General features: G+C 71.4%; 101 protein-coding genes, 1 tRNA gene and 1 pseudogene (2 of these 103 cut by a window edge). 50 read left to right on the top strand and 53 right to left on the bottom strand.

Translation table 11 applies throughout. From position 1 onward, the window contains the following. From ACZ56E_RS20620 to ACZ56E_RS20590, 7 genes are all read left to right on the top strand, one after another. Positions 1-387: the 3' end of an amidohydrolase gene (locus tag ACZ56E_RS20620; protein ID WP_471216013.1), read on the top strand. Its footprint begins 999 nt before the window's first position; only the last 387 of its 1386 coding nucleotides appear in the window; the start codon falls outside the window, past its left edge; the stop codon is at positions 385-387. Continuing rightward, the gene (locus ACZ56E_RS20615) at positions 384-1001 is read left to right on the top strand and encodes a sulfite oxidase-like oxidoreductase (protein ID WP_471216012.1); all 618 of its coding nucleotides are present in this window, start codon (positions 384-386) and stop codon (positions 999-1001) included. The genes ACZ56E_RS20620 and ACZ56E_RS20615 overlap by 4 nt, the downstream gene beginning before the upstream one ends. After that, positions 994-1773, top strand: coding sequence for a ferredoxin reductase (locus tag ACZ56E_RS20610; RefSeq protein ID WP_471216011.1), 780 nt, complete (start codon positions 994-996; stop codon positions 1771-1773). Before ACZ56E_RS20615 ends, ACZ56E_RS20610 begins: the two co-directional genes overlap by 8 nt. A 150-nt stretch (positions 1774-1923) precedes the next feature. Then, a complete protein-coding gene (locus ACZ56E_RS20605) occupies positions 1924-2595 on the top strand; it encodes a FadR/GntR family transcriptional regulator (RefSeq protein ID WP_398309780.1) in 672 nt (223 codons plus the stop codon). 136 nt (positions 2596-2731) lie between these two features. After that, on the top strand, positions 2732-3715 hold the full coding sequence (locus ACZ56E_RS20600; RefSeq protein WP_468612053.1) for a PAC2 family protein: 984 nt from the start codon (positions 2732-2734) through the stop codon (positions 3713-3715). Positions 3716-3938: 223 nt separating this feature from the next. Continuing rightward, positions 3939-5696: a S8 family peptidase gene (locus tag ACZ56E_RS20595; protein WP_471216009.1), complete on the top strand. Its 1758-nt coding sequence runs from the start codon at positions 3939-3941 to the stop codon at positions 5694-5696. A gap of 41 nt (positions 5697-5737) precedes the next feature. Then, complete coding sequence (locus ACZ56E_RS20590) at positions 5738-6337, top strand: hypothetical protein (protein WP_471216007.1); 600 nt, start codon at positions 5738-5740, stop codon at positions 6335-6337. Positions 6338-6413: 76 nt separating this feature from the next. Here ACZ56E_RS20590 and mshC read toward each other — a convergent pair whose 3' ends face one another. The 4 genes from mshC to ACZ56E_RS20570 all read right to left on the bottom strand — a co-directional run bounded on the left by mshC (position 6414) and on the right by ACZ56E_RS20570 (position 9928). Further along, a complete protein-coding gene (gene mshC / locus ACZ56E_RS20585) occupies positions 6414-7643 on the bottom strand; it encodes a cysteine--1-D-myo-inosityl 2-amino-2-deoxy-alpha-D-glucopyranoside ligase (RefSeq protein ID WP_398309792.1) in 1230 nt (409 codons plus the stop codon). A 119-nt stretch (positions 7644-7762) separates the two neighbouring features. Next, entirely contained in the window at positions 7763-8584 is an 822-nt protein-coding gene (locus tag ACZ56E_RS20580; protein ID WP_471216005.1) for an SCO1664 family protein, read from the bottom strand. Next, positions 8548-9138, bottom strand: coding sequence for a DUF3090 domain-containing protein (locus tag ACZ56E_RS20575; RefSeq protein WP_471216002.1), 591 nt, complete (start codon positions 9136-9138; stop codon positions 8548-8550). The genes ACZ56E_RS20580 and ACZ56E_RS20575 overlap by 37 nt, the downstream gene beginning before the upstream one ends. Positions 9139-9241: 103 nt before the next feature. Next, entirely contained in the window at positions 9242-9928 is a 687-nt protein-coding gene (locus ACZ56E_RS20570) for a histidine phosphatase family protein (protein ID WP_468612059.1), read from the bottom strand. Positions 9929-9989: 61 nt separating this feature from the next. Here ACZ56E_RS20570 and corA point away from each other — a divergent pair, with 61 nt between their 5' ends. Beyond that, on the top strand, positions 9990-10988 hold the full coding sequence (corA, locus tag ACZ56E_RS20565) for a magnesium/cobalt transporter CorA (RefSeq protein ID WP_471216410.1): 999 nt from the start codon (positions 9990-9992) through the stop codon (positions 10986-10988). 91 nt (positions 10989-11079) lie between these two features. Here the strand turns inward: corA and ACZ56E_RS20560 are convergent, their stop codons facing one another. After that, on the bottom strand, positions 11080-11868 hold the full coding sequence (locus ACZ56E_RS20560) for a ferritin-like domain-containing protein (protein ID WP_471216000.1): 789 nt from the start codon (positions 11866-11868) through the stop codon (positions 11080-11082). Between the two features lie 225 nt (positions 11869-12093). Next, on the bottom strand, positions 12094-13149 hold the full coding sequence (locus tag ACZ56E_RS20555) for an LLM class F420-dependent oxidoreductase (RefSeq protein WP_471215998.1): 1056 nt from the start codon (positions 13147-13149) through the stop codon (positions 12094-12096). A gap of 137 nt (positions 13150-13286) precedes the next feature. On the opposite strand from ACZ56E_RS20555, the gene ACZ56E_RS20550 reads away from it, so the two are divergent. Next, on the top strand, positions 13287-14267 hold the full coding sequence (locus ACZ56E_RS20550) for an aldo/keto reductase (RefSeq protein ID WP_471215996.1): 981 nt from the start codon (positions 13287-13289) through the stop codon (positions 14265-14267). Further along, positions 14264-16507, top strand: a complete 2244-nt coding sequence (locus ACZ56E_RS20545; RefSeq protein ID WP_471215994.1) for a helix-hairpin-helix domain-containing protein — start codon at positions 14264-14266, stop codon at positions 16505-16507. Before ACZ56E_RS20550 ends, ACZ56E_RS20545 begins: the two co-directional genes overlap by 4 nt. A 100-nt stretch (positions 16508-16607) precedes the next feature. On the opposite strand, the gene ACZ56E_RS20540 is transcribed toward ACZ56E_RS20545, so the two are convergent. Beyond that, positions 16608-17369 carry a hypothetical protein gene (locus ACZ56E_RS20540; protein WP_471215992.1) on the bottom strand — a complete coding sequence of 254 codons (762 nt, stop codon included), beginning with the start codon at positions 17367-17369 and terminating at the stop codon, positions 16608-16610. A gap of 47 nt (positions 17370-17416) precedes the next feature. Between ACZ56E_RS20540 and ACZ56E_RS20535 the strand changes: the two genes are divergently transcribed. Continuing rightward, positions 17417-17605: a DUF5703 family protein gene (locus ACZ56E_RS20535; protein ID WP_355810220.1), complete on the top strand. Its 189-nt coding sequence runs from the start codon at positions 17417-17419 to the stop codon at positions 17603-17605. Positions 17606-17708: 103 nt separating this feature from the next. Here the strand turns inward: ACZ56E_RS20535 and ACZ56E_RS20530 are convergent, their stop codons facing one another. The 3 genes from ACZ56E_RS20530 to ACZ56E_RS20520 all read right to left on the bottom strand — a co-directional run bounded on the left by ACZ56E_RS20530 (position 17709) and on the right by ACZ56E_RS20520 (position 20391). Continuing rightward, the gene (locus tag ACZ56E_RS20530) at positions 17709-18542 is read right to left on the bottom strand and encodes a chaplin (protein WP_471215990.1); all 834 of its coding nucleotides are present in this window, start codon (positions 18540-18542) and stop codon (positions 17709-17711) included. A gap of 143 nt (positions 18543-18685) precedes the next feature. Next, entirely contained in the window at positions 18686-18919 is a 234-nt protein-coding gene (locus tag ACZ56E_RS20525) for a chaplin (protein WP_468612070.1), read from the bottom strand. A 146-nt stretch (positions 18920-19065) separates the two neighbouring features. Continuing rightward, entirely contained in the window at positions 19066-20391 is a 1326-nt protein-coding gene (locus tag ACZ56E_RS20520; protein ID WP_468612071.1) for a M20/M25/M40 family metallo-hydrolase, read from the bottom strand. Between the two features lie 187 nt (positions 20392-20578). Here ACZ56E_RS20520 and ACZ56E_RS20515 point away from each other — a divergent pair. Next, positions 20579-20666, top strand: a tRNA-Leu gene (locus ACZ56E_RS20515). 88 nt (positions 20667-20754) lie between these two features. Here ACZ56E_RS20515 and ACZ56E_RS20510 read toward each other — a convergent pair. After that, positions 20755-22032: a tyrosine-type recombinase/integrase gene (locus tag ACZ56E_RS20510; protein WP_471215988.1), complete on the bottom strand. Its 1278-nt coding sequence runs from the start codon at positions 22030-22032 to the stop codon at positions 20755-20757. Between the two features lie 144 nt (positions 22033-22176). Here ACZ56E_RS20510 and ACZ56E_RS20505 point away from each other — a divergent pair, with 144 nt between their 5' ends. The 8 genes from ACZ56E_RS20505 to ACZ56E_RS20470 all read left to right on the top strand — a co-directional run bounded on the left by ACZ56E_RS20505 (position 22177) and on the right by ACZ56E_RS20470 (position 28629). After that, positions 22177-22737, top strand: a complete 561-nt coding sequence (locus tag ACZ56E_RS20505) for a hypothetical protein (protein WP_175613690.1) — start codon at positions 22177-22179, stop codon at positions 22735-22737. A 71-nt stretch (positions 22738-22808) separates the two neighbouring features. Next, positions 22809-22979, top strand: coding sequence for a helix-turn-helix domain-containing protein (locus ACZ56E_RS20500; protein ID WP_381160772.1), 171 nt, complete (start codon positions 22809-22811; stop codon positions 22977-22979). Next, a complete protein-coding gene (locus ACZ56E_RS20495; RefSeq protein ID WP_471215986.1) occupies positions 22976-23488 on the top strand; it encodes a hypothetical protein in 513 nt (170 codons plus the stop codon). The genes ACZ56E_RS20500 and ACZ56E_RS20495 overlap by 4 nt, the downstream gene beginning before the upstream one ends. A gap of 453 nt (positions 23489-23941) precedes the next feature. After that, positions 23942-24196, top strand: a complete 255-nt coding sequence (locus ACZ56E_RS20490) for a helix-turn-helix domain-containing protein (protein WP_401812274.1) — start codon at positions 23942-23944, stop codon at positions 24194-24196. 48 nt (positions 24197-24244) lie between these two features. Beyond that, positions 24245-25150: a major capsid protein gene (locus tag ACZ56E_RS20485; RefSeq protein ID WP_471215984.1), complete on the top strand. Its 906-nt coding sequence runs from the start codon at positions 24245-24247 to the stop codon at positions 25148-25150. A gap of 102 nt (positions 25151-25252) precedes the next feature. Continuing rightward, a complete protein-coding gene (locus ACZ56E_RS20480; RefSeq protein ID WP_471215982.1) occupies positions 25253-25591 on the top strand; it encodes a hypothetical protein in 339 nt (112 codons plus the stop codon). Between the two features lie 505 nt (positions 25592-26096). After that, on the top strand, positions 26097-26861 hold the full coding sequence (locus tag ACZ56E_RS20475) for an Lsr2 family DNA-binding protein (RefSeq protein WP_471215980.1): 765 nt from the start codon (positions 26097-26099) through the stop codon (positions 26859-26861). Between the two features lie 397 nt (positions 26862-27258). Continuing rightward, a complete protein-coding gene (locus ACZ56E_RS20470) occupies positions 27259-28629 on the top strand; it encodes a DUF3987 domain-containing protein (RefSeq protein ID WP_471215978.1) in 1371 nt (456 codons plus the stop codon). A gap of 65 nt (positions 28630-28694) precedes the next feature. Here the strand turns inward: ACZ56E_RS20470 and ACZ56E_RS20465 are convergent, their stop codons facing one another. Both ACZ56E_RS20465 and ACZ56E_RS20460 read right to left on the bottom strand, forming a co-directional pair. Beyond that, on the bottom strand, positions 28695-29546 hold the full coding sequence (locus ACZ56E_RS20465) for a protein kinase domain-containing protein (RefSeq protein WP_359778401.1): 852 nt from the start codon (positions 29544-29546) through the stop codon (positions 28695-28697). Between the two features lie 74 nt (positions 29547-29620). Further along, positions 29621-30070, bottom strand: coding sequence for a glycine-rich domain-containing protein (locus ACZ56E_RS20460; protein WP_127912480.1), 450 nt, complete (start codon positions 30068-30070; stop codon positions 29621-29623). 328 nt (positions 30071-30398) lie between these two features. On the opposite strand from ACZ56E_RS20460, the gene ACZ56E_RS20455 reads away from it, so the two are divergent. Beyond that, on the top strand, positions 30399-31172 hold the full coding sequence (locus ACZ56E_RS20455; RefSeq protein ID WP_471215975.1) for a helix-turn-helix domain-containing protein: 774 nt from the start codon (positions 30399-30401) through the stop codon (positions 31170-31172). Positions 31173-31409: 237 nt separating this feature from the next. On the opposite strand, the gene ACZ56E_RS20450 is transcribed toward ACZ56E_RS20455, so the two are convergent. Beyond that, the gene (locus ACZ56E_RS20450; RefSeq protein ID WP_471215973.1) at positions 31410-32723 is read right to left on the bottom strand and encodes a caspase family protein; all 1314 of its coding nucleotides are present in this window, start codon (positions 32721-32723) and stop codon (positions 31410-31412) included. A 139-nt stretch (positions 32724-32862) separates the two neighbouring features. Here ACZ56E_RS20450 and ACZ56E_RS20445 point away from each other — a divergent pair, with 139 nt between their 5' ends. Further along, a complete protein-coding gene (locus ACZ56E_RS20445) occupies positions 32863-33528 on the top strand; it encodes a D-sedoheptulose-7-phosphate isomerase (protein WP_471215971.1) in 666 nt (221 codons plus the stop codon). A gap of 2 nt (positions 33529-33530) precedes the next feature. Further along, positions 33531-35003 (top strand): trehalose-6-phosphate synthase, encoded by a 1473-nt coding sequence (locus ACZ56E_RS20440; RefSeq protein WP_471215970.1) that lies wholly within the window; start codon positions 33531-33533, stop codon positions 35001-35003. Positions 35004-35037: 34 nt separating this feature from the next. Here the strand turns inward: ACZ56E_RS20440 and ACZ56E_RS20435 are convergent, their stop codons facing one another. Further along, complete coding sequence (locus tag ACZ56E_RS20435; RefSeq protein ID WP_471215968.1) at positions 35038-37443, bottom strand: ATP-binding protein; 2406 nt, start codon at positions 37441-37443, stop codon at positions 35038-35040. Positions 37444-37568: 125 nt separating this feature from the next. Here ACZ56E_RS20435 and ACZ56E_RS20430 point away from each other — a divergent pair, with 125 nt between their 5' ends. Further along, positions 37569-38960 carry a glucose-6-phosphate dehydrogenase gene (locus tag ACZ56E_RS20430; protein ID WP_471215966.1) on the top strand — a complete coding sequence of 464 codons (1392 nt, stop codon included), beginning with the start codon at positions 37569-37571 and terminating at the stop codon, positions 38958-38960. Positions 38961-39163: 203 nt separating this feature from the next. Beyond that, positions 39164-39523, top strand: coding sequence for an effector-associated constant component EACC1 (locus ACZ56E_RS20425; RefSeq protein ID WP_471215964.1), 360 nt, complete (start codon positions 39164-39166; stop codon positions 39521-39523). 42 nt (positions 39524-39565) lie between these two features. Here ACZ56E_RS20425 and ACZ56E_RS20420 read toward each other — a convergent pair whose 3' ends face one another. The 6 genes from ACZ56E_RS20420 to ACZ56E_RS20395 all read right to left on the bottom strand — a co-directional run bounded on the left by ACZ56E_RS20420 (position 39566) and on the right by ACZ56E_RS20395 (position 45538). Then, positions 39566-40240 (bottom strand): potassium-transporting ATPase subunit C, encoded by a 675-nt coding sequence (locus ACZ56E_RS20420; RefSeq protein ID WP_471215962.1) that lies wholly within the window; start codon positions 40238-40240, stop codon positions 39566-39568. Positions 40241-40247: 7 nt separating this feature from the next. Then, positions 40248-42410: a potassium-transporting ATPase subunit KdpB gene (kdpB, locus tag ACZ56E_RS20415; protein WP_471215960.1), complete on the bottom strand. Its 2163-nt coding sequence runs from the start codon at positions 42408-42410 to the stop codon at positions 40248-40250. Continuing rightward, positions 42407-44071, bottom strand: coding sequence for a potassium-transporting ATPase subunit KdpA (kdpA, locus tag ACZ56E_RS20410; RefSeq protein WP_471215958.1), 1665 nt, complete (start codon positions 44069-44071; stop codon positions 42407-42409). The genes kdpB and kdpA overlap by 4 nt, the downstream gene beginning before the upstream one ends. An 8-nt stretch (positions 44072-44079) precedes the next feature. Further along, entirely contained in the window at positions 44080-44169 is a 90-nt protein-coding gene (kdpF, locus tag ACZ56E_RS20405; protein ID WP_033264828.1) for a K(+)-transporting ATPase subunit F, read from the bottom strand. Positions 44170-44377: 208 nt separating this feature from the next. Continuing rightward, entirely contained in the window at positions 44378-45082 is a 705-nt protein-coding gene (locus ACZ56E_RS20400) for a bleomycin resistance protein (protein ID WP_471215956.1), read from the bottom strand. A 60-nt stretch (positions 45083-45142) separates the two neighbouring features. Then, positions 45143-45538, bottom strand: coding sequence for a cupin domain-containing protein (locus tag ACZ56E_RS20395; RefSeq protein ID WP_471216408.1), 396 nt, complete (start codon positions 45536-45538; stop codon positions 45143-45145). A 73-nt stretch (positions 45539-45611) separates the two neighbouring features. On the opposite strand from ACZ56E_RS20395, the gene ACZ56E_RS20390 reads away from it, so the two are divergent. Beyond that, positions 45612-46655, top strand: coding sequence for a GlxA family transcriptional regulator (locus ACZ56E_RS20390; protein WP_471215954.1), 1044 nt, complete (start codon positions 45612-45614; stop codon positions 46653-46655). Between the two features lie 46 nt (positions 46656-46701). Continuing rightward, positions 46702-48264, top strand: coding sequence for an acetolactate synthase large subunit (locus ACZ56E_RS20385; protein WP_471215952.1), 1563 nt, complete (start codon positions 46702-46704; stop codon positions 48262-48264). A gap of 21 nt (positions 48265-48285) precedes the next feature. Here ACZ56E_RS20385 and ACZ56E_RS20380 read toward each other — a convergent pair whose 3' ends face one another. After that, positions 48286-49665, bottom strand: coding sequence for a hypothetical protein (locus ACZ56E_RS20380; RefSeq protein WP_471215950.1), 1380 nt, complete (start codon positions 49663-49665; stop codon positions 48286-48288). Continuing rightward, positions 49652-52531: a peroxidase family protein gene (locus ACZ56E_RS20375; protein WP_471215948.1), complete on the bottom strand. Its 2880-nt coding sequence runs from the start codon at positions 52529-52531 to the stop codon at positions 49652-49654. The genes ACZ56E_RS20380 and ACZ56E_RS20375 overlap by 14 nt, the downstream gene beginning before the upstream one ends. Positions 52532-52921: 390 nt before the next feature. Between ACZ56E_RS20375 and ACZ56E_RS20370 the strand changes: the two genes are divergently transcribed. Further along, positions 52922-54199 (top strand): lipase family protein, encoded by a 1278-nt coding sequence (locus ACZ56E_RS20370; protein ID WP_471215946.1) that lies wholly within the window; start codon positions 52922-52924, stop codon positions 54197-54199. 12 nt (positions 54200-54211) lie between these two features. Here ACZ56E_RS20370 and ACZ56E_RS20365 read toward each other — a convergent pair whose 3' ends face one another. Both ACZ56E_RS20365 and ACZ56E_RS20360 read right to left on the bottom strand, forming a co-directional pair. Then, positions 54212-54619: a YchJ family protein gene (locus ACZ56E_RS20365; protein WP_471215944.1), complete on the bottom strand. Its 408-nt coding sequence runs from the start codon at positions 54617-54619 to the stop codon at positions 54212-54214. 37 nt (positions 54620-54656) lie between these two features. Next, entirely contained in the window at positions 54657-55358 is a 702-nt protein-coding gene (locus ACZ56E_RS20360) for a FadR/GntR family transcriptional regulator (RefSeq protein WP_471215942.1), read from the bottom strand. Positions 55359-55496: 138 nt separating this feature from the next. On the opposite strand from ACZ56E_RS20360, the gene ACZ56E_RS20355 reads away from it, so the two are divergent. Both ACZ56E_RS20355 and ACZ56E_RS20350 read left to right on the top strand, forming a co-directional pair. Further along, positions 55497-56012: a gluconokinase gene (locus tag ACZ56E_RS20355; RefSeq protein WP_468612278.1), complete on the top strand. Its 516-nt coding sequence runs from the start codon at positions 55497-55499 to the stop codon at positions 56010-56012. Positions 56013-56101: 89 nt separating this feature from the next. Then, positions 56102-57499: a GntT/GntP/DsdX family permease gene (locus tag ACZ56E_RS20350; RefSeq protein ID WP_471215940.1), complete on the top strand. Its 1398-nt coding sequence runs from the start codon at positions 56102-56104 to the stop codon at positions 57497-57499. A gap of 132 nt (positions 57500-57631) precedes the next feature. On the opposite strand, the gene ACZ56E_RS20345 is transcribed toward ACZ56E_RS20350, so the two are convergent. The 3 genes from ACZ56E_RS20345 to ACZ56E_RS20335 all read right to left on the bottom strand — a co-directional run bounded on the left by ACZ56E_RS20345 (position 57632) and on the right by ACZ56E_RS20335 (position 62087). Next, on the bottom strand, positions 57632-59197 hold the full coding sequence (locus tag ACZ56E_RS20345; RefSeq protein WP_471215938.1) for an APC family permease: 1566 nt from the start codon (positions 59195-59197) through the stop codon (positions 57632-57634). Positions 59198-59270: 73 nt separating this feature from the next. Continuing rightward, complete coding sequence (locus ACZ56E_RS20340; RefSeq protein ID WP_471215936.1) at positions 59271-60233, bottom strand: hypothetical protein; 963 nt, start codon at positions 60231-60233, stop codon at positions 59271-59273. Positions 60234-60431: 198 nt separating this feature from the next. Next, entirely contained in the window at positions 60432-62087 is a 1656-nt protein-coding gene (locus ACZ56E_RS20335; protein ID WP_471215934.1) for an FAD-binding dehydrogenase, read from the bottom strand. Between the two features lie 153 nt (positions 62088-62240). On the opposite strand from ACZ56E_RS20335, the gene ACZ56E_RS20330 reads away from it, so the two are divergent. Together ACZ56E_RS20330 and ACZ56E_RS20325 are read left to right on the top strand one after the other, a co-directional pair. Further along, on the top strand, positions 62241-62885 hold the full coding sequence (locus ACZ56E_RS20330) for a TetR/AcrR family transcriptional regulator (protein ID WP_471215932.1): 645 nt from the start codon (positions 62241-62243) through the stop codon (positions 62883-62885). A 41-nt stretch (positions 62886-62926) separates the two neighbouring features. Beyond that, positions 62927-63697: a glucose 1-dehydrogenase gene (locus ACZ56E_RS20325; protein WP_471215930.1), complete on the top strand. Its 771-nt coding sequence runs from the start codon at positions 62927-62929 to the stop codon at positions 63695-63697. A gap of 49 nt (positions 63698-63746) precedes the next feature. Here the strand turns inward: ACZ56E_RS20325 and ACZ56E_RS20320 are convergent, their stop codons facing one another. Next, positions 63747-63953, bottom strand: coding sequence for a hypothetical protein (locus ACZ56E_RS20320; protein WP_471215928.1), 207 nt, complete (start codon positions 63951-63953; stop codon positions 63747-63749). A 95-nt stretch (positions 63954-64048) separates the two neighbouring features. Here ACZ56E_RS20320 and ACZ56E_RS20315 point away from each other — a divergent pair, with 95 nt between their 5' ends. From ACZ56E_RS20315 to ACZ56E_RS20305, 3 genes are read left to right on the top strand one after another with little or no spacing between them, the layout of a single operon-like run. Next, positions 64049-64585 carry an NUDIX hydrolase gene (locus ACZ56E_RS20315; RefSeq protein ID WP_471215926.1) on the top strand — a complete coding sequence of 179 codons (537 nt, stop codon included), beginning with the start codon at positions 64049-64051 and terminating at the stop codon, positions 64583-64585. Between the two features lie 38 nt (positions 64586-64623). Beyond that, positions 64624-65016, top strand: a complete 393-nt coding sequence (locus ACZ56E_RS20310) for a YidH family protein (protein WP_398309891.1) — start codon at positions 64624-64626, stop codon at positions 65014-65016. 20 nt (positions 65017-65036) lie between these two features. Further along, positions 65037-65336, top strand: a complete 300-nt coding sequence (locus ACZ56E_RS20305; RefSeq protein ID WP_471215923.1) for a DUF202 domain-containing protein — start codon at positions 65037-65039, stop codon at positions 65334-65336. A gap of 54 nt (positions 65337-65390) precedes the next feature. Here the strand turns inward: ACZ56E_RS20305 and ACZ56E_RS20300 are convergent, their stop codons facing one another. After that, a complete protein-coding gene (locus ACZ56E_RS20300) occupies positions 65391-66326 on the bottom strand; it encodes an NADP-dependent oxidoreductase (RefSeq protein ID WP_471215921.1) in 936 nt (311 codons plus the stop codon). Positions 66327-66506: 180 nt separating this feature from the next. Here ACZ56E_RS20300 and ACZ56E_RS20295 point away from each other — a divergent pair, with 180 nt between their 5' ends. From ACZ56E_RS20295 to ACZ56E_RS20285, 3 genes are all read left to right on the top strand, one after another. Further along, positions 66507-66803: a hypothetical protein gene (locus tag ACZ56E_RS20295; RefSeq protein ID WP_471215919.1), complete on the top strand. Its 297-nt coding sequence runs from the start codon at positions 66507-66509 to the stop codon at positions 66801-66803. A 119-nt stretch (positions 66804-66922) separates the two neighbouring features. Continuing rightward, positions 66923-67945 (top strand): phosphotransferase family protein, encoded by a 1023-nt coding sequence (locus tag ACZ56E_RS20290; protein WP_471215917.1) that lies wholly within the window; start codon positions 66923-66925, stop codon positions 67943-67945. Between the two features lie 6 nt (positions 67946-67951). Next, entirely contained in the window at positions 67952-69166 is a 1215-nt protein-coding gene (locus ACZ56E_RS20285) for an acyl-CoA dehydrogenase family protein (protein WP_471215913.1), read from the top strand. 45 nt (positions 69167-69211) lie between these two features. On the opposite strand, the gene ACZ56E_RS20280 is transcribed toward ACZ56E_RS20285, so the two are convergent. The 4 genes and pseudogenes from ACZ56E_RS20280 to ACZ56E_RS20265 all read right to left on the bottom strand — a co-directional run bounded on the left by ACZ56E_RS20280 (position 69212) and on the right by ACZ56E_RS20265 (position 73563). After that, entirely contained in the window at positions 69212-69808 is a 597-nt protein-coding gene (locus ACZ56E_RS20280; protein ID WP_468612117.1) for a TetR/AcrR family transcriptional regulator, read from the bottom strand. A 21-nt stretch (positions 69809-69829) separates the two neighbouring features. Next, positions 69830-71491: pseudogene (locus tag ACZ56E_RS20275) on the bottom strand (class I adenylate-forming enzyme family protein); the annotation flags it as partial. A gap of 503 nt (positions 71492-71994) precedes the next feature. Next, the gene (locus ACZ56E_RS20270) at positions 71995-72762 is read right to left on the bottom strand and encodes an SDR family oxidoreductase (protein WP_471216406.1); all 768 of its coding nucleotides are present in this window, start codon (positions 72760-72762) and stop codon (positions 71995-71997) included. Between the two features lie 102 nt (positions 72763-72864). Beyond that, positions 72865-73563, bottom strand: a complete 699-nt coding sequence (locus ACZ56E_RS20265) for an alpha/beta fold hydrolase (RefSeq protein ID WP_471215907.1) — start codon at positions 73561-73563, stop codon at positions 72865-72867. Between the two features lie 136 nt (positions 73564-73699). Between ACZ56E_RS20265 and ACZ56E_RS20260 the strand changes: the two genes are divergently transcribed. From ACZ56E_RS20260 to ACZ56E_RS20250, 3 genes are all read left to right on the top strand, one after another. Continuing rightward, positions 73700-75028, top strand: coding sequence for an erythromycin esterase family protein (locus ACZ56E_RS20260; RefSeq protein ID WP_471215903.1), 1329 nt, complete (start codon positions 73700-73702; stop codon positions 75026-75028). Positions 75029-75121: 93 nt separating this feature from the next. Continuing rightward, the gene (locus tag ACZ56E_RS20255; protein ID WP_468612121.1) at positions 75122-76450 is read left to right on the top strand and encodes an MFS transporter; all 1329 of its coding nucleotides are present in this window, start codon (positions 75122-75124) and stop codon (positions 76448-76450) included. A 70-nt stretch (positions 76451-76520) separates the two neighbouring features. Next, a complete protein-coding gene (locus ACZ56E_RS20250; protein WP_471215900.1) occupies positions 76521-77786 on the top strand; it encodes a serine-threonine protein kinase in 1266 nt (421 codons plus the stop codon). A gap of 10 nt (positions 77787-77796) precedes the next feature. Here the strand turns inward: ACZ56E_RS20250 and ACZ56E_RS20245 are convergent, their stop codons facing one another. Then, positions 77797-80622 carry a penicillin acylase family protein gene (locus tag ACZ56E_RS20245; protein WP_471215897.1) on the bottom strand — a complete coding sequence of 942 codons (2826 nt, stop codon included), beginning with the start codon at positions 80620-80622 and terminating at the stop codon, positions 77797-77799. 305 nt (positions 80623-80927) lie between these two features. Between ACZ56E_RS20245 and ACZ56E_RS20240 the strand changes: the two genes are divergently transcribed. Then, entirely contained in the window at positions 80928-81536 is a 609-nt protein-coding gene (locus tag ACZ56E_RS20240; RefSeq protein WP_468612126.1) for a hypothetical protein, read from the top strand. A gap of 105 nt (positions 81537-81641) precedes the next feature. Here the strand turns inward: ACZ56E_RS20240 and afsR are convergent, their stop codons facing one another. From afsR to ACZ56E_RS20220, 4 genes are all read right to left on the bottom strand, one after another. Then, positions 81642-84626 (bottom strand): SARP-family global regulator AfsR, encoded by a 2985-nt coding sequence (gene afsR, locus ACZ56E_RS20235; protein WP_471216403.1) that lies wholly within the window; start codon positions 84624-84626, stop codon positions 81642-81644. Positions 84627-85620: 994 nt separating this feature from the next. After that, positions 85621-86445 (bottom strand): S1 family peptidase, encoded by an 825-nt coding sequence (locus ACZ56E_RS20230; RefSeq protein ID WP_471215893.1) that lies wholly within the window; start codon positions 86443-86445, stop codon positions 85621-85623. Further along, positions 86442-86753, bottom strand: a complete 312-nt coding sequence (locus ACZ56E_RS20225) for a CU044_2847 family protein (protein WP_471215891.1) — start codon at positions 86751-86753, stop codon at positions 86442-86444. Before ACZ56E_RS20225 ends, ACZ56E_RS20230 begins: the two co-directional genes overlap by 4 nt. A gap of 85 nt (positions 86754-86838) precedes the next feature. Beyond that, positions 86839-87357: a hypothetical protein gene (locus ACZ56E_RS20220; protein WP_471215889.1), complete on the bottom strand. Its 519-nt coding sequence runs from the start codon at positions 87355-87357 to the stop codon at positions 86839-86841. A 215-nt stretch (positions 87358-87572) separates the two neighbouring features. On the opposite strand from ACZ56E_RS20220, the gene ACZ56E_RS20215 reads away from it, so the two are divergent. Continuing rightward, the gene (locus ACZ56E_RS20215) at positions 87573-88640 is read left to right on the top strand and encodes an RNA ligase (ATP) (RefSeq protein ID WP_471215886.1); all 1068 of its coding nucleotides are present in this window, start codon (positions 87573-87575) and stop codon (positions 88638-88640) included. 21 nt (positions 88641-88661) lie between these two features. Here the strand turns inward: ACZ56E_RS20215 and soxR are convergent, their stop codons facing one another. Continuing rightward, the gene (gene soxR, locus ACZ56E_RS20210) at positions 88662-89132 is read right to left on the bottom strand and encodes a redox-sensitive transcriptional activator SoxR (protein ID WP_468612130.1); all 471 of its coding nucleotides are present in this window, start codon (positions 89130-89132) and stop codon (positions 88662-88664) included. A 107-nt stretch (positions 89133-89239) separates the two neighbouring features. On the opposite strand from soxR, the gene ACZ56E_RS20205 reads away from it, so the two are divergent. After that, positions 89240-89704 (top strand): MaoC family dehydratase, encoded by a 465-nt coding sequence (locus ACZ56E_RS20205; RefSeq protein WP_468612132.1) that lies wholly within the window; start codon positions 89240-89242, stop codon positions 89702-89704. Here the strand turns inward: ACZ56E_RS20205 and ACZ56E_RS20200 are convergent. The 3 genes from ACZ56E_RS20200 to ACZ56E_RS20190 all read right to left on the bottom strand — a co-directional run bounded on the left by ACZ56E_RS20200 (position 89695) and on the right by ACZ56E_RS20190 (position 91950). Then, the gene (locus ACZ56E_RS20200; protein WP_471215883.1) at positions 89695-90372 is read right to left on the bottom strand and encodes a TetR/AcrR family transcriptional regulator; all 678 of its coding nucleotides are present in this window, start codon (positions 90370-90372) and stop codon (positions 89695-89697) included. The two genes, ACZ56E_RS20205 and ACZ56E_RS20200, sit on opposite strands and share 10 nt — an antisense overlap. 78 nt (positions 90373-90450) lie before the next feature. Continuing rightward, on the bottom strand, positions 90451-90738 hold the full coding sequence (locus ACZ56E_RS20195) for a YiaA/YiaB family inner membrane protein (RefSeq protein ID WP_468612135.1): 288 nt from the start codon (positions 90736-90738) through the stop codon (positions 90451-90453). A 60-nt stretch (positions 90739-90798) separates the two neighbouring features. Next, positions 90799-91950, bottom strand: a complete 1152-nt coding sequence (locus tag ACZ56E_RS20190) for an acyl-CoA dehydrogenase family protein (protein WP_471215881.1) — start codon at positions 91948-91950, stop codon at positions 90799-90801. Positions 91951-92059: 109 nt separating this feature from the next. Here ACZ56E_RS20190 and ACZ56E_RS20185 point away from each other — a divergent pair, with 109 nt between their 5' ends. Beyond that, positions 92060-92710, top strand: a complete 651-nt coding sequence (locus ACZ56E_RS20185) for a TetR/AcrR family transcriptional regulator (RefSeq protein WP_468612139.1) — start codon at positions 92060-92062, stop codon at positions 92708-92710. Positions 92711-92726: 16 nt separating this feature from the next. Here ACZ56E_RS20185 and ACZ56E_RS20180 read toward each other — a convergent pair whose 3' ends face one another. Beyond that, a complete protein-coding gene (locus ACZ56E_RS20180) occupies positions 92727-93302 on the bottom strand; it encodes a TetR/AcrR family transcriptional regulator (protein ID WP_471215879.1) in 576 nt (191 codons plus the stop codon). A 252-nt stretch (positions 93303-93554) separates the two neighbouring features. On the opposite strand from ACZ56E_RS20180, the gene ACZ56E_RS20175 reads away from it, so the two are divergent. After that, positions 93555-94520 (top strand): urea transporter, encoded by a 966-nt coding sequence (locus ACZ56E_RS20175; protein ID WP_471215877.1) that lies wholly within the window; start codon positions 93555-93557, stop codon positions 94518-94520. Between the two features lie 61 nt (positions 94521-94581). On the opposite strand, the gene ACZ56E_RS20170 is transcribed toward ACZ56E_RS20175, so the two are convergent. Together ACZ56E_RS20170 and ACZ56E_RS20165 are read right to left on the bottom strand one after the other, a co-directional pair. Next, on the bottom strand, positions 94582-95661 hold the full coding sequence (locus tag ACZ56E_RS20170) for a Zn-dependent alcohol dehydrogenase (RefSeq protein WP_471216401.1): 1080 nt from the start codon (positions 95659-95661) through the stop codon (positions 94582-94584). A 112-nt stretch (positions 95662-95773) separates the two neighbouring features. Continuing rightward, positions 95774-97162 carry an aldehyde dehydrogenase family protein gene (locus ACZ56E_RS20165; protein ID WP_471215875.1) on the bottom strand — a complete coding sequence of 463 codons (1389 nt, stop codon included), beginning with the start codon at positions 97160-97162 and terminating at the stop codon, positions 95774-95776. Positions 97163-97633: 471 nt separating this feature from the next. Here ACZ56E_RS20165 and ACZ56E_RS20160 point away from each other — a divergent pair, with 471 nt between their 5' ends. Then, complete coding sequence (locus ACZ56E_RS20160; RefSeq protein WP_471215873.1) at positions 97634-98848, top strand: S8 family peptidase; 1215 nt, start codon at positions 97634-97636, stop codon at positions 98846-98848. A 355-nt stretch (positions 98849-99203) separates the two neighbouring features. Here the strand turns inward: ACZ56E_RS20160 and ACZ56E_RS20155 are convergent, their stop codons facing one another. The 5 genes from ACZ56E_RS20155 to ACZ56E_RS20135 all read right to left on the bottom strand — a co-directional run bounded on the left by ACZ56E_RS20155 (position 99204) and on the right by ACZ56E_RS20135 (position 109039). After that, positions 99204-100385, bottom strand: coding sequence for an MFS transporter (locus ACZ56E_RS20155; protein WP_471215871.1), 1182 nt, complete (start codon positions 100383-100385; stop codon positions 99204-99206). Next, positions 100385-101857 carry a CitMHS family transporter gene (locus tag ACZ56E_RS20150; protein ID WP_471215870.1) on the bottom strand — a complete coding sequence of 491 codons (1473 nt, stop codon included), beginning with the start codon at positions 101855-101857 and terminating at the stop codon, positions 100385-100387. Before ACZ56E_RS20150 ends, ACZ56E_RS20155 begins: the two co-directional genes overlap by 1 nt. Positions 101858-101978: 121 nt before the next feature. Next, positions 101979-107528, bottom strand: a complete 5550-nt coding sequence (locus tag ACZ56E_RS20145; protein WP_471215868.1) for a caspase family protein — start codon at positions 107526-107528, stop codon at positions 101979-101981. After that, complete coding sequence (locus tag ACZ56E_RS20140) at positions 107518-108375, bottom strand: hypothetical protein (RefSeq protein ID WP_471215866.1); 858 nt, start codon at positions 108373-108375, stop codon at positions 107518-107520. The genes ACZ56E_RS20145 and ACZ56E_RS20140 overlap by 11 nt, the downstream gene beginning before the upstream one ends. 76 nt (positions 108376-108451) lie before the next feature. Next, on the bottom strand, positions 108452-109039 hold the full coding sequence (locus ACZ56E_RS20135) for a TetR/AcrR family transcriptional regulator (RefSeq protein WP_471216399.1): 588 nt from the start codon (positions 109037-109039) through the stop codon (positions 108452-108454). A gap of 377 nt (positions 109040-109416) precedes the next feature. Here ACZ56E_RS20135 and hmgA point away from each other — a divergent pair, with 377 nt between their 5' ends. From hmgA to ACZ56E_RS20120, 3 genes are read left to right on the top strand one after another with little or no spacing between them, the layout of a single operon-like run. Then, positions 109417-110766, top strand: coding sequence for a homogentisate 1,2-dioxygenase (gene hmgA, locus ACZ56E_RS20130; protein ID WP_471215864.1), 1350 nt, complete (start codon positions 109417-109419; stop codon positions 110764-110766). Between the two features lie 28 nt (positions 110767-110794). Then, on the top strand, positions 110795-111544 hold the full coding sequence (locus tag ACZ56E_RS20125; RefSeq protein WP_468612156.1) for a GntR family transcriptional regulator: 750 nt from the start codon (positions 110795-110797) through the stop codon (positions 111542-111544). Between the two features lie 25 nt (positions 111545-111569). Next, entirely contained in the window at positions 111570-112772 is a 1203-nt protein-coding gene (locus tag ACZ56E_RS20120; RefSeq protein ID WP_471215861.1) for a type ISP restriction/modification enzyme, read from the top strand. A gap of 8 nt (positions 112773-112780) precedes the next feature. Here the strand turns inward: ACZ56E_RS20120 and ACZ56E_RS20115 are convergent, their stop codons facing one another. Continuing rightward, on the bottom strand, positions 112781-113050 hold the full coding sequence (locus ACZ56E_RS20115; protein ID WP_398310267.1) for a DUF1905 domain-containing protein: 270 nt from the start codon (positions 113048-113050) through the stop codon (positions 112781-112783). A gap of 56 nt (positions 113051-113106) precedes the next feature. Then, positions 113107-113540: the 3' portion of a TetR/AcrR family transcriptional regulator C-terminal domain-containing protein gene (locus ACZ56E_RS20110; protein ID WP_471215859.1), read on the bottom strand. Its footprint extends 298 nt past the window's final position; the window shows 434 of its 732 coding nt (coding positions 299-732); its start codon lies beyond the right edge, outside the window; its stop codon occupies positions 113107-113109.

Raw genomic sequence — 113540 nt, 5'->3', positions numbered from 1 at the left:
GCCGCGCTCGTGCACAAGGCGGGCGGCGACCCGACGGCGGTCGGCGCCGAGCAGGCGGTGCGGATGGCGACCATCGAGTCGGCGCGGGCGCTGGGCCTCGGCGACCAGCTGGGTTCGCTGGAGGCGGGCAAGCGCGCGGACCTGATCGTCCTCGACCTGGAGCGGCCGCACCTCACGCCCCGGCACGACCCGTGGTCGATGCTCGCGTACGCCGCGTCGGCCGCCGACGTCCGGGACACTGTGGTGGAGGGGCGCGTCCTGATGCGCGGCCGCGACCTGCTCACCCTCGACGAGCCGGCCGTCCTGCGGGCCCTGCGGGACGCGGCGACGACCTCTGAAGCGACACCCCCTGAAGCGACAACCTCCGAAGTGGCACCCTCCGTATGACGTTCGAACCCACCCGCGGCTTCACCGGCCGCGCCCGCGCCGCCGACCGCGACCCGCGGCTGCCGCCGGGGCAGTACGACGCGGGCGACGGCTGGCCCGTCCTGTCCGCCGAGGTCACCCCGCGCCTTTCCGCCGCCGACTGGACGTTCCGCGTCGACGGCCTGGTCGCGGCCCCGCGCACCTGGACCTGGGACGAGGCGCACACCCTGCCCGCCTCCGAGTACCGGGGGGACATCCACTGCGTGACGAGCTGGTCCAAGTTCGGGGTGCGGTTCGGCGGAGTGAGCCTGGACACGTTCCTGGCGGCGGCCCGCCCGCTCCCCGGCGCGACGCATGTCATCGCGTACTCCCACACCGGCTACACCACGAACCTCCCGCTGGCCGACGTGACGGGCGGCAGGGCGTGGATCGTGTGGGAGTACGGCGACGAGCCGCTGCCCGCCGAGCACGGCGGTCCCGCCCGTCTGATCGTCCCCCACCTCTACTTCTGGAAGAGCGCCAAGTGGGTCGCGGGGCTGCGGCTCTCCGACCGCGACGAGCCGGGCTTCTGGGAGCAGAACGGCTACCACCACCGGGGCGACCCGTGGGCCGAGGAGCGCTACTCCGGTGACTGAACCTTCGTACACCGCCTCATCGACGCCGACGCCGGCGCCGTTCGTGCCGCCCACGGCGTTCGCCGTGCCCGGCCGCATCGCGGTGAGCAATCGCTCCGCCGCCCTGTGGCAGCGCGCCACCGTGCTGGAGATCCGCCGGGAGACCCCGGCCGCCTCGACGTTCCGTCTGAAGGTGCCCGAGTGGCAGGGGCATCTGCCGGGCCAGCACCTGATGCTGCGGCTCACCGCCGAGGACGGCTATGTCGCCCAGCGGCACTACTCGATCGCCTCCGCCCCCGACGGCAGCGGCGAGATCGAGCTGACCCTCGACCACGTCCTGGACGGCGAGGTGTCGGGGCATCTGCACACCGTGGCGCGGGTCGGCGACACGGTCGAGGTGCGCGGGCCGCTGTCCGGTTTCTTCGCCTGGCCGGGCGACCGCCCCGCGCTGCTTCTCGGGGCCGGTTCCGGCGTGGTGCCTCTGATGTCGATGGTCCGCCACCACCGCCTCGCGGGGCTCGACGTGCCGCTGCGCCTCATCGTCTCGGCGCGCACGCCGGAGGACCTGATCTACGCGAACGAGTACGGCGACGAGACCACCGTCGTCCTGACCCGCTCCGAAGGCCGCCTGAACGCGGCCCACTTGGCGCCGTTCCTGGCCGCTGCGGGGCAGCCCGATGGCGGCTGGGAGGCGTACATCTGCGGCTCCAACGGTTTCGCCGAGCACGCCTCGCGGCTGCTGGTGGACGGCGGCCAGCCGGTGGACCGGATCCGGATCGAACGCTTCGGCTGACGCCGGGCTTCCCGGACCTCCCTCAGGGGACATAATCAGCTCACACATCGGATGTCTGTTGATTCTGTCTGTTGATTGTGTCTGTTGATTCCCTGATCGATTTCCGAGATCGATTCTCTGATCGATCCCCGACTCTTGAGGCGAGGTCCCATGGCGGTCACCGACGAGGCCATCGAGAAGATCAAGGGCATGATCGTCTCGGGCGCGCTGCGTCCCGGTGACCGGCTGCCCAAGGAGAGCGAACTCGCCGCCGAGCTGGGCCTCTCGCGCAACTCGCTGCGCGAGGCGGTGCGCGCCCTCGCCCTGATCCGCATCCTCGACGTGCGCCAGGGGGACGGCACGTACGTCACCAGCCTGGACCCGCAACTCCTGCTGGAGGCGCTGAGCTTCGTCGTCGACTTCCACCGCGACGACACGGTCCTGGAGTTCCTCGCGGTGCGCCGCATCCTGGAACCGGCGGCCACGGCGATGGCGTGCGCCCACATCACGGAAGCCGAACTGGACACGCTGACCCGGCAGTTGGACGCCCTGGGCGACGCGCCCTCCGTGGAGGAGCTGGTCGCCTGCGACCTGGAGTTCCACCGCGGCATCGTCCAGTCGTCCGGCAACTCCGTCCTCTGCTCCCTCCTCGACGGCCTCTCCGGCCCCACCACCCGGGCCCGCATCTGGCGCGGTCTGACCCAGGAGGACGCGGTGAGCCGCACCCTGCACGAGCACCGGGCGATCCTCACCGCGCTGCGCGACCGCGACGCGGAAGCGGCCAGGTCGTGGGCGACGGTGCACATCGCGAGCGTGGAGCAGTGGCTCCGCTCGACGCTCTGAGACCGCGAGGCGGCCGTTTCCCGGCGCCGAGCGTGGGCAGTGATCACGCACTCCCCCACGCAAGGGGGCTGCGGACGGACCCCGCCGACGCCGTAAGGTTGGGGCGTACGCAAGGGAACATCGGAAGGAGGCCTGGGTGATCGAGCTCGAGGGGGTTCCCGAGCTGGTCGACCCGGTCATGGTGGCCGCGTTCGAGGGCTGGAACGACGCCGGTGACGCCGCCTCCGCCGCGGTCGCGCATCTCGACAAGGAGTGGAAGGGCGAGGTGTTCGCGGCGCTGGACGCCGAGGACTACTACGACTTCCAGGTCAACCGTCCGACGGTCTGGCTGGACGGCGGGGTGCGCAAGATCACGTGGCCGACGACGCGGCTCTCGGTGGTCCGCGTCGGTGGCGACAAGCCGCGCGACCTGGTTCTGGTGCGGGGCATCGAGCCGTCCATGCGCTGGCGCTCGTTCTGCAACGAGATCCTGGGCTTCGCGCACGAGCTGGGCGTCGAGCTGGTCGTGATCATGGGTGCGCTGCTCGGTGACACCCCGCACACCCGCCCGGTTCCGGTCAGCGGCGTGACGTCCGACCCGGACCTCGCGCGCACCATGGACCTGGAAGAGACCAAGTACGAAGGGCCGACGGGCATCGTCGGCATCCTCCAGGAGGCGTGCACGCACGCGGGCGTCCCGGCCGTCAGCCTCTGGGCGGCCGTCCCGCACTACGTGTCGCAGCCGCCCAACCCGAAGGCCACGCTCGCGCTCCTCAATCGTCTGGAGGACCTGATCGGGCTGCGCATCCCGCTGGGCGAGCTGGCCGAGGACGCGCGCGCCTGGCAGGTGGGCGTGGACCAGCTGGCCGCCGAGGACAGCGAGGTCGCGGAGTACGTCCAGTCGCTGGAGGAGGCGCGGGACACCGCGGAGCTGCCGGAGGCGTCGGGCGAGGCCATCGCCCGCGAGTTCGAGCGGTATCTGCGGCGCCGCGACGGCGGCGACGGCGCGGCGTACCTGCGGGACACGCCGAGCGACCGGACCCGGCCGCCGAAGCCGAAGCCGACCCAGCGGCCCGGCCAGGGCACGGAGGGCGAGAGCGACAACGACGACTCCGGTTCGGCCGATTCCTCGGACGACTGAGGGTTCGTAGCGCTTTCAGCACGATGGGACGGCACCCGTGCGGGTGCCGTCCCATTGCGTTGCCCGTGGCCGAATTGCACGGGGTTCCCTCTTCAACTTCCCTTCAAACACTGTTGCTCAAAAGAGGGGTGGACGGCGCGGCTCTGCCGTAGCAGGGTGTGCCCCGGAAACCTGGCGCAGCGCACAGCACGGCACCCGAAGAAGTGAAGGGAGCGGTGAAGCGATGACCGAGCAGGCAGACCCGGCGCGGGACCCAGGAGCCGGCGGACCGGGCCCCGACGGAATGGGATTCACCTACCGAGAAGCCGTCCAGGAGCTGATCGTCGTCGCCCGGCCCGAGGCCCGGCTGCGCGCCGGGGAGCGGGACGTCCGCTCGGCCTCCGGCTCCGACGTGTCGGCCCTGAACATGTTCCTCTCCGACGAACAGCTCTCCCTGGAGCCGCTGTTCGGCAACGAAGAACGGCTGCGGGCCGCGGCGCCCCCGGCCGCGGACGACGAGGACATCCCCGACCTGGCCCTCTTCTACCGCGTCCGCGGCGGCGAGGACCGGTCCGAGGAGCTGCGGGCGCGGATGGCGGCGCTGCCGGGCATCGACACGGCGTACGTCAAACCGGGCGCCGTCCCCGCCTCCATCGACCCGTCGCCCACCCAGCCGCACGACCTCGACGACGCGACCCGGCGCCGCAAGGAGGGCATGCCCGTCACGCCCGACTTCACCAGCCGCCAGGGCTATCTGGAGCCGGCCCCCGAGGGCATCGACGCCCGCTGGGCGTGGCAGCGGATCGGCGGCTCCGGTGAGGGCGTCACCGTCATCGACGTCGAGGGCGCCTGGCAGCTTCGCCACGAGGACCTAGCGGCGAAGCTCGCGGGTGTCGTCGTCGGCACGCCCATCCAGGACGTGGCCTGGCGCAACCACGGCACCGCAGTGATCGGCGTCCTCGGCGGCGACCGCAACAGCCTCGGCGTCACCGGCATCGTCCCGGAGGCCGTGACGGCGGCCGCCTCCTTCCAGCCCCTCGGCACGGCGGCCACCATCCACGCGGCGGCCGAGCGGCTGAACCGCGGCGACATCATCCTCCTCGAACTGCACCGCCCCGGACCGAAGTTCGACTTCGAGCCGCGCGACGACCAGAAGGGCTACATCGCCATCGAGTGGTGGCCCGACGACTACGCCGCGGTGCGCCACGCCACCGCGAAGGGCGTGCTCGTCGTGGGCGCGGCGGGCAACGGCGCCGAGTCCCTGGACGACGCGGTCTACGAGCACCGGCCCGAGGGCTTCCCGTCCTGGTGGCGCAACCCCTTCAACCCGACCAACCGCTCCTCCGGCGCGGTCCTGGTGGGGGCCGGCGCGCCGCCGCCCGGCACGCACGGCCGCGACCACGGCCCGGACCGCTCGCGCCTGGCGTTCTCCAACTACGGCGCCCGCGTGGACGCGCAGGGCTGGGGCCGCGAGACCACGACGACCGGCGGCTCCTGGGACCGGCCCGGCGACCTCCAGGGCGGCGCCGACGAGGTCGCCTGGTACACCGACACGTTCTCCGGCACGTCCTCCGCGTCACCGATCGTCGTCGGTGCCCTGGCCGCGCTGCAGGGCATGCTGAAGGCCGCGGGCCAGCCGCCGATGACCCCCGACCGGGCGCGGGCGCTGCTGCGCTCCACGGGGTCGCCGCAACAGGACGCGCCGGGCAGGCCCGCGTCGCAGCGCATCGGCAACCGCCCCGACATCAAGGCGGCGGTCACGAACCTGCTGCCGTCGGCGGTGGGCTCGGGGCAGGCCGAGCGGTACTGGGACGAGCTGCTCCCTTATCCGCCGGAACTCCCGCCGCGGCTCCGGCTGTTCGTGGCCGGGCAGTGGCGCAACCTCGACAACCCGTCCCCCGAGACGCGGCAGGCGGTCCACGCCTCCTTCGCCGGGGGCCGGCCGGACGTACGCGTCTGGTTCTCGGACGACGAGGTCGTCGGCCTCGTCGTCACAGGCTGAACCGATCAACCAACCAATCAGTGAGGGAAGGTGGCACAGGCATGAGCACCACCCCGCAGATGAGTCAACAGGGTCAGCACCAGGGACAGCAGCAGTACGGGCAGCAGCAGTACGGCCAGCAGCAGAGCCCGAGCACGGCCCCGCCGCGGCAACAGGGGCAGCAGCAGTACCAGCAGCAGCCCATCGGCCAGCAGCAGTACGGCTCCCAGCAGGGCATCCAGGGCCAGCAGGGCATGCAGGGTCAACAGGGCATCCAGGGCCAGCCCGGCATGCAGCAGGTCCCGCCGCAGTTGCGTCAGCAGCTGCAGCAGCTCGGCCAGCAGCAGCCCTTCCAGCACCTGCTCCAGCAGTTCGGCCAGGAGCAGCAGGAGCAGCAGATCCCGCAGGCGCACGCGCCGGAGATCTCCACCCAGACGCTCGCGTCCAACATCGCGACGGCGTTCTGGGACGTCGTCCAGCCGCTCCCCGGCCAGGCGGACATCCTCTACCTGCACATCGACAACGCCTGGCGGGCCTTCGTCAACCCCAGCCCGCACACCCGCGACGAGGTCCAGGAGGCGTACGCCTTCGGGCAGCAGGTGATCGGCTACTACGACATCAACAACCCCGGCTACCTGCTGGCCATCGTGGTCACGAAGTGACCCTCGTGTGAGTGAACGGAGGCGCCGGGCGGAGAATTCTCCGCCCGGCGCCTCGGCGACGACAGCCGCAGTACCGCTACAGGGCCACTCCGAGGAGCGCATCCACCGCGCGCGACACGATGCCGGGCGCACCCTCGTCCGTACCGCCCTCGGCGTCCTGCCGCGCGGCCCAGCGGTCGACCGCAGCAAGCGCCTTGGGCGCGTCCAGGTCGTCGGCGAGGGCCTCGCGGATCTCCTCGACGAGCGCCTCGGCGGCGGGCCCGTCGGGACGGGACACGGCGGCACGCCAGCGGCCGAGCCGCTCGACGGCCTCTTCGAGGACGCCGTCCGTCCACTCCCAGTCCGCGCGGTAGTGGTGCGCGAGGAGGGCGAGGCGGATCGCGGCGGGGTCGACGCCGTCGCGGCGCAGCTTCGACACGAAGACGAGGTTGCCCTTGGACTTGGACATCTTGGCGCCGTCCAGGGCGACCATGCCGGCGTGGACGTACGCCTTGGCGAAGGGGTGCTCGCCGGTCAGGGCCTGGGCGTGGGAGGCGCCCATCTCGTGGTGCGGGAACGCGAGGTCCGATCCCCCGCCCTGGATGTCGAAGCCCATGCCCAGGTGGTCCAGGGCGATGGCCACGCACTCGATGTGCCAGCCGGGCCGGCCGCGGCCCAGCGAGCCGCCGTCCCAGCTCGGCTCGCCGTCGCGGGCTGCCATCCAGAGCATCGGGTCGAGCGGGTTCTTCTTGCCCGGCCGCTCCGGGTCGCCGCCGCGCTCGGCGGAGAGCAGCTTCATGGCGGCGGCGTCGAGCCCTGACACCTCCCCGAAGTGGGGGTCGGACTCGACGGAGAAGTAGACGTCGCCGTCGAGGTCGTAGGCGGCACCCAGGTCACGGAGGCGTTCGACGAGCGGCACGATGCCGGGTATCGCCTCGACGGCTCCGATGTAGTGCTGCGGCGGCAGGAGGCGCAGCGCGGTCATGTCCTCGCGGAACAGGGCGGTCTCGCCCTCGGCGAGCTCGACCCAGTCCTTGCCGTCGCGGTTGGCGCGTTCCAGGAGCGGGTCGTCCACGTCGGTCACGTTCTGGACGTAGTGAACCTGCCGCTTGGTGTCGAGCCACACGCGCTGCACGAGGTCGAACGCGTTGTAGGTCGCCGCGTGACCCATGTGGGTGGCGTCGTACGGAGTGATGCCGCAGACGTAGATACGGGCGACGGGACCGGGGTCGAGGGTGACGAGTCCACCGGTCGCGGTGTCGTGGATCCGGAGGTCGCGGCCCTTGCCAGGAAGGGCGGGGACCTCAGAAGCGGGCCAGGCATGCATGCCCTGAGCCTAACCGGACGGGGCGTCCGTATACGAGTGGGGATCATCGGAAGGCTGGCCGATCCCGCACTCTTGCGCGTTCGGCCGGTGTGTGCGGGGCCCGGTGCGGGCCGCTCGGGTCAGACCGGTGGCCAGGGAATCGCGGGCCAGTCGCCCGTCGGTTCCGGGTGGCGTCCCGACTCCAGCAGGGCGGCAACCCGCGCGCGCAGCGCCTCGGTCTCCGCGGCGGTGATCAGCCCGCTCAGCCGCTCGGCGAGCGCGGCACCCTCCTTGAGGCCGTCCTGCAGGGCCTGGAGGGCGTCGACCGCCTCCTCGGGCAGGGGCTCCCCCGCCCACCCCCACAGCAGCGTCCGCAGCTTGTTCTCGACGTGGAAGGTGACGCCGTGGTCGATGCCGTACAGCCGGCCGTCGGCGGGCAGCAGGTGGCCGCCCTTGCGGTCGCTGTTGTTGATCACGGCGTCGAGCACCGCGAGGCGGCGCAGGCGTACGTCGTCTGCGTGCACCAGGAGCGCCGTCCGCTCTTCGTCGACCTGCGCGAAGCCGACCGCTTTCCAGCCCTCGCCCGGTTCGTCGCCGTCGACCAGGGCGAGCAGCTCCGCATCGCCCGAGGCCTCGATCCACAGCTGGCACATGCCCTCGCCGTGCGGTCCCGTCCGCAGGACCGTCGGCGGCACCAGGTCCCAGCCGGTGGCCCGCGACACCTCGTACGCGGCGACCTCGCGCTGCGCGAGCGTGCCGTCGGGGAAGTCCCACAGGGGGCGCTCCCCGGCGACCGGCTTGTAGACGCAGGCGGCCTCCTGTCCCTCGTACGCGACCGTGCAGTACAGCACCGCGTTCGAGGCCTCGCGGATGCGGCCGCGCACGGTCAGCTCCCCGTGGGTGAGGAGCGTGACGGGGTCGACGCTCACGCTCCCCGCCGGTATCCGTTCTGGCGCGGGCATACATGTCCTTCCGGGTCGAGCGGGAGGCTGCACAGCGGGCACGGCGGGCGGCCCGCGTTCACGACGTCGAGGGCTCTTTTGGCGAAGGCGCGGGCCTGGGCGCCGGTGAGGCGGACGCGCAGCATCGGCGGGCCGTTCTCGTCGTCCTGCAGAAGCCTTTCCTCCGCGGCGGCGAGATCGTCTTCCGTGTCGGCGTCCAGCTCGACGAGCGCCTGGGCCTCGACGACCATCCGCTCCTCCTCGCCGTCCCAGGCGAGCGCCATGGTGCCGACCCGGAACTCCTCCTCCACGGGGGAGTCGAGCGGCGCGCTGTCGGCGACCTCGGTGGGGGCGACGGCCGGCACGGGAGCGCTGCCCCCGCTGCGGCGCACGACCTCGTCGAGGAGTTCCTCCATGCGCTCGGCGAGCGCGGCCACCTGGGTCTTCTCCAGGGCGACGCTGGTCACCCTGACCCCCGCGGAGGCCTGGAGGAAGAACGTACGCCGTCCGGGCAGCCCGACCGTTCCCGCGACGAAACGCTCCGGGGGGTCGTAGAGGAACACCTGACGGGACACGACCTGTCTCCATTGGATCGACTGCAAGAGGGCTGCTGCTTCAAAGGGCTGCTTCGACCGCGAGAGGGCTGCCGCAACCGCTTCACCCTACTGCGGGCGACGATCACGGTGCGCCCGCACCGCCCCCGACTGTCGCATCGCCGCTCGGCGGCTCCTCGCGCGGCGCCAGCGAGGCGAAGTCACCGGTGTCCCCGAGGCGTACGAGGAAGGGGCGCAGCCGGGTGTAGCGGATGACGGTGACGGAACAGGGCTCTACGGAGATGCGCTGGAAGAGGTCGAGGTGGAGACCGATGGCTTCGGCGACAAGGGACTTGATGATGTCGCCGTGCGAGCACATCAGGTACATGGCGTCCTCGCCGTGCTCGCGCTCCACGCGCGCGTTCCACTCGCGGACCGCCTCGGCCGCCCGCGTCTGCATGGCCCGCATCGATTCGCCGCCGGGGAACGCGGCCGCGGAGGGATGCTGCTGGACGACCTCCATCAGCGGCTCGTCGGTGAGCTCGGCGAGCTTGCGGCCCGACCAGTCGCCGTAGTCGCACTCGCCGATGCGGTCCTCCGTGTGCGCCTGGAGCCCGGGCCGGGCGGCTAGGAGCGGCGCGACGGTCTCCTGGCAGCGCTGCAGCGGGCTCGTGACGACCTCGGCGATCGGCAGGGCCGCGAGCCGTCCGGGCAGCGCGGCGGCCTGCGCGGCGCCCCGCTCGTCGAGGGCCACGCCGGGGGTCCACCCGGCGAGCAGACCGGCGGTGTTGGCGGTGGAACGTCCGTGCCGGACGAGTATCAGCGTGGGCATGCGGACCAGCCTAAGCGCCGAGGAAGTGCAACCCCCGGGGTGGCTGGGAACAATGCGCAGTGTGATTGTCGACTGTGCCATCTATCGCGAGGGGCGCCGCAGCGAAGGCCCCCAGGACTTTTCCGACGCCCTGGGGGAGGCGCGGGCGACGGGTGACGCCTTTGTGTGGATCGGGCTGCACGAGCCGACGGCGAAGGAGTTCGACGAGGTCAGCCAGGAGTTCGGGCTGCACCCGCTGGCCGTGGAGGACGCCCTCAAGGCGCACCAACGGCCCAAGCTGGAGGTCTACGACGACTCGCTGTTCATGGTCCTCAAGCCGGTCGTGTACGAGCCGGACAGCGACACGGTCTCCTCCGGCGAGGTCATGATCTTCGTGGGTGACTCGTTCGTGGTGACCGTCCGGCACGGCGAGGGTGCGCCCCTCGGTGCCGTGCGCCACCGTCTGGAGGCCGATCCGGACGTTCTGAAGCACGGCCCGACGTCGGTCCTGTACTCCATCGCGGACGCCTCTGTGGACCACTATCTGGAGGTCGCCGACGAGTTGCAGGCCGACCTGGAGATCCTGGAGGCGGAGGTCTTCTCTCCGGAGGGCGGCCGTTCGCGCCCCACGGCGTCGCGGATCTACACCTTCAAGCGGCAGATCCTGGAGTTCCGCCGGGCCACCGGGCCGTTGTCGCTGCCCGTGGCGCGCCTCTCCGGAGCGGGCCCCTTCAGCCCCTCCGTGCCTTTCGTGGACGAGACGGCGCGGCCGTTCTTCCGGGACGTCAACGACCACCTGACGCGCGTCAACGAGTCCGTGGAGGGCCTGGACCGGCTGGTGTCGGACATCCTGTCCGCCCATCTGGCGCAGATGAGCGTCCGGCAGAACGACGACATGCGGAAGATCTCGGCCTGGGCCGCCATGGCGGCGGTCCCCACGATGATCGCGGGCGTCTACGGCATGAACTTCGACCACATGCCGGAGCTGCACTGGTGGTGGACCTATCCGGCCGTGCTCCTCCTGATGGCGGTCCTGGAGGTCGTCCTGTACCGGATGTTCAAGCGGCGGGGCTGGATGTAGCACCGGGTTCGGCGCGAGCGGCATGCCGGTGTGAGTGGCAGCCCTGTGCGAGGGGCAGCCCTGCGCGAGCGGCGTTCCTGTGTGAGCGGCGTCAGGCGAATTCGGCGGCCGTCGTCGCGGGGCCGCCCAGCGCGTCGCGCCGCCGGGGCGGCTTCAGGGAGACCATCCGCCGCCAGCCGCCCGCCCTCTCGTAGCCGTGCAGGGCGTGGACGCCCGCGGCGAGCAGCTGCCGCTTGGCCGGGGTCCAGCCGAGCAGGCGCCCCATGCGCTCCATCACCGCGAGGCTCACGTCGCGGTGGACGCGGATCTCGGCGAGCGCGCAGTCGCGCAGCGTGCGCTGGATGGCGGGGCCGTGTCCGGCGTACGCGAACCGCAGCAACTCCTCGTGGCAGTACGCCAGGTGGTTGTCCTCGTCGTGGGAGATCATCCGCACCGCGCGGCCGATGTCCGGGTCGTCGGCGAAGTACCTGAGCAGCAGGCGCATCTGCTCGGAGGCCCGCTGCTCGGTGACCCTGCTGTGCGCGAGGTACGTGACGATGTCCTGCACGGTGAGGGGCTCGGTGGCCTTCAGCCGGTCGTGCGCGAGACCGATTCCGTGTCGCTCCAGGAGCATCGTGTAGTCGGTCTCGGGCGGGACGTCGACGGGGCGCAGGCCGCGCTTCTTCAGCAGGGCGTGGAAGATGCGGCCGTGCTTGTCCTCGTCGGCGCCGTGCCGGGCGATCTTGGGGGCGAGCGCGCGCTCGGTCTCCGGGACGAGCGCGGCGATGCGCCCGTTCTCCCAGCCTCCCTGGGCCTCGCCGCCGGCCGCGATGGAGCAGAAGAGCCGGAACGACTCGTCGTCGTCGAGGATCTCCTTGAAGACACTTCTGGCCGACAGCATCACTGGCACCTCCATGCCCTGCGCGGACGGACCTCCGCGAAAGACGAGTCAAGTGCGAGGTCCCGCAGGGGGCAACAGGTGTACGGGTCGGCTCCGCCGAACGAAGGACAGCGGCACCGCCACGAGGCCGTAACCGTGGGCTCGGTGAGGCGTTGTTCCTCGTGACGGCCGTGGCGGGGAAGACCCCCCGAGCCCCCACCACGGCCGCGGACTTCGTTCCAACCGCTACGCCAGACCGGCGCGCTCCAGTGCCTCCGTGCCGGCTCGCAGCGCCGTGATCCGCTCCTCCAGCGTGAAGCCGGCGGGGGCCAGCGTCAGCGTGGTGACCCCGGCGGCGGCGTAGGCCTGCATCCGGTCGGCGATCCGGTCCACGGAACCGAGCAGCGTGGTCGAGTCGATCAGCTGCTGCGGCACGGCGGCGGCCGCCCCGTCCTTGTCGCCCGCCAGGTACTTGTCCTGGATCTCGGCGGCCTCCTTCTCGTACCCCATGCGCTGCGCGAGCTGGTTGTAGAAGTTCTGCTTCCGGCTGCCCATGCCACCGACGTAGAGGGCGGTGTACGGCCGGAACATGTCGGCGAGGGTGCCGACCTGAGAGTCCTCGCCGACGGCGAGCGGCAGCGTCGGGACGACGTCGAAGCCGTCCATCGTCCGGCCCGCCTTCTCGCGCCCGGCGCGCAGGTGCTTGATCGCCGTCTCCTCCAGATGCTCGGCGGCCGGGAAGATCAGCAGCGCGCCGTCGGCGATCTCGCCGGTCTGCTCCAGGTTCTTGGGGCCGATCGCGGCGACGTACAGCGGGATGTGCTCGCGCTGCGGGTGGACGGTCAGCTTGATGGGCTTGCCGGGGCCACCGGGCAGCGGCAGCGTCCAGTGCTCGCCCTCATACGAGAGGCGCTCCCGGGTCATGGCCTTGCGGACGATCTCGACGTACTCACGCGTGCGTGCCAGCGGCTTGTCGAACTTCACGCCGTACCAGCCCTCGGAGACCTGCGGGCCCGATACGCCGAGGCCGAGCCGGAAGCGGCCGCCGGAGAGGGAGTCGAGGGTCGCCGCCGTCATCGCGGTCATCGCCGGCTGCCGGGCCGGGATCTGGAAGATGGCGGACCCGATGTCGATGCGCTCGGTCTGCGCGGCCACCCAGGACAGCACCGTCGCCGCGTCCGAGCCGTACGCCTCCGCCGCCCAGCAGACCGCGTAACCCAGCTTGTCGGCCTCCTTGGCCACGGCGAGATTGTCCGCGTCCATCCCCGCGCCCCAGTAGCCGAGGTTGATCCCGAGCTGCATGACAGATCCCCTTACCGCTGTACTCATGAGTAACGTCCCTGTGCCGGGGACTGTAAAGGGTGACCGAGTTCTCCACAATCACTGGTTCGTCCACAGGCCCGCCCGCCGCCGAGGTCCGGCCAGTAATCTCAGCGCCCATGGAGCAGAGGCATCTCGGCCGCACCGGCCTTCGCGTGTCCCGCATCGGACTCGGCACCCTCACCTGGGGTCACACCGAGGAGAACGACGCCGCCGAGCTGTTGAAGGTGTTCTGGGAAGCGGGCGGCACCCTCGTCGACACCGCCGATGTGTACGGCGACGGGGAGGCCGAGTATCTGCTCGGGCGTCTGGTCGAGCGACTCGTGCCCAGGCGCGACCTGATCATCGCCACCAAGGCGGGCAGCGTCCCGGACCCCGAGCGGCGCTTCGACGGCTCGCGCGGCCATCTGCTCGCCGCGCTCGATGCCTCCCTCACCCGCCTCAACACGGACTATGTGGACCTGTGGCAGGTGCACGCCTTCGATCCGGAGACACCTCTGGAGGAGACGCTGCAAGCCCTCGACATAGCGGTCAGCAGCGGGCGGGCCCGCTATGCGGGGGTCTCCAACTTCTGCGGCTGGCAGCTCGCCAAGGCCGCCACATGGCAGCTCGCACCGCCCGGCACCCGCACCCGCCTGGCCAGTACGCAGATGGAGTACTCCCTGCTCCAGCGCGGCGTCGAGCGCGAGGTGCTGCCCGCGGCCATCGACCTCGGAGTCGGCCTGCTGCCGTCCTCGCCGCTCGGCCGGGGCGTGCTCACCGGGAAGTACCGCCACGCCACCCCCGCCGACTCGCGCGGCGGTTCGGATCAGCTGGCGCCCTTCGTCGCGCCGTACCTCGACGACACGGCGAGCCGCATCGTCGACGCGGTCGCGACGGCCGCCGACGGGCTCGCGGCCACCCCGCTCCAGGTCGCCCTCGCGTGGGTGCGGGACCGCCCCGGAGTGACGGCCCCGATCGTCGGCGCGCGCAACGCGCAGCAGCTCACCGCCGCGTTGTCAGTGGAGACCCTTAGTCTTCCTGACGAGATCTGCCGGGCGCTCGACGACGTGTCGGCGCCGGTGCACCGCTATCCCGATCACGACTGGAGCACGCTGTGAGTACGGAACCCGCTGCCGCGGAGGACCCCGAGGCCGCTGCCGCGGAGCAGGCGGAGTCGCCCGGCGCGGAGGAAGCCACGCCGGACACCTCTGAGACGCCGGAGACGCCGGAGACGTCAGAGGCACCGCAGGCGCAGGAGGGAGAGGTCGAGGGCGAGGCCAAGGCCGAGGGCACCGAGCTGTCCGAGGCCGAGGCGGAGATCGCCGCCCAGCGCGAGCTGCGGGAGCGGATCGAGCAGCGGAAGGCGTCGAAGCAGGGGCCGATCGGGGCCGGGGCGAAGCTGAGCGGGACCGCCGCCGATCTGCTGGCCGCCGTGCGGGCCGTGGAAAGCGGCGAGAAGCCCGTCGCGAGCGCCTTCCGTGATCCGCAGCCCGCGCCGCGCAGGCCCGCGCCGTCCGCCGCCCCGGAGCCCGTGCGCCCGCAGCAGCCGGAGCTGTCGCGGGCGCCCGCGACGGAGACCGTCGAGGCCGTCGCCGCCGTGCTCGCCGAGGGAGGCGCGCCGGCCGCCCTCGCGGCGCCGGCGGCGGCCGCGCTCGGCGAGGGCGCCGACGGGCTGCTGCGCGAGGACCCCTGGCAGTTGCTGCGGGTCGCCGGGGTGCGGCCGGAGCAGGCCGACGGGTTCGCCAGGGCGCTGCTCGGCCCGGAGTGCGGCCCCGACGACGAGCGCAGGGGCCGTGCGATCACCGTGTGGCTCCTGGAGCAGGCCGCCCTCGCCGGGCACACGGCGCTCGACTCCGCGGCGCTGACCGCCGCGCTCGGGCAGCGTGCGGTGCCGGATCCGGACGCGGCCGTGCAGAGCGCGCTCGCCGAGGGCGACGCCCTGGTCTTCCAGGACGCCCTCGAAGGGGCCGAGGTGCCGGTCCGGCGCCCGGACGACGAGGGCGCGCGGGACGCCGAGGGCGACGAGGAAGGCGCGGCCGAGGAGCCCGCTCGCCCGGTCCGCATCCTGATCGGCCTGGAGAGGTACGCACTCGCGGAGGAGAGCCTCGCCGACGGCCTCGCCCGGGTGATCAACTCCCTGCCCAAGGAGGACGGCTCCGGCCCCCGTGACGCCGACTGGGAGGCCGCCGCCGCGCAGACGTCGGGGACCGCCGCCGAGCTGATCCGTGCCGTCGCCGGGCACGGCCTCGTGCTGCACTCCGGCGGCGAGGAGGCCCGCGCCGAGCCCGCCGCACTGGTCGCCGCGGCCACGGCGCTCGGCCTGCGGGTGTGCGCCGCCGCCCACAGCGCCGACGGACGCCGTCGCCTCGCGCGGGCGACGGGCTCGGAGGAGACCGCGGTGACCGTGGCGGGCCTGCTCTCCGGAGGCCAGGGCCCCGGACGCGACGCGGACGGCGCGCTCGCGCTCGACCTCCTGGTCGTCCTGGACGCACCGCAGCTGGACGTGGAGACCGCCGCGATGCTCGTCGAGTCGCTGCCGGACGGTGCCCGCCTGGTGCTCAGCGGCGACCCCGGCGTCCTGTGGTCGGCGGGCCCCGGCCGGGTCTTCGCCGACCTCCTCGCCGCCCGCTGCTGCCCGCAGGTCGTCTCGCGCACCCCCGACCCGGGCCCCCTCGGGGAGCTGACGTCCGGCATCGGCATCGGCGAGCTGAACCAGGTCGAGGCGCCCGGCAAGGAAGTCGTCCTCGTCCCGGTGCGGGACGCCGCCGAGGCGATCCACCGCACCGTGCAGCTCGTCGCGGACTCGGTGCCGAGGGCGATCGGGGTGCCCGCGGAGCAGACGCAGGTCATCACGCCGGGACACGGCGGCGCGGCGGGCACCCGCGCGCTCAACACGGCGCTGAAGGAACGGCTGAATCCGGGCCCCGGCCGGTTCGGCGGCTTCGACCCGGACGACCGCGTCGCGCACGCGCCCGCCCCGGGCCGCACGACGCTCGGCCGCGTGGTGGGGGCCGACGCGGAGGGGCTGCACCTGGAGTGCGACGGCGCCCCCGTCGTCGTACCCAAGGAGCGGGTGGAGCGGGAGGTGCGGCACGCGTGGGCGCTCACCGCGCACCAGGCCACGGGGCAGCGCTGGCCCGCGGTGGTCGTGGTGCTGCCGGGCGACGCCGCGCAGGCACTGACCCGCCCCTGGGTCTACACCGCGTTCAGCCGCGGGGAGCGGCATCTGTCGGTCGTGCAGGGCGTGGAGCAGGCGCTGCCGCGCGCGGTGGCTGAGCGCCTCTGGAAGGACCGTACGACGCGTCTGCAGACGCTGCTGCGCCCGCAGGTCCCCGCGGAGCCGGCCGCGGCGGCCTGAGCCGGGCCGACCGCGACCGCTCGCGCGAGAAACGCGCTCGCCGCCCCCCGAGGGGAGCGGCGAGCGCAGGAGCGATTCAGCGATTCACCACGGAGGCGCGTCAGCGACGAGCTGTCGCGTCGGTGTCGTCGCTGTCGTCGGTCTCGTCGATGTCATCGCTGTCGTCGTCGACGTCGTCGATCTCGTCGAGCGGCACCGGCACGTCGGGATCGATGTCGACGTCCGCGTCGAGGCCGCCGAGTCCGTCGTCGTCCGCTTCGTCGTCGAAGACCACGCTGACGTCGAAGCGGCACACGACCCGGTGCGGGTCGGCGTGGTCGAAGGGGGCGTCGAGCCACTCCCCCGGCTCGGCGGGGGTGTCCACCGCGGTGACCCAGAGCGTCGAGTCGCCCTCCTCCAGGCCGAACTCCTTGTGCCGGGAGGAGATCTCGTCCGGTTCGAACTCGCCGAAGAGGACGCCGAGTGCGCTGTGCACGGTGTCGGCCGAGCCGTTGCTCCCCGCGCCGCCCGCGTCGAGGTCGGCGACCCGCTGGGCCTGGGCCAGGAGCCGCTGCGGCTCCGCCACGGTGTAGTCGCGGCGGATCAGCACGCTCAGCGCGTTGGCCTCCTCCGGGCCCTGGTAGGGCGGCAGCGCGTCATCCGTGCCGGGGATCTCGAAGGGCGTGACCTCGTCGTAGCGGTCGTAGAGGAGCTCGTCGTACTCCTCCGCCGCCGCGGCGAGTTCGTTGAACGCTTCGTAGACGGCCGGATCGTCCTCGCCCGACCTGCGTTCGACCGCGGCCAGGTGGCGGTCGAGCGCGGTCTTGACCGCCTCGGCGGCGGCACGTACCTCGGCAGCGGTGGGCTGCGCAGCATCAGACATAGTGCAGACGCTATCCGTACCGGGCCGGTGCCCGCACAATAGATGCGATGCCGGAATACGAATTTGTCGACGTGTATGTACCGCGCGGGGTCACCCGCAAGGAAGCCACACGCCTGCTGACGGACCACGCGGAGTACGGACACTGGGAGTTGGACCGCCTGAGACTGCACCCCGACGGGAGCCGCAGAGTGCGGCTGAAGCGGCGGATCATCCGCCAGGTGCGGGCCACCTGGTGAGTGCCGCGCGCCCGGGGACGCCGGGCCGCGGCGGGGGAAAGACGGAGCGGGCCCCACGACGGTGGGGCCCGCTCCGTTCGGCGTGCTCGGACGGCGGGGTGGCTCAGGCGGCCGCCCGGGCCCTCCGGTAGAGCACCGCGCCCGCGAGCAGCGCGCCCGCGCCGAGCGGCAGCGCGAGGCCGAGGGGCAGCTCACTGCCGGTCGCGGCGAGCTGCGACGTCCCCTCGGGCGGCGTGACGAGCTGCGCGTCCGGGGCGCCGCGGTCGCCGATCGGGGTGAGCGGGTCGTGCGGCGACTGGGAGCCGCCGGGGGTGCCGGGATCGCCGGGCTTCCCCGGCTTGCCCGGGTCACCGGGCTTCCCGGGCTTGCCGGGGTGGTCCGGCTTACCGGGGTCGCCCGGCTTGCCCGGCTGCTCCGGCTTGCCCGGCTGCTCGGGCTTCCCCGGGTGCTCGGGGTCGGTCGGGGGCTTCTGGCCGCCCGGCGGCTTCCCCGCTTCACCGGATTCGTTGGCGCATTCGTTGCCCATGGAGGCGTTGCCGAGGCCGCCGATGGTGACGCTGTTGCCGCAGACGTTGACCGGGGCGTTGATCGGCAGCTGCACGTTGTTGCCGGAGCCGACGCCCGGTGAGTTGCCGGCGTGACCGTCGGCCTTGGCCCCGCCGCCGGACGGCTTGTGCGAACCGCCGCCCTTGCCCGAGGTGTTGGCGCAGCTGTTTCCTGCCGCCGGGTTGAGGACGCCGACCACGTTCACGGTGTTTCCGCACACGTTGACCGGGACGTCGACGGGGAGCTGGACGCTGTTGCCCGCCAGCACGCCGGGCGAACCCGAACTGCTTCCCCTCGCGCCCGAGTCCGCCTGTGCGTGACCGCCGGTCGCGGCGAGCACGCCGGTCGCGGCCGCCACGGTGATCAGGCCTTTGCGCGTGACCTGTCGCATAGCTGTTCCCTGCCTTTTGCCGTACATCCGGAAGACGTCCGGGCCCGCTGGCCCGGACGTGGAATACCTGTCGGCCCCGGAGCGCATGGCGTGCACTCCGGGGCCGACAAGCTCAGACCCTTAACGGGCGAGGCGCGGCAACGTCACTTGTTGACGCAGTGGTTGCCGAAGGTGGGGTTCAGCAGCCCGATCACGGAGACCGTGTTGCCGCAGGCGTTCACCGGCACGTGCACGGGCACCTGGATGACGTTGCCCGACGCGACGCCGGGGGAGTTGACAGCGGCACCCTGGGCACCGGCGTCGGCAGTGGCGATGCCCGCACCCGCGAGCACGAGACCACCGGTGGCAGCCACAGCGGCGACGACCTTCTTGAGCATTATTCCTCCTAGTTGGCAATGCAGTCCCAGCCGCGGACTGCATCACCTGTAACGAGGAGGGATCTCCATGGCTACGAGCCTATGGTCTCATTCACTCTTTTCAGTCAAGTACGTACGTACTGGCGATTGTTGGAGATACGTTTCGGTCAGGAAGCCTCGATGAAACGGTCGAGCACCCGGACGCCGAACTTCAGGCCGTCGACCGGCACCCGCTCGTCGACACCGTGGAACATGCCCGCGAAGTCCAGCTCCGGCGGCAGCTTCAGCGGCGCGAAGCCGAAGCCGCGGATGCCGAGGTCGTCGAAGGACTTGGCGTCCGTGCCGGCCGAGAGCATGTAGGGCACGGCGCGGGCGATCGGGTCCTCGGCCCGCAGGGCGGTCTGCATGGCGTCGACGAGAGCGCCGTCGAAGGTGGTCTCCAGCGCCTTGTCCGCATGGACGTCCTCGCGCTTGACCCGCGGACCGAGAATCCGGTCCAGATCGGCGAGGAACTCCTCCTCGTACCCCGGCAGGTAGCGCCCGTCGACGTGCGCGGTGGCCTGCCCCGGGATCACGTTCACCTTGTACCCGGCGCCGAGCTGCGTCGGGTTGGCGGTGTTCTGCAGGGAGGCGCCGATGAGCTTGGCGATGCCGCCGAGCTTGGCGAGCGTCGCGTCCATGTTCTCCGGGTCGAGCTCGGTGCCGAGGGCGTCGCCGAGCTCGTCGAGGAAGTGCCGCAGCGTCTTGGTGACCCGGACCGGGAACTTGTGGCGTCCGAGGCGTCCGACCGCCTCGGAGAGCTCGGTGATCGCGTTGTCCTTGTGGATCATCGAACCGTGACCGGCGGTGCCGTCCACGGTCAGCTTCATCCAGTGCATGCCCTTCTGGGCCGTCTCGACGAGGTACAGCCGCAGGTTCTCGTTGACGGTGAAGGAGAAGCCGCCGACCTCGCTGATCGCCTCCGTGCACCCCTCGAAGAGGTCCGGGTGGTTGTCGACCAGGTACCGCGCGCCGTACTTGCCGCCCGCCTCCTCGTCCGCGAGGAACGCCAGGACGATGTCGCGCGGGGGCTTGCGGCCGCTGCGCATCCGCTCCCGTACGACCGCGAGGGTCATCGCGTCCATGTCCTTCATGTCGACGGCGCCCCGGCCCCACACGCAGCCGTCCGCGATCTCCCCGGAGAAGGGGTGGTGCGTCCAGTCCGCGGCGTTCGCCGGCACGACGTCCGTGTGGCCGTGGATGAGGAGCGCGGGCCGCGACGGGTCCTCGCCCTCGATCCTGGCGACCGTGGAGGCCCTGCCGGGGTGGGACTCGAAGATCTTCGGTTCGAGACCGACCTCGGCGAGCTTCTCCGCGACGTACTCGGCGGCCTTGCGCTCCCCCGGGCCCGAGTGGTCGCCGTAGTTGCTCGTATCGATCTGGATCAGTTCGCGACAGAGGTCGACGACCTCGTCCTCACCGGTGACGGCCTTGCCCGTGCTGGACCCGCTCACGCTGGTTCCTCCCGCATTCGCTGCTGGTGGTCCCCTTCATCCTCCCTCTCCGGAGCTCCGCGCCCAAGGGCGGGCGGGTGTCGTCACGCGCCGTTCACAGCGGACCAGGGGGGTGATCGAGTACCCCTGGAGGCCTGGTAATGTTCTCTCTGTCGCCGCGGGGAACACCCCGCGAAGACAACACCCGGTCCGGGTGGCGGAATGGCAGACGCGCTAGCTTGAGGTGCTAGTGCCCTTTATCGGGCGTGGGGGTTCAAGTCCCCCCTCGGACACCAGCTGAGACCCCACTTCACGTGGGGTTTTCTGCTTTTCTGGGGTGTGGCGTGACCAACCACGTGACCAACAGCCCAGAGATTCCCCAGGTCAGACCAGGGTTGCAAGGCCGATTCGAGAGGCGCTGGACGCAGCCAGTTTCTTGGCTCCCTCGGCGCGACGCCTGCCGTAGCGGCTCATGGTGTAGCCAGGCGAGTGGTGCCGGGCGTTAGCGGAGACCTCTACGGGGTTCTCGTGGTTGTCGAGATCGTTCGTGATCTTCGAGGCCCGCCAGTCGTGCAGCCGGAAGTCGTCCGGCAGGTGCAGCCGATTGCGAGCCGTCCGCCAGCGTGCCGACACCTTCTCAGGGTCCTGCGGGCCTCCGGCCTCTCGGCCCTTCTGGAGCTTGAACCCGTCGCGGGCGAACACCAGGCCGTGATCTACCCATAGCGGTCCGAGCCGTTCCTTCTCGGCTTGCTGGCGCTCCCACTGCCACTTGAGGACATTCATCAGGGCTTGGTCCACGTAGATGATCGCGTTGTCGTCACCGTCCTTGGTGAGCTTGCGGAGCCTGTAGGTATTGCCTTCCTCGACGACGACCCAGGCCAGTTCGATGGCGCAGTCATCCCAGTGGATCAGGTCCCACATCCACCCCAAGGTCTCGCTGCGGCGGCATGAGGTGGCCGCGTAGGAGGTCCACAGCGGAGCGTCCCGCAGGCAGTGATGCATGAACCCGTCACAGACGCGGTTCTTGCACGGCTCCCATATCTCCTTCAGGAAGTGCGCCGTCTCCTGATCGTTGAGGGTGGGGAAGTCGGGTTGTGCCGCCTTGATCTGCCGCTCGGTCGGTGGATTAGCGGTGTGGGCGGGATTGACTGTGAGGAGCTTCCTTGGTCCGGTTACGGAGTCGAGGGCCGCCGAGATGATGTTGTGGACGTGGCGGACGCTCTTGGGGCCGAGCGGCTTGTTGTCGTTGCCGTCAATGGGCTTGGTCTCCAGGAGCCGGTACAGCTCGTCCAGGCGATCGTCTGTCACCTCCACTACCTTCTCCGTTCCTATGTGGGGCTTGATGTGCAGCCGGATCTTCGGCTCGTAGCCTTCTTTGGTGGTGTCCTCGCCCCGGTGCTTGGCGAGCCAGGAATCCATGAGCTGCCCCATGGTCATGTCAGAGCGGGGCGTGAGGGCGCCCGCCTCGTGATCGCTGTGCCACTGCCGGAGCGCTCGTTCCGCTTCGGTCTTGGTCTTGTACTCGCGGCCTATCCAGTAGCGCTCCTTCTTGCCTGTTGCCGGGTTGAAGTGCAGGGGCGTGCGTACACCCCAGGTGTTCGGCCGTCCCGTCCGTTTGATCTCCACGGGGGTGCCGCCGAGCCCGTTTCCACGCTTTGTCACGGGTGGTGGTGCTCTCTCGTCTGCTCTGCCGGTCGGCGGTGCGCCGGTCCGGGCCGGTGCGTCGCTCCGGCACTCTCAGTTTGATCACGGACCACCACCTCTTGTCAACCAATGGTGGACCACCCTCCGTGGTACGGTTCTGGCATGGATGGAGACGAGAACGGATTCGAGATCACCCAGCACCAGGGAGCGTGGGACATCCGCATGTGGTGGCCCAGCGGGCCGGTGACCGGAGGACCGCAGCGCATCACGATCGAGAAGGCACAGGACGCCCCAGCCCGTGATGTGGCGCGCGGCATCTCCACCACCGTGCTGCGCAGGCTGGACCTCACAGAGGCGGTCCAGGCGGCACAGAAGGCCGCCCCCAGTCTCGAAGAAGGGGCCCGCGAGATCACGCAGACGATCGAGGAGGCGGCGAAGACGGCCGGGCGGTTGCTCGCTCTTAAGGGGGTCTCGGCTCCCTACCTGGTCATGTTGTCGGCTGTGTACGTCCAGATGACGAGCATCGGCGCGCGTCGCCCTGTCGATTGGCTGGCACAGTTGATCGAGCGACGGCCGGAGACCGTCCGGGACCACCTCAAGAAGGCCCGCAGGGACGGGTACTTGAGTTCCCTGGCAGGCAAGGCAGGTGGCGAACTGACCGACAAGGCCACGGCCGTACTCGACTCCCTGCCGGATGCGCCGGATACGGGAGAAGCCCGATAGTCCCCGTTCTGCGCACCCGCATGACCACGCCCCCGAGGCCATCGGGGGCTTTCTTTTTCTCGGAGGATTCTTTGACCAAGCTGATGACCGTTGACGACGTTGCCGAATACCTGAATGTCCCCAAATCATGGGTCTACAACAACCACAAGCGGGAAGGCATCCCCTTTGTGAAGGTTGGTCAATCTCTTCGTTGTCGTATGAATGACCTTGCCCACTGGCTGGACAAGCAGGGGGCGCAGTGATCGGCAGGGACGAGAACCCGTTTCCCGAGCGCCCGGCCTGGGAGACAGCCGAGCCGATAGCAGTGGCCACCGTGCGCGGAGCGTCACGGCCGGCCTTCCGGAGCGAGAACGGGAGCGGCGAGGCGGAGTTGATTAGCTCGACTCCGGCACCGAGGTTGCCGAGGTCGGCAATCCGGTACGAGTGGGAGCGAGCCCTGTGGAACTGCCCCGACGTACCAGGCAAGTACAAGCACGTCCTAGCGGCGGCCTCATTTTTCGCCACCTTCGATACCGGCCGGGACCTCCGGGCGCCGCAGGAACTCATAGCCGAGACCTCCGGGGCGTCGCTCAGCACGGTGGGCCGCGCCATCCGTTACGGGCGCGAGCATGGGTGGCTGTGGGTGGAGCACAAGTCGAAGGGGAAAGGTGACTGCGACGTGCACTGGCTCACGATTCCCCGACACGACCACGGGCATGGCTTTAAGGACATGAAAGCCAGGGCCAGGGAATACGACCACACGTCACACTGACCTACTACCTAGTGAGTTTCACCAAGGGAGTCCCACCAAGGGACTCCTACCGAGTGATCTCTACCAAGTGGCCTAGGTGGTTTGAGGCGAGATGGAGACGGGCCAGTCTTTCGGGACTAGCCCATCTCCTGTACTGAAAATTGACCTGCTGCCAGCCCAGGCGTTTACAGCATTCTGTTCGCCCGCTTCGTGACGGGCGTCTCAATTTCACGTGTATCCGTCCCCTGATCTTCGCGGGGACGCCGACATTATTAGTGAGAGGGAAGTTCACCTCACGGTGTGAGCTGTGCCCCACTTCCGTGGGTCACCGAGAGTCGCAACGAAGATCTCACCGACGCATAGGGTGAGATGACTTCCCTCGCAGTCCCTTCAACCCCCGTCCGCCTCTCGGTGGACGGGGGTTTCCTTTTGCCCACAGGTTCGCGTTTCAGCAATCAATCGCAAGGAGTCCTTATGTTCGATCGTCATGCTTTCACTGCCCGCCGTATCACTCTTGGCCTGTCCGTCGAAGAGCTGGCTGACGAAATGGTTGTGGCTCCCTCCACCGTCTACCGGTGGGAGTCCGGGGAGACCACTCCGAGCCTTCGGATGCTCGTGCTGGCGTCGCGGCATCTGTGCTCGCCGCTGCTGTCTCTCATGACGGGTGAGGACACCGAGCAGCGCCGCAAGGCCACGGCTGTTGACGCCCTGATCCGTGAGGGCTCCTGACTCTGCACGATTCCCCTTCCCATTTTGATGACTTAAGCAGGAGTTTCTATGACCGATCAGAAGCCCATGACCGTCCAGGACGCCGTCAAGTCCGAGAACAGCTTTGCCATTTCACAGATCGTTGCCGTCACGGCCCTTGACATGCTGGTGGGATTCAAGGGGCTGGCACACACTGTGCACCGGGATGCCGAGGAAGATTTCCGGGGCGGTGTTGGTGACTCGGTCCGTATCCGCCGTCCAGAGGTGCTTAAGGCCGGAAACTTCAACGGTTCCGTGAACAGCATGGTGCAGTCGGTCAAGGACACGACCATCGAGTTGGAGATCACCGACCACGCCCTGTCGGCGGTCGAGATCACCGACAAGGAAATGCGCTTCGACCTCTACACCTTCGAGCAGCAGATCACCCTCCCCCAGTCCGCGGGAATCGGTGACTACCTGGAACAGAACATCGCCCACACGATGAACCAGCGCACCGCCGACGGCGCTCCCGGCCTGATCACGATGAAGGCCACCCAGCCCCGGCACGCGATCATCGACGCAGGCACGGTCCTGGACAAGAGCCGCACAGCGGGGCGCCGTTGGCTGGCCGTCTCCCCGGACGTGAAGAACGTCCTGCTGAAGGACGACAACTTCTCTCAGGTCGCCCAGGCCGGTTCGGATGAGGCGCTGCGTGGCGGCATCATCGGTGAGGCGTACGGCTTCACGGTCGTCTACTCGCCGTTCCTGGCGGACAAGACCGCCGTTGCCTACATCGGCTCGGCGTTTGCCATGGCCGTCTGCTCGCCGCCTGTGGTCCGTAGTGAGTTCTCCGCCTCGGCCGGGCATCAGGGCTACTCGATGCGCTGGCTGATGACCTTCAACGACGACAGCCTGAACCAGCGCTCCATCATGGACGCCTACGTCGGCTCGACCGTCCTGGATGAGCGGCGCTCGGTCGGCCTCAAGCTGGCCTGACCCCTGAATTAGCTCGGGCCCCCGCCCATCGGCGGGGGCCCGTTCCGTTCTCGCTCCTCGATGCCGGCTGCCGCACCAGAACCGGAGGAACCCTTGCCCAAGATGCGTAATCCGAACTCCCCTCACTCCCGATACCGCGAAGCACAGAAGGTCACCGTTCTGCCACTGGAGCACAATTTGCCGGTTCCCGACCTCCCGAAGGGGCGGGAATGGTCGGAGCATGAGCGGGCCTACTGGGCTGAACTGTGGGAGACGCCGCAAGCGTCACAGTGGGACGATTCCACGGCCGGTGTCGTGGCCACCGTGGTCGTTTACTGGTCTGCGATTCTCGCCGGTACTGCCACCAATACTCAGCACATGGAATACCGGCACCTGGTAAAGGCCCTGGGGCTCACTCCAGAGGGTATGCGCATCCTCGGGTGGGTGATGGGTGATGAGTAAGAAGCTCGCCCGCCGTAGGGCCGCACAGGCCGTCCAGGCTGCCGACGCTGCACCGGTGGCCACCCATGTAGACGGCGTGGAGTGTCCCGACTTCATCGACTGGCCAGACGGTCAGAGTCATATTAGCTGCCATGTCTGCTGGAACCTGTGGTGCCTGCATGTCGCCTGGTTCGCTACCGGAATGGAAGAACCATGGGGTGACGGTCAGCGGCACGATTCAGGACCGTGCTTCGAGTGCGCGAAAATTGATTGACAAACACACGGTGGGAGGAAGGCACCCCCGGTGGGTCCTATTTCTTTTCTAATACCCATTACCCCCACTCTTGAATTGAAATGGAAATGCATGATTGTGATATAGGTCACCACGAATTGCTCTTGTTCTCGGGTTGCTTTGGGGCAGGATGGAGACAGTTCCGCAAGATCGAATGCGGAGGCCGTCAGAGACTCACTCCGGCCACTTACTGCGACTTCACCTGCCAAGCCCGAATCAAAGGATTGCCGCGCCATGCGTAAGACCGTGCTCATGCCCGTTGAAAAGGTTCTGTGCGACGCCCACATAGCGCGTGACGGTTCCGAGGTAGAGGCGACGGACACCCTGACACTGGGGCGGCATGCCTGGGACCTGTGCCTGGAACACAACGTCATCTTTGGCCGCTACCTGTGCGATGCCTTGGGGGCACCCTCCGAGGGCGAAGCCGTGCCCACTGAGCCGGAGTCCGTGCCGGATGCTGATTCTGTGCTCGTGGTTGAGCCGTCGTCTGTCGTGTCCGAGTGCGAGCGGGACGACGTGGACGTGAGCGGGGAAGCGAACGAGCCTGAGCCTGTGCGATCCGTGATGATCGCGGGTGACGTACCGGGCTATGACTGGGAGTCAGCCCGTAACGCCGTACGGAACGCGGGCTATGAGGTGGTGGGACGCGCTGATAGCTCGACCGTGCTCCTGATCATCGGTGAGGGCGGGGAGCGGAACGGCCACAAGGTCCGCGACGCGAGGGAGCGCGGCATCCCGTGCATGGACGTGCGGAAGCCGGGCCGCTTCAAGTCGGCGGTTCTCGCGGGTGAGTTCGTTGGTGGTGACCCGCTTCCCGAGCCCGCCAAGGTCGATCGGTCGGGCATGAGCGACCGTGAGCGCAACCGTGTGATCCGGGCATGGGCCCGCGAGAACGGGTGGCCGAACCTCCCTGTCCAGGGTCGTGTCCCGATGAACGTCCGGCATGCGTACGAGCTGGCGCACAGGGAGCCTGTGCAGGGAAAAGCGGCAGCGGCCTGAGTGCCGCGCCCACGGTGACGGCTGCTGGGTGCGGCCGTCACCCCCGGCCTCATGACCTGAGCGTGTGGAAGAACGCCAAGGGCTACGGGGCCCACTCCAAGCCGTCCAAGGGTGACTGCACCCCCGGTTCGTGGGTCACCTGGACCACGCCCAAGGGCAAGACTCGTACCGGGGTCGTGAGCAACGATCCGTTGCCGGTGGCCACCGTGAGGCGACATGTCCCGATGGACAAAGTGTCCCGCTGTACCGCCGTGATCGTTCCGGCGGACGGGGGAGACGTGCTCCCCCTACTGCGGAAGACCGCCAAGGAACCCCACTTTCAGACCAAAGACGGGGGCGGCTGGCGCTCCGTCGTCTCCCTCCGCAACCGAACCAACTCCCAGGAAGCAAAGGCAGCATGAGCACCCCCGTCTTCTACGGTCCGATCGGCCGTGCCGTCCGCAAGATCGCCCCGTTCGCGGAAACCGATCCGCTCGGGATCTACGTCGCCGTTCTGTCGATGTGGTCGGCCGCGATCGGGGGCACGGTCAAGGTGTCATCCCGTGGCAGTGCCCGCCCCGTGCTGCTGTGGTCGGCCCTGGTGGCCGGAACGGGGCGCGGTAAGGGGACCGCGCTCCGGGCCGCTCATCACGTCCTGGACAAGTCCCTGGGCCGCTTCCTGGCCACGCACACCACATCCGGCATCACGTCCGGGGCCAGTCTCGTCAATCACCTGTGGGACCAGCAGGAAGCGACCGCCGAAACCGAGCACGGTCGGGACGTCCGGGCCCTGGTGGTCGAAGAGGAATGGACCGAGGTCTTGAAGCGGGTCAAGCGCGACCCGTCGTTCACCACCAAGCTCCGCGCTGCCTGGGATGGGGCGACGCTCCGCAACACCACGAAGGAAGATGCGCAAGAGGTCCGAGATCCTTCCATGGTGCTGCATTCACACATCACGCCGAGCGACTGGGCTCGGTACGTGGGTGAGTTGGAAGCGGCCGGAGGCTCGTACAACCGCATCCTGCCCTTCCTGCTCGGGTCGGTTCCGATGCTGGACGACGACCGCGTGAGCCTGCCCCAGGTGGACGGCTCCGAACTGTCCGACGCCTACGGGTGGGCCACCGCACGGCCCCGTGTGATCACCCTCTCCGACGACGCCCGACCGCTGTGGCAGATCGTGCGCCGCTACGCGCGCATCCTCGGGGAGACGCTGCCGGAGGCACAGGCAGTTTTCATCGAACGGACCGCAGAGCAGACGCTCAGGGTCGCTGCCTGTTTCGCGGCCGCCGAGTGCTCCGAGTCCATCACGGAAGAGATGTTGTCGGCCGCCTTCTCCCTCGTACGCCGCTCCGTCCAGGACGCGGTCCGGATCAGCAAGGGAGCCACCGCCCCGAAGGTGAAGCGGCAGCCGCTCAGCCTCGCGGACAAGGTCCGGGCCCGAATCGAGATGCACGGCGGTCGGGCCACGTCCTCACAAATCCTCCCCTACGTCGGGGCCACGGCCGAAGAGGTCAAGGCACTGCCTGGAATCGTCGTCACCGTGGAACGGTCGGGGAAGACCGGCCGTCCGGCCACCGTTTTCACGCTCCGCGGTGACCATTCCGAAACCGTGACGGAACCGGTCTCCCATTCTCGCGAGCCCATGCCGGCCGCGCCGGAACGGGAGGAGAACCGCGCCACGGTTGTCCAGCTCGACGCCTACCGGCCCGCCCCCGTTCCGGCCCCCGTGAAGCGGTCAGCAGATGCCGTTGCCCTTCTGGCCGACAACCCATTCCGCGCTCTGCTCTAACCAAAGCAACGAAACAGCCCCGGCCCATTTCGGGCCGGGGGCTGTTTCGTTGCTTCGGCGTGGGGTCAGTGGTCGCGCTTGGATTCCTTGGCCGCTCGCCGGAACTCAGCCGCGACGTGCGACAGCGGGGGGCGGTCGTACGGTTCATAGCTCAGCATGGCGTCAATCATCGTCCCGAACGGTGCGGGCAGATCGAACGGACGCCGCTTGTTGTCCACTACGGCCTGACGTTGCACCGGTCGTTCCGCGTCGTCCGGGTAGACCATGGCCCTCTTGCCCGTGGCAGAGATGAGCAGCGACGCCCCGAGGGCGTACACGTCGGCGCTGGGAGACGGGACGGCCCTGCCGGTCGCCAGCACGTTGCGGGAGATCTCCGGTGCCTCGTAGTGGACCAGACACCCCGGATAGGGGAAGTCGTACAGGTTCTTCACTGTGCCGCCCCGGGCGAAAGCCAGGTCGATCAGCCGTACACCATCCTTCTCACCGGTGACGATCAGGTGGGCGGGCTGAATGTCACCGTGACACCAGCCGTCGCTGTGGAGCCGGTCGACGGCCTCCACGCATTCTGCGGCCGTCAGGTAGTCGATGGGGGCGGACGCGTCGCTCCTGTGCGCGGACCACAAGGGCCACAGACCGTCCCCGTCGTACCAGGGCTGGACGCTCCATGTGCCTCGTTCCCATGTGCCGTAAGCGACATGCGGGCGTCCCAGGGCGTGCAGCACCGACGCTTCACGGGCCGGTGCCAGGGCGGTGTACCCCCGCTCCTCATCAATGGGGGCTCCGACCTTTACGGCGACCCGTCCGTGTTCCTTCGACTCCGCTTCCCACACCTTCGACCCACGCCGCTCAGCAACCATCCGTGAAGCCACGGGCTGAACAACGCTCAGCACCTCGCTCGGCATCGTCGTCTCAGTCACGTTGGCAATCCTCTCCGAAACGCGAAGGACCGGCCCCAGAGCGGGGACCGGTCCACTTGCTGGTGCCGAGATCCCTACGCGGTGGCGTAGGGCCTCCCGTCATCGCTGTCGCACTGGGAGACGCCGCCTTCCACGGTGGCCCAGAACTTGTCCTGTACGACGTACCCGGCGTCACGGATGGCCGCCTTGGTCTCCGCCAAGGAAGCCGCCGGACGCCCGCCACGCTCCGGGTGCGGGTTGTGGTGCAGGAAGCGGCCCGCGATGCGGTTGAAGAGGTCGTGCGACTCCCGCGTGTGAAGCAGGATCGCGTGTACGCCACGGTCCACCGCTTCGGACGGCATGAGCGGGTCGCCCGCGTGGACGGCCACTGCTCCGTAGTAGGCCAACGCCTGATCGAGGATGCCGGGGGCGTGCTTCGGGTCCTCCTGGAACTGCGGGTCGTTCACCATGAACAGGACGATGCGAGCGAAGGTCTCTTCGTTGACCAGGGATGCTCCGGTCTTGTACTCCACTGCTGTGGCCATGCTGGAACCTCCGTCTAGGGAAGAACGGTCGGTGGTCTCCGGGTGCGGCTCGTGCCACAGAAGAGTGATTCCGTGTTCGTCGCACCGGGCGAAGTCGAGGTGGTACGGGATCTCATGCAATCCGGACGGGCAGAGCATGTGTCCCGGAGCGGTACGGAGAAGGCTCCGGGCTTCTTCGCTCATCGAGGCCTCCCCCTCTTCGACGTCACGTTGTGATGGTTGCCGAGCACCCCAGGTCATCGCGACGTCAAACCAGGCGTCGGAGCGACGTCCGCCGGGGGCGTCAATTAGGTGTCATTCCAGCGACGTTGGGGCTAGCGTGGATCACATGACAGCCACGGTGTTGGTCCCGAACGACACGCTGCGAGCGGTGCGGCTCTCCATGCGCATGAGCCAGGAAGAGTTCGCCAAAGCCCTGCGTAAAGCCGGTGACGACCTTGGAGAGCCCAACGACGCCAGCAAGCGACTCGTGCAGCGCTGGGAAGGGGGCCAAAGCAAATCCCCCCGTGCGGCGTACGTTCGCGCTCTGGAGCATGTCACGAGGCGCCGGATCGAGGACCTCGGGTTCACACTGTCTGTCATGGCACGAGTGCACGACGATGGAGCAGGGGGCCACGACATGGACCCAGCACCCGAAGGTGTGGCAGCCGCATCCGGAGACCTGGATACGGCGACGGAACCCGCAGGGCAGTACGGCGGCGTATGGCTCTCCCGCTACGAGTACTACTCATCCGGCCGAGACAGCACGTTCGAGGGCAAGCACTACGTAGTGATCGTTCAGACGGGAAACCGGCTTACGGCACGGAGCCTGCCTGGAGCGAGCAGCAACCCGGACAGTCCCCTGTCCCTCGACCTCACCCTTGACCAATTCGTGGTGACCGGTGCGTGGACGGAGCAGACCGCCCCGGACGGCTACTACCAAGGCGCTCGCTACCACGGAGCGATTCAGATGCTGGTGGAGCCCACCGGGCGCCGCATGGCCGGGAAATGGATCGGGTTCGGGAAGGACTTCGACGTGAATACCGGCCCCTGGGAGTTGCGACTCATGGACCCGTCCACCAGTAAGGCCACGCTGGAGCGGTACAGCCGCCCTCCCGAGTAGGGGTTGGCCACGTGACCAACGCATGACCAACAGCGGTCGGAAACGGACAGAAACGCCAGGTAAGCATGACCAACGGCAACCACGATGAAGGTACTTCAGAGGCGCGTTTCCCCAGGTCAGCCAAGTAAAGTGCTGGTGCCCGAGTGGAGAGTTCAAGTCCCCCCTCGGACACAAGCAAGGCCCCAGTCGAGAGACTGGGGCCTTTCGCGTGCGGGGTCGGGGCCGGTCGGCTGCGCATCAGGTCCTGCCTGCGGAGTTCCGCCAGTGGGTGTGGTTGCGGCGGGCCGCCCGTGTGTCGGCGTGGCGCTCGCCCAGTGCGGAGCCGTAGCTCTCGGCGAGCTCGGCGAAGGCGGCCGCCGCGCGGTCGGGCCGGCCGCTCACCCCGAGCCAGTGGGCGTGCTGCCACCGGCAGCTCAGTGCGCGCACGTCGCCGGGGCCGAGCGCCCCCGACGCGTCCACGGACAGCTCGGCGAACAGGTCGGCGGCCGCCGCCGCGTCACCGCCGATGCCGCACCACCGGGCCCGCTCGTGCCGCGCCTGGAGCGTGTCGGGGTGGGTCGGCCCCCGTTCGACGGCCAGCCGCTCGACGAGCCGTGCGTACCCCTGGACGGCTTCGGCCGCGTGTCCGTTCTCGCCCTCGGCGTGTGCCAGGGCCCGGTGCGCCAGGAGGGTGAGCTCGTGGCGTTCGCCGAGCACGCGGTCGCACTGCCGCGCCAGCCCCCGCAGGGCGGTCAGCGCTCCTGCCAGGTCGCCGGCCTCTCCCGACGCGACGGCCCGGCGCAGATGCTCCGGCACGTCGGCGGGTGCCAGCGGGCGGAACGCGGCGTTCACGGCGAGGGCCAGCTGGTCGCTCGTCCCCGTGCCGCACCGCTGGGGCCTCGGCTCGCCCTTCGCGGCGAGGACCCGGGAGGTGTGCCGGTAGGCGGCCTCCAGCGTGAGCAGTTCCCGCTCCGCGGCCGAGCCGTCGCGGAGGAACCTGATCAGCTCCCCCGTGAACATCGTGTGCCGGTCGCCCAGGGGAGCGCGGGCCGGGGCGTTCGCGGGGGCCGAGGCCAGGACGAACGTGCCGGCGATCTCCAGCTGGCCGAAGAAGAGCGACGCGGTGTCCCCCATGGCCTCGATGGCCCGGCCCGAGAAGCAGCAGTCGAGCAGCAGCACGCGGTTCCTGGCCGGCGCGGACGCCAGCGTCTCGCGGATCAGGTCGAACCGCAGGCTCGACCAGCCGAGCAGCCTGGTGTCGCTGCCGGTGAGCAGGAGGTGGAGCAGGCCCCGGTCGTCCAGCGCGCCGTGCCCCGCGAAGTAGACGAGGAACATGTCCTCCACCGCGCTCGCCGCGCGGCTGAGCGCCTCCCCCACGCGCTGGGGCTCCTTGACGTCGCGCAGGACCGTGCACCGCGCCTCGGGCAGCGCGCAGTTGCCTGACCCGGTGAGCAGGGCGCGGAGGTCGTCGAGGTTGTTGTGGACCGCCGGGAGCGGGGGCAGTTCGGCGTCGTCGTAACTGCCGCAACCGATGAGTACCGCATGCGAGTTCGAGCCGCTGGCCAGCCGCACGTCGTCCCCCTCTTGCCGCACCGCACCGCTGCCCAAATGATAGCGAGGCAACTCATTTGAGGAGGGGCGCTCTTACCGCTGTCCGAGGTTTCGGGCATGCTGGCCAATCCGAAGTCGGCTCCGACGGGTGGGGTTTGTCATGGGACGTTCGGACGCGATGGGCAACGCCGGCGAATTAGGACGGGAGGGAGGCTCGCACCAGGCTTCCGCCGTCTGCACGGCGTTCCAGAACCTGGTGGCCGATGCCGCCCTCGCCCTGGCACCGGACGCCTTCGCCTCGGCCGTCCGGCTGCTCGACTCGGTCAGGGAGACCGGCAACTGCCTCTACGTGATCGGCAACGGCGGGAGCGCCGCCACGGCGAGCCACCTGGCGTGCGACCTCGCCATGACCTCCGGCCCGCACGCCGCGGGCCTCCGGACGAACGCGCTCACCGGCAACACACCGCTGCTCAGCGCGCTGGCCAACGACATCGGGTACGACCGGGTCTTCTCCGAGCAACTCGCGCGCCTGCTCATGCCCGGCGACGTCGTGGTGGCCATCAGCGTCAGCGGCGACTCCCCGAACATCCTCGAAGGCCTCAAGACGGCGCGGGCGCGCGGCGTGCGCACGGTCGGGCTGCTCGGCGGCTCCGGGGGGCGCGCCGCCGCGCTGGTCGACGTGCCGCTGCTGGTGGACAGCGAGGTGTACGGGGTGGTGGAGACCGTGCATCTGGGTCTCGTGCACTCGCTGGCCCTCGCCCTGGGCACGGGCAGGGGCCACCCCCGGGACATCCTGGACCCGTCGCTCGACGGAATCCAGGGCTGACGGTGGTCCACGGGCCCGCGCGGGCGCCCCGTGCGCGTACGGCCGACGTGGTCCTCGTCTCCGACCGTGGCCCTGTGACGTTCCGGTCCACGCCGTCCGGTCCCGCCCCGGAACGGCGGTCGGGCAGCGTCACCTCGCTGCTCGACAGGTCCGCGCGGGCCCTGCGTGAGGACGTGTGCTGGCTGGCTCCTTCGACGAGCGACGAGGACCGCCGGGCGGCGCGGGAGGGCCGGTTCGACGAGCTGGGGCTCGGCTACGGATTCCGGCCGGTTCCGTGCCGGGCCGCGGACTACCGGCGGTACTACGAGGACGCGGGCGTGCGGGGGCTCTGGTACGCGCTCCACGATCTCTGGGACGACCTGCCGCACGACTCCGGCCCGGGGATATTTGGTGACGGCGCGGCTCTGCGGTCGTACCAGAAGGTGAACCGGGCCGTCGCCGCCGCGGCCGCGGCCCGCTGTCACCCCCGTACCGTCGTCTGCTTCCAGGACTACCAGTTCGGCACCGCGCCCGGGTTCCTGCGGGCCCGGCTGCCGACGCAGACGGTGGGCTTCTTCATGCACGCGGCGTTCGCGGCCCCGGCCGCTCTCGCGGTGCTGCCGAAGGTGGTGCGGGGGCTGCTCCTGCGCGGCATGCTCGCGGCGGACGTCCTCGGCTTCCAGAGCGGACGGTGGGCGGACTCCTTCCTGCGGTTCAGCGAGGAGGCCGGGCACGAGGTCGACCGCCGGGCCGGGGTCGTCCGGCACGGCTGCCGGCGGACGCTGGTCCGCTGCTATCCGGCCCCGCCCGACCAGGAGTACCTGTCCGGCGTCTTCGGCACCCGGGAGGCTGACCGGTGGTCCGGCACCTTCCGCCGGCTGCGGCAGGGGGCGCGGCTGCTGGTGCGCGTGGACCGGCTGGACCCGGCGAAGAACGTGCTGCGGGGCTTCGAGGCGTTCGCGCTGCTGCTCGCCGACCATCCGGAGCTGCGGCGCCGGGTCAGGTTCGTGGCCTGTCTGACGCCTTCCCGGCCCGGGGTGCCGGAGTACGCGTGGTACGCGGCCCGGGTCCGGGACGCCGTTGCCGGCATCCAGCGGGACCACCCCGGGGTCCTGACCGTGTACTGGGAGGAGGACCGGGTGCGGGCCATGGCGGCGCTGCGGGAGTACGACGTCCTGCTCGTCAACTCGGTGCACGACGGGATGAACCTGGTCGTCCAGGAAGGGGTGCTGGTGAACCGGCGGGACGGCGCGGTCGTCCTGTCGGCGCGGACCGGGAGCGCCGAGCGGCTGCGCGCGGGGGCCGTCGTCGTCCACGACCCGCGCGACGTGCGCGAGACCGCGGCGGCGCTGCGGCGGGCGCTCGCGCTGCCGTCGCACGAGCGGGCGGGCAGGTCGCACCGGATGCGCGCGCCGCTCCTGGCGACCTCACCCGAGGGCTGGCTGCGGGCCCAGCTGTCGGACCTCGCGGCGGTCCGCGACGGAACGGAGCGGTAGCGCCGCCCGGCAGGCGGGCATGTGACGACAGGGCCTAGGTCGCTGTCCGGTCGACCAGTTCGCGGAGGGCTTCGTGCACCACGTCCGTGCGGGGGTCACCGAGCCGCTCCAGGTCCTCCAGCGCGAGGGTGTAGTAGACGGCGGCTTCCTTGAGCCGCCCCATCGCGGCCATCGTCGCGCCCAGGTTGAGTGCGGTCGTCGCGGCTCCCGGCTCGTCGCCGAAGGTCCGTCTGATGCGCAGCGCCTCGTCGAAGGCCGCCACGGCCTCCTCGTCGCGCCCGGCCGTGCGGTAGGCCTCGCCGAGGTGGTTGAGCGAGGTGCCCTGGCCGAACAGGTCCTTGATCTCGCGCTGGATGCCGAGGGCGCGGAGCCAGCAGCTGATCGCCTCCTCGATCCTGCCGAGGTCGCGGTGGGCGGTGCCGAGGCTGTTGAGGTCGATGCCCTCGTTCCAGCGGTCCTTGATCTCGCGGTGGATGGCCAGTGCCTTGTTGGAGCAGCGGATCGAGTCCTCGATGCGGTTCATCCGCCGGAGGGCGCCCGCCAGGTTGTTGAGGGAGGTGCCTTCGCCGTACTTGTCGCCGATCCGGCGGCGGATGGCCAGGGCCTCCTCCCAGACCTCGACGGCCTTCTCGAACTCCTGCGTGCCGCGGTAGGCGTTGCCGAGGCTGTTCAGCGTCCAGGCCTCTCCCCTGCGGCAGCCGGAGCGCCGCGCTCCGCGGAGGCCCAGTTCGTGGGTGACGATCCAGTCGCTCAGGAGCTTGCGGACGTTGAAGAAGCTCCACAGGACGACGGGCAGCTGCCAGGCGACCGCGTCCTGCTCGCACTGCACCGCCTGCCGGACCAGCGCGATCAGATGGGTCCGCTCGGTGTCGCACCACGCCAGCGCCTCCGCGCCGTCGGCGAAGCGGAGCGGCTCGCACCGGTCGGGCAGTTCGTCGAGGTCGATCCTGCGCCGGTGGGGCATGAGCTGTCTGTTCGCCGCGTCCGCCGTGTGCAGGTACCAGAGCAGACAGCGTCTGACGGACTCGCGTCGGGACTCCGCGGACTCCTCCTCGTACGCCCGCTCTGCGGCGTAGTCGTGGATGAGGTCGTGGAAGCGGAACCGGTCGGGCGCGACCTGTTCGAGCAGGTGGCAGTCGATGAGGCCCCGCAGATACAGGTTCGTGCGCATCCTGGAGTCGCCGGTCGCGGCCGCGGCGGCGAGCAGGCTGAACTCGCCCGTGGGGTGCAGGCCGAGGATGCGGAAGCAGCGCGCGCTGCCGGCGTTCAGCGCGCGGTACGACCAGGAGAAGGCGACGCGCACCTCGCGCTGTTCGTCGCCGGTGTCCTCGACGGCCGCGGCGAAGGTGTCGAGCCGGTGGCGCTCGTCGCCGAGGCCCTCCAGGAGGTCGGCGATGGGCCATTGGGGATACGCCGCGACGCGTTCGCCCACGATGCTGAGGGCCAGCGGCAGATGGCCGCAGCCGGCCGCGAGTTCCTCGACCGCGCCGCGTTCGTGCAGCACGCGGTCGCCGCCGACGATCCCCGTCAGCAGTTCGACGGACTCCCGCTCGCTGAGGGTGTCGAGGCGGATACTGCGCGCGCCGTAGCTCCCGACCAGGCCCTGGAGGCGGTTCCGGCTGGTCACGATCACCACGCAGGTGGAGCTGCCCGGCAGCAGGGGGAACACCTGGGCGGTGTTGCGGGCGTTGTCCAGGAGGACCAGCATCTTCCGCTCGTGCAGCAGGGTGCGGAACAGGGCCGCGCGCGGTTCGAGTTCCTGCGGCACCTTGGGGGACGGCACGTCCAGCGCGTGCAGGAAGTCGGCGAGGACCTCCGCAGGTTCGAGCGGGTTGCCCGGGCCGTGGCCGCGGAGGTTGACGTACAACTGGCCGTCGGGGAACGCGTCGCGGGAGCGGTGCGCCCAGTGCACCATCAGCGCGGTCTTTCCCACGCCGGGGGCGCCGCCGACGGAGGAGATCACCGCGGTGTCCGGGCCCTCCTTCCGCGGCTCGCCGAGGAGCAGGTCCAGCTCGGCGAGCTCGCTCTCGCGGCCGACGAACCCGGGCCGGTCGAGCGGGAGTTGATGGGGCACGGGGAGCGGCGGCCGGTCCGCCGTCCGCGCTTCGGGCGACTGGAACCGCAGCAGGCGCTCGATGATCCTGCGGCCGAACTCCGGGTCGTCCGTGACGGCCCGGGACAGCTCGTCGACGGAGCCGGCCGCGGGTCGGAGGCGGTCCCCGTCCGCCAAGCGCTCCCGGAACCCGCCCGTTGAGCCCTCCCGGTACCCGCCCGTCGATCGCTCCCGGTACCCGCCCGATATGTGCTCCCGGTCCCACAGCCGGTCGGTGCGTTCGTCGAGCAGCCTGCGGAGCCCCTCCCAGCTGGTCTGCGCACCGGTCGTGGGGACGTCGCGCGTGGGCGCACCTGCCGCCGGTCCTCGGATCTCCCCTGCTGACACAGATCCACCCCCGTGGGGTCAAGGCGAGTTGGGCGGATTATACGTCTTGCACAAGGATGCGAAACGTGTTCCGGACAGGAGGTCCGGGTATTCTCGCGGCGTCCGGTTCTCCTTGAGGAGGGTGCGTGACGAACGCATCAGCAGATGCTCTGGTCCTTTTCGGCGCGACCGGAGATCTGGCGCGCCGGAAATTGTGGCCCGCGCTCTATCGCTTGTCGCTGTCGGAGCAGTGGGTGCCCCCGGTCGTCGCCGTCGGACTGCCCGGGCTCGGCCGGGCGGGCTTCGAGAAGTTCGTGGCCGCGGCCGTGCACGACATGTGCGGCCCGGCGGACCGCGCGGCGGTGCGGGGGCTGCTCGCGGGGACGTGCTTCGTCGAGGGGGACACGACGGGGCGCGGCACGCTGGAGGAGGTGGCCGGGGCGCTGCGCCCGGCGGCCCGTCCCGTGTATTTCCTCGGCGTTCCGCCGCCGCGGGCCACCGCGACGATCGCGACGATGGGGGCCGTACGCCTGCCGCCGGGCGCCGTGCTCGTGGAGAAGCCTTTCGGCAATGACCTGGACTCGGCCCGGCGGCTCAATGCCTCCTTGCTCGAGGTGTTCTCCGCCGACTCCGTCCTGAGAATCGATCACTATCTCGGGAAGGAGGCCGTCGAGAATCTGCTGGCTTTTCGTTTCTGCAATCCCTTTCTGGAGTCGGCCTGGGACCGGAGAACCATTTCCCGGGTGCAGATCACGCATTGCGAGGTCAGGGGTGTGGACGGCCGGGGCGCGCTGTACGAGGGGATCGGGGCGGTCCGCGACGTGGTGCAGAGCCATCTGCTGCAGCTCGTCGGCATAGTGGCGATGGAGCGTCCGGCCGACGGCACCGCGGAGGCCTTCCGCGAGCGGATCGCGGACGCGCTCGCCGGGGTGCGTCCGGTGGCTCCCGGGCACCTCGTCCGCGGGCAGTACGCGGGGTACCGGGCGGAGCCGGGGGTGGCCGCCGATTCGACGGTGGAGACCTTCGCGGCGCTGCGGCTCGACCTCGACGCCGAGCGGTGGCGCGGGGTCCCGTTCCTGCTGCGCTCCGGCAAAGGTCTCGCGGCCACGGCGATCGAGGTGGTGGTCGACTTCGTGCCCACCGAGCACCGTCTCTGGTTCGCCCGGAAGGAACCGGGGCCGGCCCGCGTCCGCTTCCGGATCGGTGGCCAGGGCGGGGCCGTGCTCACGCTCAACGCCCGTGGCCCGGGGGCGGATCCCGGCCCGGTGCCGGTAGACCTCCGCCTCGACCTGGCGGACATGCCGACCGCGGACACCTCCGGGGGCGCGTGGGAGGCGTACACGCATCTGCTTTCGGACGCTCTGCTGGGCAGGACGGGACGGTTCGTGTCGATGCGCACCGTGGAGGAGTCGTGGCGCGTCGTGGCGCCCGCCTTGGAAGTGCGGGAGGCGCCGCTGGAGTATCCGCGGGGTTCGTGGGGGCCGCTGAAGTCGGCCGACCTGCCGGGGGGCGAGGGCTGGTGCGCGCCTCTTCCGTGACGGGTGGGGCGTCCGTCAGCCGCGCAGCCGGGAAGGGGTGCCTCCCACGTCGAACGCGGCCACCGCTGTACGCACTGCATCACCACTTCGGAGTCGGGGTCGGGCCAATTGACGTACGGCCGGACCGTGTTGTCGTGGGGCACAGTATGACGAGACGTCCATGCGCGGGCGCGGGCGCGGAAACGGATTTCGGTGGTGCGGCGATGGCGGTACAGATCGAGGTGACAGGCGGCCCCGCGGGGTCCGGCACGACGCTGGTCCGGGACCTGTACGCCTGGCTGCAGCGGGAGGACGAGCTCCGGGGCCGGGTCCGGCTGCGGAGCGGCGCCCCGGAGCCCGGGCAGATGGGCGCCATGACCGAGCTCGTCCTCACCGCCGTCAGCAGCGGCACGGTCGCCGCGCTGGTCGCGTCCGCGCAGCTCTGGATCAAGCAGCGCCGCGCGGACCTCTCCATCGTCGTCCGGCACCCCGACGGCAAGGAGGTGGAGATCGACGCACAGCAGATCTCGGGGGCCGAGGAGTTCATCCGAACGGTACTGCGCGACTCGGACCCGGCCCCTTGACGGTCCGGGCCGCCCCCGCCTGACGGCCCGGCCCCGCCCCCCTCAGGACCCGTCGGCGCCGGCCAGCTCCTTCAGGGCGATGTTGAGCCGCAGGACGTTGACGCGCGGCTCGCCGACGAAGCCGAGGGTCCGCCCGTCGGTGTGCGCGTCGACCAGCTTCTGGACCTGCCGGACGTCCAGGTGGTTCCTCGCGGCGACGCGGTGGACCTGGAGGTCGGCGTAGGCCGGGGAGATGTGCGGGTCGAGGCCGGAGCCGGAGGAGGTGACCGCGTCGGCGGGCACGTCGGAGGGCTCGACCCGGTGGTCCGCGGTGGAGTTGTCCTTGATGACGGCCGCCTTGGCGTCCTTCACCTGCCGGATGAGGTCCTTGTTGTCGCCGGAGAGGTTGGTGGCGCCGGACAGGAGCAGCTTGTACTGGGTGTTGACGGTGTTCTCGCCGAGGCCGTTGGAGGGGCGGGGCTGGAACCACTTGAGGTCCGGTACGGCCGTCTCCTGGCCCTTCTTCAGCGGCAGGTCGTAGCGCTGGCCGATGAGTTCGGAGCCGACGACCTCGCCGTCCGCGCTCACCTCGGAGCCGTTGGCCTTGTCGTGGAAGAGGGCCTGGGCGACGCCGGTCACCGCGAGCGGATAGAGGACGCCGCAGACCACGGTGAGGACGAGCAGGGCGCGCAGTCCCGCGCCGAGCAACCGGGCGGTGTTTCCTACGGAGTTGTTCATGGCCGAGTCACCCAATGCCGGGGATGAGAGAGATGAGTACGTCAATGATCTTGATGCCGATGAACGGGGCGACGAGTCCGCCGAGGCCGTAGACGCCGAGGTTGCGCCGCAGCATCCGGTCCGCGCTCATCGGCCGGTACCGCACGCCCTTCAGGGCCAGCGGCACGAGCGCGACGATGATCAGCGCGTTGAAGACGACCGCGGAGAGGATCGCGGACTCCGGCGACGACAGGTTCATGATGTTGAGCTTGTCGAGGCTCGGGTACGCCACCGCGAACATGGCCGGGATGATGGCGAAGTACTTCGCGACGTCGTTGGCGATGGAGAAGGTCGTCAGCGCGCCCCGGGTGATGAGGAGCTGCTTGCCGATCTCGACGATCTCGATGAGCTTCGTCGGGTTGGAGTCCAGGTCCACCATGTTCCCGGCCTCCTTGGCGGCCGAGGTGCCGGTGTTCATGGCCACGCCGACGTCGGCCTGGGCGAGCGCGGGAGCGTCGTTGGTGCCGTCGCCGGTCATCGCGACCAGCTTGCCGCCGGCCTGTTCCCGCTTGATCAGCGCCATCTTGTCCTCGGGCGTGGCCTCGGCGAGGAAGTCGTCCACGCCCGCCTCGTCCGCGATGGCCTTGGCGGTGAGCGGGTTGTCACCGGTGATCATGACGGTCTTGATGCCCATGCGGCGCAGTTCGTCGAAGCGCTCGCGCATGCCCTCCTTGACGACGTCCTTGAGGTGGATCACCCCGAGGACCCGGGCGCCGTCAGCGTCTTCCACAGCCACCAGCAGCGGCGTGCCACCAGCCTGTGAAATGCGGTCGTTGAGTTCCTGCGCATCCTCGGCGACCTCGCCACCACGTTCCTCGACCCAGGCGACGACCGAACCGGTCGCGCCCTTGCGGACCTTGCGCCCGTCGACGTCCACGCCCGACATGCGGGTCTGCGCGGTGAACGGCACCCACTCGGCGCCGGTCAGCTCGCCCTGGTGCCGCTCGCGCAGACCGTACTTCTCCTTGGCGAGTACGACGATGGAGCGGCCCTCGGGCGTCTCGTCGGCCAGTGAGGAGAGCTGGGCCGCGTCGGCGACCTCGGCCTCCGTGGTGCCGCGCACCGGCACGAACTCGGCGGCCTGGCGGTTGCCGAGGGTGATGGTGCCGGTCTTGTCGAGCAGCAGGGTCGACACGTCGCCCGCGGCCTCGACGGCCCGGCCCGACATGGCGAGGACGTTGCGCTGCACCAGGCGGTCCATGCCCGCGATGCCGATCGCGGAGAGCAGCGCGCCGATGGTCGTCGGGATGAGGCAGACGAGGAGCGCCGTCAGGACGATCATCGAGGTCTGGTCGTCGGCTCCCGCGTAGATCGCGAAGGGCTTGAGCGAGACGACGGCCAGCAGGAAGACGATGGTGAGGGACGCCAGGAGGATGTTCAGGGCGATCTCGTTGGGCGTCTTCTGGCGGGCCGCGCCCTCGACCAGGTTGATCATGCGGTCGATGAACGTCTCGCCGGGCTTCGTCGTGATCTTGATGACGACGCGGTCGGAGAGGACCTTCGTACCGCCCGTGACGGCGGACCGGTCACCGCCGGACTCGCGGATGACGGGGGCCGATTCGCCGGTGATCGCGGACTCGTCGACGGAGGCCACGCCCTCGACGACGTCACCGTCGCCGGGGATGATGTCGCCGGCCTCGCAGACGACGAGGTCGCCGATGCGCAGGTCGGTGCCGGGCACCGACTCCTCGACGCCGCCGGTCAGGCGGCGCGCCACGGTGTCGGTCTTGGCCTTGCGCAGGGTGTCGGCCTGCGCCTTGCCGCGGCCCTCGGCGACGGCCTCCGCGAGGTTGGCGAAGACCGTGGTCAGCCAGAGCCAGGCGGTGATCGCCCAGCCGAACCAGTCCCCCGGGTCCTTGACCGCCAGCACGGTGGTGACCACCGAGCCGATCAGGACCACGAACATGACCGGCGACTTGACCATGACGCGCGGGTCCAGCTTGCGGAAGGCGTCCGGCAGCGACTTGAGCAGCTGGGCCGGGTCGAAGAGGCCCGCGCCGACCTTGCCGGCTTCGGCGGAGGTGTGGCCGCTGGGGACGTCGTGGTGGGGGGCGCGGTCGGCGGTGGCGACGGATGCCGCTGCCCCGCCGGACCGGCCGTCACTGTCGTGCTGTGTGGTGTGAGTGCTCATGACGCCAGCCCCTCGGCAAGCGGTCCCAGCGCGAGCGCGGGGAAATAGGTGAGACCGGTGATGATCATGATGGTGCCGACCAGCAGACCGGTGAACAGCGGCTTCTCGGTACGCAGGGTGCCCGCGGTCGCGGGGACCGGCTGCTGCTCGGCGAGCGACCCCGCGAGCGCGAGGACGAACACCATCGGCAGGAAGCGGCCGAGCAGCATCGCGAGGCCGAGCGTGGTGTTGAACCACTGCGTGTCGGCGCCGAGGCCCGCGAAGGCCGAGCCGTTGTTGTTGGCCCCGGACGTGTAGGCGTACAGGATCTCGGAGAAGCCGTGCGCGCCGGAGTTCGTCATCGAGTCGGCCGGGGTGGGCAGGGCCATCGCGACGGCCGTGAAGCCGAGGACGAGCGCCGGGGTGACGAGGATGTAGCAGGCCGCCAGCTTGATCTCGCGGGTGCCGATCTTCTTGCCCAGGTACTCCGGGGTGCGTCCGACCATGAGGCCCGCGATGAACACGGCGATCATGGCCATGATGAGCATGCCGTAGAGGCCCGACCCCGTGCCGCCCGGCGCGATCTCGCCGAGCTGCATGCCGAGCATCTGGATGCCGCCGCCGAAGCCGGTGTAGGAGGAGTGGAAGGAGTTCACGGCGCCGGTGGAGGTGAGCGTGGTGGCCACCGCGAAGATCGACGAGCCGGCGACCCCGAACCGGGTCTCCTTGCCCTCCATCGCGCCGCCCGCCAGGTCGTAGGCCGGGGCGCCGTGGTGGAACTCGGTCCACATCATCAGCGCGGTGAAGCCGAGCCAGATCGTGGCCATGGTGGCGAGGACCGCGTAGCCCTGCCTGAGCGAGCCGACCATCCTGCCGAAGGTCCGCGTCAGCGCGAACGGGATGAGCAGGATCAGGAAGATCTCGAAGAGGTTCGAGATCGGGTTCGGGTTCTCGAAGGGGTGCGCGGAGTTGGCGTTGAAGTAGCCGCCGCCGTTCGTGCCCAGCTCCTTGATGACCTCCTGGGAGGCGACGGCGCCGCCGTTCCACTCCTGCTTCCCGCCGATGAACTGGCCGACCTCGTGGATGCCGGAGAAGTTCTGGAGGGCGCCGCAGGCGACGAGGACGAGCGCGCCGATGACGGAGATGGGGAGGAGGACGCGGACGGTGCCGCGCACCAGGTCGGCCCAGAAGTTGCCGAGCTCACCGGTGCGGGAGCGGGCGAAGCCGCGTACCAGAGCGATCGCGACGGCGATGCCGACGGCCGCGGAGACGAAGTTCTGCACGGCGAGGCCGCCGGTCTGCACGACGTGGCCCATGGCCTGTTCGCCGGAGTACGACTGCCAGTTGGTGTTCGCCACGAACGACGCCGCGGTGTTGAACGCCTGGTCCGGGTCGATGGACGTGAAGCCGAGCGAGCCGGGCAGCGAGCCCTGGAGCCGCTGCAGCAGATAGAGGAAGAGGACACCGGCCGCGGAGAAGGCGAGGACGCCGCGCAGGTACGCGGGCCAGCGCATCTCCGTGTCGGGATCGGCACCGATGGCCTTGTAGATCCACTTCTCGGCGCGAAGGTGCTTCTTCGAGCCGTAGACGCGGGCCATGTAGTCACCGAGCGGGCGGTGTGCCAGCGCGAGCGCCGCTATGAGCGCGAGCAGCTGGAGCACACCGGCGAGGGCGGGGCTCATATCCGTACTCAGAACCTCTCCGGAAAGACGAGGGCGAGGACGAGATAGCCCAGGAGAGCGACGGCCACGACGAGGCCGACGATGTTCTCGGCGGTCACAGCTTCGTCACCCCCTTGGCGACGAGGGCCACCAGCGCGAAGACCGCGATCGTGGTGGCGACGAAGGCCAGGTCGGCCATCGTGAGCTCCTGAAGGACGTGGACGGTGCAGTGCTTGCTCGGACGGTTAGAGGTAACCGCCCTTTCGGCCGTCCACGACCTTCGTTGACACCCTCCATACGGCGCGTTCAGCCGTCTTGACGGCTCTCTTACGGAGCGCTCAGCTCGGCGAGGCGCGCCAGGGCGTCGCGCACGGACTCCCGTTCCGCCTCGGTGAGCGGGAGCTCGGCGGCCCGGCCCAGGAGCCGCTCGGCGAGCTCGTCGTCGCCGAGCCGCCGGGCGATGTCGCCGCGCAGGACGAGCAGGCGCAGCTCCTGCTCGGGGGTGGGCCGTTCGTCGGTGAGCCCGAGCGCCCTGTCGATGATCTTCGCGGCGCCCGGCAGGTCCTCCTTGGAGTCGACGAACAGATCGGCCATGTGCAGCGCCCGCGCGAAGGTCCCCTTGGGCACGGGTCGCATCGACTGGTCCTCACTGATCGGCTGCCCGACACGGATGCTGTTGCCGCCGGGGTCGGTCATCAGGAACTGCCTCACCCCGTACGACATGTCCTTGAGCGGCCCGATGCGGGGCAGCCCGCGGGTGGGGATCTTGCCGTACGCCGCCTTCAGCCCGGCGCGGAAGGCGGCGTACAGGGTCTCCACGTCGTCCGTGAGGATGTAGCACCCGGAGTAGGACTCCTGGGGGTCGTACTCCTTCATGACGAAGAACTGCAGCTCGATGGTGCCGCGTTCGACGGCGGCGTACGGATAGGGGCTCTTCTGGAGGTAGGTCGTCTCGAAGCCCAGCGCGGTGTAGAAGTCGACCACCGGCTGGATGGTCCGGCACGGGAGGAGCGGGATCGTTTTCTCGGGCATGCGCGCAGCCTAGTCAAACTTGAATAGCTTGAACAGGAAGGCCGCCCTGCCCGGACGGACTCAGCCGGTCAGGGCGTGGCCCGTCGTCGCGTCGACGTGGTCCGGGATCTCGTCGTGACGGTCGCCGACCGTCAGGGTGCCGGTGGGTTCGAAGAGGAGGATGCGGGCGCCCTGGGGGGCGTACGGGCGGTGTTCAATGCCGCGCGGGACCGTGTAGAGCGAGCCCTGCGGGAGCGTGACCCTGCGCTCCCCCGACGGTTCGCGCAGGTCGATGTGGAGCTCGCCGCCGAGGACCAGGAAGAACTCGTCAGTATTGTCGTGGACGTGCCAGACGTGTTCGCCCTCGACCTTGGCGACGCGTACGTCGTAGTCGTTGACAGAGGTGACGATGCGGGGGCTCCACAGGGCGTCGAAGGAGGCGAAGGCCTGGTCGAGGGCGATGGGTTCGGTGCTCACGGCGGTGGGTTCACTGTTCATGAGGTGATCCTCCGGCGCGCCGGACCACCGCCACGAGTGCTAGAAATCGCACATGCCGCAAGAATCCTCGCAGCCGCCCGCCGAGCGGCCACCGCACCGCGTCGTGGTCGTCGTCGACGAGGGCACCAACCCCTTCGAAGTCGGAGTCGCCACCGAGGTGTTCGGACTGCCACGGCCCGAACTCGGCCTGCAGGGCGCGCTGTACGAGATCGTCCTGTGCGCCCCGAGGCCGGGCGTCCGCATGAACCACGGGTTCTTCACCCTCGCCGGCGTGCCCGGTCTCGACGCCGTGGACACCGCGGATACGCTGATCATGCCGGGCCGCCCCGACAACACCGTGCCGCGCGCACCGGACGTGCTCGCCGCGATCCGGCGGGCCCACGCGCGCGGCGCCCGGATCATGAGCTTCTGCACCGGCGCCTTCGCGCTCGCCGAGTCGGGCATCCTCGACGGCCGCCGGGCGTCCACCCACTGGCAGTGGGCCGACTCCTTCCGTGAGCGGTTTCCGGCCGTGCAGCTCGAACCCGACGTGCTGTTCGTGGACGACGGCGACATTCTCACCGCGGCGGGCAGCGCGGCCGCCATCGACCTGGGTCTGCACATCGTCCGCAAGGACTTCGGCGCGGAGGTCGCCAACTCCGTGAGCAGGCGACTCGTCTTCGCGGCGCACCGGGACGGCGGCCAGCGGCAGTTCGTGGAACGCCCCGTTCCGGAGGTGCGGGACGAGTCCCTCGCGCCGGTGCTCGCCTGGGCGCAGGAGCGGCTCGGCGACCCCGTCACCGTGGCGGGGCTCGCGGCCCGCGCCGGGGTGAGCACCGCGACCCTGCACCGGCGCTTCCGGGCCCAGCTGGGCACCACGCCGCTGGCCTGGCTGACCGGCGAGCGCGTGGCTCTGGCCTGCCGACTCATCGAGCGCGGCGAGGAGCGTCTGGACGTGGTCGCGCACCTCAGCGGCCTGGGCACCCTGGCCAATCTGCGGGCCCGGCTGCGCCGCGAGACGGGGCTGAGCCCGTCCGACTACCGGCGCAGATTCGGCCCCGGAACGCCCGTGGCGGCTGGCCGGATCCCGGCTGCCGCCGCGGCCCGCACCCCGTGAAGACTGGCCTGTCCCACCCTCGCCACCCCAGCAGAGGCGGACCGCCATGCCGAACGGAGCGCAGATCCTGATCGACGGCCTTGTGGGCGCGGGTGTCCGCGCCTGCTTCGCCAATCCCGGCACCTCCGAGATGCACTTCGTGGCCGCGCTCGACGAGACGCCCGAGCTGCGGCCCGTGCTGTGTCTCTTCGAGGGCGTGGCCACGGGCGCCGCCGACGGGTACGGGCGGCTGACGGGCCGTCCCGCGTGCACGCTGCTGCACCTCGGGCCCGGCCTCGCGGGCGGCCTGCCCAACCTGCACAACGCGCGACGGGCCGCGACGCCCGTCGTCAACGTCGTCGGCGACCACGCCCTGCACCACAAGCGGCTCGACGCGCCCCTGGAGTCCGACATCGGGGCGCTGGCCGGCACCGTCTCGGCCTGGACGCGGCGTACGTACTACGCCACCGAACTCGCCGGTGACGTCGCGGCCGCCGTCGCCGCGGCGACCGGGCCGCCCGGCGCCGTCGCGACGCTGGTCGTGCCCGCCGACGTGTCCTGGTCGGAGGCGGGCGAACCGCCCGCCGCCGTGCCGCCCGCCCCGGCACGCCACGGTCTGGTGTCCGTGGACGCCGTGACCGGCGCCGCCGAGGCGCTGCGGTCCGGTGCGGAGGTCGCGCTGCTGCTCGGCGGGGCCGCCGTGCGCGGCGCCGGACTCGAGGCCGCGGGGCGGATCGCCGCGGCGACAGGGGCGAAGCTCCTGTGCGAGACGTTCCCGGCCCGTCTGGAGCGGGGCGCGGGACGGCCCGCCGTCGAACGGCTCGGCTACTTCGCGTCGGGCGCCCTCGGCCAACTGGCGGGCCTGCGGCACCTCGTGCTCGCCGGAGCCGCGTCGCCGGTGGCCTTCTTCGCCTATCCGGGGCAGAGCGGGGCGCTGGTGCCCGAGGGGTGCGCCGTGCACCGGCTCACGGTCGGCGCGGAGGACGTGACGGCGGCGCTCGAAGGGCTCGCCGAAGTCGTCGGGCCCGGCGCGGGCCGGGTACGGGAGGAGGCGGTGCGGCCGGCGCTGCCCAGCGGTGAGCTGACCGCCGAGTCGGCGGCCGCGGTGATCGGGGCGCTGCTGCCGGAGGGTGCCGTCGTCGTCGACGAGGCGAACACGTCGGGGCTGTGGCTGCCCGGCGCGACCGCCGGCGCCCCGCCGCACGACTGGCTGACGCTGACCGGTGGCTCGATGGGGCAGGGGATGCCGCTCGCGGTGGGGGCGGGCGTGGCCTGTCCCGACCGGCCCGTGCTCGCGCTGGTCGGGGACGGCGCGTCGATGTACACGCCGCAGGCGCTGTGGACGCAGGCGCGGGAGGGGCTCGACGTCACGACGGTCGTCTTCGACAACCGGTCGTACGCGATCCTCAATCTGGAACTGGGGACGGTGGGGGCGGCAGGGGACGGCATGCGGGCGCGGCGGCTCCTCGACCTGTCCGGGCCGTCCCTCGACTTCGTCTCGCTGGCGCGCGGGATGGGCGTGCCAGCGGAACGGGCCACGACGGCCGAGGAGTTCGCGGCGCTCCTCAAGCGGGGCCTCGCCGAGCCGGGTCCCTTCCTCATCGACTGTGTGGTGCCGCCCCTGGCGTGACCCCCGCCCCACCGTCCTCTGTCAGGTGTCCCACAGGTCTTCGTGGCGGCGGTGTGCGTCCGTCAGGCCCGCGTTGAAGTACTTGTCGTAGTACTCCGTCTCCACGTGGTGGACCTGGAGCCACACCCCCGGGACGTGGATCGCGTCCGTGTGCGCGGGGAAGCGGCGGTGGGTGCGCAGGATGTACTCGCAGATGTCCCGCGCGCATTCGATCACCCGCTCCTCGTACTCACTCGCCTCCGCCAGGTACCGCTGCCCGTACTCCTCCTTGTAGATGCGGGCGAAGACGTCCTTGTCGCCGTAGGTGCCGCCGGGGCCGAACTTGGCGCGGATCACCGCGTCGACCGCCGCCGTCATCGAGGGGTGCGCGGGCGGGCACGCCGCCTGGATCAGGGGTTCGCCCGTGGGTGAGGTGAGGCCGACCGGGTGGGAGCGGACGTTCGCGTACTTGGGGAGCGGGACGTGCCAGCGCCACAGGTCCGGCAGGCGCCAGCGCGGGGTGACGAAGGTGAAGCCGAGCATCCTGCCGTACGCGCGGGAGAACTTCGGGTCGCCGAGCGCTATCTGGGGGTTGATGGAGGCGTGGATCCAGGCGCCGAGGCCCATCGCCTCGGCGCTGAGCATCAGGTTCTGCAGGAGCAGGTCCGCCTCTATCTGGGTGCGCAGCGGGCCGAGGGCGCCCAGCGGCAGCTTGATGTCGCCGTTGAGGAAGCCGTTCTTGACCCACTTCTTCACGCCCGCGGGCCGGTAGAAGTTGCGGTCGTCGACGAGGGTGGGGCGGACGTCGTCCGGCTGGGTGAGCAGGTACATCAGGGCGTTGATGTACTGGTGGGAGAGGTCCACCACCGGGAAGAGGACGGTCGTCCCGGGGAGGTTGGACAGGAAGCGGTTCGAGTCCAGGTAGGCCGGGAAGTCGCGCCGGTCCTCGGGGACGTCCAGGCGGTGGTCGAGGACGCGGACCTTCGCCTGCCGGGCCCGCTCGACCAGGCTCGTCGCGTCGAGGGGCGTGTCGGGGGCCGGGTCCAGTCTGCGCAGGAAGTACGTTCCCGAGTCGTTGATCAGGAAGAAGTGGGTGCCCTGCGCGTTGTCGGGGCTGCCCGCGGTGCGGCCCGCCATGGTCATGTTGGGCTTGGCCATGATGGGCTTGCCGTCGCGCGGGTCGTCGAAGGGCCGGTCCGGCATGGTGAGGCCGGTGCAGCCGGTGAGCGCGACGAGCACCGCCTCCTCCAGCTCGGACAGGGGCCGCGGCTCGTGCGGCGACCGGTAGCTCATCGAGCCCGCGGGGACGGCGGCGCCGCGGCTCACCCGGTGGGTGCGGCGGCGCCAGACCGTCTCCAGGAGGGGCCGGGCGAACAGGTCCGCGAGGCCCGGGTGGCCGGGGTCGCCGTCAGCCGGCCGCACGCCCGCCACCGTCGCTGATCGGCTGCACCTGACGCCACGGCGCGAACGCGCTCGCCCCGCGCGGCAGCAGGCCGGCGAGCTCCGGGCAGTGCCGGAGGAGAACGGAGTTCATGCCGCCCTTCTGGACCCAGTCGATGCCGAGCGGCGTGTAGATCTCGGGGCGGAAGTCGACGGTCAGGAAGCGGTCGCTCTGCAGCCGCCTGGTGGCCATCAGGATGAAGATGCGGAACGCCGTGTCGCTGAAGCCGAAGCCGTGCGGCGGGTTCTCGGCGAACAGGCCGACCACGGTGTCGATCTCGTCGACGGAGCCGTAGACGTCCTTGAGGCGGGCGACGGTCTCGGGGTCCTGCGACAGGTCCTCGAAGCGGCGGATGCGCTGCTTGTGCAGCCCCTCGCGGAAGTCGTTGTAGCGGGGCACGCCACGCCTGCGGGTGCGGACGAGGTCGACGACGGACAGGTCGATGATCTCGCCGTCGCGCTCGAAGTGCTGGAGCGCGCGCGGGAAGTTGTGCAGAGTGATGGCGCCCGGGTGGGAGATGCCGAAGGAGTACAACGTGTCGGCGAGGCCCGTCTTGCGGATGGCGGCCTCGGCAGCGGCGCCCTGGATGTCGTGGAAGCCCAGGGTCTCCAGGCGCTGCCCGAAGTGGTGCTCGCGCATCTCGAAGTCGTCGGGGATCAGGGGGTGCATGCGGTAGACGGTGACGAAGTCCTCCGTCAGGGAGTACGGCGCGCCGTGGTGGTCCGGCAGCGTCCTGGGTATGCCCGTCAGCGAGTGCGACTCGAACAGCCAGAGGCCGAGCTTGTTGAGCCAACTGCTCGGCGGACCCTCCCAGTTGGTGCGCAGACCGATGTCGATGGCCTCGGTGGCGAGGATCGCCGGGGTCCACTCCACGGTGTGGATCTTGGCGATGAGCGCGGAGACGACGAGGCGCGCGGTGTGGTAGACGCTCTCCTGGCTCATCGACGGGTAGGCCTGCCGCAGCGCGTCGCAGACGGCGTTGTGCTCGCGGGCGAAGAGGGTGTGCATCGCGCTGAGGCCCATCCACCAGCTCTCGGCGAAGCCGGTCAGCGGGATGCCGTTCGGGCCGATGGGCAGGTGGCCCTCCTCCAGGCGGAGTTTGGCGCCGCCGTCGGGCTCGCGCAGGAACCTGGCGGTGTGTTCGTTCTCGCCGTACACCTCGGAGCCGTCCCACCAGTGCGACGCGGTGTTGGCGAAGAGGATCGGCGGCTGGTCGCCGGGGAGTTCGACGCCTTCGTTGTCGGCGAAGCGCATCACGCGTTCGGCGGGCCCGCCCGGGGTGTTGTACCAGGTAGTGCCGGGCGGCAGCGGCACCTCGACGGACTTGCCGCCGGGCTTGTGGCGGCGGTGGTTGACCCAGTCGTGGACCTGGAACTGGATCCAGGCGGCGGCCAGGACGTTCAGCGAGGTGGCGGGCAGGAACGTGTCGCGGTGCAGCAGCTCACGGCTGACGGTGACCGGGTTGGGGACGTCGAAGAGGTCGGGCCGGTAGACGGGCTTGAGGTTGCGTCCGAAGGGGGCGCCGACGGCTCCCATGGTCGGCCTGGAGAGGTCGTTGTATGTCCCGTCGTAGGAGCGGACGGTGCGCAGTTGCTCGTCGGCCGGGGCGGGCACGGGCATGGTCTTCGGCGGCGCCTCGTGCACGTCGGTGTCGATGAGGTTGAAGCGGCGCAGCGCCTTGCGGAGGAAGACGAGGTTGAGCAGGCCGGCCTGCACGGGCAGCCTGTGCCACGGCACATAGCGGTTGAGCAGCCGGAGGGCCGCGTCGGTGGGTATGCCGACCAGCTTGTTGCGCAGGGGCTCCTCGGTGACGAAGCGCAGGCCGTGCCGGTGGGCGGCGCTCGCCTCGTACGCCGTCTTGCGGGCCCGGTTGAGGTTGCCGAGCGGGCGGAAGTCCTCGGTGGTGAACCAGGGGTTGAAGCCCATCACCTCCACGCGGCCGCCCGCGGCGCGCGCCTCTGCGGTGTCGAGGTCCTGGCTTGGGATGGTGAGCGTGGCCACGGGCACGGCGGGGGCGACGGACTCCAGCCACTCCACCGAGCCGTCCTCGACGGGGGTGCGGCGCTCGTCGACGTACCGCTGCAGGCACAGTTCGAAGGTGACGTCCTGCCGGGCGAGCCGGGTCTCCAGGTCGCGGCGCAGGTACTGCGGGTCGCGGCGCTCGGGGCCGGACTTGGCGGTGGCCGCGCCGCCCGCGGGGCGCAGCAGATAGCGGACCGGGCCCGCCTCGCCCCACAGGATGGCGCTGCGGCTCCAGTACGTCTCGGCGGCGAGGCTGTGCACGGTGCGCCGGGTGGCGGCCTGGACGTTGCGGCGCATCCTGGTGGCGGTGGTGGGGCCGAGGGTGAGCGGGAGTTCGACGAAGAGCGCGACGGCTTTCCGCAGCCGGGTCGTCGCGCCCGCCATGGCCTTGGCGAAGGCGACGAACTCACGGGCGTCGCGGGCGTGCGAGACCGGGTGGTTGGTGGCGAGCAGGTCGTGGTGCTCCTCGGTGGACACGGCGACGCGCACGGCGACGCCGCGCAGGTCGGGGGCGCCGTCGGCCTGCCGGATGCCGCCCGCGTTGGAGAGCCGCACGGTCGCCGGGTACGCGGCGCCGGGCTGGGCGAAGCCGCAGCGCAGCGTCTCGGGCAGGTCGTCGTGGAAGCGCAGGCGGGCGTTCTCCACGCCGAGGGCGGCCTTCTCGTGCTGGACGCGTCCGATGTCCGCCGCCCGGGCCGCGCGCCGGTTCTTCTCCTGGACCTTCATCAGTTCCTTGGCCAGTCGCTCGAAGAGCCGGCGCTCCGCATCCGGGCTGCCGCCCAGATAGCGTTCGTAACTTGGCTGGTGCTGTCCGCTGTCGGCCATCGGGCGCCTCTTCCTTCGCACGTTCCTTCGCACGGCTGGTGGCGGTACTGCGTACGGGACAGGGGGGCAGGCAGACGCTACTGGCGGCACCGGTCGGCCGCAGCGATGGTTCCCGCCTATGTGCGGGGCCGCCCCGGCGCCTCGAACTGGCGGGCGGGCCAGGGCGTTTGGGCCCGTGGGCGGGGTGGTCCCGGGTGCGGCGGGCGACGGCGGGTGTTCCGTTCACACCCCGTGTGAGTCTCCGTTCCCATCAGTCCCACGCGCGGGGCGCGCGCGATGGCCAAGTCCCGTCGGGTGTCCGGCGCCGCGGCGCGGGCCGGTTGACGGTGCGCCGGGCCGGTGGTGTGCTCACCACTCCGTTGCAGTCACCGCTCGTCGTGGGGGAACGCCATGCGGGACGACTTCGCCAGGGGGCCGAGCTTCGCGGAGCTGCGCCCGTTCAAGGAGCCCACCGAGGGCGCGCCGGGGCACCCGGCCTTCCCCGTCCACCGGAACCTGGTGGACCTGCTGGCCACGGGCAAGGGCCTGCCGGACCCCGAGGGGCCCGTCCCGCACACCATGGCGACGTGCGCCGCGTACGCGTACGCCGGTGCCGGGCGCGTCGGCGATCCGCGTACCGTCGCCATGATCATGTCCAGGCTGGGCCTCGAGGAGAACCGCTGCCGCGTCTTCGAGCAGCGGGTGGACGCCATGTACATCGCGTCGGCCGCGTATCTGATCCAGGACAAGGACCGGCGGGTGGTGATCCTCTGCTACCGCGGCACCCAGCCCGAGGACATCATCAGCATCCTCACCGACGCCGACGTGCGCCCGGAGACGCTCTGCGTGGACCTGGCGGGCGAGCGCCACGAAGTCCACGCGGGCTTCTACCGCAACATGCGCGCCACCCGGCACCTCATCATGCAGGCCCTCGACCGGGCGGCCCGCGGCGAGTCGGTCGACCCCGAGGAGAAGGGCGTACGCGGCGACGGCATGGAGGCGCTGTACATCACCGGACACAGCCTCGGCGGGGCGATGGCCGCGCTGATGGCGGTCGTCCTGGCCCACGAGCCGCGCTACCACTCCGTCGCCGAGCGGCTGCGGGCCGTCTACACCTTCGGCCAGCCGCTGCTCGGCGGGCCCGAGTTCGCCGACGCCTGCGCGCGGGCCACCGACCACCGGGGCGAGTACGTGCTGCGCGACCGGCTGCTGCGCTACATCTTCGACCGTGACGTCGTGCCCGCGCTGCCGCCGCGGCCCGTCGGGCCGTACGCCCCCTTCGGCCGCGAGCTGCACTACCGCAGGCCCCGCGGGGTGGCGGAGGGGACGCTCGCCTTCGCGGCGGAGACGGCGATCGACGCGGTGTCGCTCCCGGGCGACCTGCTGCGCGGGCAGCTGCGCCGGATGGCGGGCCGCAGGGCGCGGGCGGCGGGGCGCTCGCTGGCCGAGCTGGCGCGGGGGCCGCGGGCCGGCGGCTGGGCCGAGGTGCGCGACCCCGGCCTGCACTATCCGCAGATGGACAGCCTCGCCGGGCTCGCGGTGGTGGCACCCCTCGCGTTCTTCGCGGCGCGTCTCGCGTTGACGCGGACGATTCCGTTCACGTACTCGTTCGAGGACCACGGGCCGGGGCACTACGTCAACGCGCTTGCTCCGCCGGGGGTGTTGAGCGAGTTCGGGGATGTGCGGTGAGGTACTTCGTCCCTAGTCGATGAACGTGCCGTCGACGTACACCCATGCCCCGTCGACGCGCTCGAAGCGGCTCTTCTCGTGCAGGGAGTCGGGGCGGCCGCTGTCGGTGTAGCGGGCCCGGAAGGTGACTGTGCCCGTGGTGTGGAAGGTCGTGCCCTCCGTGGTTTCCTCGATCTCCAGGCCCACCCAGCGCAGCGCCGGGTCGAAGTCGATGTGCGGCGGCCTGGTCCGCGGGTGCCAGGTGCGCAGCAGGTAGCCCTCGTCCCGTACGGCGAAGGCGCTGTAGCGGGAGCGCATCAGCTCCTCGGGGGTGGCCGCTGCGGCCTCGCCGCGGTGCAGCCTGCCGCAGCACTTCTCGTACGACAGGGGCTGCCCGCAGGGGCAGGGCGTGGCGGTGGGGCGTGGCGCGCGTCGGGACATGGCGTCCATTGTCGCCGACCGGGTGCGCGCCGGGATCTCAGGGCGCGAGGATGTCCAGCTCCTCCAGGGCGCCCAGGGCGATCTCCCGCGTCAGCGCCTCGGCACGGACCGCGTCGCCCTCCCTGACCGCCTCGGCGACCTGGACGTGCAGGGTGACGGCGGGCGGGTCGGGGTCCTCGAACATCACCTGGTGCGCGGTACGGCCGGTGAGGACCTCGGCGACGACATCGCCGAGCCGGGCGAACATCTCGTTGCCGGACGCGTTGAGGATGGCCCGGTGGAAGGCGACGTCGTGCTTGAGGTAGCCCTCCAGCTGGTGTCCGCGCGAGTGGGCGACCATCCCGAGGGCGCACTCGGTGAGCTCCGCGCACTGGGCGGCCGTGGCGTGCCGGGCGGCGAGCCCCGCGGCGACCGGCTCGATCGCCGACCGCAGGACGGTCAGGGAGCGCAGCTGCCGCGCCCGGTCGGCACCGGCGAGGCGCCACCGGATGACCTGCGGGTCGTAGACGTTCCACTGCTCGGCGGGCAGCACGGTGACGCCCACGCGGCGGCGGGACTCGACGAGGTGCATGGACTCCAGGACCCGGACCGCCTCCCGCATCACGGAGCGGGACACCTCGAAGCGCTGGCCCAGCTCGTCCGTGCGCAACACGCTGCCCGGCGGGTACTCGCCGGCGGTGATGGCGGGCCCGAGGCTTTCCAGTACGCGGGAGTGCAGCCCTCGGGCGTGTGCGGTCATGACGGAAGCCTACGAGGAGCGACCCGGGAACAATAAGTCAGACTTTTATGTCACAGACTCTTGAATTCGTCAGACCTAATGGGTTTCAGTGACGTGAACAACCGACCGATGTCGATGAAGACAGCGAGGCAGTACGCGATGCAGGATCGGCGCACCCCCCACGTCGTCGTGGTCATGGGCGTGGCAGGGACCGGCAAGACCACGATCGGGCCCCTGCTCGCGGACCGGCTCGGCGTTCCCTACGCCGAGGGCGACGACTTCCACCCGGCGGAGAACATCGCGAAGATGTCCTCCGGCACGCCGCTCACCGACGACGACCGGTGGCCCTGGCTCGACGCCATCGGCGCCTGGGCGCACGGGCGGGCCGGGCTCGGCGGGGTGGTCAGCAGCTCGGCGCTGAAGCGGAGCTATCGGGATCGGCTGCGGGCCGCCGCGCCCGATGTCGTCTTCGTCCACCTCACCGGTGACCGGGCCCTCATCGAGGACCGGATGTCGCATCGGCAGGGGCATTTCATGCCGACGGCGCTGCTCGACTCCCAGTTCGCCACGCTTCAGCCTCTCGGGGCGGATGAGGCGGGCGTCGGCGTCGACGTCGCCGGGTCCCCGGAGGAGATTGCCGACCGGGCGGTCGTGGCCTTGAGGGACCTCGACTAGGCACTTCGTCTGCGGGCCGCATGTGGCTGGTCGCGCAGTTCCCCGCGCCCCTATCGGGGCACGACTCACCCACGTACAAGGAAAGCACCGTGACCCATCTCAGCGTCGAGATGTTGGCAGCGGAGTCCGTCGAGCCGATCACCTCGGCGGGCCATGCCCAGCTGGGGATCGCCGTCCTCGCGGGCATCGCCGTCATCGTCCTGCTCATCACCAAGTTCAAGCTGCACGCGTTCCTCGCGCTGACCGTCGGGTCGCTCGCGCTCGGCGCCTTCGCCGGCGCCCCGCTCGACAAGGCCATCGCCAGCTTCACCGCCGGGCTCGGCTCGACGGTCGCGGGTGTCGGTGTGCTCATCGCGCTCGGCGCGATCCTCGGCAAGCTGCTCGCCGACTCCGGGGGCGCCGACCAGATCGTCGACACGATCCTCGCCAAGGCGGGCGGGCGCTCGATGCCCTGGGCGATGGTCCTCATCGCCTCGGTGATCGGTCTGCCGCTCTTCTTCGAGGTCGGCATCGTGCTGCTGATCCCGGTCGTCCTGATGGTCGCCAAGCGCGGCAACTACTCGCTGATGCGGATCGGCATCCCGGCGCTGGCCGGCCTGTCCGTGATGCACGGGCTCATCCCGCCGCACCCCGGCCCGCTCGTCGCGATCGACGCGGTCAAGGCCAACCTCGGTGTCACGCTCGCGCTCGGCGTCCTCGTCGCGATCCCGACGGTGATCATCGCGGGCCCCCTGTTCTCGAAGGTCGCCGCCCGCTGGGTGGACGTACCTGCCCCCGAGAAGATGATCCCGCAGCGCCCGTCGGAGGACCTGGACAAGCGTCCCGGCTTCGGCGCGACGGTGGCGACCGTACTGCTGCCGGTCGTGCTGATGCTGGCCAAGGCGCTGGTGGACATCGTGGTCGACGACCCCGAGGCCACCGTGCAGCGGGTCTTCGACGTCATCGGGTCGCCGCTGATCGCCCTGCTCGCCGCGGTGATCGTCGGCATGTTCACGCTGGGCCGCGCGGCCGGGTTCACCAAGGACCGGCTGTCGACGACCGTCGAGAAGTCCCTCGCCCCGATCGCGGGCGTGCTGATGATCGTGGGCGCGGGCGGCGGCTTCAAGCAGACGCTCATCGACGTCGGCGTGGGCCAGATGATCCTTGACTTCTCCAAGGACTGGTCGATCCCCGCGCTGCTCCTGGCCTGGCTGATCGCGGTGGCCATCCGGCTCGCGACGGGCTCGGCGACGGTCGCGACGATCTCCGCGGCGGGTCTGGTGGCGCCGCTCGCCGCCGACATGTCGACCTCGCACACGGCGCTGCTCGTGCTCGCGATCGGTGCGGGTTCGCTCTTCTTCTCGCACGTCAACGACGCGGGGTTCTGGCTGGTCAAGGAGTACTTCGGCCTTGACGTCGGCCAGACGATCAAGACGTGGTCCGTCATGGAGACGATCATCTCCGTGGTGGCGGGAGCGCTGGTCCTGCTCCTTTCGCTGATCATTTAGCGTTCACGGCCATAGCCGGATGTGCCGACGGCCGCGCTGGAAATTCCAGCGCGGCCGTCGGCATATCCAGCCCGTCCGGCGATTGAGGACGAACTCGGCGAAGCCGGTGACCGACCGAGCCACGTGCAACCGTTACGCCCCCGGCGAGCCCGACGCCTTCTCCAGCTGGAACGCCTCGTTCCCGAGGCCGATCCGCGCATGGGCCTCCGGGTTCCTGGAGCGCAGGATCAGGCCGTAGAGGACGCCGATCGCCGCCGCGGCGAAGATGACGCCGGGCAGTACCCAGCTGAGCGCGGAGCCCTCGCCCGCGCCGACGAGGACGTCGAAGTCCTTGACGGTGTAGCCCGCGATGACGAGCAGTCCGACCGCGGCGAGCGCGGACGCGGCGATGCGCCAGGCCTGGGCGCGCGCGGCGCCGCGGCGGGCGAAGAAGACGATGACGGCGACGGACGCGGTGGCCATCAGCAGGATCACGCCGAGGGCGCCGATGTTGCCGCCCCAGGTGAACAGATGGAGGACGGGTGCGGTCGGGTCGCCCGCCTTGCCGTCGTCGGCGAGAGCGAAGCCGATCACGACCACCACGGAGATGACGGTCTGGAGCAGCGAACCCGTGCCCGGCGCGCCCGTGGATGTGTTCGTGCGGCCGAACGCGGCGGGCAGCAGCCCCTCGCGGCCCATCGCGAACGCGTACCGCGCGACGACGTTGTGGAAGCTGAGGATCGCCGCGAACATGCCGGTGACGAACAGGACGTGCAGGACGTCGGTGAAGGTGCCGCCGAGCCGGGACTCGGTGAGGCCGAAGAGCAGTCCCGCGCTCTGTTCCTGGGCGGCAGGGACGATGCCGGACGGGCCCGCCGCGACCGTCAGCGCCCAGGAGCTGAGCGCGAAGAAGACGGCGACGAAGCCCACGGCGAAGAACATCACGCGGGCGACGACGACCTGCGGGCGGCTGGTCTCCTCGGCGTACACGGGAGCCTGCTCGAAGCCGGTGAAGGCGGCGATGCAGAAGCAGAGCGAGGTGGCCACGCCCGCGCCGGTGAGCGTGTCCGGGTTGAACGCGTGCAGCGACAGGCCTTCCTTGGCCGGGTCGACGACGGCCGCGATGTCGAAGATGACGACGAGCGCCACCTCGATGAGGAGCAGTACGCCGAGCACGCGCGCGTTGAGGTCGATCTTCAGCCAGGCGAGGACGCCGACGAGGGCCACGGTGACCAGCGCCGGTATCCACCAGGCGACCTCGACCTCGAAGTACGTCTGGAGCAGCCCCGACACCTCGAAGCCGAGCAGTCCGTAGAGGCCGGCCTGGAGGGCGCTGTAGGCGACGAGGGCGACCAGCGAGGCGCCGGCGCCCGCGGTGCCGCCGAGGCCGCGGGATATGTAGGCGTAGAAGGCGCCGGCGTTGTGGACGTGCCGGCTCATCTCGGCGTACCCGAGGCTGAAGAGCGCGAGGACGACGCCGAGGATGAGGAAGAGGAGGGGCTGCCCGACGACGCCCATCACGCCGTAGGTGGTGGGCATGACGCCGGCGACGACCATCAGCGGCCCGGTCGCGGCGAGCACGGAGAGCAGCAGTCCGGCCGTGCCGAGCCGGCCCGCGCGCAGCGCCTGCTCCTGTCCCTTGTACGTGCTGATCCCGGTGTCACCCGTCGGTTCACTCGGGGATCTGGTGCCGCTCGGGCTTGAACTTCCCGTCGCCATGGCGCGGTTGTCCTTTCGGGGGGTACTGATCGGGGACGTACTGTCAGAGGGCGTACTTCCGGAGAATGTGCCGTCAGGCCGCGCCGAACGCGGTGGCCCGCGCGGCGGTGAACGCCGCGTACGGGTCCCGGTCCGGGTACGACCAGGGGGCCGGGGTCGCGTGCCGTCCGATGCGGTGGAAGAGCGCGGCGGCTTCGGCGGCCCGGCCCTCGCAGGACTTCGCGTGGGCGAGGAAGTTGAGGTCGACGTGGCAGCGCGGGTGGGCGGGCTCGTCGGGCGTCTCCCACTCCAGCCACCAGTCGAAGGCGGCCTTCATGACGCCGCGGGCGCGCCGCCCGACCCAGTGTCCGGACGCGGCCGGGTCGGACGGTTCGAGGCCGGCGGCGGCGAGGACGCGGTAGCGCTCGGCGTGCGCGACGACGGGCAGCACTGCCAGGGGCGAGTCGGCGGGCGCCTGTTCGGCGGCCCAGGCCGCGAAGTCGTACACCTCGTGCATCGGGTCCTGGCCCGCGCCGGGGCGCCGCTCGGCGAGCCGGGCGACCATCAGGTGGTGGGCGTGGTGGTGCTCGGGGTGGCGGTGCCGGATCTCGTCGAAGAGGCGTACGACGTCCTCCTCGTGGCCCAGCGAGCGTTCGAGGAGGAGCAGCGCGAGGATCGGGGTGGGGTCGGCGGGGACGCGCGCGGCGGCGTCGCGGCAGCGGGCCCGCACCCGGTCCGAACGCTCCTTGCCGCGCAGCGCCTTGTGCACGGCGGCGAAGGCGAGCAGCACCTCGGCGTCGTGGCTCTCGGGCTCGGCGAGCTGCCAGTCGCGGGCCCATGCGGTGGTGGTCGGCTCCTGGCCGAGTACGTCGAAGCGGTGGCCCCTGCGGTCCCAGTCGTCGCCGGTGGCGGCGAGCAGCGCGCGCACCTCGGTCCAGCGGCCCTGCGCGAGTGCCGCCCGGGCGGTGACGAGTTCGGCGTCGTCGAGGGCGGCGTCGAAGGCGTGCCCCGCGGCCTTTTTGCGGGAACGGCCCAGTGGGGGTGGGGGTGGTGACACCGCGGGACGTCCTCCCCGGCGCGGCTTGCGAGCGGATGATCACGCACAGCAAAGCGGTAGGCACGTCTCCACGTCAAGGCCCGGCGGCGCCCGGCCTTCACCAACTCGTCTCGAAATCCGCAGACTTCGCCCGCCACCCGGGCGGCCTCCCCTACCCTCCGCCGGTCGGTTCCCGCTCAACTCCCGCTGGAGGCCCGGTCAGTTCACCGCTCGGGCGGCCGCGCGGCCCGCCGTGCGTCCCGAGAAGAGGCAGCCACCGAGGAAGGTGCCTTCGAGGGAGCGGTAGCCGTGCACTCCTCCGCCGCCGAATCCGGCGGCCTCCCCCGCCGCGTACACGCCCGGCAGGGGCTCGCCGCCCTCGGTCAGGACGCGCGAGGAGAGGTCGGTCTCCAGGCCGCCGAGGGTCTTGCGGGTGAGGATGTTGAGGCGGACGGCGACGAGCGGGCCCGCCCCGGGGTCGAGGAGGCGGTGCGGTGCGGCGGCGCGGATGAGGCGGTCGCCGAGGAATTTGCGGGCGCCGCGGACGGCCGTGACCTGGAGGTCCTTCGTGAAGGGGTTGGCGATCTCGCGGTCGCGGGCGGCGATGGTGCGGTGCAGGTCGTCCTCGTCGATGAGGGGCTTCTCGGTCAGCGCGTTCATGCCGCGCACCAGGGCGCCGAGGTCCTTCTCGACGACGAAGTCGACGCCGTGGTCCATGAACGCCTTGACGGGGCCCGGCACTTCGGACCTGGCGCGGTCGACGACGCCGCGCACCGACTTGCCGGTCAGGTCGGGGTTCTGCTCGGAACCGCTGAGGGTGAACTCCTTGCCGATGATGCGCTGGTTGAGCACGAACCACGTGTAGTCGTAGCCGGTCTTCATGATGTGGTCGAGGGTGCCGAGCGTGTCGAAGCCGGGGAAGAGCGGCACCGGCAGGCGCTTGCCCTGCGCGTCGAGCCAGAGGGACGAGGGGCCCGGCAGGATGCGGATGCCGTGCCGTTCCCAGATGGGGTTCCAGTTCTCGATGCCCTCGGTGTAGTGCCACATGCGGTCGCGGTTGATGAGGCGGGCCCCGGCGTCCTCCGTGATGCCGAGCATCCTGCCGTCCACGTGCGCCGGGACTCCGGAGATCATCTTCCGGGGCGGGGTGCCGAGCCGCTCGGGCCAGTTGGCGCGGACGAGGTCGTGGTTGCCGCCGATGCCGCCGGAGGTGACGATCACCGCCTGGGCCCGGAGCTCGAAGCTCCCGGTCACCTCGCGGCTGCTGGCCTTGCCCCGCTCGACGGCCGACGGCTCCAGGATCTCGCCGGTGACCGTGTCGACGCTGCCGCCGGTGCGCGTAAGTCCGGTGACGCGGTGCCGGAACCGCAGCTCGACGAGGCCGCGCGCGGCCCCCTCGCGCACCCGCCGCACGAACGGCGCGAGCAGCCCCGGGCCCGTCCCCCAGGTGATGTGGAAGCGGGGGACCGAGTTTCCGTGGCCCTGCGCGTCGTAGCCGCCGCGCTCGGCCCAGCCGACCACGGGGAAGAACCTGACGCCCTGGCCGTGCAGCCAGGGCCGCTTCTCACCGGCGGCGAAGTCGACGTACGCCTCGGCCCACTTGCGCGGCCAGTGGTCCTCAGGCCGGTCGAAGGCCGCCGTCCCCATCCAGTCCTGGAGGGCGAGCGCGTGGGAGTCCTTGATCCGCATCCGCCGCTGCTCGGGCGAGTTCACGAAGAAGAGGCCGCCGAAGGACCAGTGCGCCTGACCGCCGAGCGATTGCTCCGGCTCCTGGTCGAGAAGGATGACCCGGCGGCCCGCGTCGACGAGCTCCGCGGTCGCCGCCAGTCCGGCGAGCCCTGCCCCGATCACGATCACATCTGCGTCGTACGCCATAGAGGTCGTCCTCCTCGACAAGGTCCCGCGACGTTACTGGTGGGTCATGTCCGTGCAGGTCGAATCCTGGGCAGCGGCGTGACGGACGTCAACCGGGCGGCCGACGGGAAACCTCCCCTCGCTTTTAATAATGGCCAGCATTAACATGGGCGCATGGCAAGGACGTCGGGCCCGGAGACCCGGGAGAAGCTCATCCGCGCGGGCGAGGAGGTCTTCGCCGCCCAGGGCGTGGACGGCGCCCAGTTGCGCGACATCGTCCGGCTCGCGGGGCAGAGCAACCCCTCCGCGGTGCAGTACCACTTCGGTTCCCGCGGCGGTCTCCTCGACGCCGTGATGGCCGCTCGCCAGCAGCGCACCGAGCGGGTGCTCGCCGCCGAGCTCGAGCGCGCCGGAGGTGCCGCGGCGGATCTGCGGGGACTGCTGACAGCTTTGGTGAACGCCGAGGCGGGCGAGTTGCGCACCGAGCGCGGGCGGCGCTGTCTGCGGATCTCCGCCCAGCTCAGCCACGAGAGCGGCGTGCGTACGCGCACTCCGCACCCCACCATCGCCGGCACCGTCTACTGGACCGTGATCGGCCGTCTGGAGGAGTGCCTCGCGCCCGGGTTGCCGGAGGCGGTGCGTCTGGAGCGGCTCGACCTCGCGCTCACGCTGATCGGCGCCGCCCTGGGCGACCGCGCCCGTCAGTACCTGGCCGGGACCACTCCCCTGACCGGCGAGGACGTCTTCCTCGCCGACCTCGTCGAGACCACCGCGGCGCTGCTGCGGGCCCCGCGACCCACCCTTGGCACGACCCCATGACCCTGACCCTTGGCACGACCCATGCCCCTTGGAGAGACCCCATGACCCAGCACGACCTGACCGGCAGGACCGTCGTCATCACCGGCGCCGCACGCGGGCTCGGCGCCGAGGCCGCCCGGCAGGCCGTCGCCGCGGGAGCCAACGTCGTCCTGACGGACGTGCTCGACGAGGAGGGCGCCGCCATCGCCGTCGAGCTCGGCGACCGCGCCCGCTTCGCGCACCACGACGTGACGTCCGAGGAGGACTGGCAGCGCGTCACCGACTTCGCGGTCGCCGAGTTCGGCGCGCTGCACGGCCTGGTGAACAACGCCGGGATATCCACCGGCCAGTTCCTGGAGTCGGAGTCCGTCGAGCACTTCCGCAAGGTCCTCGACATCAACCTCACCGGCGTGTTCATCGGCATGAAGACCGTCGTGCCCGCCATGAAGGAGGCCGGGGGCGGCTCGATCGTCAACATCTCCTCCGCCGCGGGCCTGATGGGCCTCGCGCTCACCGCGGGCTACGGCGCGTCGAAGTGGGGCGTGCGCGGCCTCACCAAGCTCGGCGCCGTCGAACTCGGCACGGCCCGGATCCGCGTCAACTCCGTCCACCCCGGCATGACGTACACCCCGATGACCGCCGAACTCGGCATCGAGCGGGGCGAGGGCAAGTACCCCAACACCCCGATGGGCCGCGTCGGCGAACCGCACGAGATCGCGAGCGCGATGATCTTCCTGCTCTCCGACGCGGCGTCCTACGTGACCGGCGCGGAACTGGCCGTCGACGGCGGCTGGACGGCCGGGCCCACGGTCAAGTACGTGATGGGGCAGTGAGCAAGGTCCGGCCGGGGCGGGGGCGCGGGACGTGCGGACGGCCCTCCACCTAGTCGTGCCCGCCGGCTCGGCGCTCGATCGCCGCCCAGGCCCGATCGGCGACGGTTCCGGTGATCAACGCTGCTACGGCGGCGACGTACCAGGGGAGGTCGAGGACCAGGCAGGGGACGATCGCTACTGCCAGCGCAAGCAGGTTGAGCCACCAGGGCGTGCGCAGGACGAGGGGAGCCCCTTCGTGAGGTTTACCTGTCAGCACTTCTTCTTGCTCACCTTGCTCAGCTTCCCGTCGGTGTACAGCGAGCCAGCGTATCCGGTGGTGACCGAACCGCTCAGTCGGGTTGGATGGGCGGCATGACGTCGAGCCATGGCCCCGTGTCCGATCCCCGTGCGGAGATGATCACTGTCGTCGACGAGAACGACGACGTGGTCGGTGCGGCGCCGCGCGGTGAGGCGTATGCGCGCGGGCTGCGGCACCGCTGCGTGTTCGTCCTTGTGCGGGACGCCGAGGGCCGCGTCTTCGTGCATCGGCGCACCCCGACCAAACTGGTCTTCCCCTCGCTGTACGACATGTTCGTGGGCGGTGTGGTCGGGGCGGGCGAGGCGTACGACGACGCGGCGCTGCGCGAGGCGGAGGAGGAGTTGGGCGTGCGGGGGCTGCCGCGCCCCACTCCGCTGTTCAAGTTCCTGTACGACGACGGGGCGGGGAAGTCCTGGTGGTCGTACCTCTACGAGGTCCGGTGCGAGCTGCAGGTGCGGCCGCAGGTCGAGGAGGTCGCCTGGCACTCCTTCGTCACGGAGGACGAGCTGGAGCGGCGGCTGGACGAGTGGGAGTGGGTGCCGGACGGGCTCGACGCCTACCGCCGGCTGCGGGCCTTCCGCGCGGGCTGAGCCGCGCGGCACCTCTGGCCACGGCTTATGGTGCGGCCGTGAGCAACTTCGTACAGAATCTGCGCCTGTGGTTCGCCCCGGAGCGCGTCCGCGAGGAGGGTGACACCCCCGACTACCGCTTCTCGCTCGCCAACGAACGCACCTTCCTGGCCTGGCTGCGCACTGCGCTGGCACTGATCGGCGGCGGCTTCGCCGTCGACCAGTTCCTGCCGGACCTGCGGTGGGGCTGGCGGATCGGACTGGCCCTCGCGCTGCTCGCCGCGGGCGTCCTGTGCTCGCTGCGCGCGGTGAACCACTGGGTGCGCTGCGAACGCGCCATGCGGCGCGGCGACGACCTGCCGACCAGCCGTTTCCCGACCGTGCTGAGCCTGGTGGTCGCGGTGGTCGCGCTCGCCATGGTGGTGGTCGTGCTCTTCGGGTGGGAGGGGTGACGGGGCCGGACAGCGCGAGGGTGCGTGACCCCGGGCTGCAGCCGGAGCGCACCCGCCTCGCCTGGCGGCGCACCACGCTGTCCTGCACGGTCGCCGCGGTGCTCGCCGCCCGCGCGGTGCTCCACGACGGGACCACCGCGCTCGGCGTGCTGGCCTGCGCGGTGTGTCTGCTGCTCTGGCTCGGGTTCCTGGCGGCGGCGCACCACAGGATGGTCGCCCTGACGACGCACCAGCCGCGGCCGCTGTCGCTCCGGGCGGCGCGGACGGCGGCCCTGTGCACGTTCGCACTGGCGGTGTGCGCGGTGCTGCTGCTCGTCTGAGGGCCGCCGCACCAAAAGAGCGCTCAGGGCGTCGAGCCGTCAGCCGTCGAGCCGTCAGTCCGCCCAGTCCACCGTCACCACGATCTTGCCGCGGGTGCGGCCCTCCGCGCTCAGCCGGTGTGCGTCGGCCGCCCGCTCCAGCGGGAACGTCTTGTCCACGTGGACGGTCACGACGTCCTGTTCCGCGAGCTCGGACAGGCGCTGGAGGTCGGCGGCGACGGGCCGCACGAAGCAGTAGTGGCCGCCCATGCCGATCACCGCGCCGTCCGCGATGGACGCCAGCCGGCCGCCGGGCGCGAGGAGCTCGGCGGACGCCTTGAGCGTGTCGCCGCCGACCGTGTCGAAGGCCGCGTCGACCCCCTCCTCGACGAGCGCGCGGACGCGTTCCACGAGCCCGTCCTCGTACGTGACCGGCTCGGCGCCGAGCTCCCGCAAGAAGTCGTGGTTGCGCTCGCTCGCGGTGCCGATGACGCGGGCGCCCGCGTGCCGGGCGAGCTGGACCGCGAGGGAGCCGACGCCGCCGGCCGCCGCGTGGACGAGGACCACGTCCCCCTCGGTCACCGACAGGGCCTGGTTGATCACCTGGTAGGCGGTGAGGCCGGCGAGCGGCAGGCCCGCGGCCTCCTCGAAGGAGAGGTTGCGCGGCTTGCGGGCGAGGGTGCGCACGGGGGCCGCGACGTACTCCGCGAAGGTGCCGCGGGAGAGGAAGTCCTCGCGCACATAGCCGATGACCTCGTCGCCGACGGCGAACTCCGGGGCCGATGCGCCCGGCTGGACGACCACACCCGCGACGTCCCAGCCGGGGACCACGGGGAAGACCGGTTCCAGGAGGCCGTCGAGATAGCCCTCGCGGCACTTCCAGTCGACGGGGTTCACGGCCGCGGCACGCACCTTCACCAGGACGGAGTCGGGCCCGACCTTGGGGTCGCGCACCTCTCCGTACTCGAGGACTTCGGGCCCGCCGTAGCTGCGGTAGCTGATCGCCTTCATCGGGTCGCCTTCATGGGGTCGCCTTCGCGGAGGACAGGGAGACAGCGCAGGACATGGAACAACGACAAGGCTCACATAGAGGGATTAAGGGGGCATCGCGGGCTAGCCTGAGAGAGTCACCCCGCCCCCGTACCCCCGTTCCCGTAACCCCATCCCCCGAAGTCACAGAAGGTGCGCGTCATGACCACGCTCCACCACGAACACCCGGTGCACGACCACATCCACGGCCCGGCCTGCGGCCACCCCGAGGTGCCGCACGGCGACCACGTCGACTACGCGCACGACGGCCACCTGCACCGGCGGCACACCGACCACTACGACGAGTGCGAGCCCGCCGGCCACATCGCCCACCAGGGCCACGACCACCGGCACGGCGACGGCTGCGGGCACGCATCCGTCCGCCACGGCGACCACGTCGACTATCTCCACGACGGCCACCGGCACGCCGAGCACGACGGACACTGGGACGACCACTGACCCCTTCGCGCGAGGCCTGAGACGGGGACCTCTGGACGGCATACCGACTGGTCGGCATCATGGGGTGGCACGCCACATCAGGGTGTGGCACGCCACCACCACGCCGATCAGGAGCGAAGATGAGCTCAGACCACCCGCCGGGCCTCGACCTCGACCAGTTGCGCGGCCACCTCGACCGCGAGCGGCCCGGCCTGGTCGGCGGGCCGCTCACCGCGCGGCTGATCGAGGGCGGCCGGTCCAACCTCACCTACGCCGTCACCGACGGCGTCACGCGCTGGGTGGTGCGGCGGCCCCCGCTGGGCCACGTCCTCGCCACCGCGCACGACATGAAGCGCGAGTACCGCGTGATCGAGGCGCTGCACCCCACGGATGTGCCGGTGCCCGCGCCCGTGCTGCTCTGCCAGGACGAGACCGTGGTCGGATCGCCCTTCTACGTGATGGAGTTCGTGGACGGGACGCCGTACCGCACCGCCGACGAGCTCGCCCCGCTCGGGCCCCGGCGCACCCGGGACGCGGTGCTCGGCCTCGTCGACACCCTCGTCGACCTGCACGCCGTGGACCCGGCGGCCGTCGGGCTCGGCGACTTCGGGCGGCCCGAGGGGTTCCTCGACCGGCAGCTGCGCCGCTGGGGCAAGCAGCTCGACGCCTCCCGCAACCGCGAGCTCGCCGGCATCGACGAGCTGCACGCGGCGCTCGGGCGCTCGCTGCCCACCTCGCCCGCGCCGGCCGTCGTCCACGGCGACTACCGCCTCGACAACGTCCTGATCGGCAACGACGACCGGATCAAGGCCATCCTCGACTGGGAGATGTCCACGCTCGGCGATCCGCTCACCGACCTGGGCCTGCTCGTGATGTACAGCGCGAAGCTGGAGGTGCCCGACTCCCCCGTCAGCACCACGGCGGGCGCGCCGGGCCACCCCGACCCGGCCGAGCTGATCGAGCGGTACGCCGCGCGCTCGGGGCGCGACGTGTCGGCGATCTCCTGGTACACGGCGTTCGCGTGGTTCAAGCTCGCCGTGATCCTGGAGGGCATCCACTACCGCTACACGCTGGGCCAGACGGTCGGTGCGGGCTTCGACCGGATCGGCGAGCTGGTGCCCGTGTTCATCGAGCACGGTCTGACGACCCTCCAGGAAGGCTGATCCCCCGTGGACTTCGCATTCGACGCCCGCACCCAGGAGCTGCGGGAGCGGCTCCTCGCCTTCATGGACGAGCACGTGTACCCGGCGGAGGCCGTCGCCGACGAGCAGCGCGCGCGGCTCGACTCGCCGTGGCAGACGCCCGCCGTCGTCCGGGAGCTGAAGGCCGAGGCCCGCAGGCAGGGCCTGTGGAACCTCTTCCTCCCCGACGCCGAGCACGGCGCAGGACTCACCAACCTCCAGTACGCGCCGCTCGCGGAGATCACCGGCCGCTCCCCGCAGTTGGCGCCCACCGCGCTGAACTGCGCGGCGCCCGACACCGGCAACATGGAGGTGCTCGCGCAGTTCGGCACGGACGAGCAGCGGAAGCGGTGGCTGGAGCCGCTGCTGGCCGGTGAGATCCGTTCGGCGTTCGCGATGACCGAGCCGGAGGTGGCCTCCTCCGACGCCACGAACATCACGACGCACATCGAGCGCGACGGCGACACGTACGTCATCACCGGCCGCAAGTGGTACATATCCGGGGCGATGAACCCGGACTGCCAGATCTTCATCGTGATGGGCAAGACCGACCCCGACGGCGCCGACATCCGCCGCCAGCAGTCCATGGTCCTCGTCCCGCGCGACACCCCGGGCCTCGAAGTCCGGCGCGCCATGCGGGTGTACGGCTACGAGGACCACTACCACGGCGGTCACGCCGAGGTCGTCTTCGATCGGGTGCGGGTGCCGGTCTCGAACCTGATCGGCGAGGAGGGCGGCGGCTTCGCCATCGCGCAGGCACGCCTCGGCCCCGGCCGTATCCACCACTGCATGCGGCTGATCGGCATGGCCGAGCGGGCCATCGAGCTGATGTGCAGGCGGGCCGTGTCGCGCACGGCGTTCGGCAAGCCGCTCGCGCAGCAGGGCGTCGTGCAGGAGTGGATCGCGGACGCGCGGGTCGCCGTGGAGCAACTGCGGCTGCTCGTCCTCAAGACGGCCTGGCTGATGGACACGGTCGGCAATCGCGGCGCGCACACCGAGATCCAGTCGATCAAGATCGCGACCCCGCGCGCGGTGGTCGACATCCTCGACCGGGCCGTGCAGTTGCACGGTGCAGGGGGTGTGAGTCAGGACTTCCCCCTCGCCGAACTGTGGGCGGCGGCGCGGACGCTGAGACTGGCCGATGGGCCTGACGAGGTGCATCAGCGGTCGCTGGCGCGGCGGGAACTGAAGCGGTACCTGTAGCCCCGTCAAGGGCGCCCTGGTTGCGCGGGCGGTTCCCCGCGCCCCTTACGGGGTCCGCAGGGCCCTCAGGAGGAGGTCGGCCAGGTGGTCGGCGACCTGTTGCGGGGTCAGGGGGCCGTCCGGGCGGTACCACGTGGACAGGTGGTGGACCGAGCCGAAGTGGTAGTCCACCACCAGGTCCGCGGGGGTCGCCGCGGAGAAGACGCCGGACTCCTGGCCCTCCTCGATCAGGGCGCGGAAGCGCTCGTGGTAGCGGCGGCGCTCGGCGCGGACCTGTTTGTTCTTCTCCGGGCTGAGGCTGTGCATGGAGCGGAAGAAGATCGACGCGTCGTCGAGGTTGTCGATGGTGGTGACCACGACGTCCGCGGCGGCGGCGCGGACCCGCTCGGCGACGGGGGCGTCCGCGTCGGCGATGGCGTCGAGCCGCTCCTGCTGGACGCGGAGCATCCGGGCGTAGACCTCGTGCAGCAGGTCGTCCTTGGACCCGAAGTAGTGGTAGAGGGCGCCCTTGGTGACGCCTGCCGCCTCGACGATCTCCTGCACCGACGTGCGGTCGTAGCCCCGGTCGGCGAAGAGCCTGGTGGCGGCGGCGAGGAGTCGCTGCGGGACGGGCGTGCCGTCACCGTCCGTCGTTCTGGCCACTGCCGCCACCTGCCTTTCGCGTCACTTGCTGTGCTGTGCCCGGGAACGCAGTTCCCGTCGGAGGATCTTCCCACTTGTGGTCTTCGGCAACTCCGCCAGGATCTCCACCTCGCGCGGGTATTTGTACGCGGCGAGGCGCTCCTTGCAGTACGCGGCCAGCTCGTCGGGGGCCGTGCCGCTCCCCGGCCGGAGGCTGACGTACGCCTTCACGGTCTCTCCGCGGTAGCTGTCGGGGATGCCGACGACGGCCGCCTCGCGCACGGCGGGGTGGGTGTAGAGGACGTCCTCGACCTCGCGGGGCCACACCTTGAAGCCGGACGCGTTGATCATGTCCTTCTTGCGGTCGACGACGTAGAGCCAGCCGTCCTGGTCCATGAACCCGATGTCGCCGGTGCGCAGTTCGCCGTCGGGGAAGGTCTCGGCGGTGGCGTCGGGCCGCTGCCAGTAGCCGGGTACGACCTGCGGTCCGCGGACGACGATCTCGCCGTGCTCCCCGAACGGCACCTCGTGGCCGAGGTCGTCCAGGATGCGTACGACCGTCTCGGGTCCCGGGACGCCGACGGCGAGGGTGCCGGAGACGGGGTCGACGGGGGCCTCCTGGCCCGGCGGCACGGAGGCGCAGGGCGCGGTGCACTCGGTGAGGCCGTAGCCGTTGTGGAGGTAGGGGCCGAAGGACGCGCGGAACTTCTCCACCAGGGCCGGGGGCAGCGGCGCGCCGCCCGAGGAGATCATCGCGAAGGAGTCGAAGTGGGCGCGGGTCACCGAAGGGTGGGCGGCCAGCGCCATGAAGGCCGTGGAGGGGCCGACCGTGTACGCGGGGCGGTGCTCGGCGAAGGCGTCGAGGACGACGCCGGCCTCGAAGCGGTAGGCGAGCGCGAGCGTGCCGGCGTTGGCGACGCAGGCGGCGACCTGCGCGACCATGCCGGTGATGTGGAAGAGCGGCGCCATCGCGAAGTAGCAGGCGCCTTCCGGTATTCCGGATCCTGCGCGCTGGCGTTCGGCGTTGTAGGTGATGTTGCCGTGGGTGTTCATGGCGCCCTTGGGGGTGCCGCTGGTGCCGGACGTGTAACTGATCAGCGCGATGTCGGAGGGGCCGACGGCGCGGTCGGCGGGGGCCGGGAGTCCCTGGCGGGCGACCGCCACCAGGTCGTCGGCGTCGGCGGCGGGCGGCAGGCGCTCGAAGTCGAGGACGCGCGGGTCGTTGCGGGTCTGGAGGTCGAGCTGGCAGGCGGTGAGGACGACGCGCACCGGCGAGCCCGCCGCCGTGTCGCGCAGATACGTCTCCCAGGCGCGGTCCGAGCAGATCAGCGCGGTCACCCCGGCGTCGGCGAGGACGTGTCCGACCTCCGCCGACCGGTACATGGGGTTGACGGGGACGACGGTCGCGCCCGCCTTCCAGGCGCCGAGGAGCGCGAGCACGAAGTGCGGGGTGTTCTGCAGGAGGACGGCGACGCGATCGCCACGGCCGACCCCGCGCGCGGCCAGGTGCCCGGCGACGGAGTCGCTGAGGACATCGGTCTCACGGTAGCTCAGGCGCCCGTCGAAATAGGCGAGGGCGGTGCGCTCGGGGGCCCGGTCAACGGCCACACGAAAGGCCTCGGGCACGGAGCCGGCGGGGTGCACGGGGGCACGCTGAGCATCATTGAGCCGACCAAGCCAGGGCTTGGCCGCGTACGGGGACCCGGCGGGGAGGGGGCGGTGGGCACGGTCGCGGGTGGCGTCGCCGCGGGCGCCGTCGCCGCGGGTGCCGACGTCGCAGGCGCCGTCGCCGTGCATGCCGTCGCCATGCATGCCGTCGCCGCGGGTGTCGACGTCGCGCGTGCCGACGTCTCGGGTGCCGTCGATGCGCGTGTCGAGGTCGCGGGTGCCATCGACGCGCATGCCGACGCCGCAGGTGCCGTCGCCGTGCATGCCGACGTCGCGCGTGCCGACGTCGCGGGTGCCCTCGCCGTTCGCGCCGTCGCCGCGGGCGCCCTCGCCGCGGGTGCCATCACCGTCCGTGCCGCCGTCGCGGGTGCCATCACCGTCCGTGCCGGCGCCGCGGGCGCCCTCGCCGCGCGTGCCGTCACCGCGCGTGCCGTCGCCGCGCGTGCCCTCGTCGCGCGGGCCGTCGTCGCGCGGGCCGTCGTCGCGCGGGCCGTCGTCCTGGGGAAGGTCGTCCTGTGTGAGGTCGTGCGTGTGGTTGTTCACCGGTCGGTTGCCTCCCACTTCTGTTGGATGTGGTTCATGCCCTTCAGCCACTTGTCGGGGGTTTCGGCGCGCGCCCGGTAGAACGCGGCGACCTCGGGGTGCGGCAGGATCAGGAAGCGGTCCTCCGCCATGCCGGCGAAGAGCGCCGCGGCGACGTCGTCCGGCTCGATGGCGGTGGGCGTGAGCACCAGGTCGCCCGCGGTGCCGGTGGCGGCGAGCATGTCGGTGCGGACGCCCTGCGGGCAGATCGCGTGGACCTTGAGGCCCCGGTGCCGGTAGGTGAGCGACAGCCATTCGGCGAAGGCGTACGCGCCGTGCTTGGTGACGCTGTAGGGCGCGGCGCCGATCATGGTGAGCAGCCCAGCCGCGGAGACCGTGGAGACGAAGCGGCCGCCGCCCCGCTCCAGCCAGTCGGGCAGCAGCGCCTGGGCCGCCCGCACGTGCGCCATCACGTTGACGTCCCAGGCCGCGGCCCAGACCTCCTCGGGCGCCGCCTCGCTGCCCCCGGAGCCGAGTCCGGCGTTGGCGCAGTACACGTCGACCGTGCCGCCGAGCGCCTCGCGGGCCTCCGGCACGACGACGGACGCGTCACCCGGTACGGCGATGCCGCCCACCTCGTCGGCGACGGCCTTCGCCTTGGCGCCGTCCAGGTCGTTGACGACGACGCGCGCCCCCTCCGCGGCGAAGCGGCGGGCGAGCGCGGCCCCGATGCCGCCGCCTCCGCCCGTGATGACGACACCCTTGTCCCGCAAGGTTTCCACGATGGTTCTCCTTCGGCCCGCGGCTCGGCTTCGCTGGCAGACTAACCAGTCGGTATGTCGTCGCGGAAGGGGGGCGCCACAGCGAGAGGAGGTGAAGCGGAGGGCTCAGGTCCGCACGGCGGCGTGCAGGATCCTCGCCAGCTCGCGCGGCTGGGAGAACATCGGCCAGTGGCCCGTGTCCATCTCGACGAGGCGCCAGCGCCCGCTCTTGAGGAGTTCGGCGACGTCGTCCGTCGGCTCGGCGCCGTCGAGCAGGCACTTGACGTACGTGGTGGGAAACTCGCCGAGCGACCGCTCGAGGACGGCGGGCTCGGTCAGGGTGGCGCCGGGATGCGGTGTCGAGCCGCCGGCGAACCGGGCGATCTGCTCGCTGTCCAGGTCCTGGCCGTCGAAGTCCGCGGCGCTGAGGGGCGGCCACGAGCCGTCGCCCTCGTCGAGTGTGGCCTCGAACATCTGCTGGCCCTGCCACCACATCGACGCGAACGACTCGCCGTCGACCGGGACGCTCGCGTCGACGAACACGACGTGCCTCAGCCGGTCGCCGATGCGCTCGGCGGCCTGCCCGACGGGGATGCCCGCGTAGCTGTGCCCCACGAGGACGACGTCCCGCAGGCCGAGCCGTTCGACCTCGTCGACGACGTCCCGCACATGGGTCCGCTGTCCGGCCGGTACGTCCTGCTTGTCGGCGAGGCCCGACAGCGTCAGGGGATGAGCGCCGTGCCCGGCGGCCCGCAGCTCCCGCGCCACGTCCTCCCACGCCCACGAGCCGAGCCACGCGCCTGCTACCAGTACGAATTCCGCCATGGCGCCGAACGTACACGCCATGGCGGCGGTGGGGCAGACCCCACCGGTCATGGGGGTGCCCGCCGGATGGCGCGGAGCCCGGCGCCCGCGGGATCGTGATCTTCCAGATGAATAGGTCGAGTTCAGGAGGCACGACATGGCACCGGTGACGCGCCGCAGGGTCCCTCTACTGCTGGTCACGGCGGCCGGGGCGGGTGCGCTGCTCGCTCCCCACGCGGCGGCGGCCGCGCCACGGCACGCGGATCCGGTCGCGGCGATCGAACGCGCGGCCCACCCCCTGCGGTCGACCGATCCGGGCGGCGGCACCAGGGATCTGCGCCCGCTCAGCCGGATGGTCGGCGACGCGTCGGTGGTGGGTCTCGGTGAGGCGACGCACGGTTCGCACGAGTTCTTCACCATGAAGGAGCGGGTGTTCCGCCATCTCGTCGAGGAGAAGGGCTTCACCACCTTCGCGCAGGAGGTGAGCTGGACGACCGGCGTGCGCTTCGACGCCTATGTGCGGGGCGGCGCGGGCGACGCGCGCGGACTCGTCCACCGCGAGCTGGCGAAGACCCCGTGGGACACGGACGAGTACGTGCATCTGCTGCGCTGGATGCGCGCGTACAACGAGAAGCACCCGGAGCGCGAGCTGCGCTTCATGGGAAACGATCTCAACTACCCGGAGCAGGGCGCCGAGTTGTTCGACGGCGTGCGCGACTACGTACGCGCCCACGAGCCGGATCTGCTGCCCCGGATCACCGAGCTGTACGCGCCGCTGCGGCGCCTCACGGACGGCGACACGTACATGGCACGGCCGCTCGCCGAGCGCAAGACGCTGGCGAGGAAGGCGCGCGAGGCGTACGGCCTGCTGAAGGAGCGCGGTCCCGGCGCGCGGAGCGAGGCGTACGAACTCGCCCTGCACCATGCCAGGTCCGTCGCGCAGACCGGCGACATGTACGCCTTCCCGCTCGATACGCCCGACGGGCAGCGGGACGCGATGCTGTACCGCGACCGGCTCATGGCGGACAACACGGCGTGGTGGCAGCGGTATGCGGGCGGCAAGGTGCTCCTCTCGGCCCACAACGCCCATGTCGCGTACGAGTCCTACGATCCGCGCTATCCGAAGATGCAGGGCGCCTTCCTGCGCGACCGGCTCGGCAAGCGGTACGCGAGCATCGGGTTCACCTTCAACGAGGGTGGGTTGATGGCGCAGAGCGCGGATTCCCAGGAATGGAAGCCGCGTCGGCTCCGCCCGGCGGAGCGCGGCACGAACGAGCACACGCTCGACAAGGTGCGCTTCGACGACTACTTCGTCGACCTGCGGACCGCTCCCCCCGCCGCCCGCGAGTGGCTGGGCGAGCCCCGGACCACCCGGAGCATCGGCACCGCGTATCCGGACGGCCCGTACAAGATCCGCCTCGGGGCCTCGCACGACATCCTCATCCATCTGCACGACATCACACCGGCCCGTCGGCAGTCTCGATGACCGAACAATCTCAGTGACCGAGCAGTCTCAATGACCGAGACCAGCCGTATCACCTATTGACTGTCCCCTACATCGACCACGAGAGTGCCGCTCGTGCACAGCGAAGCGACAGCAACAGAGAAGCAGCAGGTCCGGGCCGCAGAAGGGGACGCGGGCAGCGCCGAGAGTCTGCGCCGGGTCGCCGTGGCCTCCTTCATCGGGACGGCCATCGAGTTCTACGACTTCTACATCTACGGGACGGCGGCCGCCCTCGTCCTCAACGAGGCGTTCTTCCCGACCCTCGACCCGGTCAACGCCACCCTCGCGTCGTTCTCCACGTACGCGGTGGCGTTCGCGGCCCGGCCCATCGGCTCGGTGATCTTCGGGCACTTCGGCGACCGGGTGGGACGCAAGTCCGTCCTCGTGGCCTCGCTGCTCCTGATGGGGCTCTCGACCGCCCTCGTCGGCCTCCTGCCGGGCTATGACACATGGGGCATCTGGGCGCCGCTGCTCCTGATCCTGCTCCGCTTCCTGCAGGGCATCGGCCTCGGCGGCGAGTGGGGCGGCGCCGCGCTGCTCGCGGTGGAGCACGCACCGAAGAAGAAGCGCGGGATGTACGCGGCCTTCCCGCAACTCGGCCCCTCCGTCGGGTTCTTCGCGGCGACCGGTGTCTTCTGGCTGCTGTCGGCCACACTCTCCGACGACGCGTTCAGGTCGTGGGGGTGGCGGGTGCCGTTCCTGCTCTCGTTCCTGCTGGTCGCCGTCGGCCTGTTCGTACGCCTCAGGATCAGCGAGACGCCGGTCTTCGCGAAGGTCATGGCGGCACAGGAGGCGAGCAAGGTGCCCGCGCTCGACGTGCTGCGCCGCCATCCGCGCGAACTGCTGCTCGGCGCGGGCGGCATGGTCGTCGCGTACGGCCTCTTCTACACCGCCACGACCTACTGCCTCTCCTACGCCACCGGCACCCTGCACATCTCGCGCGACACCATGCTCGGCCTCTCCCTGGTGGCCTGCCTCTTCCTCGCGGCCGGCACCTGGCTCGCCGCGACGCGCTCCGACGGAGCGGGGCGGCGCAGACTGGTCCTTGCGGGCACGGCGCTCGCGGTGGTGTGGGGGCTCGTGCTCTTCCCGCTCCTGGACACCGAGCAGCCGGTGCTCGTCGCCCTCGCGATCGGCGGCGCGCTGTTCTGCATGGGGGTCGTCTACGGCCCGATGGGCGCCTATCTGCCCGAGCTGTTCTCCACGAGCGTGCGCTACTCGGGCGCCTCGCTCGCGTACAACCTGGGCGGCGTGCTCGGCGGCGCGGTGTCGCCGCTGGTGGCGACCCGGCTGCAGTCGGCGTTCGGTTCCTCGTCGGTGGGGTGGTACGTGAGCGCGATGGCGGTCGTGTCGCTGCTGTGCGTCCTCGCGCTGCCGGAGACGCGGGAGCGGGAACTCGTCTGAGCCGGCGTGCACGGCAGCTGATCGTGCGCGACATCTGGCCAGGTGGCCCGGGCGGCAGGACCATGACTGCGTGGAGCCCTACTGGGAATTGACCTTCGACGCCGACGGCGACGTCGACACCGCGCAGCGTGCGGAGCTGCTGTCCGGCGCGGAACGCGAACGCGTCACCGATCTGCTGGTCTTCGCGCACGGCTGGAACAACGAGCAGAAGGACGCCAGGAAGCTGTACCGGCGCTTCTTCGGCCCCTGCCAGGACCTGGCCGGGTCAGGCGTGCGCCTCGGCTACGTCGGGGTGCTGTGGCCCGCCATCCGCTTCCCCGACGAGCCCATCCCCGACTTCGACCCCTCGGCCGCCGCCGTGCCCGCCACGCCGCCCGGCGAGCCCGTGCTCGACGCGGCGACCCGGCAGGCGCTCGACCGGGCCTTCCCCGACCACGCCCAGACCCTCGACCGGATCGCCGAACTGCTCGCGGAGCGCTCCGAAGTACCGTCGCGCGTCTACGAGTTCGGGCGGCACGTCCGGGAGCTGGTCTCCCTGCGCGAGACGCACCCGGCACGCCACTTCGGCCAGGACACCGGCGCGGGCGAGCCCGCCATGCTCACCGACGACGCGGTCCAGGTCTGCGAGATCTTCGCCGCCGCGCGCGCGGACACCGGAGAGCCGCTGCTCCTCGGCGAACTGCGCGAGCGGCTGTGGGACGGCGCGCACGAGCTGCTGCGGCAGGGCACGTACTACGCGATGAAGCGGCGGGCGGGCGCGGTCGGCCAGCTGGGGCTCGGCCCTGCGATCGGTCTGCTCGCCGCCGACGTGCCGACGATCAGGGTGCACCTCATCGGGCACAGCTTCGGCGGCCGGCTCGTCTCGTACGCGCTGCGCGGGATGCCCGCGGACGTGCGTGCGGTGAAGTCGGTGACACTCCTCCAAGGGGCCTTCTCGCACTACACGTTCGCCGAGCGCCTGCCGCACGACAAGTCGCGCGGCGGCGCCCTGCACGGCGTGCAGCGCCGCGTCGACGGCCCGCTGGTCTCCTGCTACTCGCGCCACGACGCCGCGCTCGGCCGCCTGTACCCGCTGGCGTCGAAGCTGGCCGGCGACTCCTCCTCCTTCCTCAGCCTGTGGGAGCGGTGGGGCGCCATCGGCTACAACGGCATCCGCGCCGTGGACGGCACCAAACGCATCAAGCTCGGCGACAAGCTGCCGGCCAAGGGGTGCGTGAGCGTCGATGCGGCGTCGGTGGTGCGGCGCGGCGGTCCGCCCTCCGGCGCGCACAGCGACGTGTGCCATGAGGAGCTGGCACGCCTCGTGTTCGCCGCAGGGCGGATCGCTCTCGCCTGAGGGGCCGCGGCTACCGGTGCCGGGGGAACTCGACGACCTGCTGGTACGTCGGGCGGTTCTGCCACTGGATCGGCTTGTGCGTGATGCCGCCGAGCGCCCGGTGGACGATCGAGTCGGCACACCACTGGTCGCCGGCCTTGCAGGAGCCGTCCCCTGGATAGACCTCGGTGGCGGGCTTGGCGACGGCCTGCGCGAGGGTGGTCAGCAGGGCGTCACGGCAGGCGTCGAGCTCGCCGTCGCCGCAGTACGCGTCGGCGAGCCCGCCCTTCACCGGCTCCCCGAGGACCGTGCGCAGGTCCTTGTCGGCATAGCCCCACCAGCCGTACTGGAAGGCCGATCCGGCGTGCGCCCCGGTGGGTCCGTGGCCCGCGGACGGCGCCTCGTCGGTGGCGAGCTGTGCCGTGAGGGCGTCGTAGAGGTCCTTGCCGAGGCCGGGCTCGAACTCGGCCTCGATCAGCAGCGGCCACCAGGCGTCCATGATCCGCACGGCGTCGGGGTGGGCGTACGTCTTCGAGCCGGCCGACGTCTGGTTGCGCTGCGCGCCCGCCTTGCGCCACGCCTCAAGCTGCTGGATCGTTTTCGCCAGTTGGGGATCGGTGACCGGCTTGCTGCGGAGCACCTTGAGCAGCTCGGGCAGCACCTGTTCGCCGCGCAGGTCGGTGACGGCCGCCTCCGCCATGGCGCGGGTGAGGGAGGCGCGGGTGACGCCGCCCTCCTCGGTGAGCTTCCTGACCCGCCCGTCGAGCAGGTCGCCGCGGTGCACGGCGCTCACGCCGAAGCCCGCGGTGCTGAAGTCCTTCGCCTGTTTGTTGTTCCAGGAGATGTAGTAGTCCTGGTTGACGGACTGCGGGTGCTCGGCGGGCGGGGTCTGTGCGGAGGTGTTGTTCTCGGGATCGAAGTCCCGCCACTCGTAGGCCTGTTGGGCCTTGACCGGCAGGGCGGGGTCGACGCCGTCCGCGCGCTCGGGGTTGGCGCCGCTGTTGTAGTACGCGATGTCGCGGGAGTCGGCGTAGAACCAGTTGAAGGCGTAGCTGATGTGCTGCGCCGCCTCCTGGAAGCTCGCGGCGTCCTTGACGTACGACGGGTCGTTGAACATCTGGAAGCCGATGATGGAGTCGGCCTCGTGGCGGTAGGTGGAGCGCAGCGAGACGTACGCGACGGGCTTGCCGTCGACGCTCGCGCGGTGCGTCACGATGCCGTACTTCGTGCGGAAGACCTGCATGCGGTAGGAGCCGGCGGCCGTGGAGTCGGCGAGGGTCGGCTTCCAGGCGTTCTTGCGCTCCAGCTTCTCCATGGGCGTGCAGGTGCCCCGGTGGAGGTAGCCGGCCGACTGTTTGGTGGGGGTGCCGCCGCCCGGTTCGCAGAGTTCGACGGCGTACGTGTCGGTGATGTCCTGTCCCGCTGAGGTGGCCGACCACGCGTAGTCCTGGCCGCGTCCCAGCTGGACGTACATGCCGACGCCCGCGAAGGAGACGCCGCGGGCGCTGATGCCGGGGCCCTGGAGTTCCTGCTGCATGAGGAGCTGGGGCGCGAAGTAGCCGGTCTGCGGGCCGAAGACGGCGACGGGGTTTCCGCTCGCGGTGTGCTTGCCGGAGACGAGCAGGGCGTTCGACATGCCCTTCTTGTGGCCGTCGGCCCGGAAGAGGTCCGGGGGCAGGACGCCCTTGTCGTACATCCCCTGGAGCGGCTTGAGCTTCTTCGGGGCCTTCACCGGGTCCTTCGCGCCGCTCTTCGCGCCGCCCTCCCTGTCGTACACCAGCTGCTCGCGCTCGACCGAGCCCGGGTCGGGCATGGCAGTGCCGCGCGCCTTCTCGGGCTTGCCCGCGTACGGGAAGCTCGTGCCGTCGTGGATGGTCTGGACGGCCTCGGGGTCGTTGCGGGCGCGGAAGGACTCCCAGACCTCGGTCCCCTTCTGGACGCCGTACTTCTCCTGGGACTTCAGCAGGGAGAGGGCGGACTCGACCTCTCCGCCGCCGCCGTTACCGAAGAGGCCACCGACCACCGAGGCCAGCGCGATCATGTCGGTGACCTTGAAGGGCTCGATCTCGCCGATGTTCGTGATCGCGTCGATCTTGCCGGTGAGGACGTACTCGCCGGGGAAATAGCGGCCGTTCTTCGCCTTCACGCGGTAGGCGTTGAGCCCGTCTATATAGGCCTGCGCGTCCTCCATCGCCTGCCTGCCGCGCTCGCCCTGCGTCGACTTGATGTACTCGACCTGCTTCTCCAGATCCTTCTCGGTGTACGGGGCCTGCGGCCAGAACTGCTGCTCCAGGCCCTGGTTGGCGAGCGCGCCGCCCGCGAACGAGGTCAGCTGCCCGCGTCCGATGTGCCGGAAGAGGTCGATGAGCCAGAGCCGGTCCTGTCCGGCGGCGAAGCCAGCGCCGAACTCGGTGCCGTAGCGCGTGGTGCCCTTGATGTGCGGGATGCCGTACTTCTTGTCCCGGGTGATCGTCACGTCGTCGCGCGGCCTGGTGACGGAGGCGACCTGGCCCTCCCGCACGCCGAAGGAGGCGTCGTTGAAGAACTCGGTGAGCCGGTCGTCGGTGAGCGAGGGGTAGCCGGAGGAGAGCGCGTCGTAGGGCGCCAACTGGTCGTCGGCGTGCGCGGGCTGCGTGCCGAGGAGCCGGTGGGCGAGGATCTCGGCGAGCGTCGCACTGCCGTTCGCGCCGGGCGGCAGGATGTCCGCGCACTGGCTTCCGCAGTGGTCGACGACCTCCTCCCGCGGCGCCGGGTCCCGCGGGGCGGCGGCGCTCGCCTGGGGCGTGAGCAGGGCGGCGCCGAGTGCGAGCACCGCCCCCGACGTGAGCGTTCTGAGCCTGACGGTGCGACGTCGCATGGGTGCTCCTCCGGTTTCTGCGGAAGGCCGATGCGGCGGAGGCTACTGGCGGGTTGCCGAACCCGAAAGATGAACAAGCGTCGCCTTTGCCGAATCACCACAACGCGCCCCCCTTGTGTCGGCATCACCCCAGATGAGGCGGGCAGGCGAAAAACAGTCGCGCGAAGAGGGAGCCGAATCGCGTGTCGATACGTCTACTCGGCGACGTCGTTTCGAGCTCGATCGACTTGGCTCGACATCGATGCAGGCGAATGCGGAACACGGGGTACCAGTACGCGAACCATGTGTGACGGAGGTGCAGGGCGATGGCCGGATTCCGGAGTCTCGCGAGACAGGTGCGCGATCCGAAGAGCGATCTGGCGCTGCGACGCTACTCGCTGCGCAAGTGCCTGGAGAGGTTCGCCCCCTACGGACACCGGGCGACCTGGGACCATCTGTGCGCCAGGGCCGGGTTCGGGCCCGAGGACAGGTCCCCCGACCCGGCGCGGCTGGTGTCGGCGCTGAACGAGCTGGAGGCGGCCCGCGCGGTCTGGCTCGCCTACGAGGCGGGCTTCGCGGAACGCCGCCGCAAGGAGAAGCACGACGGGCTCAGGCGCCCGGGCACCGTCGACGACTGGCACCGCTGCACCTGGGGCGGTTTCGGGGTCGCCTGGTGTGACGACCCCGACATCCATCCGCACGAGCCCCTCGCCGAGGTGCTGCGCCGGCTCATCGCGGCGCTGGAGAGGGAGCCGGGCACGGCCTGCCCCGTCTGCGCGGACACCGCCCTCGCCTGGAAGCACGGCCTGGCGCACGAGCCGTCGTCGGGAGCGGTCTGCACAGGCTGCGGCATCGTTGTGCCCGCCCCCGTCCTCACCCCGGAGGCGGTGACCCAGGCACGGTCGAGGTCACTGCGCCCTCTGGTGTCCGTCTGACCGCCCCTCGGTGAACTCCGTACCGGGGGGACTCTGTACCGGCGCGGCCTGGCAGCTTCCGGGCCGCACCGGCCGGCGCGCGGGACGCAGGCTCGTGCGGCGCCCCTAGGCGCTCCTGAGCCGCCGCGAGATGAGGGAGTGGAGTCCTGCCGTCTCCGCCTCCTGCCGGGTTCCGGCCTGCTCGTGGATCGCCAGCGCCTCGTGCCAGCAGGCCCGGGCGCGGTCCGACTGGCCGAGGGCGTCCAGCGAGCGGCCGAGCACCGTGAGCACACCGGCCCGTACGGATTCACCCCCGATGCAGCCCGTGGCGAGGGCCTGTTCGGCGTGGAGCGCGGCCTCGGTCGGGTGGTGGGCCGCCAGCTGGACCGCTGCCAGGCGGTAGTGCGTCGTGCCCTCCCACAGCCGGTGGCCGCTCTCCTTGAACACCGCGAGGGCCCGGTTGAGTTCTTCGACGGCCTCGGTGAGCCGGTCGTTCGCCGCTAGGGCGAGACCGAGCGTGTACCGGCTGCCGGCGGCACCCACCCCGTGGCCCATGTCGTCGAAGATGGCGGTGCTCCGCTCGGCGAGCACGAGTGCGTGGAGGGCGTTTCCGGTCTGGAGGCGCAACCGCGCCTGACCGCTCAGCGCACGGGCCTCACCCGCCCGGTCCCCTATCTCGCGGAAGCCGGCGACGGCCTTGTAGAAGTGGGTCTGAGCGATGTCGGGGCGCTGCCGCTGCACGGCGATCAGGCCCAGGATGTGGGTGGCCCAACAGACAGGCAGCCGGTCCTGGTCCGCGCCGCCGAGGGAGAGCACGAGCTCCGCCTCACTGGCGGCCTCGTCGAAGCGTCCTGCGAACTCGTGGGCGCTGCTCAGGGCGACGAGGATGCGCCGCTCGGCCCGGGCGTCGGCCTGTTCCAGCGCCGCGTCGCGCAGCGCCGTCGCCGTCACCTCGAACTCCCGGGAGTTGGCGCCCGATTCCGCCAGGTCGAGGGCGGACCACAGCAGGTCGGCGGCCCGCCTCAGGGTGCGCGGCGACGTGGCCTGCCGGGCACACGCCAGCAGGCAGCTCGCCTCGGTGTAGAGCCAGTCGCGGGCTTCGTTCCGGTCCGTGAACTCCAGTCGCTGGACGGATGTCGGCTCCAGGTGGCCGGCCAGGGCGTCTCCCGGCCGCTCGATCGCGTAGGCGTGCGCCGCGGTCGCGAGGTAGAAGTCGAGGAGCCTGGCGAGAGCCGCCTCGCCTTCGGACGGAGGCTGTCCGCCCGGTCCCTGGCCGGCTCCCGCCCGGTGCATCTCGTCGACGGCGCGGGCGTAGAGACGTACGAGATCGTCGTACCGGTAGCGGCCCGGGCCCGCCGATTCGAGGAGCGATGTGTCGACGAGGGCCTCCAGGAGGTCTTCCGTCTCCTCCAGGGGCAGATCGAGCATCGCTGCCGCCGCGGCCAGCGAGACATCCGGGCCTTCGGCGAGGCCGAGCAGCCGGAAGGCGCGGGCCTGGGCGGGCCGCAACTGGCCGTACCCGAGTTCGAGGGTCGCCTTCACCGCCAGGTCACCGGCCTGAAGCTCGTCGAGGCGGCGCCGTTCGTCGGCGAGCTTCGCCGCAAGCACCGAGACCGTCCAGGTGCGGCGAGCGGCCAGCCGAGAGGCGGCGATGCGGATGGCGAGGGGCAGGAAACCGCAGGCCGCGACCACGTCGAGGGCGGCCTTGCGCTCCGCGAGGACCCGCTCCTCCCCCACGATCCTGGTGAAGAGCTGGAGCGCCTCCTCGGGAGACATCGCACCCAGGTCGACGAGGTGCGCGCCCGCCAGGTCGACCATCCGGACCCGGCTGGTGATCAGCGCCGCGCAGCCCGCCGTGCCCGGCAGGAGGTGGCGGATCTGACCGGCGTCGCGGGCGTTGTCGAGGACCACCAGGACGCGCCGCCCGTCCAGGACGGAACGGTAGAGCGCCGCCCGGTCTCCGAGCCCGTCCGGGATATGGGCATCGGGGGTGCCCAACGCCCGCAGGAAGGAGCCGAGGACGGTTTCGGGCGAGTCCGGCTGCGCGTACGCCCCCTGGAGGTCGACGTACAACTGGCCGTCGGGGAAGTGCTGGCGGGCCTTGTGGCCGACGTGCACCGCGAGAGTCGTCTTGCCCACACCGCCGATTCCCGCGATCGCGGCCACGGCCATGACGGAGGCGTCGGCCGCGTGCAGCGCCTCGATCAGCTCGCGGACGAGTGAGGTGCGGCCGGTGAAGTCCGGGACGGTCGCGGGCAGTTGTGCGGGCCGTGCGAGTGCGGTGGCCGGGGCCGCTTCGTCCACGGGCCGGCCGAGCCCCGGGTCGGCCTGGAGGATACGGGCCTGCAGCTCGTTCAGAGCGGGACGCGGGGCGACGCCGAGCTCTTCGGCGAGGAGGCGGCGCGTATCGGCGTACACGGCGAGGGCCTCGGCCTGGCGCCCACAGCGGTAGAGCGCGAGCATGAGCAGTTCACGCAGGCGCTCGCGCAACGGGTGCTGGGCGGTGAGGGCCGTCAGTTCGGAGACGGCCTCGGCGTGCGCACCCATCTCCAGGTCCACGTCGATCCGCGTCTCCAAGAGCTGGAGGCGCCACTCCTCGAGGCGCAGGCGCTGGGTCTCCGCGTACGGTCCCGGGATGCTCGCGAGCGGTTCGCCGTCCCACAGCGCGAGCGACTTGCTGATGAGCGCGCGGGCTCTGCTCAGCTCGCCCGCGGCCATGGCACGTTCCGCCTCCGCGGCGAGGTCCTCTGCCACGTGGAGATCGAGTGAACCGGCCGGGACGCGCAGCGCGTAACCGCCGGACTCGCTGACGAGGAGACCGGGTTCCAGCGTCTTGCGCAGCCGGGACGCGTAGGTCCGGATCGCGGCGAGCGCCTGACTGGGCGGGTCCTCTCCGTAGAGGGCGTCGATGAGCTCCGAGGCCGTGGCCGTGCGGCCGTCACGCAGCAGCAGGACGACGAGGAGAGCGCGCTGCTGCGGTGAGCCGGTCGGCACCGTTTCGCCTTCACGCCAGATCCTGACGGGCCCAAGGACGCCGAAGCGCAGGGTCTCCGCGCCCTCCGCCGCCCACTTCGGCGGACTCGTCGGTTCGGCGGTCGCGGTCCCCTGCACGGCTGACGCCGCTCCGGGGGGCGCGACGCGCGGCGCCGTCGGCGGTGATGCGGGCGGTGACGTGGGCGGCCGCACCGCGGGCCGCCGCTCCCCGTCCGCCTGCTCCGCCGCGGCCAGGACCAGGGCCTCGGCCTCCTCGATGCGCCGCGCGTCGCCCGTGGCCCGGGCCGCCTCGAACTCCGTGGCCGCCAGGTTCGCAAGGATGGAGCGGCACAGGGGGTGGCGCGGCCCCAGCATGGCGGAGGCCTTCTGCGCGGCGACCGCGATGACGTCGATCGCCCGCTCCATCCGCGCGTGGTCGCCCGCCGCGAGCGCGGAGCCGAACTCGGCCCTCGCCAGGGTGACGAGCGCGGAGAGCGAGGTGGGATGGCCGTCTCCGAGGCGCCGCGCCAGCTGTCGCGCGGTGTCGGCGATGGCGTGCACGAGGCGGTCGGCGTCGTCGTCGCGGCCCTGCCTGCGGGCGGTCTCGGCGAGCACCGACGTCGTCAACAGCTCGGTTTCCAGCCGGATCTGGGCGGGCTCGTCGGGGGCGCCGAGGCGTTGCGCCCGCTCGGCCGCGGTCCGCGCGCCGGTGAGATCGCCGAGCCGGAGCTTGACCGCCGCGAGATTGGCGAGGGAGCGGGAGCCGGCCGGCTCGCCGTCGGCGTGCGGGCCCATGGAGACAGCCGTGGACAGCAAGGTGGCCGCGGCCGACAGGTGACCGCGGTCCGCCAGGGCGACGGCGAGTTGGTCGCGGAGGTCTCCGGTGGCCGGGAGGGACTCCGGGTCCCACAGGAGCCGGGAGACCACATGTTGCAGAAGGGCGTGGGACGCTTCGGTGTGGCCGAGCGTCTCGAGCAGCGTCACCAGATAGGTGAGGTCCCTGCCCAGCCCCGGCCGCCCGAGCTCGACGGGGGAGCCGCACAGGGCCAGCGCGGCGGCCCAGGCGCGACGGCGGGCATCGGTGTCGCCGCTCAGTGCCCGCTCGGCGTCGGTGATGGCCTGCTGCCACGGGTCACTCATGGTCGTCTCCGCGCAGTTGGCGTTCGATGGCCGCTTTGGCGGCCATGAACTTGAGCTCGGCGATCTGCGAGGCGTCCAGGACGTGTCGCTGGGACCACTCGTCGATGCGCCGGAACCAGGACTCCGCGGCGCCCGCCGCCTCGTCGACGGTCAAGGTCTCGTCCTGCCGGTCACGCCCGGCCCCGGCGCTCACCGGATGGACCACGTCCATCAGGTGCTCCACATCGAACTGGTCGAAGCGGCGCATGGCTTCGGCGACCGTCGCGGCGAACAGTACGTTGGCGGAGCGGTGCACGTCGGCGCGGTCGGGTGCCTGCTCCAGGAGGATGCCGATGACCACCGGCTCGCCGGACTCCGGGACGCCTCTGACCACCGGGCCCCCGGAATATCCCGAGTAGTCGCCGAGGTACTGGTGCGCCGTCAGCTGGAGCGCCTGGATGACCGCGCCCCCTTCGCAGAGATATTCGGCGGAGCCGCTGTCCACCTGCCCCCTGAGGTAGACCTCGGCGGACGCGGGGCGGTAGGGCCCGTGCCAGTGGTCCCCGCCGTGGGCGACGCCGGCTCGGGGGATCGGCAGCCGCACGTCGTGGGCGGCGGCGATGGTGATCAGTGCGAGGTCGGCCGCCTCGTCACGTCGGCAGACCTGGCCGACGAGCCGGCTGCCGTCCGCGAGGACGATGTCCACTCGGTCGTCCGGCGCGGTGAGGCTCCTCAGACAGTGCAGCGCCGTGAGCACATACCGGCGGGTCAGCAGGAAGCCGCCGCCGAGGCGCTGCTCGGACTCGAAGAGTTCGACCCAGTAGCTCGCCCTGGTCACCGCTGCTCCGGCGCCCGCTCCACGGTGAGGGTGACCTCGAACGAGGCCTCAGCCGAGGCCTTGGAGAGGATGACCCCGGCCTCCGCCGCCAGGGTCAGCCCGAAGGTGACGCTCATGCCGGACACCTGCCAGCCGTCACGGCGCCCCACCTGGGAGAGGGACCGCTGAGCGATGTCCGAGGCCTGGACGATGGCCTCCTCCAGCTCAGGTGCCCGCTCTCCCAGGGAAGAGCTGGTCCGCGTGCGGCTGGCGATCTGACGGCTGCCGGTGGCGTCCAGAGCCACTGTCTCGACCCTGACGTCCGCCATGCGTCCCCCTGTCGGTGCGGTGCTCGTCGCACCGGATCTCCGTCGCCGACCGCAGCGTAACCAGTGGTGCCGCCGGGCCGGAAGACTAGGGCGTCTTCACGTCCGTGTGGATGGCCAGCTTGAACTGGGCGTGGATCAGCGGGGTCCGTAGCTTTATGTCGCCCGCGCCGCGGGTCGAGATCTTCAGGCCCACGGGGGTGTCCGGGTGCACGAACATCTGCCAGAGGTAGGTGCGGTACTGCCCTCCCCTGGTGGGTGCCGCGTCCGTCGTCGCGGTCGAGTCGTAGCCGGTGGTCAGGTTCAGCGGGTCGCGGACGTAGCGTGAGCGGTGCTCGGTGGCCTTCGCCTCGGCCTCCCAGAACACCATCGCGGAGAGCATGCCCCAGCCGTCGTGGCTGGGCCATATCAGCCCCGAGCGGGCGTCCGGGAACTTCGACGGGCTGGTGCCGCCCTTCGACGGGTCGTGCATGCGCCATGGGTCGTACGACTCGTCACCCGTGCCGTACGGAAAGCGCACCAAGTAGTAGCCGTCACTGTCGTACTTGATGGGCTGCGGCCCGTGCCGTGCGGCGTCCCACAGCAAGGAGCAGATGGCGACAGACATGTGATCCCCCGATCCGCGTCGATGTGCTCTGCGTACTTCCCTCTGCGTACTTCCCTCTGCTTTCCCTCTTGCTTGCCCTCTGCAGAACACGTTGGTGCCTCGCGGGCGGTTGCGGGAGGCCTAGCACACGGAAATTCCGGTGGTCACGTCGATTTGCGGGACGGCAGAGTGATCGTCGATGACGGACACCGGAAGCCCCTGAGGAGAACGACCCCATGTCGACGCTGCGCGTCACCGCCGAAACACTGACGATCCATGAGCATCCGGGCGCCGACGCCCTCGAACTGGCCCAGGTGGGCCTGTACCGCGCGGTTGTCGCCAAGGGCGCCTTCCGCACCGGTGAGAGCGCGGTCTACATCCCCGAGCAGTCGGTGCTGCCCGCCGCGCTCATCGAGGAGCTGGGGCTCACCGGACGGCTGGCGGGCGGCAACCGCGACCGGGTCAAGGCGGTGCGGCTGCGCGGTGAGCTGTCGCAGGGCATCGTCTGCCGACCGGCCGCGCTGGCCGGCGTCGACCTGGCGCGGGCGGCGGCCGACGGCACGGACTTCGCGGAGCCGCTCGGCATCACCAAGTGGGTGCCGCCCATCCCGCCGACGATGAACGGCGACACGGAAGCCGCGCCCGATCTGCTCCCGTGGGTCGACATCGAGAACATCCAGCGATACCCGGACGTCTTCGAGCCGGGCGAGCAGGTCGTCCTGACCGAGAAGCTGCACGGCTCGGCCTGCCTGCTGACGTACGTCGCCGACGGCGGCCGCGTGCACGTCTCCTCGAAGGGGTTCGGCGCCAAGTCCCTGGCCCTGCGGGAGGACCCGCGCAATCTGTACTGGCGGGCGGTGCACGGCCACGGCGTCGCGGCCGCGGCGGCCCGGCTCGCGGAGCGGCTCGGGGCGCGCCGGGTCGGCATCTTCGGCGAGGTGTACGGGGCGGGCGTGCAGGACCTGACCTACGGCGCGGACGGCCGGCGCGACACGCTCGGGTACGCCGTCTTCGACGTCTCCGCGGACATCGAAGGACAGCTGCGCTGGCTGGACGCGGCCGAGCTGCTCGGCGGTGAACTGCCGCTCGCACCACGGCTGTACGAGGGCCCCTACGACGCCGAGCGCGTCCTGGAGCTCGCGACGGGCCGCGAGACCGTGTCCGGCCGGGAACTGCATCTGCGTGAGGGCGTCGTGATCCGGCCGGCCGTCGAGCGGTACAGCCCGGTGACCGGTGGGCGGGCCATCGCGAAGGCGGTCAGCCCGGCGTATCTGACGCGCAAGGGCGGTACGGAGTACGAGTGACCGCGGGCCCCGGCGGGCCCCTCATGCCCGCCGGGGCTTGCGGTCCACCAGCAGGCGGGAGCCGCTGTGCCGCTCGCCGAAGACGTCGTCGGGGTTGGACAGGACGCAGGTGTCCAGGGAGAGACAGCCGCAGCCGATGCAGTCCGTGAGGTGGTCGCGCAGCCGGCCCAGCTGTTTGATGCGCTTGTCCAGCTCCGAGCGCCACCCCTCCGAGAGGCGCGCCCAGTCCTCGCGGTTGGGGGTGCGCTCCTCGGGGAGCGAGTCGAGGGCCTCGCGGATCGTGGAGAGCGGGATGCCGACGCGCTGGGAGGCGCGGATGAAGGCGACGCGGCGCAGCGTGTCCCGGTGGTAGCGGCGCTGGTTGCCGGAGGTGCGACGGCTGGTGATGAGGCCCTTGGACTCGTAGAAGTGCAGGGCGGACACGGCAACGCCGCTGCGGTCGGCCAGCTGGCCGACGGTGAGTTCGTGGACCTTCTCCGGTATCTGGGGCACACCTCAAACCTACTGGCAGGTCCGTTGACACGCGTCGACCCACACTTCATGCTGAGCAAGCGCTTAGTCTGCGTACGTTTCTTGCATACGTCTAGGAGGCCAGGGACATGGCGGAGCCGAGGATCTTCACGTCGCCGGACGAGTTGCGCGCCGCGGTCGGTGAGCAGCTCGGGTACAGCGACTGGCTGGAGATCGACCAGAAGCGGATCGACCTCTTCGCGGAGGCGACCGGCGATCACCAGTGGATCCACGTGGACGCGGAGAAGGCGGCGCAGGGGCCGTTCGGCAGGACGATCGCGCACGGCTATCTGACGCTGTCCCTGCTGCCGAGCCTGGTGCCGCAGACCATGCGGGTCGAGGGCATGAAGATGGGCCTCAACTACGGCACCGAGAAGGTCCGCTTCCCCTCCCCCGTGCCGGTCGGCTCGCGGCTGCGCGCGACCGCCGTGCTCACCGACGTCACGCCGACGAAGGACGGCGGCGTCCAGGTGACGGCCAAGGTCACCGTGGAGCGCGAGGGCGGCGACAAGCCCGCCTGCGTGGCGGAGTCGGTGTCGCGCTACTACTTCTGAGGCCGGGCTGCTTCCGGGGTGAGACCGGGCTGCTTCCGGGGCTCCGCGGGCCGGGCGCCCACCATCCGCAGCACGAGGTCGGCGTAGAGCGCGCCGACCTCGTCGGGCGTCCGGTGTCCCGCCACGTTGAACCAGCGGGCGACGTCGATGCAGAGCGAGAGCACGGCGAGCGTGGTGCCCGGCACGTCGGGGACGTCGAACTCCCCCGTCCGCACCCCGTCGTTGATGATGTCCCGCACGGCCGCGTCCGACTTGCGGCGCAGCGCGACGATCTCCGTGCGGTGCTCCTCGCCGAGGGCGTCCAGCTCGTACTGCACGACGCGCGCGGTCATGTGGTGGGCGGCGTGCCAGCCGACGAAGGAACGCACGGCTGCCGCGAGCCGCTCGGCGGGGCCGCCCTCGCCGTCCGCGGCGGTCCGCAGGATGGCCAGGGCCTTGTCGTGGCCGATCCGGCTGATGCGGTGGAGCAGCTCTTCCTTCGTCTTGTAGTGGATGTAGAGCGCGGCGGGGCTCATGCCGGCGCGGCCCGCGATGTCCCGGGTCGTCGTCGCGTGATAGCCGCGCTCGGCGAAGGCCTCGACGGCGGCGACCAGCAGTCGCCTGGCCGCGTCGGGGCTGACCTCGCCCCACGGCTGCTCCTCGCCGCCGGTCTCCTCCGCCGTACCCATGTCCACTCCTTCGTGCCTGACCCGTCTGCCGGGAGGGACACCATACCCCCGACGGTGAGCAAGCGCTTAGAGCGACGGTCAGGGCTTGGCGAACGGGTCGTGTTCGGCGAGGAGCCGGTCGACGCGGGCCTGGTCGACCCTGCTGACGATCTGTTCCAGCTCCTGGCGGTCCCGGATCACCTTGGCGAGGGTGAACGCGGAGGTCGTCAGATAGAGCACGGCGATGGCGAGGAAGCCCCGCACCCAGGCGGAGGCGTCGAGGTAGCCGATGCCGACGGTGACCGCGCCCAGAGCGATGGCGAAGGAGGCGATGGCCTGGCCGTAGTAGGCGGTCGTTGTCTGCTGTTTGACGGGTGAGTCGGTCATGACCGAAGCTTCCGGGTCAGCCGGTCCCCGCCGCATCCGCTCGCGTACTCAGACGCGTACTCAGAAGGCCGAAACCCCGGTCAGGGCACGGCCGATGACGAGCTTCTGTATCTGGCTGGTGCCTTCGTAGAGGGTCATCACGCGGGCGTCGCGGAGCAGCTTGCCCGCCGGGTACTCGTCGATGTAACCGTAGCCTCCGAAGACCTGGAGGGCGTTGTTCGCGGCGCGCACGGCGGCCTCGGAGGCGAACAGCTTGGCCTTGGAGGACTCCGTGGCGAAGGGCTGCCCCCGGTCGATCAGGTCGGCGACCCGCCAGGTCAGCAGGCGCGCGGCGTCCACGTCCACCGCGATGTCGCTGATCAGCTCCTGCACCAGTTGGTGGTGGGCGATGGTCCTGCCGAACTGCTCGCGCTCGGTGGAGTACCGCACCGCCGCGTCGAGTGCGGCCTGCGCGATGCCCACGCAGCCGGCCGCCACCGACATGCGCCCCTTGGCGAGGGCCGACATGGCGACGGAGAAGCCCTTGCCCTCGGGCGCCAGCATGGCCGACGCGGGGACCCGCACGTCCTCCAGAACGAGCTCGGCGGTGGCCTGGCCGCGCAGGCCGAGCTTGCCGTGCAGGGTGCGGCGGGTCAGGCCGGGGGTGTCGGCCGGGACCAGGAAGGCGGAGACGCCCTTGTGCCCCGGGGTGTCGTTGGTGCGGGCGAAGAGGAGCACGACGTCGGCCCAGGTGCCGTTCGTGATGAACATCTTGGTGCCGTTGAGGACGTACGCGTCGCCGTCGCGGACCGCCTTGGTGGTGAGACTGCCCGCGTCGGAGCCGGTGCCCGGCTCGGTGAGCCCGAAGCACCCGACGTACTCGCCGGAGGTGAGCCCCGGCAGCCACTGCCGCTTCTGCTCCTCGCTGCCCCAGTGCGCGATGGTCTTGGCGACCAGGCCGAGCGAGACGGAGACGATGCCGCGCACGGAGGAGTCGCCGCGGCCGAGCTCCTCGGTCACCAGGCAGTACGCGAGGTGGTCGCCGCCCGAGCCGCCGTATTCCTCGTCGATGGTGAGCCCCAGGAAGCCGACGTCGCCGAGCTTCTTCACGAGGGCCCGGTCGACGCTCTCGGCGCGGTCCCACTCGACGACGTGCGGTGCGATCTCGCGCGCGACGAAGTCCTCGGCCAGCGCCCGGACGGCGGTCTGCTCGTCGCTGAGCTCCAGGTTCATCGGGGCACCTCTTCACATTGCGTACGGCGGGGCAGAGCGGGTTACTTCAAGTTAGGCCGCATTTAAATTAGCACTGCTAGTTTGTTGCGGCAGCCCTACTATGTGCCGCATGGCCCGACCGCGCAAGCCCCTCCTCAGCCGAGAACGCATCGTCGACACGGCCCGCGACCTCGTCGACGCCGAGGGACTCGCGGCCGTCTCCACGCGCCGCCTCGCCGCCGAGCTCGGGGTCAGCGGGCCGTCCCTCTACAACCACTTCCGCACCAAGGACCAGATCCTGGAGGCGGTGGCGGACTCGGTGAGCGCACAGGTCGACCTGTCGATGTTCGAGGCCGCCGACGGGCGCGACTGGCGCACCGCGCTGCACGACTGGGCGGTCTCCTACCGGGCCGCTCTCACGCGGCACCCGAACATCGTGCCGGTGCTCGCGCGCGGCCCCGGCCGCCGCCCGGCCGGACTGCGGCTCGCGGACGCGGTGTTCGGGGCGATGGTCGACGCGGGCTGGCCCGCCGCGCAGGCCACGTCGATCGGCGCGCTGATGCGGTACTTCATCATGGGCTCCGCGCTCGGCTCGTTCGCCGGGGGCTTCGTGGACGACGAGGCCGCGTACGACCCCGCCGACTATCCGCACCTCGGGCAGGCCCATCTGCTCGCCGAGCGCCAGCAGGTCATCGACGAGCGCGCCTTCGAGGCGGGCCTCCAGGCGCTGCTCGACGGGCTCGGACTCCAGTACGAGCAGGTGGCGGCCCAGCGATTGTGACGCGGCCCGGGCAGCGTCACTCCACGACGATGCGCTCCACCGCGGCCGCGACGAGGGCGTCGCGCTCGGCCTCCGAGAGGACGTCGGGCAGGGTGAGCTGTTCGACGATCAGCCAGTTGAAGGCCATGTACAGCAGCTTGACCGCCGTCGCGTCGCCCGGCAGCCCGGACTCGGCGTGGTACGCGAGGTTGGCCGCCAGGTCGGCGCGGACGCGCTCGGTGAGGACGGCGCGCAGCTCCGGGCGCCGGGTGGCCTCCAGGCGCAGTTCGAGCAGCGCCAGATAGCCCGTACGGAAGCCGCTGACGCGCCCGACGACGTCGCGCATCAGCGCGGCGTAGGTCTCCTTGTCGGGCTTGGCCGTGCGCTGCCGTTCGACTTCCGCCTCGTCGGGCGTGAGGCGTTCGTATACACGGGCGCCCGCCTGGGTAAGGAGGTCGTCGCGGTTGCCGAAGTAGTTGGAGGCCGTGCCCGTGGGCACCGCGGCCTCCGTGTCCACCGCCCGGAAGGTCAGCCCGCGGGCGCCCTCCCTGGCCAGCACCTCGATGGCGGCGTCCACCAGAGCCGCCCGCCGCTCGTCGTTCCTGCGCACCATCGCCACCACTCCATCCGAAGTACTACGTCTGGACCACTATGGGAAGAGTACTGGATGAGGTCCCACCCCGGGGCGAAGTAGCTGTAATCTGCATCCGCCCTGCCGGACGGAACCGAGACGGAACAGGGGCGGAACAGGGACGTAACAAAGGACCTGACACGGGGGGTGGCCGTGGGGTACGCGACGGATGCGGTGGGCGCCGGGGGTTCGACGGATGGCGCGGGAGGGACGACGCACGGAGCGTCAATAGGTGTGGGCGGGCCGCCCCGCTCCCGCCTGCGCGCGGCCAGCCTCTTCGCCGCTCAAATGCTGCGCGGCCAGGCACAGGTGACCTTCCTGCCGAGCGCCGCCACGGGTGCCGTCTTCTGCGTGGCGCTGTTCGCGGCGGGCTGGGAGTACGGGCTCTACGGCCTGGCGGGCACCGCCGTCGGCACGGCCACCGCGCGGCTCCTCGGCGTGGACCGCGACCGCGTCGCGACCGGCCTCGAAGGGTTCAACGCCTGCCTCACGGCGCTCTGTTTCGCGGTCTTCCTCGGCGCGGGGCACCTGTCGACGGCGCTGCTGGCCGTCGCGGGCTGCGTGGTCGTCACGGTCGTGACCGCGGCCGCGGTCCGGTTCCTCGGGGCCCGGGGGCTGCCCTCGCTCACCCTGCCGTTCTGCCTGACCGCCTCCGCGGCGACCGTCGCCGCGCCCGGCTTCCGGCACGTCTGGCACCACGGCGATGCCCCGGCCGCGCTCGCCCGGGCCGCGACGGGCTCCACGGCGCCGCAACCCACCGACCTGGCCCGGGGGTTCCTCGCCGGCTTCGGCCAGATCTTCTTCATGCCGCAGTGGTACGTGGGTGCCCTGCTGCTGCTCGGCCTGCTTGTCGCAGGGCGCCGCACCGCGGCCGTCGCGTGCCTCGGCAGCGCCGTGGGGATGGCCACGGCGTGGGCCCTCGGCGCCCCCGCCGCGCAGCTCACCGACGGCACGGCGGGATACAACTCCGTCCTCGTGGCCCTCGCCCTGTGCGGCGTCTTCCTGCCGGTGGGGGCGGCGACACTCGCGTACGCGCTCGTGGGCGCCGCCACCGCGGCGGTGCTCGGCCCGGCCGTGGCGGCGTTCTTCGCACCGGCCGGCGGGCATGCCTTCACCTGGCCGTTCGTGCTGACCACGCTCGTGTTCCTGGCCGCGGCCAAGTCCTTTCCCCGGCTGGCAGGTTCGGCCAACGGGGACTGACCGCAGCCTGGCAGTGGCCTGGCAGCGGTCTGATGGTGGCCTGGCAGCGGCCTGGCGCCGATCAGAACACGACGAGTGCCCGGCCGCCCTTGCCCGCGATCATGTTGTCGAAGGCGGCCGGGATGCCGTCGAGGCCGATCCGGTCGGTCACCAGGGCGCCCAGGTCCAGGTCGCCCGACCTGATGTGCCCGGCCAGGACCGGCAGGTCCACCGCCGGGTCGCAGTTGCCGTACACGCAGCCGGACAAGGTCCTGCCCCAGTGGAACAGCTCCAGGGCGTGGAAGGTGACCTGCTGGTCCTTGCCGCCGATGCCGACCACCGTGGTGCGCCCGCCGCGCCGCGTCGACTCCCAGGCCGAGCGGATCGTCACCGCGCGGCCCACGCACTCGACCGCGACGTCGGCTCCGTGGCCGCCGGTGAGCTTGCGGATGTCACGGGCCGTGGTCTCCGAGGCCACCACGTAGTCGGTGGCACCGGCCGAGCGCGCCAGCTCCTCCTTCGCCGGGGAGACGTCGACCGCGACGATCTGCCCGGCGCCCGCGATCCTGGCCGCCTGCAGCGTGGCGAGGCCCACCCCGCCGACGCCGAAGACCACGACGCTCTCGCCCGCGCGGACCCGCGCCGAGTGGTGCACGGCGCCGTACCCGGTCAGGACGGCGCAGCCGAGCAGGGCCGCGTCGGTGAGCGGGACGCCGTCCGGCACCGGCAGGACGCAGTTGGCCGCGACCACCGTCTCCTCGGCGAACGCGGCGACGTTCAGACCGGGGTGCAGGTCCGAGCCGTCCGGCCGCCTGGCGTAGACGTCGGCGGCGCCGGCGAGGGCGTTGCCGCAGAGCCACACCTCGCCGAGCGAGCAGGCGTGACAACTGCCGCACGAAGGCGCCCAGTTCAGGACGACGCCATCGCCGGGCGCGAGGTGCGTGACCCCCTCGCCGACGGAGACCACGGTGCCGGCGCCCTCGTGGCCGAGGACGGCGGGCACCGGCACCCGCATCGTGCCGTTGGTCAGGGACAGGTCGGAGTGGCAGACCCCGGCCGCCGCGAGGCGCACCCGGACCTGGCCGGGGCCCGGCTCCGGCAGATCGATCTCGGCGATCTCCAGCGGAGCTCCGACGGCGGGGAGGATGGCGGCGCGGACCACGTTCACGTACTCCTTGGGAAGGTTGGCGGACTCGGGGCGGCCGAGCGGATCGGAACCGCGTCAGAGCTGAGCGGGTCAGGACTGCGTCAGAGCCGAGCAGGTCGGCACTGCCTCAGAACTGCAGGGACTTCGTCTGGAGATACTCCGTCAGGCCGTGTGCGCCCAGCTCGCGGCCGACGCCCGACTGCTTGTAGCCGCCGAAGGGCGCGAGGGGGTTGAAGCTGCCGCCGTTGATGTCGACCTGGCCGGTGTCCATGCGGCGGGCGAACGCGACCGCCGCCGCGTCGTCGGCCGCCCACACCGCGCCCGCGAGCCCGTACACGGTGCCGTTGGCGATGCGCAGGGCGTCGTCCTCGTCCTCGTACCGGATGATCGAGACGACCGGGCCGAAGATCTCCTCCTGGGCGATGGTCATCTCGGGGGTGACGTCCGCGAAGACGGTCGGCTGGACGAAGTAACCCTTGTCCTTCGGCGCTTCGGGGCCGCCCGCCACGATCCGGGCGCCCTCCTCGACGCCCTTCTCGATGTAGCCGCGCACGCGTGCCTGCTGCTTGGCGTTGACGACGGGGCCGATGCGGTCGCCGTACTTGGCGGCGGCGGCCGCGGCGAGCTCCACCGCCTCGTCGTACCGGTCGGTGTGCACCAGCATGCGGGTCCAGGCGCTGCACGTCTGGCCGGAGTTGGACATGACGTTGGCGACGCCGACGTTGACGGCCTTGGCGAGGTCGGCGCCGGGCAGGATGACGTTGGCGGACTTGCCGCCGAGCTCCAGGGCGACGCGCTTGACGGCCGCGCCCGCGGTGGCGCCGATCTGCTTGCCGACCGCCGTCGATCCGGTGAAGGAGACGAGGTCGACGCCCTCGTGCCCGGCGAGTGCCTGGCCCGCGACCGGGCCGAGACCGGTGACCAGGTTGAAGACACCGGCGGGCACGCCCGCCTCGTCCACCGCCTCGGCGAAGAGCTGGGCGGTGAGCGGGGTGTCCTCGGCGGGCTTGAGCACGACCGTGCAGCCCGCGGCGAGCGCGGGGGCCACCTTGTTGACGATCTGGTGGAGGGGGTAGTTCCAGGGCGTGATCGCGCCGACCACGCCGACCGGCTCCAGGTAGACGGTGGAGTTGCCGACCCGCTCCTCGAAGGGGTGCGTCGCGGCGAGTTCGGCGTACGAGCCGGAGACCAGGATGGGCACCCCGGCGTGCACGGCCTGCGAGAACGGCAGCGGGGCGCCCAGCTCGGCGGTGACGGTCTCGGCGACCTCGTCCTTGCGGGCGACGAGGCGGTCGCGGAGGGCGCCGATCAGGGCGGCGCGCTCGGCGGGCGGGGTGGCGGCCCAGCCGGGCAGGGCGGCCCGGGCGGCGCGGACCGCGGCGTCGACGTCCTCCGCGGTGCCCGCGGGGACCTGGCCGACGGGCTGTTCGTCGGCCGGGTTCAGGACCGTGATGGTGTCGGTGCCCGCGGCCGGGCGCCAGGCTCCGTCGATGTACATCCCGTCGTGGGCCTTCATCGCATTCCTCCAGGTTGTCGTCCGCGCTACAAACTAGCGCTGATAGTTTTCAGACACCAGGGGCCCCGGCCCCGACGCTGCCGTCGACCGCCGCGACCGCGCCCCGCGGGCCGGTTCCAGCCCCCGTCGAGCACCGGTCCACCTTGCTTCCAGGCCGATCCGACGCCCGCACGAGGCCGCTGACCAGCGCACGAAGCGGTGGCGCCGCCCACGCCCGCTCCGCGCCCCCACCCCGTCCCGAGCTGTTTTCCGGACACACCCCACCCATTCGCCCCGTATTCGATTTCGAATACGTGACAGACGCATGACAAGGCGTCGACTCTCTTGATCTGGACACGTCGAACAGTCAATCTTCTGATCGCGACGGGAGCGGCACGCACCGCTCCCTTCTGTGTGTGCGATCCCGCGCACACCCCCCACAGTCGCGCGCCCGACCCCGGGCACGCCGCCAATGAGGAGGACTCCCTCGTAATGGCCATGCTTCGCAGCAAGAAGACTGTGATCGCCGCGGCGATCTCGACCGCCACCGCCGCCGCTGTCATCGGTACGGTCACCGCCCTGCCCGCCCAGGCCGCCCCCGCCGAGGGCACCGTGCTCGCGGCCGGCTCCGCCGACGCGATCAAGGGCAGCTACATCGTCACGCTGAAGAACGGGTCGGGCCTCAAGGCCGCCACGAGCCAGGGCAAGGACCTCATAGCCGAGTACGGCGGCTCGGTGCAGAAGACCTTCAAGTCCGCGCTCAACGGCTACGCCGCGAAGCTGACCGAGACGGAGGCGAAGAGACTCGCCGCCGATCCCGCCGTCGCCTCCGTCGAGCAGAACCAGAGACTCGAGTCCACCGCGACGCAGACCAACGCCCCCTGGGGCCTGGACCGCATCGACCAGCCGAAGCTGCCGCTGAACGGGTCGTACACCTACCCGGACACCGCGGGCTCCGGCGTCACCGCGTACGTCATCGACACCGGTGTGCGCATCTCGCACTCCGAGATCAGCGGCCGCGCGGTGAACGGTTACGACGCCGTGGACGGCGACAGCACCGCCCAGGACGGCAACGGCCACGGGACGCACGTCGCCACGACCATCGCCGGCAAGACGTACGGCGTGGCCAAGAAGACCAAGATCGTGGCCGTCCGCGTGCTCGACAACAACGGGTCCGGCACCACCGCCGGGGTCATCGCGGGCATCGACTGGGTGACCAGGAACCACGCCGCCGGTGCGCCGGCCGTGGCCAACATGTCGCTCGGCGGCGGCGCGTCCACCTCGCTGGACAACGCCGTGAAGAACTCCATCGCCGACGGCGTCAGCTACGCGGTTGCCGCGGGCAACGAGAACTCCAACGCCGCGAACTCCTCCCCCGCGCGGGTGCCGGCCGCCATCACGGTCGGCGCGACCAGCAACACGGACGCGCGGGCGAGCTTCTCCAACTACGGCTCGGTCCTCGACATCTTCGCGCCGGGCGTCTCCATCAAGGCGGGGTGGCACACCGGGGACACGGCGACCAACACCATCTCCGGTACGTCGATGGCCGCGCCGCATGTCGCGGGTGCGGCGGCGATCTATCTGGCGGGCCACACGTCGGCCACGCCGGCGCAGGTCGCCTCCGCTCTGGTGAACGGATCCACGACCGGGGTGGTGACCAGCCCCGGTACCGGTTCGCCGAACCGGCTGCTGAAGCTCGTCCCGTAACCCGGGTTTCCGTGCCGGAGGCCGACGTGTCCGCGTGCTGCGGGCCGTTGGCCTCTGACGGTCGTCGGTGGCCGGCCGCGCAGTTCCCCGCGCCCCTGGCCCACCTCCGCCACCCCGGCGTGATTGCGCCCCGGAGGTCGACGTGTCCGCGTGCTGCGGGTCGTTGGTCTCCGGCGGTTGTCGGTGGCTGGGCGCGCAGTTCCCCGCGCCCCTGGGCCACCTCCGCCACCCCCGCCTGATTACGCCCCGGAAGCCGACGTGTCCGCGTACTGCGGGTCGTTGGTCTCCGGCGGTCGTCGGTGGCTGGGTGCGCAGTTCCCCGCGCCCCTGGCCCACCTCCGCCAGCCCGGCGTAATTACGCCCCGCTGCGTGGTGGCCGGGTTCCGAGGCTCGCCGCGATGAGCAGTAGGCCGCCCAGCATCACGAACGGGGCGGCCACACCCGCCACTCCGGCGATCAGGCCCGCTGATGCGGGGGCGGCGACCTGGCCCAGGCGGTTGCCGGTCAGGCGTAGGGCCAGGGCCGTTGAGCGTGCGCCCTCGGGTGCTGCCTGGACTACGGTCGTCATGGAGAGGGGCTGCCCCACTCCTAGACAGAAGCCCAGCGCGCCGAGCATCAGGGCGAGGACCCAGACCGGCACGGTCAGCGCCATGCCCGCGCAGAGCAGACCGCCGAGCAGACACGTGCAGGTCAGCAGCGCGGTTCTGCCGAGCAGGCGGATCATCGGCGTCATCACCAGACGGCACGCGATGGTCGCCGCCGCCCGCAGCGAGAGCAACACGCCGACCGTGGCGGGGGCAATGCCCCGGTGCTCGCCGACCACCGGCAGGTAAGCCGTGAGGATGTCCGTCGCGGAGAGCACGGCGAGGCTGATGAAGATGCCCGCGGGCACGCCCCGGGTGCGCAGGATGCCGAGCACCGGCACGCGGGCGGCGCGCTCGTGAGCGGCGGACCTGGGACGCCTGTGCTCGATGCGCCACAGCGACGTGAGGGAGACCGCGCCGACCACCGCCGAGACCAGGAGGGCGAAGGCGCTCGTGCGGCCCATGTCGGCGCCGACGAGGGAGCCCGCGGCGATCGGCCCGATCAGCTGGCCGAGGGAGGCGCCGATGGTGAAGTGGCCGAAGTTGCGGTCCTGTTCGGCGGGCGCGGACTGCCGGGCGACTATCGACTGCGCGCCGATAACGAAGCAGAGGTGGCCGAGCCCCATCACCCCGCTCCATGCCGCCATCGCCGCGAGCGAGTCCGCCGTACCGCTGAGGGCGCAGCCCCCGGAGATCAACACGACACCGGCCGGCAGCAGCGGCGCACACCGCCCGTGGTCCGTCCGGCGTCCGAGCGGTACGGCGGCGAAGAGTGGCAGCAGCGCGTAGACGCCCGCGATGACGCCGATGGCCCGCTCGTCGGCGCCGAGCGAAAGGGCCCGGTAGGAGACGGCGGGCCGCGCCATCGACACCGCCCCCTGCGCGAAGGTGAAGGCGATGACGAGGCGGAGCAGCCAGCCCCTGCCACCGGGCCCGGATGACGCGTCGGGCATCAGATGATGCCGAAGAGTATTCCGGAGCCGAGCACGACCAGCGAGGTGAGTACGGCCCATTTGACGGTGAACTTGGTGTGGTCGCCGAACTCGACCTTGGCCATGCCGACGAGGACGTACACGGCGGGCACCAGCGGGCTCGACATGTGCAGGGCCTGGCCCGCGATGGAGGCGCGGGCGATCTCCAGGGTGCCGACGCCGTGCGCCTGGCCCGCCTCGGCGAGGACAGGCAGGACGCCGAAGTAGAAGCCGTCGTTGGACATGAAGTAGGTGAGCGGGATGGAGAGCAGTCCGGTCACCAGGCCCATGTGGGGGCCCATGCCCTCGGGGATGGCGTCGACGAGCCAGTCGGCCATGTGGTCGACCATGCCGGTGCCGGTGAGGACGCCGGTGAAGACGGCGGCGGCGAAGACCATGCCGGTGACGTTGAGGACGTTCTCCGCGTGGGCGGCGATGCGGGCCTTCTGGTCGGGCATGTGCGGGAAGTTGACGGTGAGGGCGAGCGCCGCGCCGAGCAGGAAGAGGACCGGGATCGGCAGCCACTCCATGATCATGGCGGTGAGCAGCAGGACGGTGAGGGCGGCGTTGAACCAGTAGAGCTTGGGGCGCAGGGTGGCGCGGTCGGGGTCCAGCCCCTGGAAGCCGTCGTCGTCGGAGTCGGAGTCAGAGGCGGGATCGGACGCGGACTCGGGCTTCGCGTCCGCCTCTCCGTCGGTGCCGGTCCCCGCTCCCGCCCCCGCTCCCCCGGTGGTCTTCTTCGTCAGGGACGTACGCCCGTCGGCACCGCCCCCGGCCCCCACGAGGACGGTCTCGTCGGCCGGCTCCGTCTCCTTCTCCAGGACCTCGTCGAGCGACAGCACGCCGAGCCGCTTGCGCTCCCGCAGACCCAGTGCGTACGAGAGGAGGAACACGGCGACCAGACCCATGGCGAGCGCCGGGATCATGGGGACGAAGATGTCGGCGGCGTCGACCTTCAGCGCGGTCGCGGCGCGGGCCGTCGGGCCGCCCCAGGGCAGCGTGTTCATGACGCCGTTGGCGGTGGCGGCGACGCCCGTCATCACGACGAGGCTCATCTTGAGGCGCTTGTACAGCGGGTACATCGCCGAGACCGTGATCATGAAGGTGGTCGAGCCGTCGCCGTCGAGGGAGACGATCGCGGCGAGCACGGCGGTGCCCACCACGATGCGCATCGGGTCCGCCTTGCAGAAGCGCAGGATGCCCCGGACGATCGGGTCGAAGAGGCCGACGTCGATCATGACGCCGAAGTACACGATGGCGAACATGAGCATGGCCGCCGTGGGCGCCAGATTGCCGACGCCGTCGAGGACGTAGTCCCCGAGATGGGCTCCCTTTCCTACGAAAACGCAGAAGAGCGCGGGGATCAGCACCAGCGCCGCGATCGGCGACATCTTCTTCATCATGATCAGCACCAGGAAGGTGGCGATCATGACGAATCCGAGGATTGTCAGCATGGGGGCTACCTAACGTTCACCATCGAACTCCCACCAGGTCTGGCGGTCCGGACGACGTTAGGACCCGCTATCCAGCGTTAACAAGATGTTGACGCGCGAGCAATAAGCGCAAAACTCCTGGTCACGGCCGTGTGTCGGGTACGTCGAGGAGGATCGCGCCGTTGCGGGTGGCGACGGCGAGCTCGCCGCCCGGGCCCGCGGCGAGGCCCGTGCAGACGGAGGGGAGTTCGAGGCCCGTCCGCGGGACACCGTCCCGGGTCCCGACCACCACGAGATGCCGCCCGGCCGCGACGGCGTACGCCGCCCCGCCGGACCACACGGCGGCGTCCCGCACCCCGGCGAGCGCGGCCGGGTGCTCGTGCGTGGCCCGCACGTCGAGGCGCGGCCCGGGGCCCGGCCCTTCGTCGAGTCCCGCGAGGACCGGGGCGGCGGGCAGCACCGAGGTGCCGGACCGGCAGACGAGGATCAGCTCGCCGGGGCCGTCCGTGGCCGCGCCCAGCGCCAGCACCAGATGCTGGTCGGGCACCAGCGCCCGGTGCCCGGTCTCGGCGTCCACGAGGCTGAGGCCCGCGGGCGTCGGGACACCGATGAGCCACCGGTCACCGCAGCGCACCGCGCCCGCGCCACCGGTCAGCGGGTACGGGGAGCGCCCCACGGACGGCCAGTCGTGGCTCCCGGCGCGGCCCGCGCCGATGGAGTGCACCCGTACGGGGATCCGGCCGAAGTCGCTCTGGAAGTCGAGCGCCAGGGCCATGTCGCTGTCGTGCGGGCCCCGCCCCGTCAGTCGTACCAGGCCCGACAGCGCGCCCCCGCCGGACAGGACGACCTCGCGCAGCACCGTTCTCCCCGGCCGCTCGCCTTCCGCTCCCCCGAGGTCCCAGCGCTCCAGCACTCCCAGCTCGCTCCGCGTGAACAGCACGGGCCGCGGCGCGCCACCGGGCCCCGCCCCGCTCGCCGCCATCAGTTCCGCGACCGCGCTCTCGCAGGCGGGCCGCAGCTGGTGCCGCAGCGCGCCACTCGCGCCGTCGCGCACCTGCACCGTGCCGTCGGAGCCGCCGACCGCGACGCCGGTGCGCCCGTCGGCGGTGAACGCGCAGACGGCCGTCGCGCTCGGCACGGCGTCCAGCGCCTCGGTCAGCTCCCAGCCCCCTGCGCGCTCGTCGAGCCGCCACAGGGTGCCCCGCTCGTCGCCGCCGAGCAGGCCTCCGCCGTCCGCCCGCGCCAACGACCGCAGGGGCAGCGGGAGTCGGCGCTCCCATGCCTCGCCCCGGACGGCGACGAGGCGGCGGTCACCGCCCGCGCTGAAGGCCCGCGTGCCCCGCGCCCCCCGTGCGAAGGCGAGGGCGTGCACGGGCGCCTCGTGCGCGAGGAGCGGCTCGCCGAGCGGGCGGCAGGCGGGCAGGGACCACTCCCGTACGGTGCCGTCGTCGGCGCCCGCGAACAGCTGCCCCGACCCTGCGGGGTCCAGGGCCAACGTCGTGGTCCAGGCGGGGTTTTCGGGTTCGGGTCCGAGTCCGTACCACCGGCCGTGCGTGACGTCCCAGCAGGCGACGCGCCCGCTGTCGGTGGCGGCCACGACCACGTCACGGCCGCTCACCGTGCCCGTCGTCACGGCGGTCACGATGCCCGGGACGCCGAACTCCCTCTCCACCAGGGGCACTCCGCCGATCAGCGTCAGGACGCCCACCCGGCCGCCGATCTCCCCGGTCACCACCAGACCGTGCCCTTCGCGGGTGCGGCCGACCGTCGCGCAGGACACCAGCGAGTACGTCGACGGTTCCGTGTGGGGCAGCCGCCGTCGCCACAGCTCCCGCTGCTCGACGACGTCCCAGCAGCGGATCAGATGGTCCCGCCCGACGCTCACCAGGGCGCTCCGCGTGCCCCGGGCCCGCACCGCGCCCACGGCGAGCACGGGTGCCTCGTGCGCGTTGATGCGGGTGGAGTCGGCGGCGTGCACACCGGGCCAGAGCCGGATCACCCCGTCGTCGCCGCCGATGGCCGTCGTCCCGTCCACCGCGCACACCGCGGAGGCCTCGTGCAGCCCCTCCTGCCCGCCGACGCGGTCGCCCGTGACCAGGTCGTACAGCTGGAGGCCGCGCCCGGCCCCCTGCACGCCCACGCACTCCGTCGAGCCGAGCCGGAAGGCCGAGAGGCGCACCCGGCCACCGCTCCCGATCCGCAGCGGCAGCCCCAGCGGGCGCCCGCTGTCCAGGTCGACGCGGTGCAGCAGCCCGTCCGACGTGGCGACGGCCGCGACCCACTGACGGCCCACCCGGCGCACGGTGAGCGCGCGGGGCGGCGGCGTGTGGGCGAGCAGCGTGCGCACGGGTGCCCGGTCGGTCAGCGAGGTCAGGCGGACCGTGCCGTCGAGGCCCAGGGTGACGACGAGGTCGCCCTGGGCGTGCCCGGCCACATGCGCGAGGGCGAGGATCTCGCCGTCGTGCCCGGTGGGCGCGGCCGGGCCGACCGTGTCGAGGTCGGTGATCCGTGCGGTGCCGTCGGCGTACCCCGCGAGCATCGGGTGGCCGTACTCCGGGGGCAGCGCGGCCAGCGCGGTGATCGGCGCCGCCGTCCCCGACCGCACGTCGCCCGCCGCGGAACGGTCCACGAACTCCGCTTCCAGCTGCACCTCGAGACGCTCCTGCCGCCTCCTCTCGAAGTCGAGCAGGGCGCGTCGGCGGCGCCGGGACAGCCCCGACTGCGCGCTCTTCGTGCTCAGCGCGTACGCGAGACAGTCGCCGCCCTCGAAGTGCAGCACCGCGCGTGTCGGCGGCCCCTGCCCGTCGACGTCACCCCACACCTGCACATGTGCCGCCCGGCGCAGCCCGAGACGCAGGTGCCCGGCGTCGGTCTCGGCGTGTGGAGGGAGCCGCCAGCACCAGTACCCGCCCCGGGCCGCGTCGAAGACGTGCAGCAGTCGCCACTGGAGCGGGAAGAGCTCGCCCTGGCGCCACGTCACGTACCCATGGTTCGACAACACCGCCGCACAGCCCGGAAGTTGGGGTGGCGCCGTCCAGGTGGCGCCCAGCAAGAGCTCGTCGGTGCCCGGCTGGTCCAAGTGGTCGCCGGTGTCCAGGTCCCACACCGCGACGTCGGCACGGGAGGGCTGCTTCTCCAGGAAGTACGCCCCCTCGTCCACCGGCACCACGATGCCCCTCATCGGGGAGGCCTCCGCACCCTCGTACCGCCGCGCCCCGCCGTGCGGATTCCACGCCGCCCACCGCGCCCGCCACGGCAGATCACCCCGGTCGCACGACGCGGCGAGCGGAGCCGCCTTGCGGCAGACGGCGGCGAGCCGCAGCCGCGCCCGGCTCTCGGGGTCGGCGGTGCGCACCCGGCTCCCGCGCAGCAGCTCCTCCACGTCCCGCACGGCACGGCCGGCCCGCCGCCCCTTCGCCGTGCGCAGCCGGGGCAGCGCGGCGAGCAGCTGGTCGGGGTCGGCGGTGAGCACGAAGTCCGCGTCCTCCACCAGCGGGTCGAGGACGCCGCCCTCGGCCGCGTGCAGGGCGAGGTACCGCCGTACGTAGGGGTGGTCGAGGCCCTTCAGCACGTCCGCGACCGTGGCCTGCACCCGCGCGGTGTCCTGGCCCTCACGCAGATACTCGACGAGGGCCCGGTGGTAGACGCGGTACACGGAGCCGCCGTCCGCGGTGGACTCGACGTCCTCGACGAGGTACGAACCCGCGGCTTCGCGCAGCCAGACGATGTGCTCGTCGCCGTACGGGTGGCCGCTGAGGGCCGCCGCGAGGCGCGGCCACACCCCGGACCAGGGCAGACCCACGCCCTGCGCGAAGGCGAGCGGGCGCAGCAGGTCGCGGGCGCGGCCGGCGAGCGGGCCGAGGCGCTGCTCCAGGTCGCGCTCCATGGCCTGGCCGGGCAGTCGGGGCAGTTCGTCGCGCCAGCGCCGGTCGTCCGGGTCGGGCACCCGCGTCTCACGGGCCGTGGTGCGCGCGGTGATCCGGGCCACCAGGAAGGAGCGTCCTGCCGCCTCCGCGATGGCCTCGGCGATGGCGTCCACCCGCTCCGCGGGCGCGGTGCACAGCACGGAGCCGGGGGTGGTGAGGAGCCGGCGGGTATAGGCGCGGACGGCTTCCGGGTCACCGTGGCGTTCGTCGTCGAGGTCGATGCGGCTCGCGGAGGCGGGCAGCAGGCGGGCGATGTGAGGGCGGGCGCCGACGAGGAGACGCACCAGCAATTGGCGGCGCGGGTCGGTGAGCGGGGCGATGAGTTCCTCGACGGTCTCGTGCGGGTCGAGTGCCTCGTCGAGGGAGTCCATGAGGACGACGAGGGGTGCGGGCCGTGCCTGGAGGTGGGCGGCGAGCGCGCCGAGCGACGCGGCGGCGCAGCCGGATGCGGCGGCGAGCGCGTCGAGGAGCTGCCGCTTCGTCTTGTGACTGGCGTTGACGGCGACGTCCACGGCACCGGGTCCGGGCAGCCTGGCGGGCAGGTCCGCACGGGGCACGGCGGCGCCGTGGGCCGTGTCGGTGAGCACGGTGACCATGCCGAGCAGGGAGGACTTGCCGGAGCCGGGGTCTCCGGTGACCACGCACAGCCGGTCGGCGGCGCGGTGGGGTGCGAGCCAGTCGGTGATGTCGGTCAACGCGGTGTGGCGGCCGGTGAAGTCCCAGACCTCCTCGGTGGGTACGTCGGTGCCGCGCGCCCTGGGCAGGAAGAACCCGGTCAGTTCGGCTTTCCTGGCCCGGCGTTCGCGTCCTGCCAGGTCGACGATCCGGTCGATCTCCTCCAGCTTCAGACCGGAGGCGCCGGGGACGTACCGGGGGTTGGGCAGGAAGTCGGGGATGTCGGCGTCGGCGTGGGTCACCGACCAGTTGGCCCGCTGCGTCGCCGGCACCCGGGGGTCGGCCTTGATGGCGCGCATGACCTGGCCGATGCCGATGTGGGCGGGCGCGTGGCCCGCGGTGGCCTGGCTGCGGACGGCCCGGTCGAAGGCCGCGGAGAGGGCTCCGGCCAGCGCTTCCTCCTTGCGCCGGGACGCGGCGACGATCACCAGGCCGGTGGAGTCCGCGCCGGTGGAGCCGGGGTCGGAGCGGCGCGCCTCGAGGGCGGCGCGCAGTGCGCTGTCGGCGCCTTCCTCGGCGTAGCAGGCGTCGATGAGGACGAGGAGCCGGGCCACGGGAGTGCCCTCCCACAGCAGGGTCACGAGGTCTTCGGTGGGCAGGGCGGTGCCGGGCAGGTCGCGCGCGTCGCTGTCGGCGAACAGCAGATAGTGCCGGCCGCTGCCTTCGGCGGTGACGCCGTGGCAGGTGAGGTAGAGGACCACGTAGTCGTCGGGGGTGCGCTCGGGGTCGGTGGCGAACTTCCGCAGGGTCTTGGTCAGTTGTTCGCGGGTCGGGTCGAGGCCGAGGTCGGCGCCCCTGCGGTAGTCGAGCTCGTCGAGGAAGAGCCGGTCGACGCGGGCGACGTCGTCGGCGAGTTCGGGCCGTGCGGCCTCGGGGTGCGCGTGGACGTCGGTGACCGCGGTCGACAGCAGGAAGCGGCGGGCGGGGGTGGGTCGAGCGGCGGACGTGGGCCGGGCGGCGGACGTGGGCCGGGCGGCGGGCGCGTCCGCGGGTGACGTGACGGACCCGTGGGACCCGTGGGACCCGCCAGACCCGTCAGGCCCCTCCGACCCCTCCGCCCCCTCCGACCCGTCGGACCCGTCAGCCCGCACCGCATCCCTCGCTCACCGCTGTGCCCGCCTCCGCCGTGCACAGGTACCGGGTCACGTCGTGGGCCTGCGCGCCGTTGTGCACGAGGTGGCCGCGCACGCGCTCGCCGAAGAGCGGGCGCAGATCCTTGACGAGGGCGACGACGTCTCCTTCGTCCGCGATGTTGGTCCACTGCTCGACGCGGCCTGGCCACTCCCCCGGCCTGCCGTTGGCACCGGTTCTGAGCCGGTCGAAGACGAGGTGGCGGATGCCCAACGGCGAGCCGAGCGTCAGCAGCGCGCGGACGGGCCATTCGGGGTGGGCGCACAGGGCTTCGTAGGCGACGACGCTGCCCAGGGAGTGGCCGATGACGACGCGCGTGTCCGGGGTGACGGCGGCGGCGACGCGGCGCTGGACCTCGGCGTGGACGGCCGGGTCGGTGAGGTAGGCGCGCACCTGTTTGAGGTCGAGGACGAGGGAGCGCAGGGCCACGTCGGCGAAGAACCGGGAGCGGCTGAGCGCGTTGAGGGCTCGCTGCACGGCGTGCGGGGTGTGGGTGAGGGTGCGGGCCTCGGGTGCCAGGACCGCCGGGTCGGTGCGGGCGGCCTCCTCCCACCACTTCAGGAGCAGTTCGCTCTCCAGCCCTTCGGCTACGTCGGAGGCGTCGAGCGGTGGACCGAGCAGACCGAGCGTACGGCCCGCGGGCCGGAACAGGTCCCCGTAGAAGACGCAGGTCATGTCCGAGGGGGCCAGGGGCGGCGCGGCGGCGCGGGTCAGGCCGTCGGCGAGCGCGGGATGCCATGTCGCGAGCAACTGACGCTCGCCCACGTACTGTTGGCCGATCCCGTGGACGCACACCACCCGTGCCATGTTCCCCCTCGTGGCCGCCGGCGGGTTCGATCACCTTAGCAACGGAGCGCGCGGCGACCCGGCAGTCGGGAGGTATTCAGTCCAACGACCGCGCGAAGTACGCGTGCAGGAGGAGCCGCGCCTCGTCGACGAGTGCGGGGTCGCCCGCCGGGTCGGCGCGGAAGGCCAGCTGGAGGACCGCGTCGACGGCCTCGACGCCGACCAGCATCGTGCGGCGCAGCCCGGCGTCGAGCGGGCGGTCCAGATGTCCCGCGAGCAGGGCCGCCACCCGTTCGGCGACCTGCGAGTTGGCGTCCGGCATCGCGTCGGGGGCCGAGGGGATCCCGAAGTCGACGAGGCCGAAGCCGGGGACGGTACGCATCATCGCCAGGTACTCGTCGAAGGCGACGTCGACGGCGCCGCGCCAGTCCCCCCTCTCGACACCGGCCACCCGGACAGCCACGCGCTCCGCGTACGCGTCGAGATTGCGGTGGGCAAGGGCGTCGGCAAGGGCCCGCTTGTTGCCGAAGAACCGATAGACCGAGCCGATCGGCACACCCGCACGCTGGGCCACGGCCCGGGTGGTGAGCCCTTCGTACCCGGTCTCGTCAAGGACGGCAGCACAGGCATTAAGAATCCGAGCCAGCCGCTCAGCACTACGCTCCTGCACGGGGACGCGACGCATGGAGGCGGGGGGCTGGGGGGCCTTGGGCTGAGTCGGCCGACCGCCGACCGGGGTCGGGCGCCCCTCGGACGGGGTCCGTCGGCCGCCAGAGAGGTCCGGCCCGCCGTCGGACGGGTCCGAGCGGCCGCCCAGCGGATCCGAGCGGCCGTCGGACGAGCCCGAGCGGCCGCCGGACGGGCCCAGCCGGACGTCGCCCGGGCCCGCGCGGTCATCGAGCGGACCCGGGCGCCCCCCGGAGGAGTGCATACGGTCCTCGGACCGGTTCGGGTGGTGCATGCCGGGAGAGTAGAGCACCGCTCACATTCCCCGCTTCCTCTTGCGGAAGGAAAATGGGAATCCTACGGTGTCCCATAGGAATCGTTGACGAGGGAGCTGTGATGCGCGGGGACCACGCAAGCAACGTCGGCCGAGTGGGCGCGAGCGACGCCAGGAAGGCGGCCGAAGGGCTGGCCTACCTCTCCGGCTTCGGCAACGAACACAGCTCGGAGGCGGTGCCCGGCGCCCTGCCGCACGGCCGCAACGCGCCGCAGCGCGCACCCCTCGGGCTCTACGCCGAGCAGCTGAGCGGCTCCGCCTTCACCGAGCCCCGCGCCCACAACCGCCGCTCGTGGCTCTACCGCATCCGCCCTTCGGCGGCGCACCCGCAGTTCACCCGGGTCGACAACGGCACGCTCCGCACGGCCCCCTTCACCGAGACGGTGCCCGACCCGAACCGGCTGCGCTGGAACCCGCTCCCGGAGCCCGCGCCCGGCACGGACTTCCTGGCGGGCCTGTGGACACTCGGCGGCAACGGCGACGCGACACAGCGCACCGGCATGGGCATCCACCTCTACCACGCCGACTCCTCCATGACCGACCGGGTGTTCAGCGACGCGGACGGTGAGCTGCTGATCGTGCCGGAGAGCGGCGGCCTGCTGCTCCGCACCGAGTTCGGGCTGCTGCACGCCGAGCCCGGCGAGGTCGCGCTGATCCCGCGCGGCGTCCGCTTCCGCGTGGAGCTGCTCGACGTGAGCGCCCGCGGGTACGTCTGCGAGAACTACGGCGCCCCCTTCCAGCTCCCCGACCTCGGCCCGATCGGCGCCAACGGCCTGGCGAACGCACGGGACTTCAGAGCGCCCGTGGCGGCGTACGAGGACGTCGAGGGTCCGGTGGAGGTGGTGAACAAGTTCTGCGGCAACCTCTGGCGCGCGACGTACGACCACTCCCCGCTCGACGTGGTCGCCTGGCACGGCAACCATGTCCCGTACGTCTACGACCTGCACCGCTTCAATGTGATCGGCTCGATCAGCTACGACCACCCGGATCCGTCGATCTTCACCGTGCTCACCTCCCCTTCGGACACCCCGGGCCTCGCGGGCGTCGACTTCGTCGTGTTCGCGCCGCGCTGGCTGGTGGGCGAGGACACCTTCCGCCCGCCGTACTTCCACCGGAACGTGATGAGCGAGTACATGGGCCTGATCGAGGGCGCGTACGACGCGAAGGCCGAAGGCTTCGTGCCGGGCGGCGGCTCGCTGCACAACATGATGTCCGCACACGGGCCCGACCGCGAGACCTTCGAGAAGGCGTCGGCCGCCGAGCTCAAGCCGCAGAAGATCGACGACGGCCTCGCCTTCATGTTCGAGACGCGCTGGCCGGTGACGGCCACGGAGCAGGCGGCCACCGCGTCCCACCTGCAGCGCGGTTACGACGACGTATGGCAGGGTCTGGAGCGCCACTTCCGCAACTGACGCTTCACCACGCTGATTCGGAGAGACCGTGACCGCTTTCGCCCCGGACTCGATCGTCCTGAATCGGAAACTGCCGCTCTGGTACCAGGTGTCGCAGTCCCTGCGCGCCTCGATACTGGGCCGCACCCCCGACGCCCCGCTCCGGCTGCCCACCGAGGAGCAGCTGGCGGGGCATTACGGGGTGAGTGTGCTGACCATGCGGCAGGCGCTGAAGGAGCTGGAGGACGAGGGGCTCATCACCCGCCACCGGCGGCGCGGCACCTTCATCGAGCCGAGCGCGCGGCGCGGCACCCCCGTCCGGCTGCTCGGCTCGGTCGACGCGATCGTGGCCCAGCAGTCGGGCATGACCACCCGGCTCCTGGACCACGGCACCGCTCCGCTCCCCGCCGATCTCGCCGGGCACTTCCCGGGGTCGGCCGAGGTGGCGACGTACCACCGGCTGCGCAGCGACGAGAAGACGGGCGAGCCCACCAACCACGCCCGCAACTACGTCCGTCCCGAACTGGCCGCCCGCATCGAGCCTGCCGACCTCGCGCGCTGGCCCATGACGAAGGTCCTGCGCGACGTGGTGGGCGTCCGCATCAGCCGCATCACCGACACCGTCGAGGCGACGCTCGCCGACCCGGAGACCGCGCGGCTCCTCGAAGTGCCGCTGCTCAGCCCGATCCTGCACTACACCGGCGTCACGTACGACGAGGAGGGCCGCACCCTGGACGTGGCCCGCATCCACTACCGCGGCGACCGCTTCTCCTTCTCGGTCACGCTCGACGCGACGTGACGGGCCCGGGCGGACACGTCGTACGATGCCGGGCGTGACGCACGACGAAGCGCCGCTGCTCGCGGACCTCATGCCGTGGTCCGTCGCACCGCTCCGGCCGGGCCGCGGGTGGCCGATGGGACCGGATCCCGCATCCCTGAAGGCCCGTTGGGGCGCCCTCGTCCGCGCCGAAGGCCCGGACCGCGACGCCCTGTTCCGGCCGACCCGCGCCCGCACCCTGCACACCGCCGTGGCCCAGCTGCCCGGCCACTCCGGCGGAACGGGCCGTCTGGCCAGGGAGACCGGCCCCTGCCCCGAGCCCGTGCGCGTCCTGCACGGACCGTTCGACGAGCAGTGGCTGATCCCCGACCACCGCCTCCTCGACGTCGCCAGGCCCGAGCTGTGGCGGGTCGCGGGCGAGGGCCAGCTCTTCGCCGTCGAGCAGGGTCACGTCCCCGGGGCCGCGGGACCCGCCGTCCTCGCGTCGGCGGTGCTGCCGGACGGCCGCTCGCCCGCCGGGCGGCCGGGCAGGATACGGCCGCTGTTCCGCCGCCCCGGCGGCCTGGAGCCCAATGTGGCGCCGGGCCTGCTCCCGCACCTTTCGGAGCTGCTCGGCCAAGAGGTCACGGCGCGCGCCCTGCTCGCCTGGGTGCTCGCGACCGGCACCGGTTCCGCGGCGGGCTGCCGGGTGCCGCTCACGCACGACGCCGAGGTCTGGGCGCGGGGCGTGGAGCTCGGGCAGCGGCTCCTGCGTCTACAGCTGCGCGGCGACGGCGAGCGCCCGAAACTGCCGGGCGGACGCAGGCCGTACGTCCGGGCGCCGCTCCCCGCCCGTCCCGACGCCCTGGCGTACGACGCCGAGGACGAGGTCCTGCGGGTCGGCGAGGAGGGCGTCATCTCGCCGGTGCCGAGGGAGGCCTGGGAGTACGAGGTGAGCGGGGTGCGCGTCGTCGAGCGGTGGTTCGCGCTGCGCACGGAGGCGGCGGAGGCGGGCACGCTGGAGGCGATCCGGCCCCCGGCGTGGCCCCAGCCGTGGACGTCCGAGCTGCTCGAACTGATCACGGTGCTCGCCCTGCTCGCCGAACTCGGCCCGCAGCGCGCGGAATTGACGTCCTCGCTCGGCGCGCCCCTCACCTCGGCCGACCTGCGCGCCGCGGGCGTTCTGCCCGTGCCCGACGCCGCGCGCCGCCCGGCCTCCGTCCTCGACCACCTCGAAGAGGGCCCGGACGGACAGTTCGCCCTGCTCTAGCCGGCCGGCTAGCTCTCCAGCCGCTCCTCCAGGCGGACGGTCACGGTGTCCCCCTCCTCCTTCCCGATCGCCTTGCGCACCTCCGCCTTCACGGGCAGCTTGTGCGTGCCGTCCCCCAGGGCCATGAAAGACCCCCGGAACGGATGACCGTCGATCGTGCCCCTGACCTTCACCAGGCCGCGGGTGCGGAAGTACGCGGCCGACTCGGGCCACACCACATAGGTCCAGCCGCCCTTGTTCGGACTCTTCCGCAGCGTCGCGGTGAACTGCTCGTCCATCCTCATGCCTCCGCTTCTGGGGGTTCACGGAATAGGACGACAGCGGGCGGGAAAACTCATCGGCCGCCGCGGACGTCCGGGCGGAACGAGTCGAGGAGCCTGCGCAGCGCCCGCTCGAAGCTCTCGTCCGCGTCGCCGGGCGGCGGCGCCTGCGCCAGCATCGCCGCGAGCCGCGGATACGCCCCGCTCGCCACCTGCGCGGCGAGATGCGCGTACCGCACCTCCTGCTCCTGCTCGGCCGACCAGGGCAGGCCCCTGGTGCGCTCGGCGACGGCGATCTCGTTGGCCACGGCGGTCATCGCCGTGCCGTTGACCATCGCGATGAGCTCCATCTTGGTGCCGTAGGGCGCGTCGAGGCCCTCCAGGACGCCGAGGCAGTGCTCCAGATACCGCAGCGCGTTCGGGCTGGAGCCGTAGACCGTCGACATGACGTGCACCAGCCACGGGTGCCGCCGCAGGATCGCCCGGGTCTGCCGGCCGAGGGCGAGCA

The sequence above is a fragment of the Streptomyces sp. NPDC039480 genome (genome assembly GCF_055597165.1).
The sequence above is the reverse complement of the archived record's forward strand: the minus strand, read 5'-3'. Positions and strand labels throughout refer to the sequence as shown.

What these genes read in the sequence shown, in the direction of transcription:
- ACZ56E_RS20615 (WP_471216012.1), top strand. Translation starts at nt 384, where the DNA reads ATGACGTTCGAACCCACCCGCGGCTTCACCGGCCGCGCCCGCGCCGCC.
- ACZ56E_RS20605 (WP_398309780.1), top strand. Translation starts at nt 1,924, where the DNA reads ATGGCGGTCACCGACGAGGCCATCGAGAAGATCAAGGGCATGATCGTC.
- ACZ56E_RS20595 (WP_471216009.1), top strand. Translation starts at nt 3,939, where the DNA reads ATGACCGAGCAGGCAGACCCGGCGCGGGACCCAGGAGCCGGCGGACCG.
- ACZ56E_RS20590 (WP_471216007.1), top strand. Translation starts at nt 5,738, where the DNA reads ATGAGCACCACCCCGCAGATGAGTCAACAGGGTCAGCACCAGGGACAG.
- mshC (WP_398309792.1), bottom strand. Translation starts at nt 7,643, where the DNA reads ATGCATGCCTGGCCCGCTTCTGAGGTCCCCGCCCTTCCTGGCAAGGGC.
- ACZ56E_RS20580 (WP_471216005.1), bottom strand. Translation starts at nt 8,584, where the DNA reads ATGCCCGCGCCAGAACGGATACCGGCGGGGAGCGTGAGCGTCGACCCC.
- ACZ56E_RS20570 (WP_468612059.1), bottom strand. Translation starts at nt 9,928, where the DNA reads ATGCCCACGCTGATACTCGTCCGGCACGGACGTTCCACCGCCAACACC.
- ACZ56E_RS20560 (WP_471216000.1), bottom strand. Translation starts at nt 11,868, where the DNA reads ATGCTGTCGGCCAGAAGTGTCTTCAAGGAGATCCTCGACGACGACGAG.
- ACZ56E_RS20555 (WP_471215998.1), bottom strand. Translation starts at nt 13,149, where the DNA reads ATGCAGCTCGGGATCAACCTCGGCTACTGGGGCGCGGGGATGGACGCG.
- ACZ56E_RS20550 (WP_471215996.1), top strand. Translation starts at nt 13,287, where the DNA reads ATGGAGCAGAGGCATCTCGGCCGCACCGGCCTTCGCGTGTCCCGCATC.
- ACZ56E_RS20540 (WP_471215992.1), bottom strand. Translation starts at nt 17,369, where the DNA reads ATGTCTGATGCTGCGCAGCCCACCGCTGCCGAGGTACGTGCCGCCGCC.
- ACZ56E_RS20535 (WP_355810220.1), top strand. Translation starts at nt 17,417, where the DNA reads ATGCCGGAATACGAATTTGTCGACGTGTATGTACCGCGCGGGGTCACC.
- ACZ56E_RS20530 (WP_471215990.1), bottom strand. Translation starts at nt 18,542, where the DNA reads ATGCGACAGGTCACGCGCAAAGGCCTGATCACCGTGGCGGCCGCGACC.
- ACZ56E_RS20525 (WP_468612070.1), bottom strand. Translation starts at nt 18,919, where the DNA reads ATGCTCAAGAAGGTCGTCGCCGCTGTGGCTGCCACCGGTGGTCTCGTG.
- ACZ56E_RS20505 (WP_175613690.1), top strand. Translation starts at nt 22,177, where the DNA reads ATGGATGGAGACGAGAACGGATTCGAGATCACCCAGCACCAGGGAGCG.
- ACZ56E_RS20490 (WP_401812274.1), top strand. Translation starts at nt 23,942, where the DNA reads ATGTTCGATCGTCATGCTTTCACTGCCCGCCGTATCACTCTTGGCCTG.
- ACZ56E_RS20485 (WP_471215984.1), top strand. Translation starts at nt 24,245, where the DNA reads ATGACCGATCAGAAGCCCATGACCGTCCAGGACGCCGTCAAGTCCGAG.
- ACZ56E_RS20480 (WP_471215982.1), top strand. Translation starts at nt 25,253, where the DNA reads ATGCGTAATCCGAACTCCCCTCACTCCCGATACCGCGAAGCACAGAAG.
- ACZ56E_RS20475 (WP_471215980.1), top strand. Translation starts at nt 26,097, where the DNA reads ATGCGTAAGACCGTGCTCATGCCCGTTGAAAAGGTTCTGTGCGACGCC.
- ACZ56E_RS20470 (WP_471215978.1), top strand. Translation starts at nt 27,259, where the DNA reads ATGAGCACCCCCGTCTTCTACGGTCCGATCGGCCGTGCCGTCCGCAAG.
- ACZ56E_RS20460 (WP_127912480.1), bottom strand. Translation starts at nt 30,070, where the DNA reads ATGGCCACAGCAGTGGAGTACAAGACCGGAGCATCCCTGGTCAACGAA.
- ACZ56E_RS20455 (WP_471215975.1), top strand. Translation starts at nt 30,399, where the DNA reads ATGACAGCCACGGTGTTGGTCCCGAACGACACGCTGCGAGCGGTGCGG.
- ACZ56E_RS20445 (WP_471215971.1), top strand. Translation starts at nt 32,863, where the DNA reads ATGGGACGTTCGGACGCGATGGGCAACGCCGGCGAATTAGGACGGGAG.
- ACZ56E_RS20425 (WP_471215964.1), top strand. Translation starts at nt 39,164, where the DNA reads ATGGCGGTACAGATCGAGGTGACAGGCGGCCCCGCGGGGTCCGGCACG.
- ACZ56E_RS20420 (WP_471215962.1), bottom strand. Translation starts at nt 40,240, where the DNA reads ATGAACAACTCCGTAGGAAACACCGCCCGGTTGCTCGGCGCGGGACTG.
- kdpB (WP_471215960.1), bottom strand. Translation starts at nt 42,410, where the DNA reads ATGAGCACTCACACCACACAGCACGACAGTGACGGCCGGTCCGGCGGG.
- kdpA (WP_471215958.1), bottom strand. Translation starts at nt 44,071, where the DNA reads ATGAGCCCCGCCCTCGCCGGTGTGCTCCAGCTGCTCGCGCTCATAGCG.
- ACZ56E_RS20400 (WP_471215956.1), bottom strand. Translation starts at nt 45,082, where the DNA reads ATGCCCGAGAAAACGATCCCGCTCCTCCCGTGCCGGACCATCCAGCCG.
- ACZ56E_RS20390 (WP_471215954.1), top strand. Translation starts at nt 45,612, where the DNA reads ATGCCGCAAGAATCCTCGCAGCCGCCCGCCGAGCGGCCACCGCACCGC.
- ACZ56E_RS20385 (WP_471215952.1), top strand. Translation starts at nt 46,702, where the DNA reads ATGCCGAACGGAGCGCAGATCCTGATCGACGGCCTTGTGGGCGCGGGT.
- ACZ56E_RS20375 (WP_471215948.1), bottom strand. Translation starts at nt 52,531, where the DNA reads ATGGCCGACAGCGGACAGCACCAGCCAAGTTACGAACGCTATCTGGGC.
- ACZ56E_RS20370 (WP_471215946.1), top strand. Translation starts at nt 52,922, where the DNA reads ATGCGGGACGACTTCGCCAGGGGGCCGAGCTTCGCGGAGCTGCGCCCG.
- ACZ56E_RS20365 (WP_471215944.1), bottom strand. Translation starts at nt 54,619, where the DNA reads ATGTCCCGACGCGCGCCACGCCCCACCGCCACGCCCTGCCCCTGCGGG.
- ACZ56E_RS20360 (WP_471215942.1), bottom strand. Translation starts at nt 55,358, where the DNA reads ATGACCGCACACGCCCGAGGGCTGCACTCCCGCGTACTGGAAAGCCTC.
- ACZ56E_RS20355 (WP_468612278.1), top strand. Translation starts at nt 55,497, where the DNA reads ATGCAGGATCGGCGCACCCCCCACGTCGTCGTGGTCATGGGCGTGGCA.
- ACZ56E_RS20345 (WP_471215938.1), bottom strand. Translation starts at nt 59,197, where the DNA reads ATGGCGACGGGAAGTTCAAGCCCGAGCGGCACCAGATCCCCGAGTGAA.
- ACZ56E_RS20335 (WP_471215934.1), bottom strand. Translation starts at nt 62,087, where the DNA reads ATGGCGTACGACGCAGATGTGATCGTGATCGGGGCAGGGCTCGCCGGA.
- ACZ56E_RS20330 (WP_471215932.1), top strand. Translation starts at nt 62,241, where the DNA reads ATGGCAAGGACGTCGGGCCCGGAGACCCGGGAGAAGCTCATCCGCGCG.
- ACZ56E_RS20325 (WP_471215930.1), top strand. Translation starts at nt 62,927, where the DNA reads ATGACCCAGCACGACCTGACCGGCAGGACCGTCGTCATCACCGGCGCC.
- ACZ56E_RS20315 (WP_471215926.1), top strand. Translation starts at nt 64,049, where the DNA reads ATGACGTCGAGCCATGGCCCCGTGTCCGATCCCCGTGCGGAGATGATC.
- ACZ56E_RS20300 (WP_471215921.1), bottom strand. Translation starts at nt 66,326, where the DNA reads ATGAAGGCGATCAGCTACCGCAGCTACGGCGGGCCCGAAGTCCTCGAG.
- ACZ56E_RS20295 (WP_471215919.1), top strand. Translation starts at nt 66,507, where the DNA reads ATGACCACGCTCCACCACGAACACCCGGTGCACGACCACATCCACGGC.
- ACZ56E_RS20290 (WP_471215917.1), top strand. Translation starts at nt 66,923, where the DNA reads ATGAGCTCAGACCACCCGCCGGGCCTCGACCTCGACCAGTTGCGCGGC.
- ACZ56E_RS20265 (WP_471215907.1), bottom strand. Translation starts at nt 73,563, where the DNA reads ATGGCGGAATTCGTACTGGTAGCAGGCGCGTGGCTCGGCTCGTGGGCG.
- ACZ56E_RS20260 (WP_471215903.1), top strand. Translation starts at nt 73,700, where the DNA reads ATGGCACCGGTGACGCGCCGCAGGGTCCCTCTACTGCTGGTCACGGCG.
- ACZ56E_RS20245 (WP_471215897.1), bottom strand. Translation starts at nt 80,622, where the DNA reads ATGCGACGTCGCACCGTCAGGCTCAGAACGCTCACGTCGGGGGCGGTG.
- ACZ56E_RS20240 (WP_468612126.1), top strand. Translation starts at nt 80,928, where the DNA reads ATGGCCGGATTCCGGAGTCTCGCGAGACAGGTGCGCGATCCGAAGAGC.
- ACZ56E_RS20225 (WP_471215891.1), bottom strand. Translation starts at nt 86,753, where the DNA reads ATGGCGGACGTCAGGGTCGAGACAGTGGCTCTGGACGCCACCGGCAGC.
- ACZ56E_RS20220 (WP_471215889.1), bottom strand. Translation starts at nt 87,357, where the DNA reads ATGTCTGTCGCCATCTGCTCCTTGCTGTGGGACGCCGCACGGCACGGG.
- ACZ56E_RS20215 (WP_471215886.1), top strand. Translation starts at nt 87,573, where the DNA reads ATGTCGACGCTGCGCGTCACCGCCGAAACACTGACGATCCATGAGCAT.
- ACZ56E_RS20205 (WP_468612132.1), top strand. Translation starts at nt 89,240, where the DNA reads ATGGCGGAGCCGAGGATCTTCACGTCGCCGGACGAGTTGCGCGCCGCG.
- ACZ56E_RS20200 (WP_471215883.1), bottom strand. Translation starts at nt 90,372, where the DNA reads ATGGGTACGGCGGAGGAGACCGGCGGCGAGGAGCAGCCGTGGGGCGAG.
- ACZ56E_RS20195 (WP_468612135.1), bottom strand. Translation starts at nt 90,738, where the DNA reads ATGACCGACTCACCCGTCAAACAGCAGACAACGACCGCCTACTACGGC.
- ACZ56E_RS20190 (WP_471215881.1), bottom strand. Translation starts at nt 91,950, where the DNA reads ATGAACCTGGAGCTCAGCGACGAGCAGACCGCCGTCCGGGCGCTGGCC.
- ACZ56E_RS20185 (WP_468612139.1), top strand. Translation starts at nt 92,060, where the DNA reads ATGGCCCGACCGCGCAAGCCCCTCCTCAGCCGAGAACGCATCGTCGAC.
- ACZ56E_RS20180 (WP_471215879.1), bottom strand. Translation starts at nt 93,302, where the DNA reads ATGGTGCGCAGGAACGACGAGCGGCGGGCGGCTCTGGTGGACGCCGCC.
- ACZ56E_RS20165 (WP_471215875.1), bottom strand. Translation starts at nt 97,162, where the DNA reads ATGAAGGCCCACGACGGGATGTACATCGACGGAGCCTGGCGCCCGGCC.
- ACZ56E_RS20160 (WP_471215873.1), top strand. Translation starts at nt 97,634, where the DNA reads ATGGCCATGCTTCGCAGCAAGAAGACTGTGATCGCCGCGGCGATCTCG.
- ACZ56E_RS20155 (WP_471215871.1), bottom strand. Translation starts at nt 100,385, where the DNA reads ATGCCCGACGCGTCATCCGGGCCCGGTGGCAGGGGCTGGCTGCTCCGC.
- ACZ56E_RS20150 (WP_471215870.1), bottom strand. Translation starts at nt 101,857, where the DNA reads ATGCTGACAATCCTCGGATTCGTCATGATCGCCACCTTCCTGGTGCTG.
- ACZ56E_RS20140 (WP_471215866.1), bottom strand. Translation starts at nt 108,375, where the DNA reads ATGGCACGGGTGGTGTGCGTCCACGGGATCGGCCAACAGTACGTGGGC.
- ACZ56E_RS20135 (WP_471216399.1), bottom strand. Translation starts at nt 109,039, where the DNA reads ATGCGTCGCGTCCCCGTGCAGGAGCGTAGTGCTGAGCGGCTGGCTCGG.
- hmgA (WP_471215864.1), top strand. Translation starts at nt 109,417, where the DNA reads ATGCGCGGGGACCACGCAAGCAACGTCGGCCGAGTGGGCGCGAGCGAC.
- ACZ56E_RS20120 (WP_471215861.1), top strand. Translation starts at nt 111,570, where the DNA reads ATGCCGGGCGTGACGCACGACGAAGCGCCGCTGCTCGCGGACCTCATG.
- ACZ56E_RS20115 (WP_398310267.1), bottom strand. Translation starts at nt 113,050, where the DNA reads ATGGACGAGCAGTTCACCGCGACGCTGCGGAAGAGTCCGAACAAGGGC.